Origin of the sequence: Actinopolymorpha sp. B17G11 (genome assembly GCF_040196095.1) — a bacterium.
Taxonomy (GTDB): Bacteria; Actinomycetota; Actinomycetes; order Propionibacteriales; family Actinopolymorphaceae; genus Thermasporomyces.
Map to the genome: position 1 here is coordinate 115,344 of NZ_JBEFTW010000002.1, position 115,343 is coordinate 230,686.

General features: G+C 69.4%; 102 protein-coding genes and 1 pseudogene (2 of these 103 cut by a window edge). 57 read left to right on the top strand and 46 right to left on the bottom strand.

Annotation, left to right across the window (positions count from 1 at the left end):
* The 6 genes from ABN028_RS02925 to ABN028_RS02950 all read right to left on the bottom strand — a co-directional run.
* Positions 1 to 266, bottom strand: partial view of a gamma-glutamyltransferase family protein gene (locus tag ABN028_RS02925; RefSeq protein WP_349695526.1) — the 5' end (the start) only. Its footprint begins 1,522 nt before the window's first position; the window shows 266 of its 1,788 coding nt (coding positions 1-266); it begins with the start codon at positions 264 to 266; its stop codon lies beyond the left edge, outside the window.
* Positions 263 to 1,399, bottom strand: coding sequence for an ABC transporter ATP-binding protein (locus ABN028_RS02930; protein ID WP_349695527.1), 1,137 nt, complete (start codon positions 1,397 to 1,399; stop codon positions 263 to 265). The genes ABN028_RS02925 and ABN028_RS02930 overlap by 4 nt, the downstream gene beginning before the upstream one ends.
* The gene (locus ABN028_RS02935) at positions 1,396 to 2,475 is read right to left on the bottom strand and encodes an ABC transporter ATP-binding protein (protein ID WP_349695528.1); all 1,080 of its coding nucleotides are present in this window, start codon (positions 2,473 to 2,475) and stop codon (positions 1,396 to 1,398) included. Before ABN028_RS02935 ends, ABN028_RS02930 begins: the two co-directional genes overlap by 4 nt.
* Positions 2,472 to 3,383, bottom strand: coding sequence for an ABC transporter permease (locus ABN028_RS02940; RefSeq protein WP_349695529.1), 912 nt, complete (start codon positions 3,381 to 3,383; stop codon positions 2,472 to 2,474). The genes ABN028_RS02935 and ABN028_RS02940 overlap by 4 nt, the downstream gene beginning before the upstream one ends.
* A complete protein-coding gene (locus ABN028_RS02945; protein WP_349326353.1) occupies positions 3,380 to 4,336 on the bottom strand; it encodes an ABC transporter permease in 957 nt (318 codons plus the stop codon). Before ABN028_RS02945 ends, ABN028_RS02940 begins: the two co-directional genes overlap by 4 nt.
* 73 nt (positions 4,337 to 4,409) lie before the next feature.
* Positions 4,410 to 6,206 carry an ABC transporter substrate-binding protein gene (locus ABN028_RS02950; protein WP_349695530.1) on the bottom strand — a complete coding sequence of 599 codons (1,797 nt, stop codon included), beginning with the start codon at positions 6,204 to 6,206 and terminating at the stop codon, positions 4,410 to 4,412.
* Positions 6,207 to 6,404: 198 nt separating this feature from the next.
* On the opposite strand from ABN028_RS02950, the gene ABN028_RS02955 reads away from it, so the two are divergent.
* Complete coding sequence (locus tag ABN028_RS02955) at positions 6,405 to 7,115, top strand: HAD family hydrolase (RefSeq protein ID WP_349695531.1); 711 nt, start codon at positions 6,405 to 6,407, stop codon at positions 7,113 to 7,115.
* Positions 7,116 to 7,160: 45 nt separating this feature from the next.
* On the opposite strand, the gene ABN028_RS02960 is transcribed toward ABN028_RS02955, so the two are convergent.
* On the bottom strand, positions 7,161 to 7,589 hold the full coding sequence (locus ABN028_RS02960) for a ferritin-like domain-containing protein (protein WP_349326356.1): 429 nt from the start codon (positions 7,587 to 7,589) through the stop codon (positions 7,161 to 7,163).
* A complete protein-coding gene (locus tag ABN028_RS02965; RefSeq protein ID WP_349695532.1) occupies positions 7,586 to 8,242 on the bottom strand; it encodes a hypothetical protein in 657 nt (218 codons plus the stop codon). Before ABN028_RS02965 ends, ABN028_RS02960 begins: the two co-directional genes overlap by 4 nt.
* Positions 8,243 to 8,457: 215 nt before the next feature.
* On the opposite strand from ABN028_RS02965, the gene rimP reads away from it, so the two are divergent.
* From rimP to dapB, 13 genes are all read left to right on the top strand, one after another.
* Positions 8,458 to 8,964, top strand: a complete 507-nt coding sequence (gene rimP / locus ABN028_RS02970) for a ribosome maturation factor RimP (protein WP_349326358.1) — start codon at positions 8,458 to 8,460, stop codon at positions 8,962 to 8,964.
* A 3-nt stretch (positions 8,965 to 8,967) separates the two neighbouring features.
* Positions 8,968 to 10,023, top strand: a complete 1,056-nt coding sequence (nusA, locus tag ABN028_RS02975) for a transcription termination factor NusA (RefSeq protein ID WP_349326359.1) — start codon at positions 8,968 to 8,970, stop codon at positions 10,021 to 10,023.
* A gap of 111 nt (positions 10,024 to 10,134) precedes the next feature.
* Positions 10,135 to 10,470 (top strand): YlxR family protein, encoded by a 336-nt coding sequence (locus tag ABN028_RS02980; RefSeq protein WP_349326641.1) that lies wholly within the window; start codon positions 10,135 to 10,137, stop codon positions 10,468 to 10,470.
* An 85-nt stretch (positions 10,471 to 10,555) separates the two neighbouring features.
* Positions 10,556 to 13,651 (top strand): translation initiation factor IF-2, encoded by a 3,096-nt coding sequence (gene infB / locus ABN028_RS02985; RefSeq protein ID WP_349695533.1) that lies wholly within the window; start codon positions 10,556 to 10,558, stop codon positions 13,649 to 13,651.
* A 320-nt stretch (positions 13,652 to 13,971) separates the two neighbouring features.
* Complete coding sequence (locus ABN028_RS02990) at positions 13,972 to 14,280, top strand: DUF503 domain-containing protein (protein ID WP_349695534.1); 309 nt, start codon at positions 13,972 to 13,974, stop codon at positions 14,278 to 14,280.
* Positions 14,281 to 14,308: 28 nt separating this feature from the next.
* Positions 14,309 to 14,746: a 30S ribosome-binding factor RbfA gene (rbfA, locus tag ABN028_RS02995; protein ID WP_349326362.1), complete on the top strand. Its 438-nt coding sequence runs from the start codon at positions 14,309 to 14,311 to the stop codon at positions 14,744 to 14,746.
* 18 nt (positions 14,747 to 14,764) lie between these two features.
* Positions 14,765 to 15,643 carry a tRNA pseudouridine(55) synthase TruB gene (truB, locus tag ABN028_RS03000; protein WP_349326363.1) on the top strand — a complete coding sequence of 293 codons (879 nt, stop codon included), beginning with the start codon at positions 14,765 to 14,767 and terminating at the stop codon, positions 15,641 to 15,643.
* A gap of 190 nt (positions 15,644 to 15,833) precedes the next feature.
* Complete coding sequence (locus ABN028_RS03005) at positions 15,834 to 17,768, top strand: glycoside hydrolase family 76 protein (protein WP_349695535.1); 1,935 nt, start codon at positions 15,834 to 15,836, stop codon at positions 17,766 to 17,768.
* 189 nt (positions 17,769 to 17,957) lie between these two features.
* Positions 17,958 to 18,953: a bifunctional riboflavin kinase/FAD synthetase gene (locus ABN028_RS03010; protein ID WP_349695536.1), complete on the top strand. Its 996-nt coding sequence runs from the start codon at positions 17,958 to 17,960 to the stop codon at positions 18,951 to 18,953.
* A 225-nt stretch (positions 18,954 to 19,178) separates the two neighbouring features.
* On the top strand, positions 19,179 to 19,448 hold the full coding sequence (rpsO, locus tag ABN028_RS03015) for a 30S ribosomal protein S15 (protein WP_349326366.1): 270 nt from the start codon (positions 19,179 to 19,181) through the stop codon (positions 19,446 to 19,448).
* Between the two features lie 228 nt (positions 19,449 to 19,676).
* Positions 19,677 to 21,887: a polyribonucleotide nucleotidyltransferase gene (locus ABN028_RS03020; protein ID WP_349695537.1), complete on the top strand. Its 2,211-nt coding sequence runs from the start codon at positions 19,677 to 19,679 to the stop codon at positions 21,885 to 21,887.
* Complete coding sequence (locus ABN028_RS03025) at positions 21,884 to 23,242, top strand: M16 family metallopeptidase (RefSeq protein ID WP_349695538.1); 1,359 nt, start codon at positions 21,884 to 21,886, stop codon at positions 23,240 to 23,242. Before ABN028_RS03020 ends, ABN028_RS03025 begins: the two co-directional genes overlap by 4 nt.
* A gap of 82 nt (positions 23,243 to 23,324) precedes the next feature.
* On the top strand, positions 23,325 to 24,077 hold the full coding sequence (dapB, locus tag ABN028_RS03030; protein ID WP_349326369.1) for a 4-hydroxy-tetrahydrodipicolinate reductase: 753 nt from the start codon (positions 23,325 to 23,327) through the stop codon (positions 24,075 to 24,077).
* Between the two features lie 21 nt (positions 24,078 to 24,098).
* Here the strand turns inward: dapB and ABN028_RS03035 are convergent, their stop codons facing one another.
* A complete protein-coding gene (locus tag ABN028_RS03035) occupies positions 24,099 to 25,634 on the bottom strand; it encodes a hypothetical protein (RefSeq protein WP_349695539.1) in 1,536 nt (511 codons plus the stop codon).
* A 132-nt stretch (positions 25,635 to 25,766) separates the two neighbouring features.
* Between ABN028_RS03035 and ABN028_RS03040 the strand changes: the two genes are divergently transcribed.
* Complete coding sequence (locus ABN028_RS03040) at positions 25,767 to 26,618, top strand: SDR family oxidoreductase (protein WP_349695540.1); 852 nt, start codon at positions 25,767 to 25,769, stop codon at positions 26,616 to 26,618.
* A gap of 7 nt (positions 26,619 to 26,625) precedes the next feature.
* Here the strand turns inward: ABN028_RS03040 and ABN028_RS03045 are convergent, their stop codons facing one another.
* Positions 26,626 to 27,519 (bottom strand): phytanoyl-CoA dioxygenase family protein, encoded by an 894-nt coding sequence (locus ABN028_RS03045; protein WP_349326372.1) that lies wholly within the window; start codon positions 27,517 to 27,519, stop codon positions 26,626 to 26,628.
* Between the two features lie 262 nt (positions 27,520 to 27,781).
* Between ABN028_RS03045 and ABN028_RS03050 the strand changes: the two genes are divergently transcribed.
* Positions 27,782 to 29,041 (top strand): hypothetical protein, encoded by a 1,260-nt coding sequence (locus ABN028_RS03050; protein ID WP_349326373.1) that lies wholly within the window; start codon positions 27,782 to 27,784, stop codon positions 29,039 to 29,041.
* Between the two features lie 26 nt (positions 29,042 to 29,067).
* Here the strand turns inward: ABN028_RS03050 and ABN028_RS03055 are convergent, their stop codons facing one another.
* The 4 genes from ABN028_RS03055 to ABN028_RS03070 are packed head-to-tail and all read right to left on the bottom strand — an operon-like array spanning position 29,068 to position 31,351.
* Positions 29,068 to 29,370, bottom strand: a complete 303-nt coding sequence (locus ABN028_RS03055) for an AzlD domain-containing protein (RefSeq protein WP_349326374.1) — start codon at positions 29,368 to 29,370, stop codon at positions 29,068 to 29,070.
* Entirely contained in the window at positions 29,367 to 30,164 is a 798-nt protein-coding gene (locus ABN028_RS03060; RefSeq protein WP_349326375.1) for an AzlC family ABC transporter permease, read from the bottom strand. Before ABN028_RS03060 ends, ABN028_RS03055 begins: the two co-directional genes overlap by 4 nt.
* A gap of 54 nt (positions 30,165 to 30,218) precedes the next feature.
* A complete protein-coding gene (locus ABN028_RS03065) occupies positions 30,219 to 30,767 on the bottom strand; it encodes a GNAT family N-acetyltransferase (RefSeq protein ID WP_349695541.1) in 549 nt (182 codons plus the stop codon).
* Positions 30,768 to 30,787: 20 nt separating this feature from the next.
* Positions 30,788 to 31,351, bottom strand: a complete 564-nt coding sequence (locus ABN028_RS03070; RefSeq protein WP_349695542.1) for a CGNR zinc finger domain-containing protein — start codon at positions 31,349 to 31,351, stop codon at positions 30,788 to 30,790.
* Positions 31,352 to 31,446: 95 nt separating this feature from the next.
* Here ABN028_RS03070 and ABN028_RS03075 point away from each other — a divergent pair, with 95 nt between their 5' ends.
* The 7 genes from ABN028_RS03075 to ABN028_RS03105 all read left to right on the top strand — a co-directional run bounded on the left by ABN028_RS03075 (position 31,447) and on the right by ABN028_RS03105 (position 37,103).
* On the top strand, positions 31,447 to 31,755 hold the full coding sequence (locus ABN028_RS03075) for a hypothetical protein (RefSeq protein WP_349695543.1): 309 nt from the start codon (positions 31,447 to 31,449) through the stop codon (positions 31,753 to 31,755).
* A 54-nt stretch (positions 31,756 to 31,809) separates the two neighbouring features.
* Positions 31,810 to 32,841, top strand: coding sequence for a 1,2-phenylacetyl-CoA epoxidase subunit PaaA (gene paaA, locus ABN028_RS03080; protein ID WP_349326379.1), 1,032 nt, complete (start codon positions 31,810 to 31,812; stop codon positions 32,839 to 32,841).
* The gene (paaB, locus tag ABN028_RS03085) at positions 32,838 to 33,131 is read left to right on the top strand and encodes a 1,2-phenylacetyl-CoA epoxidase subunit PaaB (protein WP_349326380.1); all 294 of its coding nucleotides are present in this window, start codon (positions 32,838 to 32,840) and stop codon (positions 33,129 to 33,131) included. Before paaA ends, paaB begins: the two co-directional genes overlap by 4 nt.
* Positions 33,128 to 33,940: a 1,2-phenylacetyl-CoA epoxidase subunit PaaC gene (gene paaC / locus ABN028_RS03090; protein WP_349695544.1), complete on the top strand. Its 813-nt coding sequence runs from the start codon at positions 33,128 to 33,130 to the stop codon at positions 33,938 to 33,940. The genes paaB and paaC overlap by 4 nt, the downstream gene beginning before the upstream one ends.
* Before the next feature lie 5 nt (positions 33,941 to 33,945).
* Positions 33,946 to 34,443, top strand: a complete 498-nt coding sequence (paaD, locus tag ABN028_RS03095; protein WP_349326382.1) for a 1,2-phenylacetyl-CoA epoxidase subunit PaaD — start codon at positions 33,946 to 33,948, stop codon at positions 34,441 to 34,443.
* A gap of 47 nt (positions 34,444 to 34,490) precedes the next feature.
* On the top strand, positions 34,491 to 35,699 hold the full coding sequence (locus ABN028_RS03100) for a 2Fe-2S iron-sulfur cluster-binding protein (protein WP_349695545.1): 1,209 nt from the start codon (positions 34,491 to 34,493) through the stop codon (positions 35,697 to 35,699).
* A 195-nt stretch (positions 35,700 to 35,894) separates the two neighbouring features.
* Positions 35,895 to 37,103, top strand: coding sequence for a cysteine desulfurase-like protein (locus ABN028_RS03105; protein ID WP_349695546.1), 1,209 nt, complete (start codon positions 35,895 to 35,897; stop codon positions 37,101 to 37,103).
* Between the two features lie 35 nt (positions 37,104 to 37,138).
* On the opposite strand, the gene ABN028_RS03110 is transcribed toward ABN028_RS03105, so the two are convergent.
* Positions 37,139 to 38,137 carry a DUF4432 family protein gene (locus tag ABN028_RS03110; RefSeq protein ID WP_349695547.1) on the bottom strand — a complete coding sequence of 333 codons (999 nt, stop codon included), beginning with the start codon at positions 38,135 to 38,137 and terminating at the stop codon, positions 37,139 to 37,141.
* Positions 38,138 to 38,379: 242 nt separating this feature from the next.
* Between ABN028_RS03110 and thyX the strand changes: the two genes are divergently transcribed.
* Positions 38,380 to 39,156, top strand: a complete 777-nt coding sequence (gene thyX / locus ABN028_RS03115) for an FAD-dependent thymidylate synthase (RefSeq protein WP_349326386.1) — start codon at positions 38,380 to 38,382, stop codon at positions 39,154 to 39,156.
* Between the two features lie 22 nt (positions 39,157 to 39,178).
* Here the strand turns inward: thyX and thrS are convergent, their stop codons facing one another.
* Positions 39,179 to 40,588, bottom strand: a complete 1,410-nt coding sequence (thrS, locus tag ABN028_RS03120) for a threonine--tRNA ligase (RefSeq protein ID WP_349695548.1) — start codon at positions 40,586 to 40,588, stop codon at positions 39,179 to 39,181.
* Between the two features lie 327 nt (positions 40,589 to 40,915).
* Between thrS and dapA the strand changes: the two genes are divergently transcribed.
* Together dapA and ABN028_RS03130 are read left to right on the top strand one after the other, a co-directional pair.
* Positions 40,916 to 41,833, top strand: coding sequence for a 4-hydroxy-tetrahydrodipicolinate synthase (dapA, locus tag ABN028_RS03125; RefSeq protein ID WP_349695549.1), 918 nt, complete (start codon positions 40,916 to 40,918; stop codon positions 41,831 to 41,833).
* Between the two features lie 76 nt (positions 41,834 to 41,909).
* A complete protein-coding gene (locus ABN028_RS03130; RefSeq protein ID WP_349326389.1) occupies positions 41,910 to 43,601 on the top strand; it encodes a ribonuclease J in 1,692 nt (563 codons plus the stop codon).
* Positions 43,602 to 43,931: 330 nt separating this feature from the next.
* On the opposite strand, the gene ABN028_RS03135 is transcribed toward ABN028_RS03130, so the two are convergent.
* Positions 43,932 to 44,924: a dihydrodipicolinate synthase family protein gene (locus ABN028_RS03135; RefSeq protein WP_349695550.1), complete on the bottom strand. Its 993-nt coding sequence runs from the start codon at positions 44,922 to 44,924 to the stop codon at positions 43,932 to 43,934.
* Positions 44,925 to 45,151: 227 nt separating this feature from the next.
* On the opposite strand from ABN028_RS03135, the gene ABN028_RS03140 reads away from it, so the two are divergent.
* A complete protein-coding gene (locus tag ABN028_RS03140; protein ID WP_349695551.1) occupies positions 45,152 to 46,066 on the top strand; it encodes a Gfo/Idh/MocA family protein in 915 nt (304 codons plus the stop codon).
* Positions 46,067 to 46,195: 129 nt separating this feature from the next.
* Here ABN028_RS03140 and ABN028_RS03145 read toward each other — a convergent pair whose 3' ends face one another.
* Genes ABN028_RS03145 through ABN028_RS03155 form a run of 3 tightly spaced genes read right to left on the bottom strand, consistent with a single transcriptional unit; the run spans position 46,196 to position 48,913 of the window.
* Positions 46,196 to 47,884, bottom strand: coding sequence for a multicopper oxidase family protein (locus ABN028_RS03145; protein WP_349326392.1), 1,689 nt, complete (start codon positions 47,882 to 47,884; stop codon positions 46,196 to 46,198).
* Positions 47,881 to 48,423 carry a hypothetical protein gene (locus ABN028_RS03150; protein ID WP_349695552.1) on the bottom strand — a complete coding sequence of 181 codons (543 nt, stop codon included), beginning with the start codon at positions 48,421 to 48,423 and terminating at the stop codon, positions 47,881 to 47,883. Before ABN028_RS03150 ends, ABN028_RS03145 begins: the two co-directional genes overlap by 4 nt.
* A complete protein-coding gene (locus ABN028_RS03155; protein WP_349695553.1) occupies positions 48,413 to 48,913 on the bottom strand; it encodes a hypothetical protein in 501 nt (166 codons plus the stop codon). The genes ABN028_RS03150 and ABN028_RS03155 overlap by 11 nt, the downstream gene beginning before the upstream one ends.
* Before the next feature lie 168 nt (positions 48,914 to 49,081).
* Here ABN028_RS03155 and ABN028_RS03160 point away from each other — a divergent pair, with 168 nt between their 5' ends.
* Both ABN028_RS03160 and ABN028_RS03165 read left to right on the top strand, forming a co-directional pair.
* On the top strand, positions 49,082 to 49,405 hold the full coding sequence (locus ABN028_RS03160; protein ID WP_349326395.1) for a PadR family transcriptional regulator: 324 nt from the start codon (positions 49,082 to 49,084) through the stop codon (positions 49,403 to 49,405).
* Positions 49,402 to 50,205, top strand: a complete 804-nt coding sequence (locus ABN028_RS03165) for a permease prefix domain 1-containing protein (protein ID WP_349326396.1) — start codon at positions 49,402 to 49,404, stop codon at positions 50,203 to 50,205. The genes ABN028_RS03160 and ABN028_RS03165 overlap by 4 nt, the downstream gene beginning before the upstream one ends.
* Positions 50,206 to 50,338: 133 nt before the next feature.
* Here the strand turns inward: ABN028_RS03165 and ABN028_RS03170 are convergent, their stop codons facing one another.
* The 4 genes from ABN028_RS03170 to ABN028_RS03185 all read right to left on the bottom strand — a co-directional run bounded on the left by ABN028_RS03170 (position 50,339) and on the right by ABN028_RS03185 (position 54,714).
* A complete protein-coding gene (locus ABN028_RS03170; RefSeq protein ID WP_349326397.1) occupies positions 50,339 to 50,998 on the bottom strand; it encodes a pentapeptide repeat-containing protein in 660 nt (219 codons plus the stop codon).
* Between the two features lie 61 nt (positions 50,999 to 51,059).
* Entirely contained in the window at positions 51,060 to 52,142 is a 1,083-nt protein-coding gene (locus tag ABN028_RS03175; RefSeq protein ID WP_349695554.1) for a serine hydrolase domain-containing protein, read from the bottom strand.
* Positions 52,139 to 53,269 carry a mandelate racemase/muconate lactonizing enzyme family protein gene (locus tag ABN028_RS03180; protein WP_349326399.1) on the bottom strand — a complete coding sequence of 377 codons (1,131 nt, stop codon included), beginning with the start codon at positions 53,267 to 53,269 and terminating at the stop codon, positions 52,139 to 52,141. The genes ABN028_RS03175 and ABN028_RS03180 overlap by 4 nt, the downstream gene beginning before the upstream one ends.
* 188 nt (positions 53,270 to 53,457) lie before the next feature.
* Positions 53,458 to 54,714, bottom strand: coding sequence for a cytochrome P450 family protein (locus ABN028_RS03185; RefSeq protein ID WP_349326400.1), 1,257 nt, complete (start codon positions 54,712 to 54,714; stop codon positions 53,458 to 53,460).
* A 166-nt stretch (positions 54,715 to 54,880) separates the two neighbouring features.
* Between ABN028_RS03185 and ABN028_RS03190 the strand changes: the two genes are divergently transcribed.
* Positions 54,881 to 55,303: a hypothetical protein gene (locus tag ABN028_RS03190; protein ID WP_349695555.1), complete on the top strand. Its 423-nt coding sequence runs from the start codon at positions 54,881 to 54,883 to the stop codon at positions 55,301 to 55,303.
* A gap of 95 nt (positions 55,304 to 55,398) precedes the next feature.
* Positions 55,399 to 58,026 carry an FtsK/SpoIIIE family DNA translocase gene (locus tag ABN028_RS03195; protein ID WP_502879160.1) on the top strand — a complete coding sequence of 876 codons (2,628 nt, stop codon included), beginning with the start codon at positions 55,399 to 55,401 and terminating at the stop codon, positions 58,024 to 58,026.
* Here ABN028_RS03195 and ABN028_RS03200 read toward each other — a convergent pair.
* Genes ABN028_RS03200 through ABN028_RS03210 form a run of 3 tightly spaced genes read right to left on the bottom strand, consistent with a single transcriptional unit; the run spans position 58,001 to position 61,046 of the window.
* Complete coding sequence (locus tag ABN028_RS03200; RefSeq protein ID WP_349326403.1) at positions 58,001 to 59,239, bottom strand: PAS domain-containing sensor histidine kinase; 1,239 nt, start codon at positions 59,237 to 59,239, stop codon at positions 58,001 to 58,003. The genes ABN028_RS03195 and ABN028_RS03200 overlap by 26 nt on opposite strands.
* Positions 59,236 to 60,744 carry a circadian clock protein KaiC gene (kaiC, locus tag ABN028_RS03205; RefSeq protein ID WP_349695557.1) on the bottom strand — a complete coding sequence of 503 codons (1,509 nt, stop codon included), beginning with the start codon at positions 60,742 to 60,744 and terminating at the stop codon, positions 59,236 to 59,238. The genes ABN028_RS03200 and kaiC overlap by 4 nt, the downstream gene beginning before the upstream one ends.
* Complete coding sequence (locus tag ABN028_RS03210) at positions 60,741 to 61,046, bottom strand: circadian clock KaiB family protein (protein WP_349326405.1); 306 nt, start codon at positions 61,044 to 61,046, stop codon at positions 60,741 to 60,743. Before ABN028_RS03210 ends, kaiC begins: the two co-directional genes overlap by 4 nt.
* 316 nt (positions 61,047 to 61,362) lie before the next feature.
* Here ABN028_RS03210 and ABN028_RS03215 point away from each other — a divergent pair, with 316 nt between their 5' ends.
* The 6 genes and pseudogenes from ABN028_RS03215 to ABN028_RS03240 form a co-directional block, all read left to right on the top strand.
* The gene (locus tag ABN028_RS03215) at positions 61,363 to 62,268 is read left to right on the top strand and encodes an NAD-dependent epimerase/dehydratase family protein (RefSeq protein WP_349326406.1); all 906 of its coding nucleotides are present in this window, start codon (positions 61,363 to 61,365) and stop codon (positions 62,266 to 62,268) included.
* A 70-nt stretch (positions 62,269 to 62,338) separates the two neighbouring features.
* Positions 62,339 to 63,319, top strand: coding sequence for a mannonate dehydratase (locus ABN028_RS03220; RefSeq protein WP_349326407.1), 981 nt, complete (start codon positions 62,339 to 62,341; stop codon positions 63,317 to 63,319).
* A gap of 101 nt (positions 63,320 to 63,420) precedes the next feature.
* Entirely contained in the window at positions 63,421 to 65,091 is a 1,671-nt protein-coding gene (gene rimO, locus ABN028_RS03225; RefSeq protein WP_502879161.1) for a 30S ribosomal protein S12 methylthiotransferase RimO, read from the top strand.
* Complete coding sequence (gene pgsA, locus ABN028_RS03230) at positions 65,088 to 65,666, top strand: CDP-diacylglycerol--glycerol-3-phosphate 3-phosphatidyltransferase (RefSeq protein ID WP_349326408.1); 579 nt, start codon at positions 65,088 to 65,090, stop codon at positions 65,664 to 65,666. The genes rimO and pgsA overlap by 4 nt, the downstream gene beginning before the upstream one ends.
* Entirely contained in the window at positions 65,663 to 66,163 is a 501-nt protein-coding gene (locus ABN028_RS03235; RefSeq protein ID WP_349326409.1) for a CinA family protein, read from the top strand. Before pgsA ends, ABN028_RS03235 begins: the two co-directional genes overlap by 4 nt.
* A 167-nt stretch (positions 66,164 to 66,330) precedes the next feature.
* A pseudogene (locus ABN028_RS03240) lies at positions 66,331 to 66,564 on the top strand (helix-turn-helix domain-containing protein); the annotation flags it as partial.
* A gap of 302 nt (positions 66,565 to 66,866) precedes the next feature.
* On the opposite strand, the gene ABN028_RS03245 reads toward ABN028_RS03240, so the two are convergent.
* Entirely contained in the window at positions 66,867 to 67,679 is an 813-nt protein-coding gene (locus tag ABN028_RS03245) for an Fpg/Nei family DNA glycosylase (protein ID WP_349695558.1), read from the bottom strand.
* A 194-nt stretch (positions 67,680 to 67,873) separates the two neighbouring features.
* Between ABN028_RS03245 and ABN028_RS03250 the strand changes: the two genes are divergently transcribed.
* Positions 67,874 to 68,473 carry a nitroreductase family protein gene (locus ABN028_RS03250; RefSeq protein WP_349695559.1) on the top strand — a complete coding sequence of 200 codons (600 nt, stop codon included), beginning with the start codon at positions 67,874 to 67,876 and terminating at the stop codon, positions 68,471 to 68,473.
* A gap of 86 nt (positions 68,474 to 68,559) precedes the next feature.
* Here the strand turns inward: ABN028_RS03250 and ABN028_RS03255 are convergent, their stop codons facing one another.
* The 5 genes from ABN028_RS03255 to glpK form a co-directional block, all read right to left on the bottom strand.
* Entirely contained in the window at positions 68,560 to 69,918 is a 1,359-nt protein-coding gene (locus ABN028_RS03255) for an ABC transporter substrate-binding protein (protein ID WP_349695560.1), read from the bottom strand.
* Entirely contained in the window at positions 69,915 to 70,595 is a 681-nt protein-coding gene (locus tag ABN028_RS03260; RefSeq protein WP_349695561.1) for a YesL family protein, read from the bottom strand. The genes ABN028_RS03255 and ABN028_RS03260 overlap by 4 nt, the downstream gene beginning before the upstream one ends.
* Positions 70,592 to 71,521, bottom strand: a complete 930-nt coding sequence (locus ABN028_RS03265; protein WP_349695562.1) for a carbohydrate ABC transporter permease — start codon at positions 71,519 to 71,521, stop codon at positions 70,592 to 70,594. Before ABN028_RS03265 ends, ABN028_RS03260 begins: the two co-directional genes overlap by 4 nt.
* Positions 71,518 to 72,435 (bottom strand): carbohydrate ABC transporter permease, encoded by a 918-nt coding sequence (locus tag ABN028_RS03270; protein ID WP_349695563.1) that lies wholly within the window; start codon positions 72,433 to 72,435, stop codon positions 71,518 to 71,520. Before ABN028_RS03270 ends, ABN028_RS03265 begins: the two co-directional genes overlap by 4 nt.
* A gap of 242 nt (positions 72,436 to 72,677) precedes the next feature.
* On the bottom strand, positions 72,678 to 74,225 hold the full coding sequence (glpK, locus tag ABN028_RS03275) for a glycerol kinase GlpK (protein WP_349326416.1): 1,548 nt from the start codon (positions 74,223 to 74,225) through the stop codon (positions 72,678 to 72,680).
* Positions 74,226 to 74,733: 508 nt separating this feature from the next.
* On the opposite strand from glpK, the gene ABN028_RS03280 reads away from it, so the two are divergent.
* The gene (locus ABN028_RS03280; protein WP_349695564.1) at positions 74,734 to 76,452 is read left to right on the top strand and encodes a glycerol-3-phosphate dehydrogenase/oxidase; all 1,719 of its coding nucleotides are present in this window, start codon (positions 74,734 to 74,736) and stop codon (positions 76,450 to 76,452) included.
* Here the strand turns inward: ABN028_RS03280 and ABN028_RS03285 are convergent.
* Positions 76,426 to 77,409, bottom strand: a complete 984-nt coding sequence (locus ABN028_RS03285; RefSeq protein ID WP_349695565.1) for a LysR family transcriptional regulator — start codon at positions 77,407 to 77,409, stop codon at positions 76,426 to 76,428. The genes ABN028_RS03280 and ABN028_RS03285 overlap by 27 nt on opposite strands.
* A gap of 185 nt (positions 77,410 to 77,594) precedes the next feature.
* Between ABN028_RS03285 and ABN028_RS03290 the strand changes: the two genes are divergently transcribed.
* Positions 77,595 to 78,515, top strand: coding sequence for a TIGR03564 family F420-dependent LLM class oxidoreductase (locus tag ABN028_RS03290; RefSeq protein WP_349695566.1), 921 nt, complete (start codon positions 77,595 to 77,597; stop codon positions 78,513 to 78,515).
* A gap of 89 nt (positions 78,516 to 78,604) precedes the next feature.
* On the opposite strand, the gene ABN028_RS03295 is transcribed toward ABN028_RS03290, so the two are convergent.
* The 4 genes from ABN028_RS03295 to ABN028_RS03310 all read right to left on the bottom strand — a co-directional run bounded on the left by ABN028_RS03295 (position 78,605) and on the right by ABN028_RS03310 (position 86,051).
* Positions 78,605 to 83,353, bottom strand: a complete 4,749-nt coding sequence (locus ABN028_RS03295) for an ATP-dependent helicase (protein ID WP_349695567.1) — start codon at positions 83,351 to 83,353, stop codon at positions 78,605 to 78,607.
* 87 nt (positions 83,354 to 83,440) lie between these two features.
* Positions 83,441 to 83,983 carry a hypothetical protein gene (locus ABN028_RS03300; protein ID WP_349326422.1) on the bottom strand — a complete coding sequence of 181 codons (543 nt, stop codon included), beginning with the start codon at positions 83,981 to 83,983 and terminating at the stop codon, positions 83,441 to 83,443.
* Positions 83,984 to 84,108: 125 nt separating this feature from the next.
* On the bottom strand, positions 84,109 to 85,452 hold the full coding sequence (locus tag ABN028_RS03305) for a sialidase family protein (RefSeq protein WP_349695568.1): 1,344 nt from the start codon (positions 85,450 to 85,452) through the stop codon (positions 84,109 to 84,111).
* On the bottom strand, positions 85,440 to 86,051 hold the full coding sequence (locus tag ABN028_RS03310; RefSeq protein WP_349326425.1) for a SigE family RNA polymerase sigma factor: 612 nt from the start codon (positions 86,049 to 86,051) through the stop codon (positions 85,440 to 85,442). The genes ABN028_RS03305 and ABN028_RS03310 overlap by 13 nt, the downstream gene beginning before the upstream one ends.
* A 225-nt stretch (positions 86,052 to 86,276) precedes the next feature.
* Between ABN028_RS03310 and ABN028_RS03315 the strand changes: the two genes are divergently transcribed.
* The 4 genes from ABN028_RS03315 (at position 86,277) to ABN028_RS03330 (ending at position 90,378) form a co-directional block, all read left to right on the top strand.
* Entirely contained in the window at positions 86,277 to 87,350 is a 1,074-nt protein-coding gene (locus ABN028_RS03315) for a glucose-1-phosphate thymidylyltransferase (RefSeq protein WP_349326426.1), read from the top strand.
* 27 nt (positions 87,351 to 87,377) lie between these two features.
* Entirely contained in the window at positions 87,378 to 88,385 is a 1,008-nt protein-coding gene (gene rfbB / locus ABN028_RS03320; protein ID WP_349695569.1) for a dTDP-glucose 4,6-dehydratase, read from the top strand.
* Entirely contained in the window at positions 88,385 to 89,236 is an 852-nt protein-coding gene (gene rfbD, locus ABN028_RS03325; RefSeq protein ID WP_349695570.1) for a dTDP-4-dehydrorhamnose reductase, read from the top strand. Before rfbB ends, rfbD begins: the two co-directional genes overlap by 1 nt.
* A gap of 80 nt (positions 89,237 to 89,316) precedes the next feature.
* Positions 89,317 to 90,378, top strand: a complete 1,062-nt coding sequence (locus ABN028_RS03330; protein ID WP_349695571.1) for a class I SAM-dependent methyltransferase — start codon at positions 89,317 to 89,319, stop codon at positions 90,376 to 90,378.
* 15 nt (positions 90,379 to 90,393) lie between these two features.
* Here ABN028_RS03330 and ABN028_RS03335 read toward each other — a convergent pair whose 3' ends face one another.
* Together ABN028_RS03335 and ABN028_RS03340 are read right to left on the bottom strand one after the other, a co-directional pair.
* Complete coding sequence (locus ABN028_RS03335; RefSeq protein WP_349695572.1) at positions 90,394 to 92,628, bottom strand: glycosyltransferase family 2 protein; 2,235 nt, start codon at positions 92,626 to 92,628, stop codon at positions 90,394 to 90,396.
* A 142-nt stretch (positions 92,629 to 92,770) separates the two neighbouring features.
* Positions 92,771 to 93,361, bottom strand: a complete 591-nt coding sequence (locus tag ABN028_RS03340) for a dTDP-4-dehydrorhamnose 3,5-epimerase family protein (protein ID WP_349695573.1) — start codon at positions 93,359 to 93,361, stop codon at positions 92,771 to 92,773.
* Between the two features lie 217 nt (positions 93,362 to 93,578).
* Between ABN028_RS03340 and ABN028_RS03345 the strand changes: the two genes are divergently transcribed.
* From ABN028_RS03345 to ABN028_RS03380, 8 genes are all read left to right on the top strand, one after another.
* Positions 93,579 to 94,613 carry a class I SAM-dependent methyltransferase gene (locus tag ABN028_RS03345; RefSeq protein ID WP_349695574.1) on the top strand — a complete coding sequence of 345 codons (1,035 nt, stop codon included), beginning with the start codon at positions 93,579 to 93,581 and terminating at the stop codon, positions 94,611 to 94,613.
* A 118-nt stretch (positions 94,614 to 94,731) separates the two neighbouring features.
* Positions 94,732 to 96,297, top strand: coding sequence for an SDR family NAD(P)-dependent oxidoreductase (locus tag ABN028_RS03350; protein WP_349326435.1), 1,566 nt, complete (start codon positions 94,732 to 94,734; stop codon positions 96,295 to 96,297).
* 19 nt (positions 96,298 to 96,316) lie between these two features.
* Positions 96,317 to 98,266 carry a hypothetical protein gene (locus tag ABN028_RS03355; RefSeq protein WP_349695575.1) on the top strand — a complete coding sequence of 650 codons (1,950 nt, stop codon included), beginning with the start codon at positions 96,317 to 96,319 and terminating at the stop codon, positions 98,264 to 98,266.
* 91 nt (positions 98,267 to 98,357) lie between these two features.
* Positions 98,358 to 100,523: a CDP-glycerol glycerophosphotransferase family protein gene (locus tag ABN028_RS03360; RefSeq protein ID WP_349695576.1), complete on the top strand. Its 2,166-nt coding sequence runs from the start codon at positions 98,358 to 98,360 to the stop codon at positions 100,521 to 100,523.
* A gap of 187 nt (positions 100,524 to 100,710) precedes the next feature.
* Entirely contained in the window at positions 100,711 to 102,753 is a 2,043-nt protein-coding gene (locus tag ABN028_RS03365; protein WP_349695577.1) for a glycosyltransferase, read from the top strand.
* Between the two features lie 225 nt (positions 102,754 to 102,978).
* Entirely contained in the window at positions 102,979 to 103,902 is a 924-nt protein-coding gene (locus tag ABN028_RS03370; RefSeq protein ID WP_349326439.1) for an ABC transporter ATP-binding protein, read from the top strand.
* A gap of 12 nt (positions 103,903 to 103,914) precedes the next feature.
* Positions 103,915 to 104,718, top strand: coding sequence for an ABC transporter permease (locus tag ABN028_RS03375; protein ID WP_349326440.1), 804 nt, complete (start codon positions 103,915 to 103,917; stop codon positions 104,716 to 104,718).
* A gap of 18 nt (positions 104,719 to 104,736) precedes the next feature.
* On the top strand, positions 104,737 to 105,537 hold the full coding sequence (locus tag ABN028_RS03380) for an ABC transporter permease (RefSeq protein WP_349695578.1): 801 nt from the start codon (positions 104,737 to 104,739) through the stop codon (positions 105,535 to 105,537).
* 150 nt (positions 105,538 to 105,687) lie between these two features.
* Here the strand turns inward: ABN028_RS03380 and thiI are convergent, their stop codons facing one another.
* Positions 105,688 to 106,947 carry a tRNA uracil 4-sulfurtransferase ThiI gene (gene thiI / locus ABN028_RS03385; protein ID WP_349695579.1) on the bottom strand — a complete coding sequence of 420 codons (1,260 nt, stop codon included), beginning with the start codon at positions 106,945 to 106,947 and terminating at the stop codon, positions 105,688 to 105,690.
* A 214-nt stretch (positions 106,948 to 107,161) separates the two neighbouring features.
* Here thiI and ABN028_RS03390 point away from each other — a divergent pair, with 214 nt between their 5' ends.
* From ABN028_RS03390 to ABN028_RS03410, 5 genes are all read left to right on the top strand, one after another.
* Positions 107,162 to 107,356, top strand: coding sequence for a DUF3046 domain-containing protein (locus ABN028_RS03390; protein ID WP_349326446.1), 195 nt, complete (start codon positions 107,162 to 107,164; stop codon positions 107,354 to 107,356).
* A 280-nt stretch (positions 107,357 to 107,636) separates the two neighbouring features.
* A complete protein-coding gene (gene recA, locus ABN028_RS03395; RefSeq protein WP_349326448.1) occupies positions 107,637 to 108,668 on the top strand; it encodes a recombinase RecA in 1,032 nt (343 codons plus the stop codon).
* On the top strand, positions 108,649 to 109,272 hold the full coding sequence (locus ABN028_RS03400; RefSeq protein WP_349695580.1) for a regulatory protein RecX: 624 nt from the start codon (positions 108,649 to 108,651) through the stop codon (positions 109,270 to 109,272). The genes recA and ABN028_RS03400 overlap by 20 nt, the downstream gene beginning before the upstream one ends.
* Before the next feature lie 107 nt (positions 109,273 to 109,379).
* Positions 109,380 to 110,567, top strand: coding sequence for a GNAT family N-acetyltransferase (locus tag ABN028_RS03405; protein WP_349326450.1), 1,188 nt, complete (start codon positions 109,380 to 109,382; stop codon positions 110,565 to 110,567).
* Between the two features lie 192 nt (positions 110,568 to 110,759).
* Complete coding sequence (locus tag ABN028_RS03410; protein ID WP_349695581.1) at positions 110,760 to 111,182, top strand: VOC family protein; 423 nt, start codon at positions 110,760 to 110,762, stop codon at positions 111,180 to 111,182.
* 120 nt (positions 111,183 to 111,302) lie between these two features.
* Here the strand turns inward: ABN028_RS03410 and ABN028_RS03415 are convergent, their stop codons facing one another.
* From ABN028_RS03415 to ABN028_RS03435, 5 genes are all read right to left on the bottom strand, one after another.
* Positions 111,303 to 111,434, bottom strand: a complete 132-nt coding sequence (locus ABN028_RS03415; protein ID WP_349695582.1) for a class I SAM-dependent methyltransferase — start codon at positions 111,432 to 111,434, stop codon at positions 111,303 to 111,305.
* A gap of 425 nt (positions 111,435 to 111,859) precedes the next feature.
* A complete protein-coding gene (locus ABN028_RS03420; protein WP_349695583.1) occupies positions 111,860 to 113,110 on the bottom strand; it encodes a glycoside hydrolase family 76 protein in 1,251 nt (416 codons plus the stop codon).
* Between the two features lie 211 nt (positions 113,111 to 113,321).
* The gene (locus tag ABN028_RS03425) at positions 113,322 to 114,182 is read right to left on the bottom strand and encodes an amino acid ABC transporter permease (RefSeq protein ID WP_349326457.1); all 861 of its coding nucleotides are present in this window, start codon (positions 114,180 to 114,182) and stop codon (positions 113,322 to 113,324) included.
* Positions 114,179 to 114,844 carry an amino acid ABC transporter permease gene (locus ABN028_RS03430; RefSeq protein WP_349326459.1) on the bottom strand — a complete coding sequence of 222 codons (666 nt, stop codon included), beginning with the start codon at positions 114,842 to 114,844 and terminating at the stop codon, positions 114,179 to 114,181. Before ABN028_RS03430 ends, ABN028_RS03425 begins: the two co-directional genes overlap by 4 nt.
* 78 nt (positions 114,845 to 114,922) lie before the next feature.
* Positions 114,923 to 115,343, bottom strand: partial view of a glutamate ABC transporter substrate-binding protein gene (locus ABN028_RS03435; protein ID WP_349326460.1) — the end only. It continues 452 nt past the right edge of the window; only the last 421 of its 873 coding nucleotides appear in the window; its start codon lies beyond the right edge, outside the window; it ends in the stop codon at positions 114,923 to 114,925.

A 115,343-nucleotide genomic window follows, 5' to 3' on the forward strand; every position in this document is an offset into this window, starting at 1 on the left:
ATCGTCGCACCGCCGGGGGCGACACCCTGCCCGCACAACACTTTCGGAATGTGGTCGTCCGCGGTCGCGACGATGGCCGGCACCTCGCCGCCGGGACCGTTGAGGTGCGGCTCGACCACGTGCAGGACGAAACCGGCACAGGTCGCCGCGTCGAAGGCGTTGCCGCCACGTTCGAGTACGCCCATCGCCGACTGGGAGGCGAGCCAGTGCGTCGCGGCCACCATGCCGAACGTGCCGCGCAGCGTCGGTCGGGTCGTGAACGTCATGGGGACTCCTCCTGGCGTAGGGATGCGGCGTTCTCGGATCCGGCGCTGGAGCCGGTGCCGGAGCCGGTGCTGGAGCCGGTGCCGGTGCCCGCGGCGTCGCGGATGTCCGGGCCGCTCCCGTCGTCGCCGACCAGATGGCAGGCGACCCGGCGCCCCGTGACCTCGCGGAGCGGCGGCACCTCCACCGAGCACCGCGCGACGGCGACCGGGCACCGCGTGTGGAACCTGCACCCCGGCGGCGGATCCACCGCGGACGGGATGTCACCGGACAGGACGACGCGGGTACGGCTGCGTTGGCGCCCCGGGTCTGGCACGGGCGCCGCCGAGAGCAACGCCTGGGTGTACGGATGTCTGGGCGCGGCGAAGATCGCCGCACTCGGACCGTGTTCGACGAGCTGGCCGAGGTACATCACGGCCACGTCGTCAGCGAGGTACTCAACGGCTGCGAGGTTGTGGGTGATGAACAGGCACGCGAACCCGAGGTCGCGTTGCAGGTCCGTGAGCAGGTTGAGCACGGACGCCTGGACCGACACGTCGAGTGCACTCGTGGGTTCGTCGGCGACGAGCAGCGACGGTGAGGACGCCAGAGCCCTGGCGATGCTCACGCGTTGCCGCTGGCCGCCGGACAACTCGTGTGGATAACGGTGTGCCAGCTCCGGCCGCAGCCCGACCCGGCGGAGCGCCTCGGCGGTGATCTCCTCACGCTCGGCTTTCGACCGCGCGAGCCGCAGGAGACGCAACGGTTCACCCACGATGGCGCCCACCGACAGCCGTGGGTCCAGGGAGCTGGCGGGATCCTGGAAGACGATCGCGACGTCGCGCCGGTGGGGGCGCAGGCCACGCCGGCTGAGACCGGTGATGTCGGTCCCGTGCAGCCGGACCGTGCCGGAGGTGGGTTCGAGCAGGCGTACGACGCACCGCCCGACGGTGGACTTGCCCGACCCGGACTCACCGACGAGGGCGACGACCGAGCCGCGGCGGATGGTGAGGGACACGCCGTCGACGGCACGGACCGGGCCGAAGTGCATGACCAGGTCCTCGAGTTCGAGGACGAACGCGCCGTCGGCCGAACCGGCACTGCCGGCTGGAATCGCGTTGCCCACTTGGCCCTTCTCGCTCGTGGCCCGGTTCATGTCGTCGCCTCCGCCTGCTCGTGGCCGGGGACCGTCACAGGAACGGGATGCCAGCAGGCGACCTGGTGATCGTGCCGGGCGCCGGGTGACTCCGCGAGCGTGGGCTGGCTGGACCGGCAGAGGTCGTCGGCACCTGGGCACCGGTCGGCGAACGTACACCGGTCGGGCGGCGCCTCCAGGACCGGGACGAGCCCGGGGATCTCCTGGAGCCGATGGTCTCCCTCGCCCCGGCGGGCGGTCGGGATCGCACCGAGCAGCGCCGTCGTGTAGTGGTGTCGTGGCCGGGCGAAGAGTTCCTCGACCCGCGCCTGTTCGACGACTCGTCCGGCGTACATCACGACCACGCGGTCAGCGATGTCGGCCACCACCCCGAGGTCGTGGGTGATGAGCAGGACGGAGGTGCCGAGCCGGTCGCGCAGGTCACGGATCACGTCGAGGATCCCGGCCTGGACGGTCACGTCGAGTGCGGTCGTTGGCTCATCGGCGACCAGCAGGGTCGGGTCGCAGGCCACCGCCATCGCGATCACCACCCGCTGCCGCATGCCGCCGGAGAGCTGGTGTGGATACTCGTCGACCCGGCGTTCGGGGGAAGGAATCCCCACCAGGGCGAGGAGTTCGACCGCCCGCGCCCGCGCTGCGGCGCGGCTGAGCTTCTGGTGCACGTGCAGGACCTCGGTGATCTGCCGGCCGACGGTGAGCACCGGGTTGAGCGAGGTCATCGGCTCCTGGAAGACGTAGGTGACGTCGCGCCCCCGTAGCGGGCGTAGCACCCGCTCGGGCGCGCCCACCAGCTCCTGGTCGCGGAGCCGGACCGACCCCTCGATCTCGGCGGTGCCGGGCAGCAGGCCGGCAAGGCCCAGCGCGGTGACGCTCTTGCCGCAGCCCGACTCACCCACCACGGCGACGATCTCGCCCGCGCCGACGTCGAGGTCCACCCGGTCGACGGCCGACACCACACTGTCCTCGGTGCTGAAGCGGACGGAGAAGTCGCGGACGGTCAGCACCTTGCTCGCGTCCGCCGGCGAGGCGGGCGGCGACGCGGGCGGCGGCGGGGGAACGGATGGCAACGCGGTCACCGGCGGTTCGCCCTCCTGGCAGAAGTCTGCGGGTCGAGGGCGTCGCGAAGACCGTCTCCGAAGAGGTTGAACGCCAGTGCCACGACCATGATCGCCACCCCGGGGATGATGGCCGTCCACGGTGCCCGCGCGGCGTACTGCTGCGCGTCGGCCAGCATCGTCCCCAGGCTCGGCTGCGGCGGCCGGATGCCCAGGCCGAGGAACGACAGCACGGCCTCGCCGAGGATCGCGACCGGGATCGCGACGGTCGCCTGCACGATGATCGCCGAGGTCGCGTTGGGCAGGATGTGCCGGACCAGCACCCACGCGTCGCTCGCCGACGACACCACCGCCGCCGCCACGAAGTCGAGCGACTTGAGCCGGAGCGTCTCGCTGCGCACGACTCTCACCATGCCAGGAATCTGCGCGATCCCGATGGACACGGCGGCGTTCGTGAGACTCGGCCCGCGAATGGCCGCCAGGCCGACCGCGAGGATGAGGAACGGGAACGCCAGCACGAGGTCGGTGAACCGCGAGATGACCGCGTCGAGGGTGGGGGAGTACCCGGCGGCCAGGCCGAACGGTACCCCGGCCGCGAGCGCGACGGCGACGGCGAGCACGCTCGCCTGCAATGACGACTGCAGGCCGAAGAGGATGCGGGAGAAGATGTCCCGGCCGAGGTCGTCGGTCCCGAGCAGGTAGCCGGCCGAGCCAGGTGGGGTGAACGCCACGTCGAAGTGCGTCTCGTCCGGGGCGTAGGGCGCGAGCAGCCCGGCGAGCAACGCACCCAGCAGAGCCACCGTGAGCACGGCGAACCCGGTGAGCGCCAGTGGGTTGCGCACCAGCCGCCGGACCAGGCGCCGCCCGCGCGGCGGCCTGGGTCCCGCCTGCTGGACGTCCGGGGTGAGCGCCACGTCGCCGCCGCTCATCCTTCCCGCCCCCGGACCCGGATCCGCGGGTCGATCACCGAGTAGAGCAGGTCGACCAGGAGGTTGATCACGATGTACGCCGTCGCGGTGACGAGCACGACCGCCTGGATGACGGGATAGTCGCGCTGGAACACGGCGTCGATGGTGAGCTTGCCGAAGCCCGGCAGTCCGAAGATCCGTTCGGTGACGACGGCGCCGGAGATGAGGGCGCCCAACTGGAGGCCGACGATCGTGACGACCACGATCAGGCTGTTCCGCAGCGCGTGCCGGATGATGACCGTGTGGGTGGGCAACCCCTTCGCCCGTGCGGTGCGTACGTAGTCGGTCGACAACGCCTCCAGCATCGACGACCGCGTCTGTCGCATGATGACCGCCGCCAGACCGGTGCCGATGACGAACGCCGGCAGCACGAGATGGTGGAGGTTCGCCACCGGATCCTCGGTGAAGGGAACGAATCCCGAGGCGGGGAACAGCCGGACGGCGACGGCGAGGTACAGGATCGCGATCAGCCCGAGCCAGAAGTTCGGGATCGACAGCCCGGCAAGGGCCGCGCCGTTCGCGACCCACTCGGTGAACCTCCCCCGGCGGACCGCGGCGGCGACCCCGGCGGCGATGCCCACCAGCGCGGCTATCGCCAGAGCGAAGATCGACAGCTCCAGCGTGACCGGCAACGCCGTGGCGAGCATGTCGGTGACCGGAGTGTCGGTACGGATGGACGTCCCGAGATCACCCCGGACACTGTTGGCGACGAACCGCCAGTACTGCACGGGAAGCGCGTCGTCGAGGCCGTACTTCGCCCGGATCGCCGCCAGGGAAGCGGGATCGCGTTCCTCGCCGGCGAGGGCGAGGGCCGGATCCCCAGGCAGAGCACGCATCCCGACGAACACCACGACCGTGGCGAGTACCAGCGTCACCACCGACTGCCACAACCGGTGCAGGAGATAGGCGCCCATCGGTTCCTGACGTCGCTCCCTTCCCGGCTGCCGGTGCGGATCGGTCCGCTCGTCCTCGTCGCCTCGTTGGCTCCTACTTCGTGAGTCCCGCCCTGGCGACCCGGATCACGCCGTCAGGAAACACCTGGACCCCCTTCACGTCGTCGGAGACGCCGGTCAGGTTGCGCGCGCGGTAGAGGTAGATGAGCGGTTCCTGCTCGCGCAGTGTGGTGGCCACCTGGCCGTAGAGCTCCGCCCGCTCGGCGGTGTCCTGGGACTGCCGCGCCTTCGTCAGCAGGTCGTCCAGCTCGGGGTCGGAGAAGCCCGAGACGTTCTGGCTGGCCTGCGTACCCACGAAGTTCGTGATGTTGGCGTCCGGGTCCACCCGGCCGGACCATCCGAGCTGCAGCAGTTCGAAGTCGCCGCGGTCCTGCTGGTCGAGCAGAGTGGAGAACTCCGTGGGCGTGATGACGATCTCGAAGCCGCTCGACTTCACCATCGCCTGCAGTGCTTGAGCGATCCGCAACGCATCCGGTGTGTTGGTGGCCAGCATCTCGATCTTGTACGGCGTCTTCACACCCGCCTCCTCCAGCAGTTCCTTGGCCTTGGCAGGGTCGTGGGCGCGACATTCCTGAGCGGCGTCGCTGGTGAACTCCGTCGCCGGGGAGATCGGTGAGCAGGCCACCGAGTAGAGGTCGGCGAAGACCGTCTTGACGAGCGCTTCGCGGTCGATCGCGTGGTCGAACGCCTGGCGTACCTTCGCGTCCTTCGCGTGCGGTTTGTCGATTTGCTTCGCCGGCTCGGTGACCCCGTCGGTGTTGCCGATGTTGAACGTCACGCCCTGGTAGCCGAGGCTTTCGGACTCGAGCAGCGTGATGGCCTGCTCCTTCTCGAGCGCGGCGACGTCCTGCGTCGAGACGCTGTCGGCGACCTGCGCGTCACCGGAACGCAGGTTGGCCGAGCGGATGCTCGCGTCGGTGATGACGCGGTAGACGATCCGGTCGAGGTGGACCTCCTCGGCGTCGTAGTAGTTCGGGTCCTTCTCCAGCTCGATGGAGTTCTGCGGCACCCGCTTCACGACCTTGAACGCGCCGACACAGATCGGTGCGGTGGCGAACTTGTCGCCCAGCTTGTCCAGCTGCGCCGGGCTCATCACCATGCCCGCACGGTCGGCGAGCGCCGCGGTGAGGGGCGCGAAGGGGGCCGACAGGTGGATGACGACAGTCTCGTCGTCAGGCGCCTCGACCTTCGTGATCGGGCCAAGCTCGCTCACCCGGGCCGATTCGGGCAGGGTGAGGTTGCGGTCGAGGGACGTCTTCACCGCAGCGGCGTTGAACGGCGTGCCGTCGCCGAACTTGATGCCCGTACGCACCTTGATGGTCACGGTCTTGCCGTCGGCACTGACCTCAGGAAGGTCCGTGGCGAGTTGCGGGACGACCTTGGCCTCTGCGTCGGTGTCATAGAGCTTTTCGCACGTGGCGTTGAAGATGTACCGGCTGTAGAGCGAGCGCGCGAGGCTCGGGTCCAGCAGGTCGGGGTCGGCCGAGAGGGCGAGGGTGAGTTCGCCGCCTTCCTCGACCGCGGCCGGGTCTGCCGGCTCACCGACGTTCGTGGTCCGGGCCGCGCCGGTCTCGTCGGGCTTGGCGGAGTTGTCGCCAGCGCCCGAGTCGGTCTCCTGCCCGACCGGCGAGCAGGCCGCGGCGGCGAGCACTCCGACAGCAACCACTCCGACAGCGACCACTCCGAGGACGCGGGTCAGCAACCGTTCCCGCGACTTGGGACGCCTGCCTGAGAAGTGCTTCACCGATGACATTCCGGCCACCCCGATCCCCTTCGTTGGTGATGCGTTGGTGATGCTGCGCGGAGAAACCCACCCAAGGTCGGCAGACACCGCGCCATTGGACAGGTCGGTGCAACTGTCTGACAAGTGGTGGAACGGTAGTTCTTACCAACCGGTTCGAAACTTCACCGGACCGATACATCCGGCCGGGCGTGAAGGGCGAGCCGGCCGTCGGGAGACCCGCTCCGACCTTCCGGATGTGGCCATGCGGGCGAGCGGGTGTCGGAGGCCGTTGGCAAGATGGTCGATATGACGGTGGATGCGGTGATCTTCGACTGGGGCGGCACCCTGACCCCATGGCACCCGATCGAGTGGGGCGACCAGTGGCGGGCGTACGCCCATGCCTATGACCCGCACCACGACGAGGCCATCGTCGCGGCGCTCACCGACGCGGAGGCGGAGGCCTGGCGGCTTGCCCGTGAGGAGCACAAGGCCACCAGCTTCGACGCCATCGTCGGCGCGGCAGGGCTGGTGCCGTCCGGACCGGCGCACGAGCGAGGGGTCGCGGCCTACCAGGCGTACTGGGATCCCCACACCTACACCGATCCCGACGTCGTGCCCCTGTTCACCGCGCTCCGCGAGCGTGGCGTGGCGGTCGGCGTGCTCTCCAACACCGTGTGGCCACGGGACTATCACGAGCTGGTGTTCCGCCGCGACGCCGTGCTGGACCTGATCGACGGGGCGGTCTACACCAGTGAGATCGCCTGGACCAAGCCGCACCGGGAGGCATTCCTCGCGGCGATGCGGGCCGTGGGGGTCAGGTCACCTGAGAGGTGCGTGTTCGTGGGCGACCGGCTCTTCGACGACATCCACGGCGCCCGCGAGGTGGGGATGCGTGCCGTCCACGTGCCGCACAGCGTCATCCCGGACGTCCAGCGTGGCCATGTCGACGGCGAGCCGCACGCGGTCGTGCAGCGGTTGGCCGACCTGCTGCCGCTGGTCGACCGCTGGCGGGGATGACGGTCCGGCGCGACCGGTTCGGCCTGAAGGTCTGGCTCAGCCGTCCTACCGCTTCTCCGGAAGGCCGGGGAACGCCACCGGCGTGCCTCCCCAGGCCAGCCGGCGTTCGGCGCACTCGTGCAGGATGCGCGCGGCGAACGCCTTGACTGCCGGGAGGTCGGCGTCGGCCACGAGGTCGGCGAACACCGCGGCGCACCCTTCCTCCAGATGCACAGCGAGCCGTTTCGCTGCCGACACCCCGGAGACCTCGAACGGCAGCGCGTACGCCGCCTGCGCCGCCACCGGAACCGAGGACCGGTCCCGGATGAGGGCGGCCACCTGATCACGCAGGGACCGGTACTCGGCGTAGGCAGCGCGCCCCCGCGCGTCCTCGGCGCCGAGCCGTGGACCGAGGACGCCGTAGCCCCACACGGCGGCGTGGACTCCGGCCAGCGCCTGCTGCAGAGCCGCGATCTCCTGTTCGTCCGGCTTCATGCGTCCGCTCCGGCGAGTTGACCGGCGTGGGTGGCCTCGCAGGCGGCGATCGACGCCAGGAGCCGGGCGTGCTCCCCACCCCGGGAGGCCCGGAGGTCGGTGTTTCGGTCAGCTGCGGCGCCCTGCTCGGCGTCGATCAGAGCGGCGAGTGCGGCGCCCGGCGTGGCCGGTGCGGCCCTGCCGGCGTCGCCATTCGGGCGGGTGGACCCGGCGGGCGCCGCGGGTGCGGCGGTGGGACTGGCCGCAGTCCGCAGGGCGGCCAGATGCTGCTCATGCCGCTGGACGAAGGGCGCGAGCCGTTCCGCCAGGCCGCCGTGGCGCGCGACGACGGCGGCGTACGTCTCGAGAAGGCGTTCCTCGGCGTCCACTGCCGCTCGCAGGATCGGGACGTCGGGATCGCGGGACGGGCTCGGCCGCGCCGACCGCGTGCCGGCGAGCGGCCCGCCGGCGCGTGAGCCCTCTTCGGTACAACCGGCCAGCAGTCCGGTTGCGAGGCCGACGGGTACTCCCAGGACACCGGTCGTCGCCATCCGGAGGACCCGCCGGCGGGTCGTGTCGCCTCCCGTGGGGCCAGGCGTGAGGGAACGGACCTGGGGACGGTCGAGGTGCCCCTCGACACCCCCGCCAGAGGGCCCCTCGATGTGCGCTGTCACCCGCGTGACGTTACCGGAGGCCTCTGGCCCTTACGCCGGTTTGTCCCCGTCGACAGGGCCTTGTCACGTGGCCGCTCGGCTCCTGTCAACCCGAGCTGGACGTGGTTTGATCGGCATTTCGACCGACGGGTACGCTGACTTCGCCGGAGTTGGCCGTCATGGCCCCACGGCACAGCGCAATGGGGGCTGATAACTGGAGAGGGGAGGCGACCGCCGTGCACGGCTCTGCAGCTCGCGACCGGGTGGCCAACCTCCTCACGCCTGTCCTCGCTGACGCCGCCGTCGACCTCGAGGCTGTCGAGTTGATCCCGGCCGGGCGCCGCACTGTCGTACGGCTCGTGGTCGACGCCGACGGAGGGGTCGGGCTCGACCAGCTCGCCGACCTGTCCAGAACGGTGGGAAAGGTCCTGGACGCACACGACGTCATGGGCGAGCGTTCCTACACCCTCGAGGTGACCTCGCGGGGTGTCGACCGCCCGCTGACGGCGCCGCGACACTGGCGGCGCAACACCGGGCGGCTGGTCAAGGTCGTCCACTTCGACGGAAGCCAGCTCACCGGCCGGGTCGAGGCCGCCGACGACACCGGAGCACACCTCGCCACCGACGGCCGGACGCACCGCGTCGAGTACGCCGACGTCGCCAAGGCGCGGGTAGAGGTCGAGTTCTCCCGTTCCACCGCTGGTGGCAGCGACGACGGGACCGATGTGGACGGGGAGGGGTGAGCGATGGACATCGACATGGCGGTCCTACGCGCCCTTGAACGTGAGAAGGACATTCCGCTCGATGCGGTGGTCGAAGCGATCGAGCAGGCGCTGCTCATCGCCTATCACCGCACCGAAGGCGCTCAGCCGCACGCCCGGGTCGAACTCGACCGGCGTACCGGTCATGTCACGGTCTGGGCGAAAGAGGCCAGCCCTGACGCGGACAGCGAGGGGGAGGCCGGCGAGTCCCCGCGCGAATGGGATGACACGCCCACCGGCTTCGGACGGATCGCCGCCACCACGGCCAAGCAGGTCATCCTCCAGCGTCTTCGCGATGCTGAGGAAGACCACATGTTCGGTGAGTTCGCCGGTCGTGAGGGCGACATCGTCTCCGGGGTGATCCAGCAGGGCAAGGACGCCCGCCTGGTGCACGTCAGCCTTGGCAAGGTCGAAGGTGTCCTGCCACCACAGGAGCAGGTTCCCGGCGAGCGCTACGACCACGGCCAGCGGCTCCGGTGCTACGTCGTCGCCGTCCGCAAGGGGTTCCGTGGCCCGCAGATCACGCTCTCGCGTACTCACCCCAACCTGGTCAAGAAGCTTTTCGCTCTCGAAGTGCCCGAAATCGCCGACGGGACCGTGGAGATCGCCGGGATCGCGCGCGAGGCCGGGCATAGAACCAAGGTGGCCGTGCGTTCTCACAACCCGTCGGTCAACGCGAAGGGGGCCTGCATCGGCCCAGTCGGTGCGCGGGTCCGAAACGTGATGAACGAACTGCACGGCGAGAAGATCGACATCGTCGACTGGTCCGAGGACCCCGCCGACTACGTCAAGCAGGCGTTGTCTCCGGCCCGGGTCACCGAGGTGAAGGTCGTCGACGCGGCAGCGAAGGCGGCGCGGGTGATCGTGCCCGACTACCAGCTGTCGCTGGCGATCGGCCGCGAGGGCCAGAACGCCCGCCTGGCAGCCAGGCTGACCGGCTGGCGGATCGACATCCGGCCCGACACCGAGGTGGCGGCGCCCGATGCCGGACAAGCGGTTACCAATCCTGGCGGATCCGGCGCCCCGGACACCGGGGAGTAGGCGCTACGCAGCGGTCGAGCGCGGTGGTCGGGACTGTCCGCGCGGAGCGTCTGGGTACACTCTCCCAAGGTGGGTCGTACGGGTCGGGAACCGAAAACGCGTCCGCACGTGGTGCGAACGTGTGTCGGGTGTCGGCTTCGTACGGCGAAGTCCGAACTCCTCCGAGTCGTTCTCGAGCGTGACACCGAAACGGCCTGGCTCGTTCCAGACGTTTCCGGGCACGCACCGGGTCGTGGAGCACATGTACATCCCACACCGGAGTGCGTCGGGCTGGCTGCGCGGAGACATGCGTTTCCGCGTGCACTGCGCATCCAGGGGCCGATCGACATCGAGAAGCTCCGCCGTCACGTCGAGGCGCAGACCGAGAACAGCAACACACGCGAACAGAGGCAGGGTCTCAACCGGGGCCCCGCCCGAAGAAAAGAAAGTGGGTCGAGCGGCTCATGAGCACTCGATGAGAACCGAGCGATGAGCACGCGCAGGAACTAGCGCCTGGACCCGAGAAGAGGGCCCGGGCCGGCAAAGGAGAGCAGTGGCAAAGGTCCGGGTCTACGAACTCGCCAAGGAGTTCGGAATCGAAAGCAAGGCCGTCATGGCCAAGCTCCAGGAGCTCGGTGAATTCGTCCGATCGGCATCGTCGACGGTCGAGGCGCCGGTCGTACGCAGACTCAAGGAGTCGTTCGCGACCGAGGGCGCCGGTGGAGCGAGGGCCGACGGCAAGGCGTCAGCGAAGAAATCCACGAAGAAGTCAACGACGGCGAAGCCCGCCGCCCAGTCCCCGGCGGCTGAGTCCCCGGCGGCCGAGTCCCCGGCGGCTGAGGTCGCCGCTCGCCAGGAGTCCCCGATCGAGGGTGCGAAGCCGGCACCGCCGCGGCCGGCACCGCCCTCCAGGCCGGCTGTCGCCGCGCCTGTTGAGCCGGTGACGCCGGAGGTACCGCAGACACCGGCGCCACGCCCTGCGGTGCCGCAACCCGCGGCGGAGCAGCCGAACGAGACCAGGCCAGCGCCCCCGCGGCCGGCCGAACCCGGCTTCCGTGAACCAGGACGCCCGGCGCCACGCCCCGCCCCGACACCCCGTCCGGGCCCTGCTCCCTCCCGCCCACCCCGCCCCGGTCAGGGCGGCGGACCGGCCGGCGGCCGTACCCGTGGGCCGGGCCAGGGCAGCGACCAGGCACGGCCCAGGCCGTCCGGACCACGCCATGGCACGGGTCCGCGTCCAGGCAACAACCCCTTCACCTCGACGACCGGTATGCGCGGTCCTGGCGCGGAGCACCCGGGCCCGGGTGGTCCGCGCCGCGAGGACGGTGGCGCCGGCACAGGCGCGGGATCCAGTCCCGCGGCGACGCCGGAGCGTCCCGAGCGTGGAGCTGACCGGCCAGGCGGTCCTCGCCCCAACCCGGGCATGATGCCGTCCCGGCCGGCTCCGGCGGGTCGCTCCGGCGGCCGCGGTGGCCCGGGCGGTGGTCCCGGAGGACCTGGCGGTCGTGGTGGCCCGGGTGCGCGGACCGGTGGCCCGGGTGGCCGGACCGGCGCGCCAGGCGGCGGTCGTGGCGGCCCTGGTGGTGGCCCCGGCGGCGGTCGTGGTGGCCCCGGCGGCGGCCGCGGTGGCCCCGGCGGCGGTGGCGGTCGGCCAGGAGCGCCGGCGGGCGCACCCCCCCGCGGTGGTTTCGGCGGTGGCCGTCCGGGTGCCCGTGGACGTGGCGGCACGGCGGGAGCCTTCGGGCGTCCCGGAGGTCCGGTCCGCAGGGGCCGCAAGTCCAAGCGCCAGAAGCGCCAGGAATTCGACAACATGCAGGCGCCGGCGATCGGTGGTGTGCGGGTTCCACGCGGCGACGGGCAGGCCGTCCGGCTGCCCCGAGGTGCGAGCCTCACCGACTTCGCCGAGAAAATCGGTGCGGACGCCGCGTCGCTCGTCCAGGTGATGTTCCATCTCGGCGAGATGGTCACCGCCACGCAGTCGGTGAGCGACGAGACCCTGCAGCTGCTGGGCGCTGAGCTCCAGTACGACGTGCAGGTCGTCTCGCCTGAGGACGAGGACCGCGAGCTGCTCGAGTCGTTCTCCATCGAGTTCGGTGAGGACGAGGGCGAAGACGTCGACATGCAGGCGCGACCGCCGGTGGTCTCGGTGATGGGTCACGTCGACCACGGAAAGACCAAGCTGCTCGACGCGATCCGCAACGAGGACGTCGTGGCAGGCGAGGCGGGCGGCATCACCCAGCACATCGGCGCCTACCAGGTCTCGACCGAGGTCGATGACATCGAACGCAAGATCACCTTCATCGACACGCCTGGTCACGAGGCGTTCACGGCGATGCGTGCCCGTGGCGCCCAGTCGACCGACATCGCCGTCCTGGTGGTGGCGGCCGACGACGGTGTGATGCCGCAGACCATCGAGGCGTTGAACCACGCCAAGGCGGCCGGAGTCCCGGTCGTCGTGGCGGTCAACAAGATCGACGTGCCGGACGCCGATCCGGCGAAGGTACGTGGGCAGCTCACCGAATACGGCCTGGTGCCGGAGGAGTACGGCGGCGACACGATGTTCGTCGACATCTCCGCGCGGGCCCGGACCAACATCGACGGGCTGCTCGAGGCGATCGTCCTCACCGCCGACGCGGCACTCGACCTGCGCGCCAACCCCGTGCAGGACGCGCAGGGCATCGCGATCGAGGCGCACCTCGACAAGGGCCGCGGTCCCGTCGTCACCGTCCTGGTCCAGCGGGGCACGCTCTCGGTCGGCGACTCGATCGTGTGCGGCCCGGCGTACGGCCGGGTGCGGGCGATGCTCGACGAGCACGGCGAGTCGGTCGACAAGGCCAGGCCGTCGCGACCGGTGATGGTGCTCGGTCTGTCCGCTGTTCCGCGCGCCGGCGACAACTTCCTGGTCGTCTCCGACGACCGGGTAGCTCGCCAGATCGCGGAGAAGCGGGAGGCGGCCGTACGCAACGCGTCGTTCGCCCAGCGCACCAAGCGGGTCAGCCTCGATGACATCGGCAAGCTGCTCGAGGAGCGTCAGGCACTCAACCTCATCATCAAGGGCGACGTGTCCGGTTCGGTCGAGGCGTTGGAGGATGCCCTCGCCAAGATCGACGTGGGCGAGGAGATCGACCTTCGGATCCTGCACCGCGGCGTTGGTGCGGTGACGGAGAACGACATCAACCTGGCGACGATCGACAACGCGATCATCATCGGGTTCAACGTCCGGGCGCAGGGTCGGTCGGTCGAGCGTCTCGCCGAGCGCGAAGGCGTGGAGATCAGGTTCTACTCCGTGATCTACCAGGCCATCGACGAGGTGGAGGCGGCCCTCAAGGGCATGCTCAAGCCGATCTACGAAGAGGTCCAGCTCGGCACGGCCGAGGTGCGCGAGGTCTTCCGGTCGAGCAAGTTCGGCACGATCGCCGGCTGTCTCGTCCAGAGTGGAACGATCCGGCGCAACTCCAAGGCCCGGCTGGTCCGCGACGGGACGGTCGTCCTCGAGAGCACCGACATCGCGTCGCTGCGCAGGTTCAAAGACGACGCCACCGAGGTCCGCGAGGGCTTCGAGTGCGGTCTCACCCTGCACAACTTCAACGACGTGAAGGTCGGCGATGTGGTGGAGACGTTCGAGATGCGGGAGAAGCCTCGCAACTGACGGCTGGGTAGGCCGGGCCCGGCAGGGTCCGGCCGCCTGGCTGTGGGTCGGTGTTCCGATGGTTCGTCCGTGTCGGACTGACACGGACGGTGCCGGGTTCGTACGGAACTGGGCGCTCGCAAGCTCGCGGATGTTCGTCCCGTACGAACGTGGGAATGCCGCCCGCGCTTGACGTCTCGACACGGACGAACCACCGGAACACCTCCGGGCTGGCCGGACCCTGCCGTGCTCGGCTGCCGGCAGGTGACGGGCCCAGGGGCGGTAGGTGCGGGTTCTGTGTGCCGCGCGGGTGGGGGTTCTTCGGATGGGTGAGGTCTGAGGTGTTCACTGGGACTTTGCGGGTGGATCTGCGGCTGGGGGACGTGCGGTCGCTGAAGCAGAAGCGGTCGGTCGTACGGCCGATCATCGCCGAGGTCCAGCGACGGTTTCAGGTCTCGGTCGCCGAGACCGCACATCACGACCTCTATCGTCGGGCGGAGATAGGCGTCGCCGTGGTGAGCGGGGACGGCAGCCGGTGTCGGGACGTCCTGGACTCGATCGAGCGTGCGTTGGCCGCACGTCCAGAGGTTGAGCTGCTGGTGGCCCACCGGCAGCTGTTCGCCGCTGGCGACGATCAGGACGTTTCGTGACATCCACTGACAGACCGCCGAGGAGAGGATGGTCATGAACCAGACGCGGGTGAACCAGCTCGCCGACAGGATCCATGTCATTGTCGCGGCAATGCTCGAGCGCCGGGTCAAGGATCCGCGGCTCGGTTTCGTGACGGTGACCGAAGCCCGTCTCACCGGCGACCTTCGCGACGCGACCGTGTTCTACACGGTGTTCGGCGGCGACCAGGACCGGGCCGGCACGGCTGCGGCCCTCGCCAGCGCGACGGGGCTGATCCGCTCGGAGGTGGGGCGCCAGCTCGGGCTCCGGCACACTCCGAGCCTGACATTCGTTCCTGATGCAGTGCCGGAGACCGCCTCGCACATCGAGGACCTGCTCCAACAGGCCAGAGAGTCTGACGCCGAGGTGGCGCGCCGGGCGGCCGGGGCGATGTACGCCGGGGATGCCGATCCGTACCGCTCGCCGCCCGAGGAGGACGAGGAGTGACAGGGGAGTGACGGAGCAGTGACAGCGGCGGTCGATGGGATCGTCGTGGTGGACAAGCCGGCAGGCTGGACCTCCCACGACGTGGTGGGGAAGCTTCGCCGGCTTGCCCACACCCGACGGGTGGGCCACGCGGGCACGCTCGACCCGATGGCGACCGGTGTGCTGGTCCTCGGTATCGAACGCGCCACCCGCCTGCTTGGCCACCTCGCGCTCACGGAGAAGACGTACGACGCGACCATCCGGCTGGGCCAGACGACCCACACCGACGACGCCGAGGGGACGGTCGTGGGCGGAGCGCCGGCCGGGGACCTCACCCGAGAGCGGATCGAGCAGGCGATCGGCGATCTGACCGGCGAGATCCTCCAGGTGCCATCGTCGGTGTCGGCGGTGAAGGTCGCGGGAGAGCGGGCGTACCGAAAGGTACAGATGGGCGAATCGGTCGACCTTCCCGCGCGCAGCGTCGTCGTCCGACGCTTCGACGTCCACGACGTGCGCCACGTCGGCGACGTGGTCGATCTCGACGTGACGGTGGAGTGCTCCAGCGGCACCTACATCCGGGCGCTGGCCCGTGACCTCGGAGCTGCACTGGGTGTGGGAGGGCATTTGACCGCCCTCAGGCGTACCCGCGTCGGTGTGTACGGCCTGGACATGGCTCGGACTCTCGACGAGCTGGAACGCGCCTTCGCGATCGTCCCGATCGGCGAGGTGGCGGCCCAGACATTTCCCCGCTTCGACGTCGACGACGCCACCGCCCGGCTGGTGACGTTCGGGCAGAAGCTGCCGGGTGTCCAGGTCGGTGGCGGGCCGGTGGCGATCTTCGCGGCGGACGGTACCTTCCTCGCGTTGTACGAGGACACCGACGAAGGCGCCAAGCCGGTCGCCGTGTTCGCCGGTTGAGCACGCCGCCGCATCCGTTCATCACCCTCGATCGCCTTGATCCCGCGAGCCCTTTGATCGCCGGGGCCATGGGCCGGTTCCCGGCCCCTGTGGTCGGCAACGAACGTCGGCTCACTGTCCTGTTCTGGCCCGCTACTGTCCGACTCCTGCACGCATGTCACAGCCTGCGACCCGTCCCGTAGGTTTCACGGTGATCACTGCGTACCTCGAGAAGGCAGGTTGCGTCGTGCCCACAGTGCCCTTACGTCGCCGGGTCCGAACCGTCCTCATCGGACTCATCGCCATGCTCATCGGCATGGCGCCCGCCGCTGCCGCCGACACCAGGCCGGCCGAGGCGACAGTTGCCGACGGATCGACCGCGGTGGCGCGAGCACGCGTCGCGGCCGACGTGCTGATGTCGTCGTACGACCCGGTGAAGGCGTGGTTCCCCTCCAGCTGGTGGAACTCCGCCGTTTCCCTCCAGACAATCGGCGACTACATGCAGCGCACCGGTGACCGGCGCTACCTGCCGCAGCTGGACAGGACGTTCGAGCAGAACAAGGGCACATTCCCGGCCGGCGAGTTGTCCAGCGACGAGCTGTGGGGCAACTTCACCAGTCGCGCCATCGACCACGGCGAATGGTGGGCTCTGAACTGGATCCAGGCCTATGACCTCACCGGTGACCGCAAGTACCTTCGGATGGCGGTCACGATCGCCGAGTTCACCTACGAGTACTGGGATTCGACCTGTGGCGGCGGTGTCTGGTGGGACGGGGAGAGGACGTACAAGAACGCCGTGACCAACGGCCAGTTCATCCGCCTGACCGCCGAACTGCACAACCGCATCCCAGGGGACAAGCTCTGGCTGGCCCGGTCTCAGTCCGCGTGGGACTGGTTCGTCGGTAGCGGCATGATCAACTCCTCGAATCTGGTCAACGACGGCTTGAACAAGGACTGCCGGAACAACGGGCAGAACGTCTACACGTACAACCAGGGCTTGGCCATCGGTGCGGCGCTCGAGCTTTGGCGGGCGACCGGTGACCCGGAGCTGCTGAGCACGGCGCGCCGGCTCGCCGATGCCGCGATCGATGGCGGGCTGACCGTCGACGGCGTACTGACCGAGGTCTGTGACGCGCCCGATCGGAGCTGCAGCGACAACTCCAAGCAGTTCAAGGGAATCTTCCTGCGCTACCTGATGGATCTCGCCGACACCACAGGTGAGGCACGTTACCGAGCGTTCGTGGCCACGCAGGCGGCGACCATCTGGGAGCGCGATCGCGACGCCGCCGATCGACTCGGGGCCCGCTGGGCCGGTGGCACCACCACCGAGCATCCCAACGCGTTCGACTGGCGTACCCAGGCCAGCGCACTGAGCGCCTTGATCGCCGACATTCCGGTGCCGGCACCGAAGCACTCCCTCGGCGCGACCACCTCGCCCGCGCAGCCGGTCGTGATGCCCGCCAGCACCGGCACCACCAAGGTCCAGGCCACCATCGGGGTGTCGGTCACCGGACCGGCGTCGGAACCGGTGACCGCCCGGGTGACGGTCGAGGCGCCGGACGGCTGGACCGTCTCGCCCAGTAGTGGGGAAATCACCCTGAACCCGCGGGGCAGCGCGCACCCGGTGAGTGGCACGTTCCCGGTCGAGGTGACGGTCCCGGCGACCGCCGAGAACGGTCACCACGACGTGTCGGCGACGGTCACCGCCGCGCCTGGGCTGTCCTTCAGCACTCGGTCGGACGTGCTGGTCGCGCACCAGGTCGACTTCGACACCGGCACGGTCGACGAACGGCCGTGGCTGTGGGATGCCGACGGCTCCCAGAGCAACGGCGTCCAGAACCGCTTCGCCGACGGCAACCGCTACTTTGTCTACAAGTTCCCCTTCCCGAACGACACCACCACGGCTCGGGCCACTGTCACCATCGACAACGAGTACGTCGTCGACGTCAGCCCGGACGGCGAGCATTGGACCACCGTGCTGAGGGAGGAACGGCGTATCACCGACGGCAGCAACAAGGCCGACCAGGTGATCGACCTGACGCCGTACCTCGGTCCAGACAAGGCGACCTACCTGCGGGTGTCGGACTCGTATCCCGATGACGGCTGGGGCGGCCGCGTCTACCACGTCACCGCCACCGCCGACTAAGTACCTCCGCGATCCCGGACAAGGCTGCCCGGACGTACCAGGCAGGGCGTGACCTCGCGACAGCCTGTGGGCAGCGGTCCGGTTCGCCCGAGTGGTTGCACATGCCATCTGGCACCCTTGACCCGGGGGGCAGACGCTCCTGGTGTCCGGCACCCGACGATGATCCGGGCGACAACGATGGAGACGTGCATGCAGCGCTGGCGAGACCTCACCGACGTGCCGCAGGACACCGGACCGACGGTGGTCACCATCGGTGTCTTCGACGGCGTACACCGGGGTCACCAGCGCGTGATCGGGCGCACCGTCGAGCGGGCCCGCGAGCTGGGTGCGCTGGCCGTCGTGGTGACCTTCGACCCGCACCCGATGGCGGTGGTCCGTCCCGACGCCGTACCCCCGTTGCTGGCGACGATCGAACGCCGGACCGAGCTGTTCGAGGAGTACTCCACCGACGCCGTGCTCGTCGTCCCGTTCGACCAGCAGCGGTCCCACCAGCCCGCCGAGGAGTTCGTCCGCGAGATCGTCGGCGCGCTACGCCCGGTCGCGATCGTCGTCGGCGACGACTTCCGGTTCGGGTTCAAGGCCGCCGGAGATGTCGCGCTCCTGCGCCGGCTCGGCGCAGAGCTGGGCTTCGAGGTCGAAGGCCTCATCCGGCAGGATCCCGGCGCTTGCGAGGAAAGCGACGGTGGCCGGCCGATCGACACCAGGGCGGTCTCGTCCACCAGCGTCCGGCGCTGCCTCGAGCACGGCGACGTCGCCCAGGCGCTGGCCCTGCTCGGCCACGCGTTCCGGGTCGACGGCACGGTCGTCGAGGGCGCGCACCGGGGGCGTGAGCTCGGCTTCCCGACGGCGAACGTCCCGGCCGCCGCGGGGATGGCACTACCGTCCGACGGGGTCTACGCCGGCTGGCTGCGGGTGCGGACCGATGACGACGCGGGATGGCACGAGCCTCTGCCGGCCGCGATCTCGGTGGGCACGAATCCGCAGTTCGGCGAGGAGCCGCGCCGGGTTGAGTCCTACGTACTGGATCGTGACGATCTGGAGCTCTACGGCCGCACGGTCGCGGTGTCCTTCGTCGACCGCGTACGCGGTCAGGCCCGCTTCGGCTCCGTCGACGCCCTGGTGGAGCAGATGACCCGCGACGTCGAAATGGTACGCGAGATCCTCGCCGCCGAGCCCCCGGAATGATCACGCACGCATGGCAAATACCAACGATGCACGGCCATTTACCGCGCATCGGTGGGAATGATCACGCGTGCGTGATCATTCCTCGGAACGCGTGGAGCCGCACCGATTCCAGTCGGTCAGGTTACGGCTGGTAACCTGACCGGTGCCGTAGACCGGCCGCGGATCAAGAGTGCCCAGGTGAACCCGCCCTGGCGCGCCGCGCAACGGAATCCCGGAAGGAGCATCGTGTCGCTCGACGCTGCGACGAAGAAGCAGATCATCACCGAGTACGCAACCAAAGAGGGCGACACCGGCTCGCCCGAGGTCCAGGTCGCGATTCTCACTCATCGGATCAACCACCTGACCGAGCACTTCAAGACCCACAAGCACGACCACCACAGCCGGCGGGGCCTGTTGCTCCTCGTGGGGCAGCGGCGCCGGTTGCTCAACTACGTCATGAAGGAAGACATCTCGCGTTACCGCTCCCTGATCGAGCGGCTCGGCCTGCGACGGTAACGTGACAGGCGGGAGCGGCCCGGCCAGGCCCGGCCGCTCCCTACGCACAACACAGCAATCGGAGCGGTCCACGAGATCCGGCGGCAAAGGTCGCCGGTCCTCGGTAGTGGCCCCCGGGACTCCCACACCAGGGATGGATGACCCGGGAGCCTCGATCGAAGACCGGCACTCCGCGCCCGCGACCTCGTTCCGAGCACCGCTCCCTGGCCTCACAAGGAGGGAGCCCCAGTGGAGGGTCCCGGTATTCACACCGCCGAAGCAGTTCTCGACAACGGCAGCTTCGGAACCCGCAAGATCCGGTTCGAGACCGGACGTCTCGCCCGCCAGGCCGCCGGTTCGGTGGTCGCCCACCTCGATGACGACACGATGGTCCTGTCGGCGACATCGGCGAGCAAACAGCCCAGGGAACAGTTCGACTTCTTCCCGTTGACCGTCGACGTCGAGGAGCGTGCGTACGCCGCGGGGAAGATCCCCGGCTCGGTGTTCCGCCGCGAGGGCCGGCCGAGCGAGGACGCGATCCTCACCTGCCGGCTGATCGACCGTCCGCTGCGGCCGACGTTCGTCAAGGGCCTCCGCAACGAGGTCCAGGTCGTCATCACCGTGCTCGCGCTCGATCCCGACACGATCTACGACGTGCTCGCGATCAACGCCGCGTCCGCGTCCACCCAGATCGCCGGCCTGCCCTTCTCCGGCCCGATCGGCGGCGTACGGGTCGCGTTGATCAACGGCCAGTGGGTGGCATTCCCACGCGTGAGCGAACTCGAGAACGCCGTCTTCGACATGGTGGTCGCCGGACGGGTCCTCGAGGACGGGGACGTCGCGATCATGATGGTCGAGGCGGAGTCGACCGATCAGACCTGGGGTCTGGTCCAGAACGGCACCCCGGCACCGACCGAGGATGTCGTCGCGGAGGGCCTCGAAGCCGCGAAAGGTTTCATCAAGACCCTGTGCACCGCCCAGTCCAGGCTGGCCGACGTCGCTGCCAAGCCGACAGGTCAGTTCCCGGTCTTCCGCGACTACGAGGACGACGTGCTCGAGGCGCTCTCCGGAGCCGTCCGCACCGAGCTCGCCGAAGCCCTCACGATCGCCCACAAGTCCGAGCGCGAGGCGCGCCTCGAAGAGATCAAGGCACTCGCCGTCGAGCGGATCGGGGCCGACTTCGAAGGCCGCGAGAAGGAGATCAGCGCCGCCTTCCGTTCGCTCACCAAGACGCTGGTCCGTGAGCGCGTGATCGCCGACAAGGTACGCATCGACGGGCGTGGGCTCACCGACATCCGACCGCTGACGGCCGAGATCGGTGTCGTACCCCGCGTGCACGGTTCGGCGATCTTCGAGCGTGGCGAGACGCAGATCCTCGGTGTCACCACGCTCAACATGTTGGCGCTGGAGCGGCGGATCGGCCTCACCCTCGCCGAGGACACGACGAAGCGCTACATGCACAACTACAACTTCCCGCCGTACTCCACCGGTGAGACCGGTCGGGTCGGTTCGCCGAAGCGGCGCGAGATCGGGCACGGTGCGCTCGCCGAGCGGGCCGTCGCGCCGGTGCTGCCGAGCCGCGAGGAGTTCCCCTACGCCATCCGTCAGGTATCGGAGGCGATCAGCTCCAACGGTTCGACGTCGATGGGTTCGGTGTGTGCGTCGACACTGGCGTTGCTCAGCGCGGGCGTACCCCTGCGGGCCCCGGTCGCGGGCATCGCGATGGGCCTGATCAGCGAACAGAAGGACGGCAAGACCGAGTACGTCACGCTCACCGACATCCTGGGCGCGGAGGACGCGTTCGGCGACATGGACTTCAAGGTCGCCGGCACCCGGGAGTTCGTCACCGCGCTGCAGCTCGACACCAAGCTCGACGGCATTCCCGCGTCGGTGCTCGGTTCCGCACTCCAGCAGGCGAGGGAGGCCCGGCTCACCATCCTCTCCGTCATGGAGAAGGCCATCTCCACGCCTGCGGACATCTCGCCCTACGCACCGCGGATCATCACGATGAAGATCCCGGTCGACAAGATCGGCGAGGTGATCGGGCCCAAGGGCAAGGTCATCAACCAGATCCAGGACGACACCGGTGCCGACATCAACATCGAGGACGACGGCACGATCTTCATCGGTGCGGTCGACGGTCCGTCCGCGGAGGCGGCGCGCAGCGTGATCGCGAGCATCGCGACACCGACCATGCCCGAGGTGGGCGAGCGCTACCTCGGCACGGTGGTCAAGACCACCAACTTCGGTGCGTTCGTGTCGCTGGTGCCCGGCCGCGACGGCCTGCTGCACATCTCGAAGCTGCGGGCGCTGGCCGGCGGCAAGCGGGTCGAGAACGTCGAGGACGTCGTCAAGGTTGGCGACAAGGTGCAGGTGGAGATCGGCGAGATCGACGACCGCGGCAAGCTCTCGCTCGTGCCGGTCATCGAGGAAGCCGAGAAGTCAGCTGCCCAGAAGTGAACGGGCGCGCGATGCTGTCCGCGACCCTGACGCAGCCGTCCGGATCCACCCGGACCCTGCTGAAGGAAGGCGACGGCGGAGTTGTCCGGCGTACCGTCGCCCCTGGCGGCCTGCGGATCGTCACCGAGGCGATGCCGCAGGTGCGTTCGGTGACGTTCGGCGTGTGGGTCGGTGTCGGGTCGAGGGACGAAACGCCGTCCCTCGCCGGCGCCAGCCACTACCTCGAACACCTGCTGTTCAAGGGAACGAAGCGTAGGGAAGCGTTGGAGATCTCCTCCGCGCTCGATGCGGTGGGCGGCGAGATGAACGCCTTCACCACCAAGGAGTACACCTGCTACTACGCGCGTGTCCTCGACATCGACCTGCCGCTGGCCGTCGACGTGGTGTGCGACATGGTGTCGTCCTCGCTGATCACGGCGGCCGACGTGGACAGTGAGCGCGGCGTCATCTGCGAAGAGATCGCCATGCACGACGACGATCCGACCGACTCCGTCCACGACGTGTTCGCCCAACAGATGTGGGGTGACTCGCCGCTCGGTCGGCCCGTCCTCGGCACTCTCGAGTCGATCCAGGCGCTGACCCGGCGTCAGGTCGCCGGCTACTACCGGCGCCGCTATCGCCCGAACTCCATGGTGGTCGCGGTCGCTGGCAACGTGGAGCACCGCACGGTCGTACGCCTGGTGACGAAGGCATTCCGGCAGGCGGGGTTTCTCGACGCAGACGCGCCCCCGACGCCGCCGCGGATCGGCGGGGAGGGCCCGGAGCCGGCCAAGGGCGCTGTCCGGGTCGTCGAACGCACGACCGAGCAGGCCAACCTCGTGCTGGGCGTTCCCGGGCTGACGCGGACCGACGACCGGCGGTTCGTGCTCGGGGTGCTCAACGCCGCCCTGGGCGGTGGCATGTCGAGCCGGCTGTTCCAGGAGGTCCGGGAGAAGCGGGGGCTGGCGTACTCCGTCTATTCGTTCGCGTCCAACTACGCCGACGCCGGCATGGTCGGCGTCTACGCGGGGTGCCTGCCGGAAAAGATCGACGACGTGCTCGACATCTGTCGGGGCGAGCTGGCCAAAGTCGCCACCTACGGCATCACCGACGAGGAACTCCAGCGTGGCAAGGGCCAGTTGCGCGGCTCGCTGGTGCTCGGCCTCGAGGACACCGGTTCGCGGATGGGCCGGCTGGCCAAGGCGGAGCTCGTCTACGGTGAGCTGTTGAGCATGGACGAGATCCTCCGCCGGATCGACGCGGTGACCCTCGACGAGATCCGCGCGGTTGCGGGGGAGCTGCTGGAGGCGGCCCCGACGCTCGCGGTCGTCGGCCCGTTCGACGACCCTGACCGGTTCGCGCCAGTCGTCCGGTAGCCGACGACCGGCTGGCGCTTGGGTAGAGACGCTGTCGGACGGGGCGGACCACCCGACTCGGGCAGGAAGTGAGGGATGACCGGTGACGATCAGGGTCGGTGTACTGGGAGCCAGGGGGCGGATGGGTGCCGAGGTGTCCCGGGCGGTCGCCGCGGCCGACGACCTCGAACTTGTCGCCGAGGTCGACCTCGGCGACTCTCTCGATCTCCTGGTGGACAAGGGCGCGGAGGTAGTCGTCGACTTCACCCATCCGGACGCGGTGATGGACAACCTCCGCTTCTGCGTCAGTCAGGGCATCCACTCCGTCGTGGGGACCACCGGCTTCACCGGCGAACGGTTGGAGTCGCTGCGCGGGTGGATCGCCGACGCGCCAACCGGCGTGGGCGTTCTGGTCGCGCCGAACTTCTCGATCGGCGCCGTCCTCATGATGCGGTTCGCCCAGGAGGCGGCGGCCCATTTCGACTCGGTGGAGATCATCGAGCTGCACCATCCCGGCAAGGCGGACGCGCCGTCAGGCACCGCCGGGCGGACCGCCGAGCTCGTCAGCGCCGCCCGAGCGGCGGCCGGGCTGGGCGAGGTCCCCGACGCGACATCCCAGGAGGTCGACGGTGCGCGCGGTGCCCGGGTGGGAGGCGTCCGGGTGCACAGCGTCCGGCTTGCCGGCCTGGTCGCGCACCAGGAGGTCCTCTTCGGCGGCCATGACGAGACGCTCACCATCCGGCACGACTCCATGGCGCGGACGTCGTTCATGCCAGGCGTCCTTCTGGGGGTGCGCGAGGTGGTCGTCAACCCTGGCCTGACAGTCGGCCTCGAGCACTTCCTGCGTACGACCTGACCGGCCCGCCGGGGAACGTGATCATTCTCCGGGAGCCCGGTGGCGGAGGGCAGCCTGGACGTCGGCCATCCGGACGAGGACGTAGCGCCCTTCGCGGGCCACCGGCTGGTCGGCGACGGACGCGGGAAGCCACTCGGGGATCCGGTCGAGATGCATGAGTGCGAGGTCGTCGGGGCGGGCCATGGACGCGTTCTCCGGCAGCACCTTGGCCGGGGCGAGGTCCCAGTAGTAGGCGAGCCATCGGACGGCACCGAACGAGATGTGCCAGGCGCGTACCTGCCCCGGCGCGGGACCGTGGTCGGCGACGAGAGTGCCCCCGTCGAGGGGCCGAACGATGTAGTCACGTGCCACCGGTCCCCGCACCATCGCGGCGAACGCCACCACCAGACCGAGCGCGACGAGCCCGGCGACACAGCCGCGCAGGGTGCCGAGCCCCGCTGGAACCCGCGCCCACACCGCATCGAGAAGCGCCGCCATCCCCACGACGCCAGGGATGAGCACGATGTAGGGCCAGTAGTCGTGGATGAACGAACCGTTCGGCAACAGCACCACCCAGCCGACGGCGAGTGCCGTCGCGAGCGCGGTGAAGGCGCGGGTCCTCCGGCGCAGCAGGCCGACGACGACACCAACGGGGAGCAGCGCGAGATACCACACCGGCAGGAGCTGGCGGAACCACAGCCACTGCTGGACGACGAACTCGCGGACCGTGAAGTCGCCCCCTTCGGTACGGAACCGGGTCTGCGCGGACAGGTTGCTCACCCCCGCGACCCCCAGCATGAACGCCAGGCTGCCGAGGAGGCCCGCCACCATGCTCACCGCGACCGCCACGGCCACCCGGTCGACCCGCCGGCGCCCGGACAGGAGCCAGAGTCCGAGCAGCGCCGCGAGCGCGATGCCCGGCCACGAGCCGAGGGTGGCGAGGAAGCTCGTCACGCAGGCGACCACCAGCAGCCGGCGCGAGGGCTGAGCCTGTAGGCGGACGTGGGCTATCGCCGCCGCCATCGCCATCAGCAGTCCGAGGTCGAAGACGATCCGGGCGTACACCCAGAAGAAGCCGGTCACGACCATCAGGCCGAGCGCCACCAGCACCGGTGGCCACCGCAGATCGAACGCACGAAGCAGGGCCGCCGCTGCCGGGATGGCCAGCAGACCGAGCAGGTAGGGCGCCAGCCGCATCTGGTACTCACCCTCGCCCGGCAATGCTGAGAAGAGCGCGTCGAGGATCGTGGCCAGCGGCGGGTGGTGGGCGTACGACCGGCCGTAGGGCGCCATGTCCGTGGCGAACTGCGAGCCGACCAGACCGTGTTCGGCGAGGTTGCGCACCTGAAGGGCGAAGCGGGAGAAGACCCTGCCCTCATGATTGTCGCCGTACGCGGCCGCGAGGGTCGTCGCCCACGTCGCCGCGACGACCGCGGTGATCCCGGCGACACCGATCCAACCCAGGACATTCGCCCGGTTTGTCGGGGCCCGGTTTGTCAGGGCCCAGTTTGTCAGGGACCACCGCGACGGCTGGGTCTGGGGACGCTCGATGGTTGCACTCGGCGATTCGACAGACACAGCCGGAAACGCTAACAAGTCAGCCGCCGGAGCGCCGCCGACACCGCCGAACCGCCGGTGAACTCCGAGCGAACGCACTGTTCCGTGCACGTGGTCGTGGTCGGACAGCTCCGGTCGGTACGGTGATCTTCCATGACCTGGACTGTGCGGGACAAGACGGTGCTGGTGACCGGGGCGACGAGTGGCATCGGTCTGGAGACGAGCGTCGAGCTGGCGCGCCATGGCGCGCGGGTGGTGCTCGTCGGCCGCGACCCGGAGCGTACGCAGGCAGCCGTCGAGACCGTCCGTGCCCGGGCGGGGGTCGAGCCGGTGCACCTGCTGTGTGACTTCTCCCGGCAGGCGTCGATCCGGGCGCTGGCCAAGGCGTACGCCGATCGCTTCGACCGGCTCGACGTCCTGGTCGACAACGCCGGCGCCGTGAACCTGCGGCGTCGGCTGACCGAGGACGGGATCGAGACGACGTTCGCGGTGAACCACCTCGGCTATTTCCTGCTCACCAACCTGCTGCTCGACCTCATCGTGGCCAGTACGCCGGCGCGGGTGGTCGTGGTCGCCTCCATCAACCACCGCTCGGGAACGCTCGACTTCGACGATCTGGGTTTCGCGCGGGGCTACAGCGCGATGAAGGCGTACGGCCGGTCGAAGCTCGCCAACGTGCTCTTCGCGACGGAGCTGGCGCGCCGCCTCGCCGGGACGGGCGTCACCGTCAACAGCGTCCATCCGGGCGCCATCGACACCAACATCTGGTCGGCGGCGCCAGCGTTGCTGCGACCGGTGATCAGGCTCTTCATGCGACGCGAGTTCATCAGCATCGAGGAAGGTGCCGGTGCGGTCGTCCAGCTCGCCGAGAGCCCTGACCTCGAGGGCGTGACCGGCTGCTACTTCGAGAGGCGCACGGCTGTGCCACCCGCACCGCTCGCCCAGGATCCCGTCGTCGCGGCCCGACTCTGGGACGTGAGCGCCGAGCTCGTCGGTCTCGGCTGAGTGCCGGTCAGGAACGCGTGGCCAGCCGGCGCGCTTCGTCGGCCTTCATGCGTTCCTGCCGGCGGACGCGTTCCGGAACGACCTTCTCCCGTGGTGCGGTCGGGGTGAACTCGTAGCGCTCCACGCCGAGCCCTCGCAGGATCGCCTTCTCCACCAGGGAATGGTCGTCGTACCGTTCCCGGTCGAAGCGCATCGGCTCGGCCAGATGCACCGGAGGGTTGGTGATCAGTCGTGGTACGCGAAGGATGTTCTGCGCCTTCGCGTGCAGGATGAACGGATGGAGCAGGTAGACGTCACCGACCGAGCCCGTCGCCTCCACGAACTCCGAGCACTGCCCGATCAGATGCGCGATGTCGAAGTCCAGCGGGAGCACTCCAGCCGGCCGCTGGGCGAGGTAACGCGCGACCGGCCCCACCGAGTCCGCTGCCGCGAACGTCGCTCCGCCCTGATGGCGTACGTCCGACCAGAGCACCAGGGTCAGGAGGCCCTGTTCGGGTGAGTCGAGGAAGTGCCGGAAGAAGTCACCGTCCTTGTGCCAGCCCGGCGAGGTGGGAGACGCCGGCTCCCACGGTCGGTCCGCGCCCTGCCAGAGGTTCACGATGAACCCGTCGCCCCAGGCGAACGGCGGCCTGATCCGCTCCTCCCCTCCGAGCAGGTCGCACGCGGCGAGCCACGCCTTGGGTGCGAACTCCTTCACGTCCAGGTGCCGATGGGTGGGCATGTGCACCGACGGCTCCGCCCAGGTCGTCCCGTCGTCGGGGTCGTAGCCCAGCCTCGTCCAGACCGTTTCGGTCAGCTCCGCGGCGGCCTGGACCGAGAAGCACTCGGGGATGACGACGAACCCCTTGGCCAGGAAGTGTTCGGCCTGTTCCTCGGTGAGGACCTGGTATCCGGAAGCCACGTGGCTCACCTTTCTCCGAAAGCGCCGACGGCTCACGAGGGTCGTGCCTCGACGCTATGCGCACGATCCGCCCGACGCCGCATGTTTTCCGTATGAGGTCTCTGTCTTCGAGACGGGTGTCCACCGCTGGTCAGCCCGGGAGTGGACGCGACCGGCAGTCCTTCCACGCTGCCGCGGCCGGTATCGGCCACCGGATGCCCGCCAACGAGCGGTTCAAGCCGTATTTACTCGTTGTCCATCTTCGAGGCCGGGAGGGCAAACGGTGAGTGACCTGCTGCTTGCGGAACGGACTGTTCTGCTGCACATCGGTCCGTACAAGACAGGAACCACAGCCCTGCAGGGAGCGTTGAAGCAGGCGCGGGCGGCCATGGCAGAGCATGGAGTGGTCTATGCCGGGCGGGAGCGTCAGCACATGGGGGCGGCGCTATCCGTGAGGGGATCGAAAGGACTGCCCGGCGATCCGCCGCCGCCGATCTCGCACTGGAACCGTCTCGTCAGGCAGGTGAAGGCCGCCAGCGACAAGCGCGTCATCGTCAGCAGCGAGTTCTTCTGCGAGTCCAGTCCAGAGCTCGCCAGGAAGGTCGTCGATGCCCTGGGTGGTGAGCGGGTACACATCCTGGTGACGTTGCGCCCGCTCACGAAGCTCCTGCCGTCGTCATGGCAGCAGTACGTACGCAACGGCCAGCGGGCGTCGTACGACGAGTGGCTGGACGGCATGCTCAACAAGCCGCCGTACAAGCGGCCGACTCCATCGTTCTGGAAACGTCACCACCACGAGGTTCTCGTCGAGCGCTGGGCATCGATCGTCGGTCCGGACAACGTCACCGTCGTCGTCGTGGACGATGCGGACCGGCTCGGCCTGATGCGTCGGGTCGAGGAACTGGTCGGGCTTCCGACCGGCCTGCTGGAGCCGGAGGAAGGGTGGACGAACCGGTCGCTCACGTGGGGCGAGGCCGAGCTGATCCGCCATCTGAACATCGAGTTCAAAAGTCGAGGCTGGCCGGACACGCTCTACAAGAACGTCGTTCGCACCGGTGTCATCCAGCACATGCAGATGGAGCGGACGCCTGGACCGGACGAGTTGCGCATCATCACTCCCGCCTGGGCACTGGAGCGCGCCGCTCACATCGGTGCAGCGGCTGGGGAGAAGATCTCCGCGCTCGGCGTACGCGTCGTCGGCGACATCTCCCTGCTGGGCGCCGCACCGAAGGCACCTGTCGACGACCACCTCACCGCGGCCGACGCAGTGTTGCCGGTCAGCGCCGCGGCTGAGGCGGTGGCGGCGACGGTCGTAGCCACGGTGCCTCGCCAGGCACTCGAGTCGGACGCGTCTGCGCCGCCAGGAGACCAGGCACCGGCCGCGGAAGCGGAGGCAGCCACCGTGTCCGGAGCCGGGCGACCGGTGCCACTGGAGCAACGGCTCGTCCGGGTGCTCGGAAGAGTCCCGCTCGGGAGTTGGCTCCGCCGCAGTCGGCTGGCGCCGTGGCTGCGTAGCCGGCTCAGGTCCCTCCGCCGAGGCTAGCCGGCACCTCGTGAGCGGCTGGTGACTCAGCCGAGCAGGCGAACGAGGGCGGCAGTGAGGGCCGCCAGGGCGACGACCACGATGAACGGTGCCCGCAGGATCAGGGCGACCACTGCCACGGCCACCCCGGCCAGGCGCGCGTCGACCACGAGGCGTTCACCGGTGCTGAGGGTCTGGACGCCGACGAGCGCGGCGAGGAGCGCGACCGGAAGCAGCGCGGTGATGCGGTGAACGGCAGGGCGGTCGAGAACCCGACGTGGCACGGACAGGCCGACCAGCTTCGTGAGATAGCTGCCGGCGGAGGTCAGAAGGACTGCGAGCCACATCATCGCGAGTTGTCCCGCCCTTCGAGGGTGTGCTCGGCGTCATCGAGGCCCGGCTCGTGGGTGTCGCCGGGCTCGCGGGTGTCGTCGGGCTCGCGGGTGTCGTCGGGCTCGCGGGTGCCGTCGGGCCGGGCCGTACGCCGTAGGCCCACAGCGATCGCGACCGCACCGGAGATGAGAACGGGCACCCCGACGGGTACGACGGGCACCAGCGCGACCGCCACGAGTGCGGCACCTGCGGCGACCGCCCGGGTGCGCCGGTCGGTGAGCTGCGGCCAGAGCAGGGCGATGAACGCGGCCGGCGCCGCCGCGTCCAGGCCGAACGTCCGCGGGTCACCCAGCGCGACCCCGGCGAGTGCACCGATCAGGGTGCCGGCGTTCCACAGCGTGAACAGGATGATCGCCGTGGACCAGAAGCCCACCCGAGCGAGCTTCGGACTGGACCGGGTCACCGACATCGCCGTCGTCTCGTCGATGACGAAGTGGGCGCCGACCAGGCGGCGGACGCCGCGGAACCGGAGCAGGTCTGCCAGGCGCAGGCCGTAGAACGCGTTGCGGGTGCCCAGCAGGAGGGCCGTCAGCGTCGCCGACACGAGGGTCCCGCCGCCTCCGACGATTCCCACGAACGCGAACTGGGAGGCCCCCGTGAACGTGAACAACGACAGGGCGCTGGTCTGGACGACCGAGAGTCCGCTGGCCACACCGATCGCGCCGAAGGAGATCCCGTACGCACCGGTCGCGATTCCGATCGCCGCCGCGTCGCGAATGACCTCCCGTCTCGTCGTCCCGCGCTCTCGCATGCCAGGACTGTAGGTCAGGGCGAGGGCCAACCCCTGGAGAGGGTCGTGGTGAGCTCAGGCGAGAGCGCAGTGCAGGCGTACCTGCTTCATGCGTACGGTCCCGTCGCCGGTGAGGTCCAGCTCCCGGTGCGCACCATCGGGCGCCCAGCCGGCAGCTGCGAGGAACTGGCGAAGGATGTCGTCGGCGGTGAACACCCAGCTGACCGCGCGGGTGAACCCGTCCGCGACCAGCGTGTCGGCACACGCCTGGAGCAGCCGTGACCCGTGGCCCGCGCGGGTGTGGTCGGGGTCGACGTGGAACGTGGTGATCGCGCCCTCGGTGAGCAGATCGGAGTCGGGATCGTCTGCGGGCCCGGTGGCGGCGAAGCCGACGAGAACGCCCGCCTCCAGCGCGACGAGGAGCCGGTGACGCGCGTCGGGCGGGCTGGTGAGCGACCGCCGCCACTGTTCGGCGATCGCACCCTCGTCGAGGGCGTCCAGCACTCCCGCCGGGAAGATGCGCGCGTATCCGGACTGCCAGGCGCGTACCTGGACGCGGGCGACATCGGGGGCGTCAGCCGCCCAGGCGATGCGGACGCTGCGGTCGGCGGTCGGTTCGCTCACTGGCCCATCCTGACAGCCGGTCAGTCCTTCGCCCTCTGCCGGGCGCGGTAGGCACGCGTCTTCTGCCGGTTGCCGCAGACGCCCATCGAGCACCAGTGCCGGGACCTGTTCTTCGAAGTGTCGTAGAAGGCCCATGCACAGTCGGATGCAGCGCAGACCTTCAGCCGCGCCCAGATGCCGTCGGCCTCCGCGTTCGCGACGGCTACGAGGAGCCGAGCGACGCCGGCGGAACCGCCTTCGACGGCGGGAACGAGTCGCGGGCGGGTGCCCACGAACCCGAGCCGCAGCGGAAGTCGTGCGGCGACTTCGTCGAGTCCGGCAAGGGCAGCGTCGGATCGGTCGTGGTGCTGGACCATCGCCTGCCGCAGGCCGGACCGGATGGCGGTGGCGAGTGCGAGGTCGGACGCCGACGCCCGGACGTCGCCGTCCACCAGTCCGCGAGCGGTGAGCCAGCCGGTCAGAGCGGCCGGGTCGCCGAGGTCGTCGGTTCCGGCGTCGACGTCGAGCGTGTTGGCGAACGCACACAGCAGCTCAGCGACCGGTGGGACCCCCCGGTCACGGTCAGCAGCTGTGGTCGTCGTCAACAGATCACCTCTCGACACCACCATACCTCGAAAGGCGGTTGCCAGTGGTGCGACACCACCGTAGTATGTTTACTGGTGTCGATGAGGAGGTAGAGATGAACGGCTGGATCATGGAATCGATCGCCAGGCAGTGGACGCAGGACCGCATCGCCGAGGCTGAGGCGTGGCGTCGCGCCAGGCGGACGCCCCTGCTGGAGCAGGCGGTGTGGGCGGATGCGGCGGTCCGCGTCGAGGCGGCGGCCCGACTGGGCGAGGTCGTGCAGCGACTGGCGGCTCTGGTGCTCCGAGGCGCGTCTGTGGGACTCGCGTGGGCTGCGGATCGACTGGACCCTCGGTCGGCTGGGCACCGGAAGGTGCATGGCAAGGTCGAAGCGGTGTCACCCGCGTGTCGGGCCGAGGTATGACAGTAAGCTGCACATTTTGCACATGACTGTCACAAGCGCTGCTACCCTGACTACGTGAGTGCGCGCGCAGCACGGGCGGATCAGTCCGCCGAACCAGCCGGCTCCACGAGCGGGTTCGAGGAACTGCTCGCCGCCGACGAGCGGATCGAGCCGCGCGACGAGATGCCGGACGGCTACCGCAGGACGCTGATCCGGCAGATCGCGCAGCATGCGCACTCGGAGATCATCGGCATGCAGCCGGAGGGCAACTGGATCAGCAGGGCGCCCAGCCTGCGCCGTAAGGCGATCCTGATGGCGAAGGTCCAGGACGAGGCCGGCCACGGGCTCTACCTCTACGGCGCGGCTGAGACCCTCGGCGTCGGCCGTGACGAGCTGCTCGACAAGCTGCATGCGGGGACGCAGAAGTATTCCTCGATCTTCAACTACCCGACCCTCACCTGGGCGGACATCGGCGCGATCGGCTGGCTCGTCGACGGCGCGGCCATCACCAACCAGGTGCCGTTGTGCCGATGCTCCTACGGCCCGTACGCACGGGCGATGGTCCGCATCTGCAAGGAGGAGTCCTTCCACCAGCGGCAGGGGTTCGAGATCCTGCTCGCACTGTCGCGAGGAACCCAGCGGCAACAGGCGATGGCGCAGGACGCGCTCGACCGGTGGTGGTATCCGAGCCTCGCGATGTTCGGGCCGCCGGACGCCGAGTCGACGCACGGCACCCAGTCGGCGGTCTGGGGGATCAAGCGGTTCTCCAACGACGAACTCCGGCAACGCTTCGTCGACATGACCGTGCCGCAGGCGGACGTACTCGGGCTGCGGATCCCCGACGACGCCCTGGCGTGGAACCCCGAGCGGGCTCACTACGACTTCACCGAGCCCGACTACGACGAACTGTTCCGCGTGATCAAGGGCGACGGTCCCTGCAACACCCAACGCATGGAGCACCGGATCCGCGCGCACGAGGAGGGCGCCTGGGTGCGCGAAGCGGCTCTCGCCTATTCCGCCAAGCGGGCCGCCCGTCGTGAGCGGCCGGAGCAGCCGGACCAGCCGGTGCCCCGGCGAGCGGGGCCGCGGGAAGGGTCCGTGGCATGAGCGACGTACGCAACGACTGGCCGCTGTGGGAAGTCTTCGTACGTGCCAGGCGGGGACTGTCCCACGTGCACGCAGGCAGCCTGCACGCACCTGACGCCACGATGGCATTGCGCAATGCCCGCGACATCTACACCCGCCGGAGCGAGGGCGTGTCGATCTGGGTCGTGCCGGCCACGGCGATCACGGCGTCGAGCCCCGAGGAGAAGGACGCGTTCTTCGATCCGGCGGCGGACAAGGTCTACCGGCACCCGACGTTCTACGAGGTGCCCGAGGAGGCTCCGCACCTGTGAACGCACGCACGGGGATGTCCACGTCGACGGCGGAGGCGAGTGGAGCCGTCACGTCGCCGGACGTCGCCGTGTACGCCTGCCGGCTTGGCGATGACGCACTGATCCTCGCGCAACGCCTCGGCGAGTGGATCACCAGAGCGCCGCAGCTCGAGGAGGACGTCGCACTCGCCAACATCGGCCTCGACCTGCTCGGCCAGGCGCGGATGCTGCTGACCTACGCCGGGGCGCGCGAAGGGGAGGGGCGTGACGAGGACGCGCTCGCCTACCTGCGGGATGAGCGCGCCTTCACCAACGTCGTCCTCGTCGAGCAACCACGTGGTGACTTCGCGGTGACGATGGCGCGGTTGCTGGTCTTCTCGGCCTACCAGTACGAGCTCTACCAGCGACTGGCCGCGACCTCCACCGATGACACACTCGCCGCGATCGCCGCCAAGGCCGTCAAGGAGGTCGCCTACCACCGCGACCATGCCACCCAGTGGGTGCTCCGCCTTGGCGACGGTACGCAGGAGAGCCACACGCGTATGCAAGCCGGCCTCGACACGGTGTGGCCCTGCGTGGACGAGCTGTTCGAGTCCGACGCTGTCGAGCGCGGCCTCGTGGCCGACGGGCAGGCGGTCGACCGGGCGGCCATGCGTCCGAGCTTTGACGCCTATGTCACCGGGGTCGTGACCGAGGCGACTCTACGGATGCCGGACGTGCGCGGCACTCCGGTGAGCGGCGGGCGGCGGGGCGTCCACGCCGAGGCGATGGGCTACCTGCTGGCGGAGATGCAGTATCTCGTCCGTACGCATCCGGAAGCGCTCTGGTGAGCGACATGGGTGGGATCCGTACGCCGGAAGAGGCCTACGACGTCGCGGCGTCGGTGGTCGACCCCGAGCTGCCGGTGCTGACGATCGCCGAGCTCGGCATCCTGCGCGGCGTACGTGTCGAGGCTGGCGCCGTTGAGGTGGACATCACGCCCACCTACTCCGGATGCCCAGCCCTGGAAGCGATCCAGGCCGATGTCAAGGCGGCCTTGCGTGCGGCTGGAGCGCGCGAGGTGCACGTGCGTACCGTCCTCAGCCCGGCGTGGACCACCGACCTGATCACGCCGGCAGGTCGGCGCAAGCTCGCCGACCACGGCATCGCGCCTCCCCATCCGCGAAGAGACACGCCGGACGGGAGCCCAGTCCTGGTGGAGCTTTCGGTGCGCTGCCCGCGCTGCGGATCGCCGGACACTGGCGAGGTGTCGCGGTTCGGGCCGACGCCGTGCATGGCCTTGCGGTCGTGCCGGTCCTGTCGCGAGCCCTTCGAACACGTGAAGGCGCTGTGAGCGGGCCAGAACTACGAGCGGGCCAGAACCATGAGCGGGCCAGAACCATGAGCGGGCCAGAGCTGACCGGCCACCGGCACGCCGTCTTCCATGCGCTGCGGGTCGCGGACGTGCGGCGCGAGACCGATGACGCGGTGGTGGTGACCTTCGAGGTGCCCGCCGAACTCGCGGACGCCTACCGCTTCCTACCCGGTCAGCACGTGACGGTACGGACGCCCGAAGCCGGCGACGACCTCCGGCGCAACTACTCGATCTGCACCGAAGGCGATCCGGCCGGTCCGGACGGGCCGCGGTGGTTGCGGATCGGAGTCAAACGGGTCGCGCATGGCGGGTTCTCGGCGTACGCACTGGAGCGGATGCGGGCCGGCGACCTCGTCGACGTGATGACGCCCACGGGCCGGTTCTGCGTCACGCCCGACCCGCTGGTTGGCCGGCACCTGTGCTTCGTCGCGGCCGGGAGTGGCATCACGCCGGTCCTGTCCATGTGCGCGAGCGTGCTGGCCTTCGAGCCCAAGAGCCAGATCACGCTGCTGTACGGCAACCGGACCAGCGCGTCGATCATGTTCGTCGAGGACCTCGCCGATCTGAAGGACCGGTATGCCGACCGGTTCCACCTCGTTCACGTCCTCTCCCGCGAACAGCCCGAGGTGTCGCTGTTCGGCGGACGGATCGACGGGGCGAAGGTGCGAACGTTCCTGGACACCCTCGTCGACGCGGAGTCGGTGCAAGGGTGGTACCTCTGCGGGCCGTACGCCATGGTGGACGAACTGCGGCGGGTCCTTCGCGCGCACGGCGTCGCTCGCGAGCGGGTGCATTCGGAACTCTTCCACGTCGGGCCGGCGACGAACTCGACTGCGAAGAACTCGACTGCGCCGGCCGAGACGGTGTCGCCGGCTGGGAAGGTGTTGCCGGCCGAGGCGGTGTTGCCGGTCGAGGCGGGGTCGGCGGTTGCGGCTGGGGCATCCGGTTCAGCGGCCGCCTGCGAGGTGACGGCGATCATGGACGGTCGGCGCTCGACGTTTCTGCTCGACCGGGCCGGACCGCCGGTGCTGGAAGGCGTTCTCGGCGTACGCAGTGACGCGCCGTTCGCGTGCCGGGGCGGGGTGTGCGGCACCTGCCGGGCGAAGGTCCGCGAGGGAACGGTCACGATGGACCTGTGCTACGCCCTCGAACCGGACGAGGTGGAGCGAGGCTACGTCCTCACCTGCCAGTCGCATCCCACCAGCTACCGACTCGTCGTCGACTACGACGCTTGACTTCCCACTGACCCCACGAAGCCCCGCTGACCCCCGACGCTGTCCCACCGATCCGGGCAATGCGCGTGCCGTTCCGTGATCATGATCGTGATCATGAGGGCTTTTCGTACGCATAGGCCGCTTTCTCTTCATGATCATGATCATGATCACGGGAGCGACCGCCGCCGGAGTGCGGTGCGGCTACGGTGGGGTGTCGTGAGGTACGACGTGCGCAAGGTCCGCGCCGGCTATCCCGCGCTCGCCGACGGGTACGCCTATCTCGACGGAGCGGCCGGCACCCAGGTGCCCCAGTCCGTCATCGACGCCATCGTGGCGGCCTACCGTGCCGGGCTCGGCAACCAGGGCGGGACGTTCCCGGCCAGCGGGCGGTCGGACGCGATCGTCGCGGAGTGCCGGAACGCGGTCGCGGATCTCGTGGGCGGCGATCCGGCGGGTGTCGTGCTCGGGCCGAACATGACGACGCTCACCTACCGCTTCGCGACGACTCTCGCGGCCGACTGGGCCGCTGGCGACGAGATCGTCGTGTCGAGGCTGGACCACGACGCGAACCTCCGCCCCTGGGTCCAGGCCGCGCAGCGCGCGGGCGCCGTCGTGCGCTGGGCCGAAGTGGACCTCTCGACCGGCGAACTCCCGGTCCAGCAGTACGACGACCTGCTCACCGCGCGCACGCGACTCGTCGCCGTGACCGCGGCGAGCAACATCCTCGGCACCAGGCCGGACGTCGCGGCGATCGCGGCGAAAGCCCATGCTGCCGGCGCACTGACCTACGTCGACGGCGTCCACGCGACTCCGCACGGACCGGTCGATGTCGCCGCGCTGGGGGCCGACTTCTACGCCACCAGTGCGTACAAGTGGTCAGGTCCGCACGTGGGGGCGGTCGTCGCCGATCCTGCGGTCCTGGAGACGCTGCGGCCGGCCAAGCTTCTGCCCGCGCCGGACGAGATCCCGGTACGCATGGAGACCGGCACGGCGCCCCTCGCCGATCTGGCCGGTGTGACCGCCGCCGTCGAGCACCTCGCCGACCTGGGCTCGGCCGTGGCCGGCGGTACCCGTCGCGCCCGGGTGCTCGCCTCGATGGCCGCCGTGGAGTCCTGCGAACAGGAACTCTTCACGACGCTGCTGGACGGACTCGACGCGATGCCCCACGTGACGACGTACGGCAGGCCGGCCCGACGGACCGCGACCGTCTACTTCCGGGTCGAAGGCCATCACCCGCGCGACGTGGCCACACACCTCGCGGCGCACCGGATCAACGTGTGGAGCGGACACAGCTACGCCTGGGAGCTCACCGGAGCACTCGGCCTGCGCGACGGTGGGGGAGCGGTCCGGGCGGGACTCGTCCACTACAACGACCGCTCCGACGTCGACCGCCTGCTGGACGTCGTCGCCGGGCTCGCGCCGTAACACCCGGATCCGCGTGCCGTGCCGGACGAAGACCCTCAGTGCTCCCGGTTGACGCTGAGGGTGGTGGTCGCGGTGCGCGACCCGCCCGGCTCGAAGTGCAGCTGAGTGCCGGTCTTGCGCCGGATCGCGTGCAGGCCCTGCCCGGGGTAGCTCGAGTGTGGCTCGATGCCGAGGACGTACACCGACTGGTACCACGGGAAACCCGCACCTGCGTGCATCTCGTACCACATCCAGGTCTGCGGCATCACCGACGTGTCCCACGTCAGGGCGGCCCGCACGCCGAGCCGCTGGTTGGTGAGCGATACCTCGCCGCAAGCCAGGTCGACCAGGTAGTAGAGGCGTTCGACAGGCCGCTCCGGATCGGGGCCCGGCACATGGCGCAGGTCGACGACGCCGCCCGCGCGGTCGGGTCCCTCGGGCCAGGCGAACCGCGATCCGATCACGAGGTCGGACGCCGGCTCGTCGCGTTCGTCGTCGACCACCACGGTCGCGCCCGGCGTGTCGAGGCGACAACTCCCGTCGAGGAACGGCTGTCCGAACGCCACGTGATGCCCCCACGCCGCCTCGACCGGGACGCCGCCGGCGTTGCGTACCGTCTCGGTGACAGTGAGGTCGGCGCCGACGACGCCGATGCGACGCTCGATCTCGAACGGACTGCGGACCAGGCGCGTCCGCAGGGTCACCTCGGCGGGTCCGGTGGGCTCCCAGTCGTACGCCGCCAGCCACGCCTCACCGTGCATGCCCCAGAGGACACCGTGCTCCTCGACCGCGTCGCCCGCGTTGGGAAAGACGGTCTGCCAGCCGCCCGGGTAGGCGTCCATCAGAGTCGCCTCGGTCTCACCGGGTACGAAGAGCGCTCCGCGGTGCCGCAGCCCCCACGGTGACTGCCACATCAGCTCGACGTCGCCTGCCAGCCAGCGGACCGACGTGATGTCGCCGCCCTTGCCGGGTACGACGTCGACGGCGAGCTCGGCACTCCCCAGGCGTACGACCTCCCACCCGCGAACATCGCGTACCTGCTGGCTCTCGGGCATGAGTTCCTCCTGGTCGGCCGGCCGTCGGACCCGTCGGGGGTGTGGGGGCCGGACGGTCGCACTGATCGTGCCATCGATCCCCGCGTGCGCGACCGGCCTCATCCGGCCAGCTCATCCGGCCAGCTCATCCGGTCAGGCAGGCGCATGCCGGCACCGCACCGGTCCTGTCGGGGGCCGGGTCTACGCTGGCGAATGGACGTGCCACGCGAGGATCGCGACATGCAACAAGCGGGAGGAATGTGATGGGTGGGCAGCAGCCGGCCGTGGGCGGTCAGCCTGATGAGCATGCGCTGGGCGAGGCGGCCGGGCCGGTCGAGTTCCGCACGGACGTCACGGTGGAGCTGGTGCGCTCGGCCGCGCGGGACGCCGATGTGCTCTTCGCCGCTCGGGTGTCGACCAAGGGCGAGCAGTCGATCGAGGACGTCGAAGCCGATGCCGAGCGGTCCAAGGGCCTGATCAACTACCTACTGCGGAGCCGACACGGGTCACCGTTCGAGCACAACTCGATGACCTTCCACGTCCACGCACCGATCTTCGTCTTCCGCGAGATGATGCGACACCGGATGGCGTCCTACAACGAGGAGTCCGGGCGCTACCGGGAGCTGCGGCCCGTGTTCTATGTGCCCGGGCCTGACCGCAAGCTCGTGCAGGAGGGCAAGCCCGGGCGCTACTACTTCGTCGACGGTACGCCTGACCAGCACAAGCTCGTCGAGGAAGAGACGCGGCGGCAGTGCACCGAGGCCTACGCGAGCTACCACCGGATGCTCGACGCCGGAATCGCCCGCGAGGTCGCTCGGATCGTTCTGCCGCTCACGATCTACTCCACGGCCTACGTCACGGTCAACGCGCGGTCGTTGATGAACTTCCTCTCCCTCCGGGTGAGGCGGGATGACTCCACCTTCCCGTCGTTCCCGCAGCGGGAGATCGAGATGGTCGCGGAGAAGATGGAAGCCGCCTGGGCGGAACTCATGCCGATCAGCCACGCCGCCTTCGAACGCAACGGCCGCGTCGCGCCCTGAGTCCCTGAGCCGTCGCGCGTGATCACTTCGGCAGGGTTAGGTCGCTGGTACGTGACTCGACGGCATGCCTTACGCCGCTGACGAAGCGTTCGACCGCCACCACCCCTGCCTGCCGCCCGTCGCGCAGGCGGACGGCGACCGACTCGCCCGCCGCCTCGCGCGCACCCACCACTGCCACGTACGGCACCTTGCGCAGCTGCGCGTTGCGGACACGTGCGCCGAGGCTCTCGTCCCGGTCGTCGACGTCCATCCGAAGGCCGGCTTCGAGGCCGAGCTGCGCGACCCTCCGGGCTGCGTCGCGCTCGTCGGGTCCGACGGGAAGGATCCTCACCTGGAGCGGCGACAGCCACGCCGGGAGGGCTCCGCCGTAGGCCTCCAGCAGGTAGGCGACCATGCGTTCCATCGAGGCGAGAACGCTCCGGTGCACGATCACCGGTCGCTGCCGGCTGCCGTCTGGCGCGACGTACTCCAGGTCGAACCGTTCAGGCTGGTACAGATCCACCTGGACGGTCGACAGGGTGAACTCCCGGCCCTGTGCGTCGTACACCTGGACGTCGATCTTCGGCCCGTAGAACGCTGCCTCGCCGGGCTGCTCGCGGTACTCCACTCCACGGAGGTCGAGTGCCTGGCGAAGCACCACCTCGGCCTTCCGCCACATCTCCTCGCTGCCCGCGTACGACTTGCCGGCCTCGGCCGGTCCGCGTAGCGAGAGACTGTGGTGGGCGGCCTGGATCCCGAGGACGTCGTACGCCTGGTCGATCATCTGCAGGACCGCGGCGACCTCTTCTGCAGCCCGGTCCAACGGGCAGAAGACGTGGGCGTCGTTGAGGATCATGCCGCGCACACGGGTCAGTCCGCTCACGACGCCTGAACGCTCCATCCGGAACTGCGGGCCGACCTCGCCGATCCGCAGCGGCAGTTCGCGATGGCTGCGCAGCCGCGACCGGAAGACAAGTGCGTGGTGGGGGCAGAGCACGGGACGCAGCACGAGTTCGTCCCGGCCGGCCTTGGCGTCGGCGTCGGCGTCGTTGTCCCCACGGCCCAGCGGCATCGGGGGGAACATGTCCGGTCCGAAGTGCTGCCAGTGCCCCGACCGCTCGTAGAGCTCCCGCTTGCCCACCGCAGGGGTACGCACGTGCTGGTAGCCCGACCGGCGCTCGACCTCGACGATGTACCGCTCCAGTTCGGCCACGATCGCCGCACCGTTCGGGAGCCAGAGCGGGAAGCCCGCTCCGGCGAGCTCGTCGGAGGTGAAGATGTCGAGGTCGCGTCCGAGACGGCGATGGTCATGTGGACTCTCCGCCGGACTGGACCGGTCGACTGCCTGGGACCGGTCGATCGCTGGGGACTGGTCGATCGCTGGGGACTGGTCGATCGCCTGGGACTGGCCTGAGGGTGGGGACTCGTCTGCGGGCTGGGCCAAAACGGACATCGGGTGTGCTCCTTCGAAAGAGGGAGGAGCGAGCCCAGGCGCAGAAATGCCCCGGGATCGCTCCCGGGGCCATCGCGCGTACGGCCGGGTCAGGTCATCGACGACAGGCCGCTCGCGTCGCCGGAAGCGACGTGCGGCGTCGTCGTGTGCCAGAACCTGGCCTGCGCAAGAATCACGTCTCCCACTCTAACCGGTCCTCCTCGCCGACCTCCCGGCCATTTCCCGTCCAGCCATCACCCACCAAGCCCGGGCCAGGCCAGGAACGTTCGGCCGAGGCATCGCGATGCGACGTCACGATCGGAGCTCAGACCGGTACCGTGAGGTCCCATGGGTCCAAGTTCAACGCCCGACGACCGGGCACGCGCCCCGTTCGGGCGCAACCTCATCGCCATGGTCACGCCTTTCACACCGGCGGGTGACCTCGATCTCGACGCCGCTCAGCGGGTGGCCAGCCACCTCGTCGACGCAGGCGCAGACGGCGTGGTGATCAGCGGGACGACTGGTGAGTCGCCGACCACCACCGACGCCGAGAAGGAGGCCCTGCTGCACGCCGTCCTCGAGGCGGTCGGTGACCGGGCCACCGTCATGGCCGGCACGGGCACCAACGACACGAAGCATGCGATCGAACTGTCGCAGCAGGCGGAGAAGGCAGGTGTGCACGGCCTTCTGGTCGTGACCCCCTACTACAACAAGCCTCCGCAGGCTGGCCTCCTCGCCCACTTCCGTGCGGTGGCCGACTCCACTGGGCTGCCGGTGATGCTGTACGACATCCCCGGGCGCACCGGCACCCCGATCGCGACCGACACGCTGGTCCGACTTGCCGAGCACGGCCGCATCGTCGCCCTCAAGGAGGCCAAGGGCGACATGGCCGCAACGACCGAGGTGCTGGCCCGCACCGACCTCGCGATCTACAGCGGCGCCGACGAGTGGAACCTCGCCCTGCTGGCCATGGGTGGAGTCGGCGTCGTCAGCGTGGTCGGTCACGTGGCGGCGGCTGAGTACGCCGCGATGATCCGAGCCGTCGACGCAGGTGACCTCGCGGCCGCGCGGGAGATCGACCGGCGGCTCATTCCTGCGTACCAGGCGATCATGACCCGCACCCAGGGTGCGATCATGGCGAAGGCCGCGTTGGAGCTGCGGGGGTTGGTGCCGAGCCGCGCCGTCCGCCTCCCGCTCATCCCGGCCACCGAAGATCAGATACGGCAACTACGGACAGACTTGCAGGAGGCCGGTCTCGCCCCATGAGCGACCCAAGCGAGCGACTCAGTCAGTACAGCCCGCGTGGTGGCTCCTGCGGGTTCGCAGCGAAGCGAGAACGCGCATGAGCCACCCTCACCCCGAGCTCGGACCAGCCGCCGCGCTCCCGCCCGGCGCCCTCCGCGTCATCCCCCTCGGCGGCCTCGGCGAGATCGGTCGCAACATGACCGTGTTCGAACACGAGGGCAGGTTGCTCATCGTCGACTGCGGTGTCCTGTTCCCCGAGGACCACCATCCGGGCGTCGACCTGATCCTTCCCGACTTCGAGCCGATCCGGGACCGCCTGGACGACATCGAGGCCGTCGTGCTCACCCACGGGCACGAGGACCACATCGGCGCGGTGCCGTACCTTCTCCGCGAGCGGCGTGACCTCCCGCTCGTCGGGTCGCAGCTCACGCTCGCGCTTGTGGAGGCCAAGCTGCGCGAGCACCGGCTGAAGGACGTTCCCCGGCATGTGGTCCGGGAACGCCAGCGGATGCAGTTCGGTCCGTTCGACCTGGAGTTCATCGCAGTCAACCACTCGATCCCCGACGCTCTCGCGGTCGCCATCCGCACTGCCGCCGGTGTCGTCCTGCACACCGGTGACTTCAAGATGGACCAGCTCCCGCTGGACCGCCGGCTCACCGACCTGCGGGCGTTCGCCCGGCTCGGCGAGGAGGGTGTCGACCTCTTCCTGGTCGACTCGACCAATGCGGAGATGCCGGGCTTCACCGTCTCAGAACGCGACATCACCCCGGTGATCGACCGGATCTTCGCGCGGGCGGAGCGGCGGGTGATCGTGGCCTGCTTCGCCTCGCACATCCACCGGGTGCAGCAGGTGATGGACGCCGCCGTCGAGCACGGCCGCAAGGTTGCCTACGTCGGCCGGTCGATGGTCCGCAACATGGGGGTCGCCGGAGACCTCGGCTTTCTCCGGGTACCGCCCAACACTCTGGTCGACCTCAAGGCACTCGACAACTTCGCGCCGAACGAGGTCGTTCTCATCTCGACCGGATCCCAGGGTGAGCCCCTGTCGGCCCTGTCGCGAATCGCCGGACGCGACCATCCGCAGATCCGGGTCGAGCCCGGCGACACGGTGGTGCTCGCGTCCTCACTCATCCCGGGCAACGAGAACGCGGTCTTCCGGGTCATCAACGGCCTCACCCGTTGGGGTGCCGACGTCGTGCACAAGGGCAACGCCCTGGTCCACGTGTCGGGCCACGCGTCAGCCGGAGAGCTGCTCTATGCGTACAACATCGTCCGCCCGCGCAACGTCATGCCGGTGCACGGCGAGATCCGGCACATGCGGGCCAACGCGGACCTCGCCATCGCGACAGGCGTACGGCGGGAGCGGGTCGTGGTGGCCGAGGACGGCGTGGTCGTCGACCTGATCGATGGCGTGGCCAGGATCGCCGGGAAGGTCGACTGCGGCTACGTCTACGTCGATGGTTCCACGGTGGGCGACATCACCGAGACGTCGCTGAAGGATCGCCGCATCCTCGGCGAGGAAGGCTTCATCTCCGTCATAGTGGTCGTCGACTCGGTGACCGGCAAGGTGACCGGAGGCCCTGAGATCAAGGCGCGCGGGTTCGCCGAGGACGATGGGGTCTTCGATCCCGTCCGCCCGCTGATCGAGGAGGCGCTCGACCGGGCCGGCCGGGAAGGCATCGACGACACCTACCAACTGCAGCAGATCATCCGGCGCACGGTCGGCAAGTGGGTGAGTGACTCCCACCGCCGCCGCCCGATGATCATCCCGGTGGTCGTCGAGGTCTGAGTCACGCCCCAGCTACATCTGAGCCCATGACCCGGGCGCGCCGGCCCGCCACCCGCCCGCATGCCCGTGATCATGATCGTGATCATGAACGCAAAGAGGGCGATAGACGCGGTTCGGCTTCATGGTCCGGTTTCGCTTCATGATCACCGTCATGATCACGGCGGGTATCGGCGTCGCTGGGCCTTCCAGAGCCGGGAGCGCCACGTGAGCCATGCCCGCGGGGATGGTCGCGGCTTGGTGGTCATGAAGGTGAACCGGTCTGTGGCGGGGATGGTCGCCGCCTGGTGATCATGAAGGCGAACCGGTCTGTGAAGTGAAACGGGGCGATATCTACGCGGAGCTTTCATGATCACGATCATGATCACGGGACAGGGTGGGGAGGGCGGAGATCAGCCGGTCGCGCTCGCCGGGCGGCGGGCTCTGGGCGTACGGGCCGAACGGGTCGAAGGCGACCGCGTCGGGGAGGATGCCCTGCCAGGCGGCGACCCAGGCCATCCGCTGGACGTACGCCTCCATCGGTGCCAGGAACGTCAACCGGGCAAGCGCATCCGCCCGCGCCGACGATGCGACGAAGGCCGGGAGGTCGTTCCGTGTCCACGCCTCGAGGACGGCCACCGACCAGTCCGGCAGGGCAGCGGCGAGTCCCAGCAGGCTCGCCTCGGCGCCCCACATCAGCGAGGGCCCGTACATCCGGTCTTCGCCGGTCAGCAGCAGGGCGTCGGGGGCCGCCGTCCGGGCCGCGTCAAGGATGTCCTGGCAACCCATCGCGTCGTCGAGCAGGGCGAGCTTGACGCCGCAGACCCAGGGCAGGGTGAGGAGTTCGGCCACCGTGTCGGCGTCGTACTGGCACCCGCTGGCCCGGTCGTACAGGACGAACGCCAGCAGCGGCAGGCCGACCTCGGAGCCGAGCCGCTCGTGCAGGCGTACGATCTCGGCTCGCGACGCGCCCCGGACGGGAGCGACGAGGAGGGCTGCCGCGCCCGCGTCGCGGAGTCCCGCGGCGAGGGGCAGCAGATCGCTGACACTCCGGTCCGGCCCTGGGCCGACTCCGGCCACGATCGGCAGGCTCGACGCGGACCCGAACTCCCGTACCAGCCAGCGCAGCTCACCGGCATCCAGGTGCGCGCCGCGCCCGGTGTGTGCGCCCACGGCGATGGCCGCGCAGCCGCCGCCGCGAAGCGCCTCCGCGTAGCCCGCGACCGCCTCCCGCGCGACTGTTCGGTCGCGGTGGAACGGCGTGAGCGCCGCCGCGACCAGCCGACCGCGGAGCAGGTCGCGCAGGTCTGCGCAGGTGTCGTCGTGGTGGGAAGCGACGCCGGTCACGCTCGCCGAGTCTGCCAGGGTCGGGCCGGGTATGGGGCGTCACGACCCGCACCCGTTGCCGGCCAGCATGGTGGGCGCGTCATTGACGCGGTACGACGGCATGTCTACGTTCGACACCGTGATAGGGGGAGAAACGCCCTAAACTAAGGGGAGTTCGGCCCCTCGTGCGGCACGACCTGCCCGAGGTTCACCTACCATCCGGGCCACGGCGAGCAGAGGGACGAAAGATGAGCAGCGAAGGAACGGATGCCGGCGAGCGCACCCTGCGCGTCGGCCTGGTCGGCGTCAACACCTCCCATGCCGGAGCGTTCGCCCGGTTGCTCAACGAGTGCGCCGTCGCCGACGGGGCACGCATCACGTGGGTGTGGGGTGGCGAGCTGCGCCCTGGCCAACCCGATGCCACCACGCTCGCGCGCACCTACGACATCCCGCACGTCGCCAGCGAGCCCACCGAGATGCTGTCCGAGACCGACCTGGTGCTGGTGGTCGACGACACCGGACAGGGCGCGAACCACGTGCCGCTGGCCCGGGCGTTCGTGGCGGCGGGTGTGCCGACGTTCGTCGACAAGCCGATGGCGGTCGACCTGGTGGAGGCGAGCGGTCTCTTCACTCTCGCCGCCGACAAGGGCACGCCGGTCACCAGTTCGTCGGCCCTGCGGTTCGCGGTCGAGCTCGAAGCCGAGCGCGACCAGCTCGCCGCGCTGGGCACCCTGTCGTCGGTCGTGAGCGTGGGCCCGGGGGAGTGGTACTACTACGGCGTCCATGCGGTCGAACAGCTCTTCGCCCTGGCCGGATCGGGCGTGGAGTGGGTGCAGCGGTTCACCTGGCCCGAGCGCGACATCGCCGTGCTGTCCTACGCCGACGGCGGTCCCAGCGCGGTCGTGCAGACGCTGCGCGACGCGAAGTACGCCTTCCACCTCACCGCCTACGGCAGCGAGGGCCGGCACGCCGTGCACATCAAGGACTTCGACGGCTTCTACGCCGGGCAGGTCCGCGCGGCCGTGGAGATGGCCCGGACCGGCAAGCCCCCGATCGCGCCCGAGGAGACCCTCGAACTGCTGGCCGTGCTGAGAGCGGGCGTCCTCTCCGCCGAGGATGGCGGGACCCGGGTGAGCGTGTCCAGCGTCCTCGGCGGGATCTGACGCCGTCGCCGCGCCAGCGAAAATGATCACGTATGCGTGATCATTACCAACGATGCGCGGCGAATTCGGCATGCATCGTTGGTAGTTGGCGAGTACGGCGCGGCGCCCGCAGGCCGCGCGGCCTACCGCTCAGGTGGTCCTGAACGTCGCCATCATCGCCATGTCCTCGTGCTCGAGGTTGTGGCAGTGGAGGAGGTACGGACCGCGGTAGTCGGTGAAGCGCACCGCGACGTCCACATGCTCCGCCGGCCGGACGTCCACCGTGTCTTTCCAGCCGTGGTCGTACGGACCGACTCCGTGGCCGCCTCGGCTCACCACCTGGAACGGGTCGAGGTGGACATGCACGGGATGGTGGACGTCGGTCATGAACCGCCAGATCTCGATCTCGCCAAGGGCCGGGTCGGCGTCCGCGCGTCGCGGGTCGTAGGCCTTGTCGTTGATCGTCCAGCCGTTGTGCTCGCCCCCGCCATCGCCGTCACGCTCCTGTCGAGCGGCCACGCCGGCGCTGCCGGGACGGTCACCGATGTCGCCGCGCCGGAAGCGCCATACGCGGGTGCGCACGGCCTTGGCCGGATCCAGGCGTTCGATCGTGGAGAGCTTCGCGGGAACGTGGGAGTCGTCCTTCACCCGGCGGGTGACCCGGAACCGCATCACCTGTGCGGTGGAGTCGTTGCCGAGCCGGTTGACCAGCGTGACCTCCGTGCCTGGTGCGTACGCCGAGAAGTCGATGACCACGTCGAAGCGCTCGGCGGGGGCGATGTCGATCCGGGCGTGTTCGATCGGCGTCTCCAGCAGCCCGCCGTCGCTGCCGACCTGGACGAACGCCGGCCGTTCGCGGGGTGCGGGGTCGAGCGTGAGTCCGTAGCGGCGGGCGTTGGACGCATTGAGGATCCGGAACCGGTACCTCGCACCCTCGACCTCACAGACCGGCCACGGCGCGCCGTTGACCAGGATGACGTCGCCGACGACGCCTTCCATGTAGTCGGCGGTGACGCCAGGCGTGGTGCGCAGCGTCCGGTCGAGTGCGGGATAGCGGAACGACCCGTCGGCTTCGAACGACCGGTCGCAGATCACCAGCGGGATGTCCCGGTCGCCGTCGGGCAGCGGCAGCGCCCGTTCCTCGTCGTCGTGCACCAGGTGCATGCCGACGAGGCCGCGGTAGACCTGCGGTCCGGTGAAGTCCATCCGGTGGTCGTGGTACCACAGCGTGGCGGCGCGCTGCCGCATCGGATAGACGTAGTCACGTTGCCCGTCGGACTCGTCTCCGCGCATCGGGGCCGCGCCGCTGTGCCCCGCGTGGGCAGGCCGGGTCCAGCCGCGGGTCGGGAGGATGAGGTCGAGCGGACCACCGTCGCTCTCCGCGGGCGTGTGCCCGCCGTGCAGGTGCACGGAGACGGGCACGGGTAGCTCGTTGCGGTGGCGTACGACCGTCCTCCGGCCGCTGGTGGTGACGAGGGTCGGTCCGGGAAAGATGCCGTCGTAGCCGAGGATGGGGGTACGCATGCCAGGCAGGATCTCGGCGTTCGCGACCCGTTGGACGACCTCGTAGTAGTCGGTGGTGGCGTCGGTCCGTACCGGACGCTTGATGGGGGGGATCGGCAGCGGTACGCCGAACGGCTTGGGCAGGGGCGCCCTGCTGGGCAGGAACTCCGCCGTCTGCCCGATCAGCCCGCCGATCCCGCAGCCGGCGAGGGCCGCGGCGGCACCGCCGGCGCCGACCAGGCCGAGGAACCCGCGCCTGGACAGGGCTCCTGGTCCTCCGTACGAACGGCTCGACCGACCGGGCCTGCCGAGTGGGCGGTGGCTGTACAGGGTCATGCGTACGGCTCCCTCGAGGTTCGGTGCTCTCGGTTGGCCGCCCGCCCACCCCCACGAGTCTTGTCAACCCGGGCTTGACGCAGGTCGGGGCGGAACAACCAGACCGTGAAGAGGACCTGGATGGTGATGAGTGAGACGCCTATGGGGATGTGGAGATCGGCGAGGCGGAGATAGCCGAGGACCTTCTGCGCCTCTTCGGCGATGGCGAGGGTCAGGCTGAACCACATCGGCGACCACCGCCCACGACCGCGAGCGGCGTAGACGAGGGCGGCGATGATCTGGGACCAGCCCAGCAGGCTGACGATGTGCGAGTTCATCTCGTGGACGGCGATCGCGTCCACATCGCCGGTGAGGAAGATGCCGGCGAAGACAGGCTGGGCCGCGATCACGCCGCAGTGCAGGACTGCGATGGCGCGCAGGACCCACAGGCTTGCCCGTGGGTGTCGCGCCGGCGGCACCGTGTCGGTCGTGAGGTCGCCGGAGAGGCGCTCGGTGGTGGACGTCCGCGGGCCCGGCGTGACCGGGTGCTCAGCGGCCATGGCTGTCTCCCGCCTGCCGAACCCGCGTCCGGCGACGCGGGCGACGGGGGCGACGAGCGCCGCCCCGGAACAACCACACCGTCAGCAGGACCTGGACGAGCACGATCCCCACGCCGAGGGGAAGGTGGATCGCGAGTTCACGGGTGTGGCCCAAGCCGATCTGGATCCCCTCGGCGAAGAACAACAGGAAGGTCACGAGGAACGGCCACCCCCGTCCGCCCCCGGGCCAGACGTACGCCAGCGCGGCCACGCCCTGGAGCATCGTGAGCAGTGGCAACAGGCTGCCGTTGAAACCGTGGACGGCGAGGGAGTCGACATCGCCACCGAGGTACCTTCCGGCCAGGAGCGGCTGACCGACCACCGCCGCGGCATGGACGAGGGCGACGCCCCGCAGGGTCCACAAGGAGGCGCCGGGCCGCCTGCCGGGGACCTGCCGGGCTGGGGGCGCGGCGCCGGCGGTCCCGGCCGCGAGGTCAACGGTGGGTGGCACGGATCTCCTCCTGAAAGAGTCGCTCAACCAGCCCGACTGTATATGTCGGCTGCCTACATATGAATCAGGGATGACCCTGGACTGAGGTCCTGGGACCCTGGAGAGAACCCGAAGATCGCGGTCGCGCGCTTGTCGGGGGTGGGGCCGCCACAGGTAGCCTGTCTACTCGTGAAGGTCGACATCGTCCGGGGACACCTCGACGCGCTCCTGCTTGCCTCGCTGGAGGACGGCCCGCTGCACGGCTACGCCATCATCGAGGCACTCCAGGCGAGGAGCGGCGGCGTCCTCGACCTTCCCACCGGGAGCGTCTACCCGGCGCTGCGCCGACTCGAGCGGGCGCACTACGTCAGCGGGCGATGGAGCATGGTCGGCGGCCGCCGCCGGCGTACCTACCAGCTCACCCGGGCCGGGCGGCAGGCGCTCGCCCGGGAGCGCGCCGACTGGACCAGGTTCACGAGCGCGATCGGTGGCGTCCTGGGGGAGCAGGCGTGAGTGTGGAACGACGTGGTGGCGCGATGACCCTCCCCGTGGGTACGGCGTTCGTCGCACGGATGGCCGGGCGGCGGCGGGCCGCTCCCTCCAGGCCCACCCAGCGTGCGGATCCGTCCGCCGCACCACAGGTTGACTCGATCGCGGGATACCTTCGCGCTCTCGCCCGGGCGCTGCCGGGCCCGCGCCGGACGCGTACCGAGTTGCTGGGTGAGCTGGCCGACGGACTCCACGACGCGGCGGACGCGTACGTCCGGGCCGGGATGGATCCTCGGCAGGCCGAGGCGCAGGCGGTCGGCGACTGCGGCCGGATCGCCGAGATCGCACCGGCCTACCGGGCAGAGCTGATCGCCGCGCAGAGCCGGCGCACCGCCATGCTCTTCGCGCTGTCCATGCCGGCGACAGTGCTCGCGTGGACACTCGCCTGGACCATCGGCGTCCGGGAGGTCCCGTCGTTGTTGACCAGTGATCACCCGCGGCTCGCCATCTTCCTCTCGCAGGTCACCGACTTGGCGGGCATGGCCGGTGGCGTGAGCGGCCTCGCAACCCTGGGTCTGCTGATGTGGTCGGGTCGGCTGCGGCGCTTCCTGCGTCCGGTGATCGCCGGTCAGGTGGTCGTCGGCGCCACGGTCCTCGCGGTCACGATGGGTTGCTCGACGGCGATGAACCTGCTCGACCCCAGCTTCGCTCTCCGGGTGGCTGGCGCGTCCGCGTTGGTTCCGATCGTCGGTGCGGCCACCTGTGTGCTCGGTGGCTGGCAGGTGCACTCGTTGTGGCGTACGTTCCGCGCCGTGGCGCAGTGATCTGTCCGTCAGCCGGATCTCACCGGCCGATGCGGATCTCACCGGCTGACGTGGATCTCACCGGCTGACGTGGATCTCACCGGCTGACGTGGAGCTCACCGGCCGATGCGGATCTCACCGGCGGACGCGGATTTCACGGACGCGCGGGCGTGAGGTGGTCGTCGCAGGTCTCGGGAGCTCCGCGCGACTTCGTACCATCGGGGCAGACGGAGTTCGACCAGAACGTGTCCGTCAGGTCCGCACCGTCGAGGCGGGCGCCTCGGAGGCTGGAGTTGATCAGCGACGCGCCGGAGAGGTTGGCGCCGGTGAGGTCGGCCCGCGCGAGGTCGGAGCGCTTCACCACCGCGGAGCTCAGGTCGGCGTCCACGAGGCGGGCCCGGCGCAGTCCGACGTCGGTGAGTGTCGCCTCGCCGGCGAGGGAGGCGCCCCGCAGGTCCGCCCCCGCCATGTCCACCTCGTCCAGGGTCGCCCCCTCCAGCACCGCATCGCTCAGGTCGGCGCCGGACAGGTCGACGTTGCTCAACCAGGAACTACGCAGGCTGGCCCCGTGGAGGTTGGCCCGGCTGAGCTTCACCTCCTGAAGGCGTAGCTCGTCCAGCGAGGACCACTCGAGGTTGGCGCAGTGCAGACGGCGTTCGATGAGCTCGGAACCGTCGACCTCCCGGTGGGACAGATTCCGCCACCCCTTGCCAGGACAGTTCCGGCCGGGATCCTTCTCGGCGCACCCGGACAGCATGCTCGCCAGTGTCGCGACCACGCCAAGGCACGACACCAGGATTCTCGCGCGAGACACTCGCCTTCCCCCGTGGCGCACGTTCCCAGTATCGGTTCCGGGCCAGCGGCTCGGCGGGCTTTCACCGTGGCCGGAGGAGCTGGGTGAGCGCGAGGTTGTGGAACTTTGGTCGCAGCCGCGCCATCGCCGAGGATCCCCGGCGCGGATGGACCCGGTTCGTCAGCAGGACCGAATAGACGCCGAGGTCCGGGTCGACCCAGACGCTGGTTCCGGTGAACCCGGTGTGTCCGTACGCACGGGGGCTGAACAGGTCACCGACCCCGGCACCCGCGGGTTGGGTGCCCTGCCATCCCAGGCACCTCCGCAGGTTGAGGTGATCGGTGGCCGGGCGGGTCATCACGTCGAGCGTCCGTGGTGCGAGGATCGGCCCCGATTCGCCAGCGCCGTCGCGCAACAGTGCCAGCGCGAGCCTCTCCACGTCACCGAGCGGCGCGAACAGTCCCGCATGGGCGGCGACGCCCCCGAGCGCGTGGGCGTTCTCGTCGTGCACCGTGCCCTGGACGACCTGGCCGCGCCAGGAACAGTCCTCGGTGGCGGCCGCGCGGGCCCGGTCCTGCGCCGGCGGGTTGAAACCGGTGTCGGACATCGCCGCCGGCCGGGTGACGGTCTCCCGCACAAGAGCGTCGAGGGACTGGCCGGCCACAGCCTCGGCGACGAGTCCCAGGATCATGAACCCGGGGGAGGAGTAGGCCACCTCCGTGCCTGGCGGGTGGCGGAGCGGCAGCTGGCGCAGTGCGGTGAGCATGCCGCCTCGATCGGCGTGCCGCCGGTACAACGGCTGCTGGCCGGGGATCCCGGACGTGTGCGTCAGCAGATGCCAGAGCGAGATGTCGGCCTTGTCGCTCCCGGCGTAGTCGGGGAGGTACGCCGAGATCGGGTCGGACAGCGCGAGCTGGCCGCGTTCGAGCAGCGCCATCGCCGCGAGTGCCGCGACCGGTTTGGTCACCGACGCGAGGTCCCACAGAGTGTCCTCGGCCACGGGCTCGCCGTCCCACGCCAGGGTCCCGAGGACGCCACGGAAGGTGGGGCCGGTCGTGGTGCCGACCGACCAGGCCGCTCCGGAGAAGACGCTGTCGTCGCGGGCGGCACGCAGGAAGGCCTCGGGCGACGTACTCGCCGCGGTTGCCGACGAACGGGGGCTCACTGGGTGTGGTCTCCTTCGTCCTCGTTGCGCCGGGCGTAGTGGGCGAGGCGGTCCAGGTCCACATCGACGCCCAGACCAGGCCCCTGCGGGACCACGAGCGCGCCGTCGCGCATCGCGATCCGCTCGGTGAGGATGTCGTCGGCGGTGAGGTAGTACATCGCGTCGATCGCATGGTCGAGCCGGTCGAGCGCGGCGGCCACGTGCAGGTGACAGGCGGTGGAGATGCCCAGCTCGCCGCCACTGTGGAAGTTCAGCCCGAGTCCGAACGCCCGGCAGATTCCTACGAGGTCCATCGTCGGTCCTACGCCGCCCCACTTGTGTACGTCGGCATGCACGATGTCGACGGCACCCATGCGTACGGCAGGGGCGAGGTCGTCGAGCGTGACGACGCACATGTTCGTGCACAGGGGCGTGCGGATCTCGGCGCGGACCCGGGCCATGCCCTCCAGCCCGGCGCACGGGTCCTCGAGGTACTCGAGTCCGAGGGCGTCGCTCTCGTGACCCGCCCAGATCGAGGCGGTCACGGACCAGGCGGCGTTGGGGTCGACGCGCAGCGCGAGGTCGGGCAGTTTCTCCCGCAGGGCCCGCAGCAGTGACACGTCGTGGCGGGCGTCGGCGGATCCCTTGAGCTTCAGTGCGGTGAACCCCTGCGCCGCCACGATCTCCGCGGCCTTGGTGGCAAGGGCTTTGGGCAGCTCGGCCGGCGCAACGTCGCCCACGGCGGCGGGCGTGACGAGGGCGGTGATGGGTACGACGGCACGCGCGGCGCCACCGAGGTGAAGGTGCAGCGGGACGTCCGCCGCCCGGCAGGTGAGGTCGAGGAACGCCATCTCCAGACCGGCGAGTGCGCAGTAGCCGAGGTAGCCGTAGAAGAACGGCACCATGGCGCAGCGGCGGCGTACCTCGGCGCTCGCGCGGGGATCGACGCCGACGAAGTCCTCGGCGAGCTTCCTCACGAGGGTGGCCGTCGGGCGGCCGTGCATCGTCTCGCCCCAGCCCGCCCGGCCGTCGTCCGTGCGGACCCGGATGACCGTCCGGGTGGTCGCGGACTTGGCCTCGAAACTCGACGCGAACGTCGTTGTCAAGGGAACGTTGACAACCCACACGTCGATGCCGGCAACCCGCATCGGCTCCTCTCCCAACCCCGCATCGGCCCCGACCCGTGCGGAGGTGGATGTGCCGTTCGCTCCGCAGGACTTTCGCGCGGCTGCACGCGCGCACAAGTCTCTCATCCCGGCGACCCCGGCGTCCTCGCCCGTCATGCCGAGGCGTTTTCGCCACGCGGCGGACCCTCGCGGAGGCGCACACTCCGACCTCAGGCGAGATGGACTGGCAGGCGTTCCAGTCCTCTGATCAGGCTGCTGTTCCGCCACCGTAACTCGGCAGGCGCCCCGGCCAGCCGTAACCCTGGGAAGCGGCCAAGCAGGCGCGTGAACGCGATCTCGCCCTCGAGCCGCGCCAGCGGAGCGCCGAGGCAGTAGTGGATGCCGTGGCCGAACGCCAGGTGACCTCCGGCCGGTCGCGTGAGGTCGAGCCGGTCCGGGTCGGCGAACCGCGACCCGTCATGGTCGGCGGAGGCGAGCGACACCAGGACGAACTCTCCGGCCGGAATCTCCACGCCCGTCGCTCCGTCGCCATCACGGGTCCCGTTGTCGGTGCCCAGCACCACCGGCTCTGCGGTGAACCGCATCGTCGCGAGGTTGACCGGTCCGTCGTAGCGGAGCAGTTCCTCGACCGCTCCAGGCAGGAGGGACGGATCTCGCTGGAGGTGGGCCAGTTGGTCGGGATGCCGGAGCAGGGCGAGCGTGCCGTTGCCGATGAGGTTGACCGTCGTCTCGTGCCCCGCGACCAGGAGCAGGAACGCCATCGAGACCAACTCGTGCTCGTCCAGCCGGTCCTCGTCGTCGCGGGCGTGGATGAGGGCTGTCAGCAGGTCGTCGCCCGGGTCGGCCCGCTTGTCGGCCAGGAGCCGGTCGAGGTAGCTGGCCATCGCATACGACGCGACCTGTACCTCCTCGTCCGTGCCGTCCGACACGATCGTCGTCGACCAGGCGCGGAAGTCGTCGCGGTCGGCAGGGGGTACGCCGAGAAGTTCGCAGATGACCGTGATGGGCAGTGGGAAGGCGAAGGTGTCGAGCAGGTCCACGGGTCCGTCGCCGACGCGCGCGGCCAGATCGTCGAGGAGTTGGTCGGTGATCGCCTCGATCCTGGGCCGGAGCCCGTCGATCCTTCGGGCCGTGAACGCCTTGGTCACCAGCTTGCGCAGCCTGGTGTGGTCCGGGGGGTCGGCGTTGAGCATGTGGGCCCGCAGGGACGCTGCGACGATCTCGTCGTCGCGCATGGCGTCGTCGTCGAACTGCTCGGTCAGGACACGCGGGTCCTTGCGCAACCGTGGATCGGCCAGCGCGGCCCGCGCCTCGGCGTACCTCGTCACGACCCAGACGTCCCACCCGTTCGGCAGCATGACCCGGCGTACCGGTCCTTCGTGTCGCAGCGCGGCATAGACGGCGTACGGATCGGTAAAGAAGCTCGGGTCGAGCGCCAGTGGTGCGGGTCTGGTCGTTCCGGGCATTCGCCCTCCTTCACAAGAACTCCTGGACCTTCGACACCTGGACAACGCACCAGAGCCAGGGTGAGATCCCGCCCCCAGAGCACGATGGCTGTGGTGGGCGCGGTCATGTCGGAGCGGGCGTTCGTACCCGCGCAGTCGCGCGGGCTCGGGTCGCTGGCTGGCCGCCATGCGCGCCCAGGTGGTCGACGGCGCCCGGGCCGTACGCGGGAGGGGAGTGCAGATCTGCCTGCTCGCGGCCGCGTTCTTCCTCGGGCTGGGCAGTGAAGGCTGGGACCGCCTGCAGCAGGCGCACTTTCTGGACGACCTGAACTTCCCGCCATTCGGGACGGCCGTGGTGTGGTTCGGGGCGATGGGTGTCGCGAGCCTGGTGGGATCGATCGCTCTCACCCAGGTGATCCGCCGGCACGTCGACGCCCTCCGGCCGGTACGGCTGGGCCGGATACTCGTGATGGCACAGGTCGTCGTGGTCGGCGGCATCGTACTTCGCGCTGGCGGGGGAGTTCTGGATCGCGGCGCGCGCGCTGTCGCACCTTCGGCGGTGATCGGGCCGATCCGGAGCGTCGCCGAACCAGTGTCGGACCCTCGGTAGGACGCCGGGAGGTCACCGAGAGGACCTCGGTCAGTCGCTCTGGGCGGCGTGTAATAGCAGGTCCCCGGCGCCGCCATCCCGTACCCTGACTCTCTATGTCTCCCCGTACGTCCTCGCCCCCACGACGTGCTCAGGCACGCTCGGCGAGCACGTCCCGTTCCCGTGCGAAGGCGAACAAGGGACGCGGCAGGGGACAGGGCAGGACGCGGATGACCCAGTCCCGCCGCCCACCCGCCCGCCAGGGGAGCCTCCTCGGGCGCGCCGCCACGGCGCTGGTCCGGCTGGTCGCCGGCATCTGGCTCGGCATCGCGCACCTGATCGGCGCCATCGTCCGGCGGATCGGTTCCAGTGCCCGCGAGCTCGATCCCGGACTGCGACGCGACGGTGTGGGCCTGCTCTTCGTCGGCCTCGCGATCGTCGTCGCGTCCGCCGTGTGGTGGAACATGCCGAACGACGTCGGCGAAGGCATCCGGGTCGTCGTGTCCGGCAGCGTCGGCTCACTCGCTTGGGCCATCCCGATCCTGCTCCTGCTCGTCGCGTGGCGCACGCTGCGCCACCCGGACCGCAACGGTCCCGGCGGGCGGCAGTTCATCGGCTGGGTCGCGATCCTCGGCGGCGTCCTCGGCCTCGTCCACATCCAGCACGGCATTCCGCGGCCGGAGAAGGGAATCGAAGACCTCGTCGGTGCAGGTGGCGCGATCGGTTATGTCATGTCATCGGTACCCTCCGACCTGCTCACTCCGTACGTCGCCGTGCCCCTGCTCGTGCTCCTGACGCTCTTCGGGCTCCTGGTGCTGGGTGGTACGCCGGTACACGCCCTGCCCGAGCGCAGCCGGGAACTGTGGGCGAAGGTCAACCCCAAGGCTGCTGCCGCGCAGGCCGGGGACAGCGCCGGCGACCAGACCAGCATCGACGAGGACGCCAAGCAGACCCAGCCGCTGCGCCGGTCCCGGTCCGCGCGCCGCCGGATCGCCGCGATGGCCAAGTCGAGCTCCGGTGCGGATGGCGACGACGAGACCGGCGACAAGCCCTACGACAGTCCGGTCCTGGAAGGCCGAGAGGTCGCCAAACGCGGAAAGAAGGGCGCGACCACCGCCGACGACACCGACCCTGCCGCCGACGGCGAGCCAGCCGCCGCGACCGCCGAGTCAATGAGCGAAGGCAAGGCCGGCAAGTCCGGCGGCAAGTCCGGCGAGGCACCCGCACACAGCCCGCTGCCGCAGCGGGTCGAGCAGCTGGCGCTCTCCGGTGACGTGACCTACGTCCTGCCCGCCGGAGACGTCCTCGCGCCCGGCTCGCCGCACAAGGCCCGCTCGAAGGCGTCGGACAAGGTCGTCGACAAACTCACCGAGGTGCTCGAACAGTTCGACATCGACGCGCAGGTGACGGGCTACACCCGCGGGCCGACGGTCACCCGCTACGAAGTCGAGCTCGGACCCGCCGTCAAGGTCGAGAAGGTCACCGCGCTCACCAGGAACATCTCCTACGCCGTGGCGAGCAACGAGGTGCGGATCCTTTCGCCGATCCCCGGCAAGTCCGCCATCGGCGTCGAGATCCCCAACACCGACAAGGAGATCGTCAGCCTCGGCGACGTACTCCGCTCGAGCGTCGCACGCAGTGACCACCACCCGATGGTGGTCGCGCTCGGCAAGGACGTCGAGGGCGGCTTCGTCGTCGCGAACCTCGCGAAGATGCCGCACCTGTTGCTGGCGGGAGCGACCGGCTCCGGCAAGTCGAGCTTCATCAACTCGATGATCAGCTCGATCCTCATGCGGTCGACGCCGGACGAGGTGCGGTTGATCCTGGTCGATCCGAAGCGGGTGGAGTTGACGGCGTACGACGGGATCCCGCATCTCATCACGCCGATCATCACCAATCCCAAGAAGGCCGCCGAGGCGTTGCAGTGGGTCGTGTCGGAGATGGACCGGCGCTACGACGACCTGGCCGCGTTCGGGTTCCGGCACATCGACGACTTCAACAAGGCCGTACGCACGGGGAAAGCGAAGCCTCCGCCCGGCAGCGAACGGGTACTCACGCCGTACCCCTACCTCCTCGTCATCGTCGACGAGCTCGCCGACCTGATGATGGTCTCTCCCCGCGACGTGGAGGACTCCGTCGTCCGCATCACCCAGCTCGCCCGGGCCGCCGGCATCCACCTGGTGCTCGCCACCCAGCGGCCCTCGGTCGACGTCGTGACCGGACTCATCAAGGCCAACGTCCCGTCCCGGTTGGCGGTTGCGACGTCCAGCATGGCCGACAGCCGGGTCATCCTCGACCAGCCCGGCGCGGAGAAGCTGGTCGGCCAGGGCGACGGACTCTTCCTGCCGATGGGCGCGAACAAGCCGATCCGGATCCAGGGCGCCTGGGTCACCGAAGCCGAGATCCGCAAGGTCGTCGACCACTGCAAGGTGCAGCTCACGCCCACCTACCGCGAGGACGTCACCGCAGCACCTGGGGCCAAGAAGGAGCTCGACGACGAGATCGGCGACGACATGGACCTCGTCGTCCAGGCCGCGGAGCTGATCGTGTCGACCCAGTTCGGGTCGACCTCGATGCTGCAGCGCAAGCTCCGGGTCGGGTTCGCCAAGGCTGGGCGGTTGATGGACATCCTGGAGAGTCGGGGGGTCGTCGGGCCGAGCGAGGGGTCGAAGGCGCGCGACGTCCTGGTCAAGCCCGACGACCTGGAGGAGTTCCTCCTCACCCTGCGCGGCGACTCCGACTGACGCGTTCTCTCCGCCCCGGCTGCGGAGTCGGCTCCGCTGACTCCTGACCTGGTGCCCGGGGGAGCCGGAGGCAGAAGCTCGGGCGATCGTCGTCCGGCTCGTACCACGCTTCGCCGCCGTTGGCCTGGGCGAGATTGCGCACGATCCACAGCCCCAGCCCGGTGCCGTCAGCGTGCTGGCGAGCCTCCGGCCCCCTCCTGAAGCGTTCGAAGAGGTGGGGCTCGAACTCCTTGGGCACACCCGGTCCGTGGTCGCGGATGCGAATCTCCACGTCGTCGCCCTCCTCGCTGACCTCCACCTCGATGGGTGGCTGCCCATAGGCGAGCGCGTTGTCGAGATAGTTGGCGAGCATCTCCGAGAAGGTGTGCCGGTCGACGAGGATCACGGTGTCGGGGCTGCACGCCAGCTCGACGTCCTGGTACCGCCGGTCGAACGCCCCCAGCCGTTCGAGGACGAACTCCAGCACGTTGACCGGCTCGGCGCTCACCTGCGAGGTCTGCGCGTCGATCTTCGAGGCTGTCCGCAGCTTGTTGACGAGCGTCTGCAGGTGTTCGGTGCGTTCGGCGATGCGGTCGATGAGCTCGTCACGCTCGTCCTTGCCGCTGGCGGTACGCAGGAGCCGGAGGGACAGGGCAATGGCGTAGAGCGGGTCATTGAGTTCGTGGGCCGTCACAGCGATCACCACATCGCGCTGGTCGAGGGCGGCCTGGAGGGTCCGTACCGCGTGCCGGCGATGGGTGACATCACGCATCGCCGCGATGTAGAGCAACTCGTTGCCCCAGGCGGTGGTGGTGATCTGGATCTCGACGGCGGAGGCCCGACCGTCGGGCCTCACCACGTCGATCTCGCTCGACCCGTGCGGGACGATGGGAAAGCCGACCGGAGCGCCGATCAGATCGTGGACCCGGCGGCCCAGCAACGTCGCGGCCGCGGGGTTGCAGAACCGGATGATGCCGTCCGGACCGATCGCGACGATTCCGTCCGGTGTGGCAGTCACGGCCACCTGTCCCGCGTCCTGGTCCACCGTAGCCGTCGGCATCGTCTCGGCGAGCCCTTCCTCGGCCCCTTCGGCAAGCCTTTCGTCGATCCTGTCCTCGACCACCTGTGCGGCCTCGTCAGGCGGGTGCGGCCCCCGATGCGCCTGATCCGGGCCGGGCGTCGGCTGGGCCGCGGGCTGCGGCACGTCTGGTCGCCGGTCTCTGATGCCGCTCATTGGACCGCGTCCTCGTCTCCGTCGGTGCGTACGCCTCGGCCGCTGTCGGCGTCGACCCACCCGGACTCCTCGCTCACCGGTCGGCCGATGTGGAGGCCGGTCTCGTCGATCGTGACCCTGCGGATGCGTTCGTCGTGGGCGGTGCCACGTGCCTGGACGACGCTGACGGTGCGCTGGTTCTCCCCGGCGGCCTCGAAGTAGTGCAGGCGGATCGTGACGTCGGTGAGACCCGCGACCTCGATCGCGGCTGAACCCGTTGTCATGAGCCGGGCACGGTCAGGAGGCAGCGCGGTGAGGAGCGTGGTGATGTCGCGCTGTCGCAGGACCGAGCCCAGTCCGGTGAGGAAGTCCAGCAGGGTGCGCGGTGTGGCCACCCGTTCGAGCGCCGACAGGGTGTCGATGACGAGTCTGGCCGGATCGAAGTCGGCGATCGCATGCCGTAGCTGGCTGAAGTGGTCTTCCAGCGACGACATCTCCGGGTACTTCGCGACCACCTTCAGCTTCCCCGACCTCTCCATCGCATCGAGATCCATGCCCCAGCTGGCGGCGCTGCGGCCAAGCTGCTCACGGGTCTCGTCGAAGGTGTAGAAAAGGCAACGCTCGCCGGCCTCGACAGCGGCACTCGCATACTGCAGGCAGGTCAGGGTCTTGCCCGCGCCGGTCGGACCGGTGAGCAGCACAAGGGCGTCCTGGAAGAATCCGCCGCCACACATGACGTCCAGTTCCCGGATTCCGGAGGAGATGCGCACCCGCGAGGCGCGGTGGCGGGCGGGAACGAAGGCCAGAGGGAGGACGAGGATCCCTTCGTTCGGATCGATGGCGAAGAGCCACTCGCCGGTGCGGTGGGGAGCGCCACGGAACTTGAGGATCTCGATGGTGCGGCGGCGCCGCTCGTGTTCGAGCACGTTGCGCATCGTGATGACGTTGCTGTGGACGAACTCCTCGACGCCGTGACGTGACGTCGTGTCGTACTCCTCGGACTTCTCCGCGGTGATCACCGTGACGACACCGAGGTCGTCGAGCGCCGAGGCGACGCGGAACAGTTCGTCTCGGACGTCAGCGACGTCGGTGAACCGGGTGAGGATCGCGGCCATCGAGTCCAGCGCCACCCGGTGGGCGTCGGTCTTGCGGATGGCATGTTCGATGCGGGCGATCAGCGGTCCGAAGTCATAGGGGCCCAGGTGGGCGGCACGCCTGGTCTTGTCCTGGGAGGCGTCGACGAACGCCCACTTCCCTTCCTTCTCCCACGTCTCGACGTCGAGCCCGAGCGACGCCGCGTTGGTACGGACGTCGTCCGGGTTCTCCTCGAAGGTGACGAAGACCCCCGGCTCGTCGAAGCGCTGGATTCCCCGGGCCAGGAACTCCAGCGCGAACAGCGTCTTGCCGCTGCCTGCGGTCCCGGTCACCAGGGTGGAACGACCCGCGGGGAGCCCGCCGAGGGCAAGCTCGTCGAACCCGCTGATACCTGTCGGGACACGAGCGAGGTGGCGCGGGTCCTGGTTCACCTGCGGTCACCACCCGATCCGGCCTCCTCCATGACGGGAAATCCGAGGGCGGCCGCAGTGCGGTGCCGGTCCGAGAGGTCTCCGAACGCCCAGCGCTGCGGCAGTGGCATCAACCGGACGACGGTCGGTGCGATCAGAATGCCTTCGCTCTCGGCGAGGTCCGGGCGTTCGACCACGTCGATGATCTCGAGTTCGTAGCGACCGGGAAGCGCCGACTCGCACAACCAGCGCAGGTCCCGGACCGCCGCCTCGGTCCGTTCGGTCTGTCCGGCCACATAGAGCCTGAAGGAGTATGGCGTCACGATCGGAACACCTCTGGCGCCGAATTCGGGGGAGGGCCGGGTGGCGGGCGGTGCGCCGGACCGCGGCTACCCGTCGTCAACAGTGCCCCCTTCGAGGGACCGGCGGACGGGGGAATTCGTCCTCCGTGCCGAGGGCGTTCTGGATACCTGCGCCAGGACATCCGGCCACCGTCGTGGGACCTTCGCCGGAGCGGGCTGCCGCACGCGGCAGGGTGTCGGTGTCCGCCCGTCCGCCTTCGAAGAAAACGCCGGGGTTGTCGGGCTGTAGAGTCCCTGACGACGACATGACCGGGACCATGATCATGGAGGAGAGCGCTTGCGGATCGCCGTCACCGGTGCGAGCGGCAGGATCGGAACCGCGGTGGTGGCGGCCGCGCTCGCCGGTGGTCACGAGGTCGTTGCCCTTGATCGCGCGACAGCGGCACCACCCGATCCCGGGCCGGCCGCCGATGCCACCCCCGTGCCCCCGTCGACGTTCGTCACGCCGGACGGGACGACCGACGCCGCAGCGCCGGTCGCCTGGCTCGACGTCACCGATCTCGAGGCGTTCACCGCGCAGATCGACCGCTGCGACGCGCTGATCCACCTCGCGGCGATCCCGAGTCCGTGGGGGAGGCAGGCAGCCGACGTTCACGCCAACAATGTCCTCGGCAGCTACCACGCCTTTCTGGCCGCTGCCGAGGTCGGTATCCGCCGGGTGGCGTGGGCGTCCAGCATCAACGCCATCGGCGGCTACTACAGCCGGGCGCCGAGGTTCGACTACTTCCCGGTCGACGAGGACCATCCGAGCTACGCCGAGGATGCGTACAGCCTGTCGAAGTGGCTCGGCGAGCAGCAGGCCGACGCGATGGCCCGCCTCCACCCGGACCTCTCGATCGCGAGCATCCGCCTGCACGGTGCCCGGGCCGAGCACCCGAGGATCCGGCCGCGCGCGGAGGAGGAACCCACCGAGGACCGGCTTCGGACGGAGGCGCGGCATCTGTGGGGCTGGGTCGACATCCATGCCGTCGCCAGGGCGTTCCTGTCGGCGTTGACCGCCGACTTCACCGGACACGAGGCGTTCTTCGTCGTCGCGCCCACAACCACGACGTCGGTGCCGTCGGCGGAGCTGCGGTCACGGTTCTACCCCGACGTTCCACTCCGTCGGTCCCTGGAAGGCCACGCCGGGTTCTACGACTGCGGCAAGGCCGCCAAACTCCTCGGCTGGACCCACGACACCTGATCCGCCCCGGGTCCGCCAGGGTTGCCGGACCTCCGAAGTCCTGCCGAACCTGCAGAACGAGGAGTACGCCATGAAGCTCGCGGAGATGGTTCCACCCGGTCCGGACTCGTCGACACTGCGCCGGCTCGTCGTCCAGGCGGGAGTCGAGTGGGCGATCGGCGGACTTCCGCAGACCAACGGACCGGACCGGCGGGGCACGGACCAGCCCTGGGATTTCGCGCCGCTGCTGTCGATGAAGCAGCGGTACGAAAGTGCAGGGCTGGGGCTCGCCGCCATCGAGGCCAGACCGCCGCTGGTCAAGGCGAAGCGAGGGCTGCCGGGCCGTGACGAGGAGATCGACGCTGTTTGCACGCTGATCGAGAACATGGGCCGGCTCGGTATCCCGGTCTGGTGCTACGAGTGGATGAGCGACTTCAACTGGCTGCGAACGAACACCGCCGTCCCGTCGCGTGGTGGCTCGTTGGTGAGCGGCTACGACCATGCGTTGATGCAGGCCGCTCCGCCTGCCGAAGCGGGGCCGCTCAGCGAGGAGACGCTCTGGGAGACGCTGGAGTACTTCCTGCGCCGGGTCGTTCCGGTGGCCGAGCAGGCGAACGTCAAGCTTGCCATGCACCCCGACGACCCGCCGCTCTCGCCGATCCGCGGCGTCGGCCGGATCATGCGCAGCGTCGACAACTACCAGCGGTTGCTCGACCTCGTGCCCAGTCCGGTCAACGGGATCACCCTGTGCCAGGGAAACTTCCGGTTGATGACCGATGACATTCCGGCAGTGATCAAGAAGTTCGGCCGGCAGGAGAAGATCTTCTTCGTCCACTTCCGCGACGTCCGCGGCACGGTTGTCGACTTTGTGGAGACCTGGCACGACGACGGGCCGACTGACCTGCTCGAGTGCCTGCGTACCTATCACGAGGTGGGCTTCGACGGGCCGATGCGTCCCGACCACGTGCCGACGGTCGAGGGCGACAGCAACGCGCATCCCGGCTACTCCCTCTACGGACGACTGTTCGCGCTCGGCTACATCCGCGGGATGCTGGAGAGCATCGGGCGCTGAGCGAGCGCGGGTGCCTTAGCGGAGCTCGATTTGTCCGATATGTGAGGCAGGGTGGACTGGGGATTAGCCGCACGAGCGGTGGTACGGAAAGATGGGCGCCGATGACTCGTCCCGGCGCCACCTCCACCGCGGAGGGCACGACGACCCCGACGACGGTGGCACCGGTCACCGTCGCCATGGTGACTCTCGGCTGCGCCCGCAACGAGGTCGACTCCGAGGAGCTGGCCGGCCGCCTCGCGGGGGCGGGGTTCGCTCTCGTCGACGACGCCGCGGACGCCGACGCGGTGGTCGTGAACACCTGCGGCTTCGTCGAGGCGGCGAAGAAGGACTCCGTCGACCAGCTGCTCGCGGCTGCCGACCTCAAGGACGCGGGGCGTACGCAGGCCGTCGTCGCCGTCGGCTGCCTCGCCGAGCGCTACGGCGAGGAGCTTGCCGAGGCGCTGCCCGAGGCCGACGCGGTCCTCAGCTTCGACGACTACCCCGACATCGCGAGCCGGCTCCGAGGCGTTCTCGCCGGCGATTCGCACGTGCCGCACACGCCCCGGGACCGCCGCAAGCTGCTCCCGCTCACCCCGGCCGCGCGCGGGGGAGCCGCGACCGGGGGAGCCGCGACCGGGGGAGCCGCGACCGGGGGAGCCGCGACCGGGGGAGTCGCCGTGCCCGGGCATGCCGTCGTACGTCCGGACAGTGATTCGGGAACCCGCGGTCATTCGGCGCCAGCCGTTGGCACGGGAGATGTCGGCACGGGACCGGACCTGCCCGACGGCATCGCACCGGCGGCCGGGCCACGGGTGTACCGCCGCCGCCTCGGCACCGGCCCGTTGGCCCCGCTGAAGCTCGCGTCCGGATGCGACCGAAGGTGCACGTTCTGCGCGATCCCTCGGTTCCGCGGTGCCTTCCTCTCCCGCCCACCCACCGAGATCCTCACCGAAGCCCGCTGGCTCGCTGGGCAAGGCGTCCGCGAGCTCTTCCTGGTGAGCGAGAACTCCACGTCCTACGGCAAGGACCTCGGCGACCTCCGCCTCCTCGAGAGCCACCTGCTGCCTGAGCTCGCCGCCGTCGAGGGGATCTCCCGGGTCCGGGTGTCCTACCTTCAGCCAGCGGAGATGCGGCCCGGACTGGTCGAGGCGATGACCTCGACGCCTGGCGTGGCAGCGTACTTCGACCTGTCGTTCCAGCACGCCAGCCCCACGATCCTGCGGCGGATGCGGCGCTTCGGCGACACCGCACGGTTCCTCGCGCTGATCGACCAGATCCGGGCCGCCCACCCGACCGCTGGCGTCCGCAGCAATGTCATCGTCGGCTTTCCCGGCGAGACTGCGGAGGACTTCGACGAGCTGTGCGAGTTCCTCCAGGCGGCGCGGCTGGATGTCGTGGGGGTCTTCGGCTACTCCGACGAGGACAACACCGAGGCGGCGACATACTCCGGCAAGCTCGACGAGGACGAGATCGCGTCCAGGGTCCAGCGGGTGACCGAGCTGGCCGAGGAGCTCACCGCGCAACGGGCGGAGGACCGGATCGGCGAGCTCGTCGACGTGCTCGTGGAGAGCGCCGGTGACGGTGGTGTCGAAGGGCGTGCCGCCCACCAGGGACCCGAGGTCGACGGCACCACCCGCCTCGACGGTGTGGTGTCGGCGACGGTAGGTGAGCTGGTGCGTGCCCGCGTCGTCGACACCGACGGGGTTGACCTGATCGCGTCGGCCCTGCCGCCGGACGACGGTCATCCGGAAGCGGAACTGGCCTCGGTGCCGGCTGGAGGAGATCGCGGGTGACTCAGGTGTCTGAACGCCGTGTGAGCGCGTGGAACGTCGCCAACGCCGTCACTGTCCTGCGGATCGCCCTCGTACCCATCTTCTGCTGGTTGCTCTTCACCAGCGCCGAGCCGGGCGACGCCTCCCTGCGCTATGTCGCCTTCGGCGTCTTCGTGTTCGCGGCACTCACCGACAAGTTCGACGGGGAGCTGGCGCGGCGTCGCGGTCTGGTGACCGACTTCGGGAAGGTCGCGGACCCACTCGCCGACAAGGCTCTGGTCGGCGCGGCCCTGGTCGGGCTGTCGCTACTCGGCGAGCTCGCCTGGTGGATCACGGCGCTCGTGCTGGCCCGTGAGTTCGGCATCACGGTGCTGCGGTTCTGGGTGATCCGTTACGGCGTCATCTCCGCGAGTCCCGGCGGTAAGGCGAAAACTCTGCTGCAGACGGTCGCGATCAGCCTGTATCTGCTCCCGCTGGAGGGTCTGCCCAGGCTGCTGGCCGAGCTGACCATGGGGCTCGCCGTCGCGCTGACCGTCATCACCGGCCTGGACTACGTCATCCGCGCGCTCCGGCTCCGGCAGAGTGGGCGGAGTTGAGCACCCCGCCAGTCGGTGACCTGGCCGGCCGTTGTCATGGCCTGCTGGACAGGGTTGGTGCCACGGTCGCGACCGCCGAGTCGCTCACCGGTGGTCTGGTGGCTGCCGCCCTCACGTCCCGGGCGGGCTCGTCGAAGGTCTTCCGCGGCGGCGTGGTGGCGTACTCCGTCGACCTGAAGGCGGCCCTGCTCGGCGTACCCGACGAGGTGTTGGAGCGGCACGGTCCGGTGCATCCGGCCACGGCGCAGGCGATGGCGGTCGGCGTGCGGGACCGACTTGGCGCCGACTACGGCATCGCCACCACCGGGGTAGCTGGACCGGAGGCTCATGGCGAGCAGCCTGTTGGCACCGTCGACGTTTGCTGTGTGGGACCCGGAGGGCCTGTCGTACGCCGGTACCAACTGACCGGCGATCGGGACACGATCCGCGGATCCGCCGTCGCGGCCGCGCTGGAGATGCTCGCCGACACCGTGGTGCGCGACAACGCAAGGTCGTGATCTACGCCATGAGCGTACGCATCTGAGCGGACCGTAGGCGGTGCGGTGTCGTCATGGCGAACCGATCCCGGGTACGGTGGGTGCAGCTTGGGGAAGTGCACACGTCCGGTCGCGCCGCGTCTGCGACGGTTTCGGGCTTCCGGCCTGGAGATGAGAGGGGAGCGCCCATGGTCCTGGTTCGTCACCTGCTGGGTGGCGTTCTACGCCGCCAGCGCCTGCGGCAGGGGCTCACCCTCCGCGAGGTCTCCGTCGACGCCCGGGTGAGCCTGGGCTACATCTCCGAGGTCGAGCGCGGGCAGAAGGAGGCCTCGAGCGAGCTCCTGGCCGCGATCTGTGCCGCTCTCGAGGTGCCCCTGTCCGACGTGCTCCGCGAGGTCAGCGACGAGATCGACAAGATCGAGACCCCGCTGGTCCCGGCGACCGTCCCCTCGTCGACGATCACAAAGGTCACCGCGAAGCGGATCGAAGCGTCCCAGATCGACGCCAAGCTCATCGAGGGCAAGCGAATCGAGGGCCGTCGAATCGAGACGAGCCAGATCGAGACCCGCCGAATCGACAAGTCCCGGATCGAGCCGGCACATGTCGACAAGGCCCGGATCGAATCGGGACAGATCGACGACACCCCCGTCGAGGCCGCCAACGCACACCGCGCCGTGGTGGTCGCCGCCTGACGCTGGTCGGGAACCGCCGTGGATCCCTCGACCTACTCCGTAGGGCCCGCGCTGTTTTGCGATCGGGCGGGTTGGCACGACGGGCACCAGTAGACCACGCGTTCCTTGCCCGCCGGGCCGACCTCGCCGCGCCGGATCGGTGTCCGGCATCGGCGGCAGGGTTCGCCGGCGCGTCCGTACGCCCAGTGCTGGTGTCCCCGGCGTAGGTTGCCGGTCGTCGCCTGCTCGGGATGGTCGCGGTTGGTCCAGAGCAGCTGTCTGGCCAGGCGCACCATCCGCGACAGGTCGCCGGCGTCGCGCACCGGTGTCAGCGGGTGGACGCCGCGCAGAAACAGCAGTTCGGTGCGATAGAGGCTTCCGATGCCGGCGAGGTTTCCCTGGTCGAGGAGGGCCTCGCCGATCGGACGGTCGGGTGCGACGAGAAGCCTGCGGACAGCCTCGTCGGCGTCCCAGTCACCTCCCAGCAGATCCGGCCCCAGATGGCCGACGACCGTCGCCTCGTCGGCGGTGGCGAGAAGGTCCACCCGAGCCAGCCGTCGCCCGATGGCGACCGCCGCCTGGTTGGCGAGGATCACCCGCACCGGCTCGCGAGTGCCGGGCCATCGCGCGCCGGCCCGTTCGATCTGCCACGTCCCTTCCATGCCGAGATGGGTGTGGAGGGTCAGGTCGGGCTCGATCCGGGTCAGCAGGTGCTTGCCGCGCGACACTACTTCGCGTACCAGGCGGCCGGTGAGATCGTCGGTCGCATGCTGGGGCACCCGCAGCTCAGCGGCCGTGAGCCTACGCCCGGCCAGGGCAGCATGCAGCCTGCGCCCGGAAAGCCAGACGGTGTCACCTTCGGGCATGCTGTCCAACGCCTTCGGCCATGCGCCATTCTCCCCACAGGCGGATGTGTGCCGGCGCCGTCATGCCCGTACTGCGCGGCGCGGCCTGTTGGCGACCGGTGCCGGGCTGTGACGAACCGCACCAGTGTGCTCGGGTGATCGCGACACGAGGCCTGGGGACCACCGCTGGGTGTGGCTCGGGCAGGCTGGTCGGTATGGAGTTCTCCGAGGTCGTACGCAAGCGCCGGATGGTCCGAAACTTCGATCCCTCCCGGCCGGTCGATCCCGCCGCCGTCGAGCGGATCCTCGACAATGCGGTCCGCGCGCCGTCGGCGGGGTTCAGCCAGGGTTGGGCCTTCCTCGTGCTCGACACTCCGGAGGGGATCGACCGGTTCTGGGCCGCGACGACACCGCCGGGCGGCGGCTCGGACACGTGGTCGGAGGGCATGCGACGGGCGCCCGTGCTGGTGGTGGCGCTGTCGTGCAAACGGGCATACCTCGACCGGTACGCCGAAACCGACAAGGGCTGGACCGATCGCGACGAGACCCGGTGGCCGGTGCCGTACTGGCACATCGACACCGGCATGGCTGCCCTGCTCATGCTGCTCACCGTCACCGACGAGGGTCTCGGCGCCTGCTTCTTCGGGATCCCGCCTGAGCGCACAGCCGCCTTCCGGAAGGAGTTCGGCGTACCCGAGGACCACACGCCGATCGGTGTCGTGGCGCTCGGCCATCGGGCGCCGGACCGGCCTTCACCGTCACTGAAACGCGGCCGCCGCAGCTCCGACCACGTAGTCCACCGCGGTCACTGGTAGCCGCCTCTTCCTTGTTGGAGGTATCTCGCCAAAGAAGGCGAGATACCTCCAACAAGCCGGGGCCGTGCCCTCGGTCGGACTCGAGGTCAGCGGCCGAACTCCTTGGGTTCGATCTCGCCGTTCTCGACTCCGGTCTCCCATGCCTTCTGGTACCGCGTGGCCAGCTCGGCCAGCCCGGCGTCCACATCGGTGTCGGGCTCGAGAATCAACCCGATGACCGTCGTCGCGGTGTCCTTGCCTTCGAGGCTGAGCACGGAGCCGGGATTCTTCGGCCACTGCTGGTCGTTGTCTGTCGGCCGGAACAGCTGGAGAGAGGCGTTCTCCTTGGCCACCGGTGAGTCCCATGCCTCCTCGCTCAGTGGCGGGATGCCGTTCTTGGCGAGCGTCTCCTGCATCTCCGGGCCGACCAGCACCCCGAACACCGTCGCCGCGGCCTCCGGTTCCTCGGTCCTGGAGGAGATGGCAACGGGGAAGCCCGCGTTCATCGGCGACCGGACCGGGGTCGTGCCGTCGGGAACGGGAATCGGGCCGGTGCCGAGGTCGACTTTCGAATCCAGCTGCTGAAGTCCGCCGACGATGCTCCCGCTGGTGAGAACCATGCCCACCTTGCCCTCGGCGAACGACGAGAGGAAGACGTCATAGTCCATCGTCTCCGCACCGGGATAGACGGTCTTGTCCTTGATCAGGGTGCGGAAGTGTTCGACGCTCGATGCGTACTTCTCGGACTCGAATTTCCCCGTGGACTTGTTGAAGAGGCCGTTCTGCGCCAGGTCACCGTACGCGGAGAGGATCGGCAGGTCGAGCGTCCATCCCTGGAAGCCGACCCAGCCCATCGGAAGACCGACGCCGTATGCATCGCCGCCGCCGGCCTTGGTGATGGCCCGTGCCGCCTCCTCGACCTCGGAGAAGGTCGTCGGCGGGTCGTCCGGATCGAGCCCCGCCTTCTCGAAGAGCTCACGGTTGATGGCCAGCCGTACGGTGAACGTCGTCGTCGGGATCGCGTACGGCCGCCCGCCCCACACGAGCTCGCTGGTGTCCTGGAGGTAGGGATCGGCGTCTTCGAGCAACTTGTCGTCGACGAGGCCGTCCAATGGCTGCACCCAGCCCGCCGCGACGAAGCCACCCATCTGCGCGCTGGGTGCGTGGAAGATGTCCGGCGACCGTTCTGTCTGGAAGCCGAGCCGGACGATTTCTTCGTACTTCTCGGTCGCCTGTGGTTCGAACCGCACCTTGATGCCGAGCTCGCGCCCTTCCTTCGCGTTCCACTTCTTGAAGAACGCCTGGCGCGCGCTCGCCTCGGCGCCGGCTCGGTCCCACACCACGACGGTCTTGACGTCCCCACCGTCGGACCCGTCGCCGGTCGACCCGCCGTCACCTCCGCAGGCGGCCAGGAGGGCCGCGACGAGTCCGGCCGCGGTCAGCGCCGCAGCACTGCGCAATCTCATGTTGTCTCCCTTCGTTGGGAAAACTCGTTGACGGTCGCGTCCGGGCGTGGAGTGGCGCGCCCGCTGGTGACGGTGGCGAGCCAGGCCCACAGCGCCGGAACGCTGAGCCAGTACGGAACCCAGACCGTGGTCGGTAGCAGGACTCCGACGACGAGGAGCGCGGCCGTCCCCACCGCGCACAGGGCGGCGAGATCGGGCCGCCGGATCGCGCGCAGGTACGAACAACGCAGCGCATCACGCGCGCCGTTCCCGCGTACCGCGAGCAGCGGGAAACTCCACTGGACGGCGATCAACCAGGTCACGGAGACCGGGACGACGACCACCGGCAGTACGGCGCCCCAGCTGCCACCGGGCGAGGGACCGAATAGCGCAGACGTCGTGACGACCGAACCCGCGACGGTGACGACGGCGAGGCGCAGGGCCGAAGCGAAGCAGGCGCGGGCCTCCCGCCAGCTCTCGGCGAGGGTCGGCGTGGAGGTTCCGTCCGCGATCGTCGTGACGGTACGCACCAACACGACGGTGGCCGCGGGTGCCGTCACCACCGGCAGGCACAGCAGCAGCCACACCACGCTGGCGCGGAGCAGAGCGACCCAGCCGGCGAGTAGGCGGTAGGGCAGACCGTCGACGGCGAGGAGCCCGCTCATCCGTCGATCCCCCTGGTCCGAAAGCCCGCTCATCCCTTCACCGCTCCCTCGGTCCAGCCGCGGACGAAGAAGCGCTGCAGGACGATGAATACCACCACGATCGGGATCAGCGCCATGTTGGCACCGGCGAGCACGACGTTGTAGGCCGCCATTCCTTCCACCGCGTCGTACTGCAGTGCCGAGACTCCGACGATCAGTGTGCGCAGGTCGGGCGCGGCGAGAGAGAAGGCCAACGGCACCTGGTAGTTGTTCCACGACGCCTGGAAGCCGAGCACGATGGTGGTCACGAGGATCGGTGCCATCAAGGGGAGGGCGACGCGGCGGTAGGTGCCGAAGAAGCCGCAACCGTCGACCCGGGCCGCGTCCTCTATCTCCGTGCCGAGACCGCTGACGAACGCCTTGACGAGATAGACGTGGATCACCATGATTCCGGCGTACTCCACGAACGTCATGCCCAGCAGGTTGTCGATGCCGAGCGCGCGGGCGATCTTGTACTGCGGATAGAGCATCGCGGTCGTGAGGCCGATGAACAGCGTCGCCATGTAGACCGCTTCGAGTATCCGTTGGCCCGGCAGACGTTTACGCGCCAGCACGTAGCCGGACATGCTGGAGGCGAACGTGTCGAAGACGACGACACCCGTGGTGACGAGGACGCTGTTGAGGAAGTAGCGGGCGAAGTTGGACCGTGTCCAGGCATCGAGATAGTTCGACCATTCCCAGGTGCGCGGAAGGAGTCCAGGGCGAGTGGAGATGATCTGGTCGAGCGGTGACAGCGATGCGAGCAGTCCGAAGACCAGCGGGGTGAGCATGCCGGCGGCCAGCACTGTCAGCAGGATCCAGAGGACGCTCACCCGCACCCATCCGGCTGGCGTACGTCGTGGTCGCCGGCCGGGGACTCGGTGTGCACCGGCGGACACCTGCTGCTCCTCGCGTGCGGGAGCCTCGGTCCTCGCGCTCATGCCTCGTGCCTCCTGACCAGACGCAGGTACGCCACCGAGACGACGCCGACCACCACGCTCGCGGACACGCCCAGGGCGGCCGCGTACCCGATCTGCGGGATCGCCGTCGGTTCGAAGAAGAACCGGTAGATGTAGGTGAACATCACGTCGGTCGCTCGCGCCGGGCCGCCGTCGGTGAGTGTCTTGACCAGGTCGAACGACCGCAGGATGCCGATGATGGAGATGAGGACCACGATCCGCGCGACGGGCATGAGCATCGGCAGGACGATGTGCCGGAACGTCTGCCACTCGCCGGCCCCCTCGACCGCGGCGCTCTCCGTGAGCTCGGTCGGGATCGTCATCATGCCGGCGAAGAACAACAGCATGTTGATGCCGACATGCGCCCACACGCCAACGCCGATGAGGCTGAGCAGGGCGTTCGTCGCGTCGCCGAGGAAGTTGACCGGGGAGTCGACGAGCGAGGTCGCCAGCAGGACCTGGTTGAACGGCCCGCCGATGTGGCGCAGGAGGAACCCGAAGACGATTCCGATGATCGCGGGGGAGAGGACGTAGGGCAGGAAGTAGATCGTGCGCAGGATCGTGCCACCACGCACGCCGCGGAAGAAGACGTACGCCAGCGCCAGCGCCAGCGGCACCTCGAGCACCAGGCGTCCGCCGGTGAACTGCAGTGTCGTGACGACCGATTCCCACCACTGGCTGTCCCGACCGACGCGGGCGTAGTTGTCGAGACCGACGAACGTCGGCTCGGTGAAGCCGTTCCACCGGTGGAAGCTGTAGTAGATGAGCCAGGCGATGGGAACCAGTGCGAACGCGGCATAGGGAAGGAACGCGGGGAGAAGCATGAACCAGGCCGCGGAGTTCTCGCGGTGACGCCAACCCTCGCGACGAGGTCGAGGGAGCTTCGCGCGTCGCATGGTTCCCCCATTCACCGTGAAACGATTCACGGTTCGCCGAGGCTACGAAGGCTGACCAGGCCTGTCAAGCGGTCTCCACCGGCCCCTACCGGCGGGCTTGGGCGACCTGAGACCAAGCGCCCTCGCCGCAAATGACCACGCTGAGCAGGCCCGCGGAACCGTGAATAGGCGTCAACACCCGTCCCGGCGTACGCAAGCCTGGCCGACCAGGCGAGCTATCCCTCCGGAGCGACCCAGGCGAGCTATCCCTCCGGAGCGACCCAGTCGAAGGTGCGGGTGACCGCCTTCTTCCAGCTCGCGTAGTCGCGTTCGCGGACCTTCGCGTCCATCGCGGGTGCCCAGCGCCTGTCTTCCTGCCAGTTGCTACGCAGGTCGTCCTGGCTGGACCAGAAGCCGACCGCGAGACCAGCGGCGTACGCGGCTCCCAGCGCCGTCGTCTCCGCGACCTGCGGCCGGATCACCGGCACGTCGAGGATGTCGGCCTGGAACTGCATGAGCAGTTCGTTCACGACCATGCCGCCGTCGACCTTGAGCTCGGTGAGGTCCACGCCGGAGTCGGCGTTCATCGCATCGACGACCTCGCGGGTCTGATAGGCGGTCGCCTCCAGAGTCGCACGGGCGATGTGCCCCTTGTTGACATAGCGGGTCAGGCCGACGAGGACGCCACGGGCGTCCGACCGCCAGTACGGCGCGAAGAGGCCGGAGAACGCGGGAACGAAGTACGCCCCGCCGTTGTCGTCGACCGAACGTGCCAGCTCCTCGATCTCCGACGCGCTTCTGATCAATCCCAGGTTGTCCCGCAGCCACTGCACGAGCGCGCCGGTGACCGCGATCGAGCCTTCCAGGGCATAGACGCAAGGCTCGTCGCCGATCTGGTAGCAGGCGGTCGTGAGGAGTCCGTTCTCGCTCCTGACCCGCTCGGTACCGGTGTTGAGGAGCAGGAAGTTGCCGGTGCCGTAGGTGTTCTTCGCCGTACCCACGTCGAAGCACACCTGCCCGAACGTCGCCGCCTGCTGGTCGCCGAGGTCGCCCGCGATCGGTACGCCGGGGAGCAGACCGCCCCTGCGTACTTCGGCGTACACCTGTGACGACGGCCGGATCTCCGGGAGCATCGACAGCGGAATGCCCATGTCCGCGGCGATCTCGGGATCCCACCGCAGGGTCGCGAGGTCCATGAGCATCGTGCGGGACGCGTTGGTGACGTCGGTGAGGTGAAGACCGCCGGCGGGGCCACCGGTCATGTTCCACAGCAACCAGGTGTCCATCGTGCCGAAGAGCAGTTCGCCACGGTCGGCCTTCTCCCGAGCACCCTCGACGTTCTCGAGGATCCAGGTCACCTTCGGCCCCGAGAAGTACGTCGCGAGCGGGAGCCCCACCCTGTCCTTGTAGCGATCCGCGCCGCCTCCGAGCGCGCCCAACCGCTCACAGATCCGGTCGGTACGGGTGTCCTGCCAGACGATTGCTGGATAGACCGGTTTGCCGCTCGCGCGCTCCCAGACGAGGGCCGTCTCACGCTGGTTCGTGATGCCGACCGCGGCGATGTCGGCGGCACTGATGTCCGCCCGCGCCAGTGCGCCCGCGGTCACCTCGCGGGTATTGGTCCAGATCTCTTCGGCATTGTGTTCGACCCAGCCCGCCCGCGGAAACATCTGCTCGTGCTCGAGCTGATGCACGCTCACCACCCGGCCGGAGTGGTCGAAGACCATGCACCTGGTGCTCGTCGTGCCCTGGTCGATGGCAGCGACATACGTGCTGCTGCGCTTGTCGGCGACCTCACTGCGTTCGGTCATGTGACCTCCTTCGTCGGTCCCATGACCGTGGTGCTGTGTTTGTCGATGACCTCACTGCGTTCGGTCATGTGCACTCCCACTCCGCTGGCCGATGAGTCTGCAGGTAGCGTACGAAGCGGCGCGAGGTGCAGGGGAGGGTGTATGGCAAGTGTCGAGCGACTTCTCGCCGCGGCGCATCACGTTGTGTGGAACGAAATTCGCTGTGTCGTGCCGGACAATGGCCGTTGCCAGGGCTCCCCGCCTCCGCGGGATCGGCCGGCGGGCCGGCATATTCCCGAATGGGGTCTGACGGAAATTCGAGAGTCACGACCTGGCAGGTTGTGGTAAGGGCGATGATTCCTATCGGTGGGCCCTCCACAGGATTCGCGGCGTTGTCGAACCGTTCACGAATGGCCGTCCAGGGCGGCGTTTCACCACGCCTCCGCATGCCGATCCTTTCTAGTAGATTGATCATCTGCTGGGGACGTCGAGACGTACGTACATACCGGGCGAATTCGAGGCGAGAGTTGTGAGGAGTTCTGCGAGGCTGGGTCCGCAGGAACGTGCGGACGCCTGGTCCCGGCTCGGCCAGCACACCTTCGACGTACTGGTCATCGGTGGTGGTGTCACCGGTGCCGGCACCGCGCTCGATGCCGTGACCCGAGGACTCGACACCGCCCTGGTCGAGGCGCGCGACTTCGCCAGTGGGACGTCCAGCCGGTCCAGCAAGCTCTTCCACGGCGGCCTGCGCTACCTCGAGCAGATGAACTTCGGCCTCGTCGCCGAAGCGCTCCGGGAGCGCGACCTCATGCTCACCCGGATCGCACCACACCTGGTCAAGCCGGTGCCGTTCATATATCCGCTGAAGCATCGGATGTGGGAGCGGCCCTACGTCGGATCAGGGCTGCTGCTCTACGACGCGATGGCGCGCGGACGTTCTGTCCCACCGCACCGGCACCTCACCCGCACCGGAGCGCTCCGGCTCGTTCCCGGGCTGCGTCAGGACGCGCTCGTCGGTGCGATCCGCTACTACGACGCCCAGGCTGACGACGCCCGGCACACCCTCACCGTGATCCGGACCGCCGCCCGCTACGGCGCGGTCGTACGAAACTCCTCGGAGGTGACGGAGTTCCTCCTCGAGGGTGGCCGGATCGTCGGCGTGAAGGTCCGTGACGTCGACTCCGGCGACACCACGACGATCCGGGCGAAGGTCGTCATCAACTGCACCGGCGTGTGGACCGACGACATCCAGCGGCTGACCGGCGGGCGCGGACGGTTCAAGGTCCGGGCGTCGAAGGGCGTGCACGTGCTCGTCGCGCGGGACCGCATCGCGTCCGAGGCGGGCCTCATCCTTCGCACGGAAAGGTCGGTGCTCTTCGTCATCCCGTGGGGCAACCACTGGATCATCGGCACCACCGACACCGACTGGACCCTCGACCTCGCCCACCCGGCGGCGAGTCGCGCCGACATCGACTATCTCCTCTCGCACGTCAACGAGGTCCTGGCCGTACCCCTCACCCGCGAGGACATCGAGGGTGTCTACGCCGGGCTACGCCCGTTGCTGGCAGGGGAGTCCGAGCAGACCAGCCAACTCTCCCGCGAACACGCCGTTGCCCGGCCGCTGCCCGGATTGGTGTCGATCGCGGGCGGCAAGTACACCACCTACCGCGTGATGGCGAAGGATGCGGTGGACGCGGCCCGCCCTGACCTCGGGCAGTCCCTCCCGCCATCGGTGACCGAACACGTTCCGCTGGCGGGCGCCGAGGGCTATCACGCGCTGGTCAACCAGGTCGACGCGCTCGCCGACACCTACGGGCTGCCGGTCTGGCGGATGCAGCGGCTCCTCGACCGGTACGGCTCGCTGGTCGATGAGTTGCTGGACCTCGCCGAAGCGGACCGGAGCCTGCTCGAACCCCTGCCCGGCGCGGGTGAGTACCTCAGCGTCGAAGCGCGGTACGCCGCCAGTCACGAGGCCGCCGTCCACCTCGACGACATCCTCGCCAGGCGTACCCGGATCTCCATCGAGGTGCCGCACCGGGGTACCGAGACCGCCGAGCCGGTCGCGACCCTGGTGGCGGACGTTCTCGGATGGGACAAGGCACGGATCCGGAACGAGGTGGAGGTCTACCAGGCGCGGGTCGCCGCGGAGCGTGAGTCTCAGACCAAGCCCGACGATCTCAGCGCCGACGCCGAACGCCTGCTGGCTCCGGACACCCGCAAGCTAGCCGTCGGCCGCGCCCTGGGCTGAACCGACGGCCGCGCCGACGGGCTCGGGCAGGCCGGTCGGTTCGGGCTGGCCGTTCGGTTCTGGCAGGCCCGCGGCGGCAGGGGCATGGGGTCGGAAGGCCTCGTACAGAGCGGCCACGCAGGTCGACGTCTGAGTCACCGGTACGACGAGTGCGACCGGTGCGGTCAACGGCGGGTCGATCGGCAGGACCGCCACCTTTCTGGGTGCACTGCCGCGCTCCGCGTCGGCGTAGATCGCCGTCCATTCGCCGACTCCGGATCCGATCTCCACAAGAGCGTTGGTCACGCTCGACACCGGTCGGCCGGTGCGCGGCTCGAATCCGGCGCGACGGCAGGCGCCCAGGACCAGGTCCCCGAGCAGCCGGTCACACCCCGGTTCCGGAAGGCGGAGTGGCAGGTCGGCGAGCTGCTCGAGCCGTACCGCTGGCTGTCCGGCGGCGGGGTGGGAGGTGGGTACGGCGACGTACACCTGTTCTTGCCACAGCTCGATCGTCCGCAGGTCCGGATCGGCAGGTGCCGCGCGGACGAGCGCGAGGTCCAGCTCGCCACGGCGCACGGCTGCCAGCTGGTCGTGAGATGGTCGACAGTCCAGCTCGGTACGAAGGCCAGGAGCGAGCCGGCTCAGCGCGTCGAGGGCGGACTCGAGGGTGGCGGCCAGCCCCGGGCTGGTCCCGATCCGCAGGAACCGGGTGCCAGCCGTCGCCAGCTGCGAGGCCACCGCCTTGGCGTGGTCGGCGGCCGCGAGGACCTTGCGAGCCTCGGAGAGGAGCCGCTCACCGGCATCGGTGAGCCGGACCGTCCGCGACGTACGGTCCAGAAGCTGGAGGCCGAACTCGCGTTCTAGCCTGGCGATCTGCTGGCTCACCGCGGGCTGGACGACGTGCATCCGTTGCGCGGCCCGGCCGAAGTGCAGCTCCTCGGCCACGGCGACGAAGTACCGCAACTGCCGGAGTTCCACGTCCGCCTCCCGTCATCCCGCAGCCATCACGATTCCTGATCGCTGCACAGGTCAACCGCGCCTTGGTCACGGAGCTTCCCACCGGTTGGCTGGTGGACAGGCGTGGACGGCCGCCGGGTGCGGGGAAGGACCGGCCGGCGTCAGGTGGTGAGGCGCGAGAACGATGAGGAAACGAGGGAGTACGCATGCGGGTCGGGCTGTGGATCGAGGGACAACTCGGGGCACCTGTCGAGGAGGTGGTCAGGCAGGTGAGCGCGGCGGCCGAGGCGGGTTACGCACGGGCGTGGATCGGCGAAGTCGGCAGCTGGGACCCCCTGACCCTGCTCGCAGTGGTGGGACGGCACGTTCGGGAGATCGAGGTCGGGACGGCGATCGTCCGGACCTATCCGCGGCACCCGCTGGCGCTCGCCGCACAGGCTCTGACGGTCCAGGCAGCGACGGGGAACCGCCTCGTCCTCGGCCTAGGGCCGAGCCACGCACCGATCATCGAGAACGAGTACGGCCAGTCGTTCGCGGCTCCAGGGCGCAACATGCGGGAGTACCTGTCCGCCCTGACGCCGTTGCTGCGTGGCGAGTCCGTGGCGTACCACGGTGAGAGCTGGACCGCCGTAGGTGGGATCGGGGTGGCGGGCGCCGACGCGCCCCCGGTCCTGGTGTCCGCGCTCGGCCCGGTCATGCTGCGGGTCGCGGGCGAGTTGGCGGACGGCACGATCACCGCGTGGGCGGGACCCCCGACGATCGGCGACATGGTCAGGCCCGCGCTGGAGCGGGCGGCCGCGGGCGCAGGACGACGTTCGCCGGCCGTGGTGGCATCGGTGTGCGTGTGCGTCACCGCCGATCCCGATGGAGCGCGCCGATGGGTGAACGAAACGTTCGGCCGGGCAGGGGAGCTTCCGAGCTACCGCGCGGTGCTCGACCGGGAGGGGTTGGCAGGGCCCGGAGGCGCCGTGGTCGCCGGTGACGAGACCGCCGTCGAACGGGGTCTGCGCCGGTTCGCCGACGCGGGCGCCACCGAGATTCTGGTGATTCCCGTCGGTACCGCGCAGGAGAAGACCCGGACGGTCCAGACGCTCGGCAGCCTCGCACCGTCGCTCCACGCCGGGTGAGAGGGCGTTCACGCAGACCTGTTGCCTGCGGGCACCGCGCTGGCTTCGGCGTCGCTCGCCGGCGGTCGTCCTCCGTGCGTCGCGTGGTGTCAGCCGCGGAGGCGGAGTCCGCGTGGGGTGGTGTGGAACCCGGCCGATTCGAGCGCGCTGGCCAGCGGACTGACTCCCTCGGGATGGTTCCGCTGGCGTAGGACCGCTTCGCCGTCGACCCGTTCGACGCTGAGCCTGCCGAGCACGCCGTCGCGGACGGCGAGGGCGAGGGCGTCGACCGCCGGTTGCAGGGTGGCCGGGTCGTCGGACCAGGTGAGCAATGTGCGCCCGCCGCGTTCGACGTAGAGGACGAGCTCGCCGTTGACCTGGACGACGAGCGCGCCGGCCTTCCGGCCGGGACGGTGCCCGCTCTTCTCCTCCGTCACCTGGCCGGGGCGGGTGGGCCAGGCAAGAGCGGCGCCGTACGGATTGGCGGGGTCGGTCGCCGCGAGCACGAGTGTCGTCGGAGAGGCGCCAGAGGGTTCGGCACGCAGCTGGTCGACCGCTCCGGCCACACCGAACTGGGCAGCTCCGAGCCCGGCGACGAAATAGCCTCGGCGGCAACGCCCCGACTCCTCGAAGGCCTTCAGAACCTGGTAGACCCTCGCGAACCCGCCGGGCACCCGCTCCGCGACCACGGCCCCTCGGGTGAGGACGCCGTAGCGGTCGAGCAGTGCCTCGGCGGCCGCGTGGGCCCGCCTGGTCGGGTGCGGATCGCGTTCGGGCAGCAGGGACCACCGACCGCCCGCGATCGGCGGTCCGGTGCGGCTCGGCATGGCAGGCCGGCCCCCGCGAAAGGATGCCCGTCCGCCGGCGAACCGGGCCCGCGGTGTCCGCGACCGTGACCTGTGCGCCGACGAGCCGCTGCCGAGCAGCGCCCGAAGTGGCGCCAGCGTGTCGCCGGTGAGGTGACCGGCCCACACGAGGTCCCACAAGGCGGTCACCAGGGCGGCGTCGTCGTTCTGTGAGCCGGCGCCACCCTCCATCGATGCGGTGCTCACGGCGGTAGCCAGATGACGGAAGAAGAACCCGCCACCTGAGTCGAGGACGTCGAGGATGGCCCGGTGCAGCGGGCCTGGTTCGAAGTCCGGATCAACCTCCGGCAAGGTGAGAGCCGCCGTGTCGGCCAGGTGCAGGGAAACCCAACCGTCGCTGCCCGGCAGGGTGCCGTGACCCGCCCACACCACTTCACCCGACGCGGTCAGCTCGTCGAGCATGGTGGGGGAGTAGTCGGCCACCCGGGCGGCGAGGACCAGCGGTTCGAGCGCGGACGCCGGCACCGCGCAGCCGGCCAGCTGCTCGACCACGCGAAGCACTCCGTCGGTGCCGCGGAGGCGTCCGCCGACGTGTTGCCAGCTCGGGAGGAACCTTGCGAGCGTGGGCGGGTCGACGGGCTCGACCTCACTGCGCAGCGCGGCCAGCGACCGGCGGCGGAGGGTACGCAGGACATTGACGTCGCACCATTCCGCACCGGCGGACTCTGGAGCCGAACCACGGAAGGCGCCTTCGACCACCCGGTTCTCCCCGGCCAGGCGGTGGAGGGTGCCCATGACGACCGCGACGCCGAGGCCGAACCGACCAGCCACGTCGGCGGCGTGGAACGGTCCATGCGTTCTCGCGTATCGCGCCACCAGATCACCCAGCGGATCGGCGACCGGCTCCGTGAACACCTCCGGGATCCCCACCGGCAGGGGCGTGCCAAGGGCGTCGCGCAGTCGGCCGGCGTCCTCGATGGCGGCCCAGCGCTCGACCGGTTCCGCACCCTCGACCGGTGGGTGGCCTTCGGGCGCCGGTCCACGCACCCGGATGACCCGCCGGGCTCCCTCCAGCTCCGCCAGCCAGTGACCCGACCGCTCCGGGTCGCCGCACCGAGCGGCGACCTCCGCACTGGACTGCGGGCCGAGCAGGCGGAGCAGGTCGGCGACGCCCTCGATGTCGCGGCACCTGCGGTCAGGGTCGAGCCGCTGGAGTTCGGCCTCCGTACGCACGATGACGTCCGGGTCGAGCAGGTCGCGCAACTCGGTCTGCCCGAGCAGTTCGGCGAGCAGCGACCGGTCGAGTGCCAGCGCTGCCGCCTTGCGCTCGGCCAACGGTGCGTCGCCTTCGTACATGAACGCCGCGATGTATCCGAACGTCAGCGACTTCGCGAACGGCGAGGGCTCGCTGGTCTCGACCTCGACCACCCGGACCCGCCGGGCCTCGATGCCGCGGAGCAGCTCCACCAGGCCGGGCAGGTCGTAGACGTCCTGCAGGCACTCGCGGACCGCCTCCAACACGATCGGGAACGAGGCGTACTTGCCGGCAACCGCGAGCAGCTGGGCCGACCGGCGACGCTGCTGCCACAGCGGGGTCCGGCGACGAGGATCGCGGCGGGGCAGCAACAGCGCCCGCGCCGCACACTCACGGAACCTCGACGCGAACAGCGCAGACTCGCCGATCTCGTCGGTGACCAGGCGTTCGATCTCGTCAGGGGCGAAGATCGCGAGCTCGGCCCCCGGCGGGGTGTCCTCGGTGTCGGGAATCCGGAGCACGATCCCGTCGTCGGCGTGCACGGCTTGGACGTCGACGCCGTAGCGTTCGCGCAGCCGGGCGTTGATCGCGAGGGCCCAGGGTGCGTGCACCCCGCCGCCGAACGGCGTGTGGACACAGATCCGCCAGTCGCCCAGCTCGTCGCGGAACCGCTCGACCACGATCGTGCGGTCGTCGGGCAGGTGCCGGGTCGCCCGCTTCTGCTCGGCCAGGTAGGACACGAGGTTGTCGGCCGCCCACTCGTCAAGGCCGGACTGTCGCACTCGCGCGCGGGCGTCGTCGGGAGAGAGCCGGTCGAGCTCGCGGACGAAGCCGCCGATCGCCTGGCCGAGCTCCGCCGGCCGGCCGAGCACGTCGCCCTTCCAGAACGGCAGCCTTCCGGGTTGGCCCGGTGCGGGCGAGACGAGCACCCGGTCGTGGCTGATCTCCTCGATGCGCCAGGACGAGGCTCCCAGCGTGAAGATGTCGCCGACGCGGGATTCGTACACCATCTCCTCGTCGAGCTCACCGACCCGCGACGCCTTCTCGCCGACGAGGAACACGCCGAAGAGCCCACGGTCAGGGATGGTCCCGCCACTGGTGACCGCGAGCCGCTGCGCTCCCGGCCGTGCGGTCAGCGTGCCGGCCACCCGGTCCCACACGAGGCGCGGGCGCAGCTCGGCGAACTCGTCGGACGGATAGCGCCCCGTGAGCATGTCGAGCACCGCGTCATAGGCCGAGCGCGGCAGTGTCTGGAAGTTCGCGGCCCGGCGGACCAAGGCGTAGAGGGCGTCGACGTCCCAGGTGTCGACCGAGCAGGCCGAGACGATCTGCTGGGCCAGGACGTCGAGCGGGTTGGCGGGCAGCCGGGTCGCCTCGATCAAGCCCGCCCGCATGCGGTCGGTGACGACGGCGGTGGCGACGAGATCGCCGCGGTACTTGGGAAAGATCACCCCACGCGAGACGGCTCCCACCTGGTGCCCGGCGCGGCCGACCCGCTGGAGACCGCTGGCCACGGACGGAGGTGCCTCCACCTGCACCACCAGGTCGACCGCGCCCATGTCGATGCCGAGCTCCAGGCTGCTGGTCGCGACTACGCAGGGGAGACGCCCGGACTTGAGGTCGTCCTCGATCAGCGCGCGTTGTTCCTTGCTCACCGACCCGTGGTGGGAGCGGGCGAGGACATCGGGCGCGCCCTTGCTCGCCCCGGACTCTGCCATGATCTCGGCCGGGGAGCCGGCGTGCGGAAGGGCTTCGTCGTGCGTACGGTCGTAGGCGATCTCGTTGAGCCGTGCCGTCAGGCGTTCGGCGAGCCGCCGGGAGTTGGCGAAGACCAGCGTGCTGCGGTGGGCCTCTACCAGGTCGGCGACCCGCTCCTCGACGTGCGGCCAGATCGATGCCCGGCGCTCCGGCCCGGCGGCCGCGCCGGTACGGATGTGCTGGCCCGCCCCGCCCGGACCGTCCGGACCGTCGTCGACGGTGGCGCGCAGCGCGTGCGGTTCGGACGCCTTTCCCAGCTCGCCCATGTCCTCGACCGGGACGACGACCTGGAGATCGAACTCCTTGTCGTACGCCGGATTGACCACCGTCACCGGAGCGGCGCCGCACAGGAAACGGGCAACCTCGTCCACCGGGCGGACGGTCGCCGAGAGACCGATCCGCTGGACCGGTGGGCGCCGAGGCGGTTCGTCGCTGTCGGCGGGCTGGCCGGCGACGAGGGCGTCCAGGCGTTCGAGGCAGAGGGCGAGGTGGGCGCCGCGCTTGGTCCCGGCGACGGCGTGCACCTCGTCGAGGATCACCGTCTCCACACCCCGCAACGCCTCCCGAGCCTGGGAGGTCAGCAGCAGGAACAGCGACTCGGGCGTCGTGATGAGGATGTCGGCAGGCGTACGCACGAACCTGCGGCGGGCGTCGGCGGGCGTGTCGCCGGAGCGGAGCGCCACCTCGATCGACGGCTCGGTCAGGCCCAGCCGGTGGGCGGTGTGCCGGATGCCGGCGAGCGGCGCGCGGAGGTTGCGTTCGATGTCGACGGCGAGGGCCTTCAGCGGCGAGACGTAGAGGACCCGGCAGCGGTGCTGCCGCTCGGCCGGCGGATCGGCGGTGGCCAGCCGGTCGAGTGCCCAGAGGAACGCCGCGAGGGTCTTGCCCGAACCGGTCGGCGCGACGACCAGGCTGTGCTCGCCTCGGCTCACCGCGTCCCAGGCACCCACCTGGGCGGGAGTGGGCGCGGCGAAGGAGGACCGGAACCATTCTCGGGTCGGGGTCGAGAACCGCGAAAGTACGTCAGGAGCCTCGGGCACCCGTCCATGGTCTCGCAGCCCGCCGACACCTCCGGCGAAAGGCGATGGCCGCCGTCTCGGATCAGGACGAATCGGCCGGCGAATCCGTCAGACCGGATGTTTCGTCGCGGGCGTCGGGAGGCTTGCGCCGGATCGGCCGACGAGGAAGTCGCGGTAGACCTTCAGGAAGCCGACGAAGATCGTGACCGCCGACGCGGCGTTGAAGACCAGCCTCGACCAGTGCAGCCGCTGGAACTCCTGCGCGGTCTGCACGAGAAAGGCATCGGAGTGCACCGCGGTGCCTTCGACGAACAGGATCTCGTTGCGCGGCCAGTGGAACGCCATGGAGAAGAGTCCCTCGCACACGATCATGAGCACGCTGAAGGCGACCCAGTAGCGTGCCGGTCTGATCCGCCACGCCAGGACCACGGCCCCGACACCGGTGATCCAGGAGAGGAACCCGAGCGGCGGGAAGAAGTCGTTCGGTGCGGTGACCCTCATGAACTCCAGCGCCGTCTCGAGCGAGGCCGGAGGGTCGACGAAGATGTTCGGATAGACCATGAACGTCTCGAGCACGATCGCGCCCAGCAGGATCATCATCAACCAGAGGTACGCCATCGAGACGGCGAGCGTGACCGCGCGAAGTTTCATGGGACCACGGTGCCGCGCCGAACCCGCGCCGCACATCCGGGAAGAGCCGGTACGCCACCCGGCCTCCGCCTCAGGGTCCGGCCGGGGGTCGCCCTGGCCGGCCAGACTTTCCTGGCGAACCAGGCTCACCTGATGCTGACCGGTGACCACCTGGCGCCGCCGTCGTCGGTACGGAAGAGGTGGCCTTCCAGGTCGAGGATGTAGCCGATCTCCTCGGTCGTGAACCCGGCGAAGGCCGGCCTACCCAGGCCCGGCACCGGCGTCGTCGACGTGTCATCGGTTCCGATGTTCCGCGCCTCCCCAGGCACCGCGACGATCGCCCGGCCGGCGTCGCGGGCGCCGAGCGCCGATGCCGTCGCCGGTGCCGCCGGTTCCCCGGCGGGTACGTCGGTCCAGCTCGCTCCCGAGTCGGTCGAGACGTGCAGCGTGGTGCCGGTGCCGGTCGCGCACCTCAGCCAGAGAGAGCCGATCGTCGCCGACAGGCGCCCGGCGTCGAGGTCCTGGTGACACGGCGTCGGGTGCGTCTCGAACGTCGTACCGTCGTCGGTCGACGCCCAGACCGACGTCCCGTCGGCGTCCTTGTCGGTGACGGCGACCAGCTGGCCCGTCACGGCGAGGTCTTCTGGCGCCTGCGCCTCGACACCGAGCTGCTGCCATGTGCCCTCGCCGAGAAGGGCCCGCCACAGGGTCCAGCCGCTGCCGTTGTCGACCAGCGCGTACGCCGAACCTCCGCCGACCTCCAGCCGCTTGACGAGACCGGGCACGGACCGGTCCTGCTCCCAGGTACGACCCGCGTCCCGGGTCACCCACAGGGCACCGCCGTACGCCCAGCCGGTCCGGCCGTCGCCAGCGAACCGGACGTCACTCACCGTGCTGGCGCTGACTTCGTTGTCTCCACGCGCGACAGCGGACGGAGGGCTCGCCAGCGAGCTGAACGTCGACCCACCGTCCTGGGTCGCCGCGAGGGCGGCGCGATCGCCGTCGGTGGTGCCCAGCAGCCAGTAGGTCTCGGGTCCGGTCGCGGTGATCGAGACGGGCGAGAAGTCGCCGGGAACCGGGGCGATCTCCGAGAGCACGTTCGGCTGCTCCGGCTCCGACCCGGGCGACTGGTCGGCGCGTTCTTCCCGCCTCCGATCGGAGTCGCCGTCCCTGCCGGGCGCCGATTCCGCTCCTCGGTCGTCGGAGTCCATGTCCGTGGCGTCGGGGGCGCTCTTTTCCGCCGGCGCGCCGGCCCCGCTGCTGGCCCCGTCGGCGACCATGATCGTGGGCCCGCCGCCGGTCGCGACGTAGCCGATCCCGCCGAATGCGGCGATCACCGCGGTGACGGCACCGGCCGCCATGACGGCCTTGCGCCGCTTGCGCCTCCGGGCCGCGCCGGCGTGGACGCGGTCGAGGACGTCCACGTCAGGGGAGAGCCCCCACCGGTCGCCCCGCAGTCCTTCTCGGAGGCGGTGCTCTAGCGGGTCCATGGCGTGTCCTCCTGGTCGCCTCCGCGGGCGGTCGGACCCGAGGCGGGTGCGGTCGCCTCTTTGGCGGTTGACTCTCTGACGACGGCTGGCGGCACCTCGCGCCGGGGCGGCTGGTCAAGTCCCTGCTCCGGCAGGCGCGCACGCAGCTTCGCGAGCGCCTTGAACGTCTGGCTCTTCACCGTTCCGACCGAGCAGCCGAGGATCTCGGCGACCCGGCGTTCGGACAGGTCTTCGGCGAACCGGAGCACGATGACGGCGCGTTGCTTGCGGGGGAGCGCCGCGAGCGCGCGCTGGAGTTCGGGGTCCGGAAGCTGCGGATCGTCGTGGTGGCCGCGGTCGGGTACGTCGTCGACCAGCTGTTCCCTCCGTCGGCGGCGCCAGATGCTCACGTTCCGGTTGACCATCGTTCGGCGTACGTAGCCTTCGGGGTCGTCGCGGTTGCGTACCCGATGCCAGGCGGCAAGGGTCCGCTCGAGTGCGTCCTGGACAAGGTCCCCCGCGGCGTCGGGACTCCCCGTCAACATGTGGCCAAACCTCAACAACTCGGGCATTCGGGCCCGGACGAACGCATCGAACGCCTCCTCGTCGTCGTTCCGCACGCGGCGGCTCCCTTCGCCGTCGGGCGGTCGTGGACTGGTGACGTGCGACCGCTACCCGTAGGTTGCCCGATCGAATTCGACGGCGTAAACGGACCCGCCGTTCCCGGGCGTCAGCCTGGTCCGGGATCGTTGTGGGCGGGTCCGGGCCCGGGCGAGGCGATCCCCGACCCGCCCGGGCGACGGAGTGGTCAGGTCGATCAGGTCGAGCGGCTAAGGTGTCCGACCATGCGCGCACTGGTGCTCTCCGGGGGCGCTGGTACCCGGCTGCGGCCACTGACGCACACGTCGGCCAAGCAGCTGGTGCCAGTGGCCAACAAGCCTGTCCTGTTCTACGGCCTGGAGGCGATCGCCGAGACCGGCATCACCGAGGTCGGCATCGTGGTCGGGGTCGACTCCGCCGCCGAGGAGATCAAGGAGGCGGTGGGCGACGGCAGCCAGTTCGGGCTGGACGTGACCTTCATCCCGCAGGACGCACCACGCGGGCTCGCCCACGCCGTCCTCATCGCCCGCGACTTCCTCGGTGACGAGGACTTCGTGATGTACCTCGGCGACAACTTCATCGTCGGCGGCATCAAGGCGCTGGTCGACGAGTTCCGAAGGGAGCAGCCGGCGGCCCAGATCCTGCTCACCCAGGTGCCCGATCCCACCCAGCTCGGCGTCGCGGAGCTCGACGCCTACGGCAAGGTGGTCGGCCTCGAGGAGAAGCCGAAGCAGCCCAAGAGCGACCTCGCGCTGGTCGGTGTCTACATGTTCACACCGGCCATCCACGAGGCCGTACGCAAGATCAAGCCGTCCTGGCGCAACGAACTCGAGATCACCCACGCCATCCAGTGGTTGATCGACCAGGGCATGGACCTGCGTTCCACGGTGATCTCCGGCTACTGGAAGGACACCGGGAACGTCGCCGACATGCTCGAGGTCAACCGCACGATCCTGGAAACGCTCGAGCCCAAGGTCGAGGGCACCGTCGACGACGTGAGCGAGATCATCGGCCGGGTCGTCATCGAAGCCGGCGCGACGGTCACGGCGTCACGCATCGTCGGGCCGGCGATCATCGGCAGGGGCACCACGGTGGCCGACTCCTACGTCGGGCCGTTCACCTCGGTCGAGCACGACTGCCGGATCGTCGACTCCGAGATCGAGTTCTCCATCGTCGAGCACGACACCTCCGTCGAGGGTGTACGCCGGATCGAGGCGTCGCTCATCGGCCACCATGTGCAGGTGACGCCCGCGCCCAGGGTGCCGAAGGCGCACCGCCTGGTGCTCGGCGACCACAGCAGAATCCAGATCAGCTCCTGACCGTTGCCGTCCCAAGGGAATTCCTCCGTGCCTGCGTCCACTGACACGACTCCGCGCATCCTGCTCACCGGCGGTGCCGGCTTCATCGGCTCGCACTTCGTCCGTACGTTGCTCACCGGCGGGTTCCCGCCTCTCGCCGGTGCGCACGTCACGGTGCTCGACAAGCTCACCTACGCCGGCAACCCGGCCAACCTCGACCCGGTGCGTGACCGGACGGGATTCGCGTTCGTCGAGGGTGACATCACCGACGCCGCCCTCGTGGACTCGGTAATGGCCGAGCACGACGCGGTCGTCCACTTCGCCGCGGAGTCCCATGTCGACCGGTCGATCGAGGGCTCCGCGGACTTCGTAATCACCAATGTCGTGGGCACACACACCTTGCTGGACGCCGCGCTCCGGCACGGCGTCGGTCCGTTCGTCCACGTGTCGACCGACGAGGTCTACGGCTCGATCCCCGAAGGCTCGTGGCCGGAGACCGATCCGTTGGCCCCCAACTCGCCGTACTCCGCCTCGAAGGCGTCGAGCGACCTGATCGCGCTGTCCTACCACCGCACCCACGGGCTCGACGTCCGGGTGACCAGGTGCTCGAACAACTACGGGCCGTACCAGTTCCCGGAGAAGGTCATCCCGCTGTTCATCACCAACCTGCTCGACGGCCAGAAGGTGCCGCTCTACGGCGACGGGCTCAACGTCCGCGACTGGCTGCACGTCGACGACCACTGCCAGGGACTCGCGCTGGTCCTCGAGAAGGGCAGGGCCGGCGAGATCTACAACATCGGCGGCGGTACCGAGATCACCAACCGCGAGCTCACCGAACGTCTGCTCAAGGCCTGCGGCGCGAGCTGGGACAGTGTGGAGTACGTCGAGGACCGCAAGGGTCACGACCGGCGTTACTCCGTCGACTGGACGAAGCTGCGGGACGAGGTGGGCTACAGCCCGCGCCACGACTTCGACACCGGCCTCGCCGAGACAGTCGCGTGGTACCGCGACAACCGCACCTGGTGGGAGGGCCTGAAGCAGGAGCGGACGCCGTGATGCGCTGGCTCGTCACCGGTGCCGCGGGAATGCTCGGCCAGGACGTCGTCGCCCGGCTCCGGGCCGACGGCGAAGAGGTCACCGCTCTCGCCCGGAGGGACCTCGACATCACCGACCCCGCGGCAGTCCGCTCGGCGTTCGCCGCGCACCGTCCGCAGGTCGTCGTCAACTGCGCAGCCTGGGCGGCGGTGGACGACGCGGAGGCGCACGAGGGTGCCGCCCTGCTGGTCAACGGCATCGGCCCGCGGGTACTCGCCGAGGCCGCCGCCGCGACCGACGCCCGGCTGGTGCACGTCTCCACCGACTACGTGTTCGCAGGGGACGCGACGGAGCCGTACGCCGAAGACGCCAAGCCCGACCCGCGCACGGCGTACGGCCGGACGAAGCTGGTCGGCGAACAGGCCGTGTTCGAAACCCTCCCCGACAGCGGTGTCGTCGTCCGCACGGCATGGCTCTACGGCGCGCACGGTTCACACTTCGTCCGCACCATGGCGAAGCTCGAGGGCCAACGCGACACCCTCGACGTCGTAGCCGACCAGCGGGGTCAGCCCACCTGGACCGCCGACGTCGCCGAGCGGCTGGTGCTCGTCGGCGCCAACCCGGAGGCGACGGGCGTGTTTCACGCCACCAGCTCAGGGGAAGCAACCTGGTGCGATCTTGCCAAGGACGTGTTCGAGCTGCTCGGATCTGATCCGGCGCGGGTGCACCCCACGACGACCGACAAGTTCCCGCGCCCGGCGCCTCGACCTGCCTACAGCGTGCTCGGGCACGCCAGGTGGGCCGAACTGGGTGTCAACCCACTCAGGCACTGGAGGGCCGCTCTGCGGTCAGCCTTCGCGACGATCGTGTGAAACACGGCGGGCGAGTCGATCCAAGACGCCGGCTCTGTCCCCCTATCGTGTGAGTCGTCGAGTGGGCGAGGAGAGAGCAAGTGCACCGCCACGGGTTCCTGCGCAATCTGCACGCGGTCTACCAGCCGCGTACGTATTTCGAGATCGGCATCAACGACGGCCGGAGTCTCACTCTGTCCCGCGTTCCCACGGTCGCCGTCGACCCCGCCTTCAAGGTGGTGAAGGAACTCCGGTGTGACCTCCACATGGTCCGGGAGACCAGTGACGACTTCTTCGCCCGCGAGAAACCGCTCGAGCACCTGGGAGAGGCCAAGGTCGACCTGGCGTTCATCGACGGCATGCACCTGTTCGAGTACGTCCTGCGTGACTTCATCAACACCGAGAAGTACGCCGACTGGTCGAGTGTCGTGGTCTTCGACGACCAGCTGCCGCGCAACGTCGACGAGGCGGCGCGCAACCGCCACACCGGCGCATGGACGGGTGACGTCTACAAGATGATCCCGGTGCTGCAGCGTTACCGGCCTGACCTCCGGCTGGCCGTGATGGACACGAGGCCGACCGGAGTGATGGTGGTGCTGGGCCTCGACCCCACGAACACGGTGCTCGCGGACAACTACGACGAGATCATGGACACGTTCCTGCTCAAGGACCCCCAGCAGATCCCGCCCGAGATCGTCGAACGGAGCTGCGCGATGACGCCGGAGGCGCTGCTGTCGGCGCCGTTCTGGTCCGCGCTGGTCGCCGCGCGCGACGCCGGCGACCCGTCGTACGGCCGCGAGCAGCTGCTTGCCGGGATCGACCACGATCTCGCCGACCTGTCGCGTCCCCAGCTCTCCGACTGGCTACCCGACCCGGCCGCCGGCCGCGACTGTGAGGTCGACCAGTCCGCGTCGGTCGGCGAGCAGCGGATGGTCGCCGCCATCCGCCAGAAGGCCGCCGCGAAGGCCTCGGGCACCCAGAGCCAGAACGGCGCCGGGTCAACCGCGCAGCATGCGGCCACGGCGACGAAGCAGGCGGGCGCCACGAGGCCGTCGAGACGTGTGTCGCAGCGGCCGAATGACCTGTTCGGCAAGGTGGCGAAGCGTGCGCCGTTCCTGCGCCGGCTACCTGGTGCTCCGCGGTTGGTGAAGAAGCTCCGCTAGGTAGGGGCGCTTCGTTCAGCGCTGGCGGACAGGCTGGCGGACGAGGCGGCGGCGGATCCGCCGGGCCAGACGACGCCCTCTCCGCGCGAGCCGGTCTCTCACCGGTGGCGGCGCCGCGGCGGTCGCGTCGAACGTCTCATCCGGTCCGGACTGTGTCAGGACGTCGACGACCGGAGGGCGGGACCTGGTGGGCACGGTGAGCGTGGCTGGGAGACTGATGAGCCCGTCGGCGTCGGCCACGCGATTCTTTGCCTTCTTTTTCTTCGTTCCCCGCGACGCTGTGCTCGCGCCGGGGCGGAAGAGCCGAACGGCCACGGAGTAACGGCCGGGATCCAGCCGCTCGATGAGCGGGGCGCACAGCTCCGAGTGGGCGGTCCCGTCGGTGACCGCGGGCGCGAGCTCGGCGTTGAGCTCCGCGACCTTGCCCGAGCCGTCGTGGACCAGCCGGATCGCCGCGCCGGAACGTGGCTCCGCGACGACGGCACGCAAGGGAATGGTGAGAGTGGCCTCCGGAGGTGTCCCCGCCACGACTGGTCTGGTTTTCCTGATGAGCTCCAGGCCAGGCGTGATGGCGTGGTCGCCTACGGCGAGGGACAGGTTGGCGTGGTTCGTCCAGTGGGGCGTGATGATCCGGGGCGGGTCGCCGAGGATCGCGGGTACGCAGTTCTCGGCCGCCTTGGTGGCTCTGACCGCACCCAGCCGGGTGTCCTTCGTCCAGCCAAAGCCGGAGAGCCGGACGGTGACGTCCCAGACACCGCTGGCCAGGGCGCCGGAACCGGCGACGGTCGAGACGTCGATTTCAGCCTCGCCCTGCAGGATCAGCCGGAACTGCTCGTCCAACTCTCCACTGGACGGTCCGGCGGCGGCCGCGGTCGCCGACTCGTCGACCGCCTTGCGGACACCGGAGTACGCCACCGGAACGAAGAACTCGGCGGCGTTGCCGCGGGCCCGGAGGATGACGTCGAGCCGCGCATGGGGCAGGCGGTCCGTGGTGTCGAGGTCGTCCTCGGCCAGGCCCTGCAGCGCCTCGGCAGGAAGCGGAGGGAGGAGAAGGTCGCGGTCTCCACGGTGCGTGAACGTCATCGGTGCGCTGTTGGCACGGAGCTCCGCGGTGACGGCGAGGCGCAGCGCGCCACCGTGCCAGCCCAGGTCGTCGAGTCTGGCGTGGGTACGGATCCGCTCCTCCCACTCGGCGAGCTGGACCAGGGCATCGAGACGACCGGCCATGGCGAGGCTGCCGATGATCCGCTGTGCGGCGGGAAGGCCTGCGGCGACGCCCGGTCCGAACCTTTCACTGCAGACCAGCCGGACCTCCTCCAGGAGCGCCCTGCGGTCCTCGTCGGGTGCGTGCAGAAGGCGGCGGCCGCGGAGTCGCTCGAGCATTTCCTGGCGGAACCACCGGCGGTAGAGCCGGTCGCGCAGCGGACCTGGTTCGGTGTTGGCCTCCACGATGTCGAGGGCCTCGCGGAGATTGGCGAAGTATCCCTTGTGTTCGAGGCGCTGGAAACCGGCGTTGGAGGCGTCGTCACGGCGTACGTGGTAGTAGCAGACGTAGTCGCTCAGCACCGACACGGTGCGCGCCGCGAAGTACGCGGCGGTGACGAAGACGTGGTCCTCCAGCCGGCGTCGCCCCTCGGGAAAGCGCAAACCGTGCTCGTCGAGGAACTCCTTGCGGAACATCTTGTGTGGCGTAAGGCTGTCGATGAGCGGCGCGTCGGACAGTGTCGCGTGGGGGTAGGTCTTGCGGAACAGCTCCCGCGGAACTCCGCGTCCCTTGCCCGCCATCTTCCCCACGACGACGTCGGAGCCGTTCTCCTTCGCGAAGGCGTACATACGTTCCAGTGCCTCGTCGCCCAGCCAGTCGTCGTTGTCGACGAAGAAGACGTACTCCCCCCGCGCGTGGGCGATCCCGACGTTGCGCGGCTTGCCCGACCAGCCGGAGTTCTGCTGGTGGATGACCCGGAGGTGGGGGTGGGCGGCGGAAAGGGCGTCGAGCCGTGCAGGGCTGTCGTCGGTCGAACCGTCGTCGACGAAGATCGCTTCGAACTCGGTCGAGGGCAGGCTCTGGCGCAGGAGCGAGTTGATGCAGTCCTCGAGATAGGGGCCTGGGTTGTAGACCGGCACGATGACGCTGACCTTCACCCCGGATCCCTGCGTGCTCACGTCTGCAGGATCCGGCGTCTCTACTGGCGACTCCACCGGCGTCTCTGCCGGTGACCGGTCGGTGGGCTTTGATGCCAGCCCGGTCATGGGAACTCCTTCGTCAGCCTCGTGAACCACGTCTTCCCGGCGTCGTGGATCGACTGGACCCGGGTGGGGCCGGTCAAGACCGTGATCATCCTTCCCTTACCCCACCAGACATGTTTCTCACGCGTACGCCGACCCCGCTCTGTCAGGTGAGCGAGGAACGGTATGCCTTGCAGTCGGCGTACGACGGGAGTGCCCCCTGCAGTTCGGCTTGCGCCAGGGTCGGAGCGGCGGCGTCCTTCTCCGACAGCACGGGCTCGATGTCGTCGGGCCACGCGAGGGCGAGGTCGGGGTCGAGGGGGTGCACGCCGTGCTCGCGGCCGGGCGCGTAGCCCTCCGAACACAGGTAGATCGCCGTCGTGTCGTCGGTGAGGGCGAGGAACCCGTGGCCGAGCCCTTCGGACAGGTAGACGGCTCGCCCGGTCTGTTCGTCGAGCCGGACGAACTCCGAGCGCCCGAATGTCGGCGAGCCGACCCGCAGGTCCACGATCACGTCGAGGAGGGCGCCGCGGGCGCAGGTGATGAACTTCGCCTGGCCGGGAGGAACGTCGGCGTAGTGAATGCCACGCAGGACACCGCGTCGTGACACTGAGCAGTTGGCCTGCCGCAGCGCGAACTGGTGGCCGACTGCCTGCTGGAACTCGTCGGAGGCGAACCACGCGACGAACGAGCCTCGGTCGTCGGGGAAGACCGGCGGTTCGGTCACCCAGGCTCCTTCGATGCTCAACGTCTTCATGGCCCTAGACCCTACCGAGCGGCTGGCGACGCCGCCCTTTCCGGTCACGGCCTGCGACGGCGGACGTCTGCCGTCGGTGGGGTCAGGGATCTCCCCAAACCGGTCGTCGGTCGAGTAAGATTCCGTGTTTTTCCTCAAGACGGGAGCGCCGTCACAGCATCTTCTGATCATCGGATGTCTCGGGGAACTCCGCGATCACCCGACTGAAGGGTGCGGCATGGGCGTTGCGGACAAGGCGGTTGTGCGGTCCCGTTGGTTGCGGTGGGTTCCCGGATGGGCCCGTCCCGCCCTGCGTACGCTGCGGCGTCAGGTGAGGGACATCCTGGCCGGTGGACGCTGGCAGACAGAGGCGGCGAAACTCAGGCGCAGCTGGGCGAAGCTCCCCGCCGAGACACTCGATGACTATCTCGTCAGCGGATATCAGAATCCGCGGATCAACGCGCAGAGCATTCTCGCGCGGCACTTCCTTCTCACCGAGCTGTTCGGCTCGGAGTTCGAGCCGATGATGCGCGAGGAACTCGAGTTCTGCGTGGACGCCAATGCCGCCCTCCGGCGCCGCGCCGGGGAGCTCGGCGTCGCGATGTCCCAGTACACCGATCCGGAGAAGCGGGCCGCCGTCAAGAAGGTCTGCGCGGTCATCGCCGACCGGGAGGGCACCTACGAAAGGAAATGGTCGAAGGCGCTCGCCGGCCGGGAGGCAGACACCCTCCGGGTCCTGGAGTTCGCCTGCGGATCGGCCAACGACTACCGTTTCCTCGACGCCTACGGCATCGCGCGGTTCCTCGACTACACCGGCGTCGACCTCAACGAGGACAACATCCGCAACGCCCGCCAGCGTTTCCCCGTCCGCGGCGCAACGGTGCGGTTCGAACTCGGGAGCATCCTCGATTTGCCGTATGCCGATGACAGCGTTGACTACGTTCTCGCCTTCGACATCTTCGAGCACCTCTCGCTGCCCGCGATGCACAAGGCGATGAACGAGGCCATCCGGATCGCGCGGAAAGGCGTCGTCATCGCGTTCTTCATCATGGTCGACAAGCCTGACCACATCGTCCGGCCGAAGGACTCCTACCACTGGAACGAGCTCAGTGCGGGGAGGATCCAGGAACTGCTGAAGGTGAAGTTTCCGACAGTCAGAGCGATACATATACCGACATTCCTCGCGGCCGACTATGGTGCCGAGCACTCCTACAACCCGAAGGCCTGGACCGTCATCGCCGAGCGTCCCGCAGTTCAGACCAACACCTCGTGAGTGGACGAGCGCGACAAACCGGGCACCGGCGGCGTCCGGCAGGTGACAGCGCCCACAGGGTGGGCAACTACCATCCCTGGGATCGCACGCACACCGACGAAGGGAAGTGACGAGAACCGTGCCCCAGACGAGGCCCGACCCGACACCCGGCGCCGGGAGCGAGAGACCCGCGTCCGCGCTGCGCAGCATCGCCGTGGTCCTGGCCGGCGGCTCCGGCGAGCGGGTGGGCCTCCGGCTGCCCAAGCAGCTGCTCAAGGTGGCCGGAAAGCCCCTGCTCGAACACACGCTGGAGGTGTTCGAGACCTCACCCGACGTCGACGAGATCTTCGTCCTGATGCTGCCCGGCTGGACCGAGGACGCCGAGAAGATCGTCCGTAACGCGGGATTCCGCAAGGTCACCCGGATCCTCGACGGCGGTTCGAGTCGCGACGAGACGAGCCGGCTCGCGATCGCCGCCGCGGGGGACGGCGAGGCCAAGATGCTGTTCCACGACGCGGTACGCCCGCTGCTCGACCACCGCATCATCGCCGACTGCGTGACGGCCCTCGACACCTTCGCCGCGGTCGACGTGGCGATCCCGTCGGCCGACACGATCATCGTCGTGGACGACGGCATCATCACCGACATCCCCAAGCGTGACCGGTTGCAGCGCGGACAGACCCCACAGGCGTTCCGGCTCTCGACCATCCGCCGTGCCTACGAACTCGCGGCCAAGGATCCACAGTTCACGCCCACCGACAACTGCACGGTCGTGCTGCGCTATCTCCCCGACGTCCCCATCACGGTCGTCGAAGGCTCCGAACGCAACATGAAGGTCACCTATCCGATCGACGTGTTCCTCGCCGACCAGCTGTTCCGGCTGGGTTCGCACACCCCGCCGAGTGCCCTGTCGACCGACCAGGCGAGCGCACTCCTGCAAGGGCGGACCCTCGTCGTCTTCGGCGGCAGCTACGGCATCGGTGCCGAGATCGGTGAGGCGGCCAGGGAACTCGGCGCCACCGTCTACAGCTTCAGCAGGTCCGCGACCGGCACCCATGTCGAAGAGCCAGAACACGTGCGGGCGGCGTTGGAGAAGGCGTACGAGGAGACGGGCCGGATCGACTTCGTGGCGGTGACGGCGGGGGTCCTGCACACCGCCGCCCTCGCCGACTGCCCCGACGACGTCATCACCGACAGCCTGCAGGTCAACCTGCTCGGGCCGGTCTACGTCGCCCGGGCGGCGCACCGCTACCTCGCCGAGTCCAGTGGTCACCTGCTGCTCTTCACGTCGAGCTCGTACACCCGCGGGCGGGCGGGCTACAGCCTGTACTCCTCGACGAAGGCGGCGGTCGTCAACCTCACCCAGGCGCTCGCCGACGAATGGGCAGCGGACGGGATCCGGGTCAACTGCGTCAATCCCGAACGCACCCAGACGCCGATGCGCACCCGGGCGTTCGGCGAGGAGCCGCCGGGCACGCTGCTCCCGGCCCGCGACGTGGGCCTCGCCTCCCTCGACGTCCTGCTGTCCGAGCAGACCGGCCACGTCGTCGACGTACGCCTCGAACCCGTACCTGGTCCGGTCACGACGCCGCCGGGCGAGCACGGCGACAGCGACCCGACCCAGCCGATCACCGACGCCCTCGACCACGTGGAAGACGCGGCCGCGGGCGACGACACCCTCGGCGCCGCCGACTACCGCGGATGACTGGATCGGTCGGCTAACCGTGCAGACCATCCAGGTCACCGAACGAGTCCCCTCGCCGAGGCTCGACCGGACCGGCATCGGGCTGGCCGCCGGACTCGCCGCCGCGTACGCGCTCCTCGTCGCGGCCGCCCTGGTGCCCTTGCCGGTCGTCTTTCTTCCGGCCGCTCTGCTGGTCACGGCGTTGGAGGTCGCGGTCGGGTGGCGGGCACCGTTCCTCGCCTGGGCCGCCGGTCGGGTCGGCGCGGGCGCGCCGTGGCGGGGCCTGCTCTACGGGTTGTCCGTGGTCGTCCTCCTGGCCCGGTCCGACTCGCCGTCCGGCTGGTTCGTGACGGCGGTCGCGGGCGTGTTGGCAGTGGTGACGCTGCGGGCGGCCGGCATGGCGTTGTCCGAGCTCGTCCACCGCCAGCGCAAGATGCCGGTCGTGACCCGCGGGCTGTCGCTCGCCCCGGTCGAGATCCCGAGCGCTCCGCACCCCGTGGTCGGGCAGTACCTTCCGCTGTCGCTGGGCTGCCCCGACGTCCTGCTCGCGGCCGGAGCCGCGCTCGGCCTGCTTTCCGGTGCGTACCCGCTGCTCCTCGTCGGCGTGGTGCTGGCGGTCACCCTCGTCGCGGTGGCGGCCGGACTCCTGGGGTTTTCGGCGCTCGCCATGCGGCGGGTGACGAAACCGCGGCTGGAGGCGGCGGTCAACCGGGCGCTGGACAAGGTTGCCCCGGAGGTGGCGCTCTACTTCGGCGGAGCTCCGCAGACCCTCTACCAACTCGAGATGTGGGTGGAGACCCTCGAGCGCCTGGACGTCCCGGCTCTGCTGATCCTCCGTGACCGGGAGAGCCTGCGGGCGCTCGGCCCCACCCGGATACCCGTGCTCTGCATCGAGCACGGAACGGTGCTGATGGGCCAGCCGCTACCGCAGCTACGCGTGGCGATGTACGTCGCCCACTCCGCGAACAACCTGCACCTGTTGCGGCGCAAGGGGGTCCGCCATGTCTTCATCGGACACGGCGACAGCGACAAGGCGGTGACGACCAACCCGTTCCTCAAGGCGTACGACGAGATCTGGGTGGCGGGTCCCGGCGCCAGGGAACGGTTCCGCACCGCCGGCCTGGACATCGACGACTCCCGGGTCCTCGACATCGGACGCCCGCAGCTCGACGCCCTCGTCACCACTCATCGGGAGGTGCAGCCCGAGCAGCTGACCGTGGTCTACGCACCGACCTGGGAGGGCTACGGCGACGAGCCGCACCAGAGCTCGCTCGGCCCGTGCGGAGTCACTCTCGTCCGGCTGCTCCTCGCCGAGCCCGACGTCCGCGTCATCTACCGGCCCCATCCGCTCGCTGGGACCCGCGACCCGGCCGTCGTACGCGCCCATCGGGAGATCCTCGACCTCCTGGGGGCGCAGGAGGTGCCGGCGCCCGTCGCTCCCGCGGAGGCGTACGCCCATGCACGCGACGACCTGGAGGTGGCCCGCTCGCCGGTGCTCACCTCCCGCGCCGAACAGCTGGCGGCCCTCGATGTGTGGGCCGCCAAACAGCTCGCGCCGTACACGCCCGCCCTGCCGTACGCAGCGGACGCACCGGAAAGCACCCCCGAGCCGGTACACCGCGGCCACGTGGTGGCGCCGGGTCCCCACTTCAGCGTCCAGGCATGCTTCGCCGCTGCCGACGTTCTCCTGAGCGACGTCTCGAGCCTCATCACCGACTTCCTGGCCAGCGGACGCCCCTACGCCGTCACCAACCCTGCGGGCCTCTCTGGCGCGGAGTTCGTCGGGCGCTACCCTTCGAGCCGTGGGGGCTACCTCGTCGACCCCGACGGGCACGGGTTGGCCAGCCTGCTCGCCGCCGGGCGGGGCAGCGCCGATCCGGCCGTCGACGAGCGTGCCGCGTTGCGCGAGCAGCTCCTCGGCCCCCCTGAACCACCGGCTCTCGAACGCATGCGCCAGGCTGTGACGGCAAAGGACCGATGCCTGACCTGACGCCAGGGTCGGAGTAGGGTCCGCGCCACGACACCGGCATGGCTTCCACCGCCGTCGACGACATCCGGGAGACGATTCCACCGTGTTGCACGTGCTCGCTCCACGAGGGGCCCTGATCGCCGCACTGGCTGCCCTGATCGCGAGCTATGCCGGCCTGGTCGTGACTGCTGTCCTGGCCCGGCCGCTGCTGTTCGCGCTGGTGCTGCTGGTCGCGTCGGCCGTCGACGTGCTGGTCGAACGCCGGTACCGCCCGGTGGTCCTGCTCCTGCGTCGGGCCCAGATCGGGATCTCCCACCGGGCGTTCGCCCAGATCTTCCTGTTCCTGCTCCTGGTGGCCATCACCGACGCCAACCGCGACATGAACCGGGCCGAGCTTCTCGCGATCACCGTCGTGGCACTCGCCATCCCGGTCTGCCGGATCGGCTATCTCGGACTGCTGACCCTGGTCAGCCGCCGGACCCTCCCTCCCGTGGAAGTGCGCGGCATCGAGATGGCGGAGGACCTGCGTCCGGTTGAGCTACCGAAGCTGCTCACCGACGACGCTGCCCTGCGGTTGATGGCTCTGGGCCTGCTTCCGATGATCGCGGGCGCGGTGAGCGTCTACACCAACGCCTTCTGGTCGTTCGGACTCATGGTCGGTTTCTACACCGGCACGGTCGCGGTCGCGAGCCTTCTCCTGGTGCGCCAGCTCGTCCTGCTGGGCCGGCGTCCTCACAGCCAGCGGCTACTCGACGGCGTGAGCGACGCCCTGCACGCCCACGGTCCTGAGGTGGTGCTCTACTTCAGCGGCTCCGCGAACGAGCTCTACCAGGCCGACATGTGGCTGCAGACCCTCGAGCGGATGCCGCAGCCGTGCGTCGTGGTGGTCCGGCAGCGGCACGCCGTGCGCAACCTCGGCCGCACCACTGTCCCGATCGTGGGCATCCCGCGCGGAGTCGACCTGATGAACTTCGCCCTGCCCGACGCGCGGATCGCGCTCTATGTCTCCAACGTCGGCAACAACATCCACTTCCTCCGCGAGCCGCGGATCAAGCACGTCTTCATCGGCCACGGCGACAGCGACAAGGTGGCGAGCTTCAACCCCTTCAGTAAGGTCTACGACCAGATCTGGGTCGCGGGCTCCGCCGGCAGGGAGCGCTACGCGCGCGCCAAGGTGGGCGTACGCGACGAGGACATCGTGGAGGTCGGCCGACCCCAGCTCGACGTCCTGGAGCGCCGGAGCGGACCCGTGCCGACGCCGGGCCCAGGCCGACCGCTCACCGTGCTCTACCTGCCCACCTGGGAAGGCTGGACCGACGATCACTTCCAGACGTCGCTGACGGTGATGGGCCCGGAGCTGGTCCGGCGGCTGCTCGAGTCGAGCGTCCCCGTCCGGCTGATCTACAAGCCGCATCCGCTCACCGGCACCCGTGACCCGGTGGCCGCGCGGGCCGATCGGGAGATCCGCGCCATGATCGAGGCCGCCGCCGACCGCCACGGCGCGGTCGCCGCCGACCAACAGTCCCGCCTGGACATGATCGCCGCTCAGCTGGCCGATCCCGATCTTCCGCCGGCTGAGGCCGAGCGCCTGCAGGGGGAGTGGCACACCATCTACCGGGCGGCCTACGCCGGACGCCCGGTCGTCGTCTCGGACCGCCTGCCCACCCTCTTCGAGTGTTACAACGAGACCGATCTCATGATCGCGGACGTGTCGAGCGTCGTGTCCGACTTCCTGAGCACCGGCAAGCCGTGCGTCGTCGCCAACCCCAAGGGCCTTTCGGAGGAGACGTTCCGCGCGACCTTCCCCAGCACCAGCTCCGCCTACCTGCTCAATCCGGGCGCCGACATCGGTGAGGTCGTCGACACGATCCTGTCCGATGACCCACTCGCCCGGGACCGTGACGTGGCGCGGGCCTATCTGCTCGGTCCCGACGAGCCACCCGCCCAGGAGCGATGGAACACCGCCGCCGACGCGCTGATCGCCGCCGCCGATGTGGAGTGGTCCGGTGAACACGGGGCAGGTCCACGACGTGGCGCCGTCCTTCAGCCCGTCGCGGAGGAGATGGTCGCCGAGGACGGTACGGACACTGAGGGCGGTACGGACACCGAGGATCCGACTGAGCCGTCCGACCCTGCCGAGCTGTCCGACCCTGCCGAGCTGTCCGACCCTGCCGAGCTGTCCGACGCTGCCGAGCCGTCCGACGCTGCCGAGGTGCCAGGCCGGGACGCGGCGGCGGACGACCTCACCACCAGCAGCACCAGCGCCCGCGACACCTGACCTGCCCCGCCAGACCTTCATTTCTGGGACATTCCGCGCGCTTCGGACTTGGTCGTTTAACGGCTCGATAACTCCTTGTTCCCAGTTGCCACTGACTGTGCCCCCTGACCGGTTTGAGTAGGGGACCCAGCGGGAAGCCAAAGCTCACGCGCAGGAGTCGAGCGGACCACAGGTTTGCGGGGGATTCATGATCAAGGTCAGCGTCGTCGTGCCCGTTTACAACCCGGGTCCCTATCTCGACCGGTGTGTTGACTCGTTGCTCGACCAGAGCCTCACGCCGGAGGAGTACGAGATCGTCTTCGTCGACGACGGCTCCACCGATGCCTCGCCCGCCCGCCTCGACAAGCTGGCGGCCGAACACCCGCACGTGAGAGTCCTGCACCAGGAAAACTCCGGCTGGCCGGGCAAGCCTCGCAACGTCGGCGTCGACCAGGCACGCGGCGAGTACGTCCAGTTCGTCGACCAGGACGACGAGATGGCGCCCGAGGCGCTCCAGCGGATGTACGCCATCGGAGCACGCAACTCCAGCGACATCGTGCTGGGCAAGGTGGCCGGCACGATGACCGCGCCGAGTCACGTGTTCGCCCGCAACGTCGAACGCTGCACGATCGAAGACGCTCCGCTGATCGAGAGCGTGAGTCCGCACAAGATGTTCCGTCGTTCGTTCCTGCAGGACAACGACCTGCGGTTCCCCGAAGGGAAGCGCCGGCTGGAAGACCAGCTGTTCATGGTGCAGGCGTACCTCCGGGCCAAGACCGTCTCGATCGTCGGCGACTACGCCTGCTATTTCTGGAACCGTCGTGACGACCGCGGGAACAGCAGCAGCACCCGGTCGTCGATGCGGGGTTACTACGGCAATCTCCGCGAGGTGATCGACGCGGTGAAGGCCGGTACGGAGCCAGGCGAGCTCCGCAACCGACTGCTGCGCCGCTTCTTCCGGATCGAGATGATGCGCAGGCTGTGCGAGCCGCGGCTGTTGCAGTACTCCGACGGCTACCGCAACGAGGGCTTCCGGGTCGTCCGTGAACTCGCGTTCGCCTGTTTCGCCGGCAGCGACGGAAGGTTCGCGGGTGGCGAGGTCGTGGCCGGCCTCCCGCCGATCATGCGGCTCCGCGCGGCGCTTCTCGAACGTGACCGGCTCGACGGCCTGATGGAGCTTGCCCGGCGCTGCGAGAACGTCCGGGGCTTCGCCACCGTCGACGACCTGCGCTGGGAGAACAGCTCTCTGTGCGCCGACGTGCGGGCCGGCCTCCTGCATGCTGACGGCTCGCCGGTGGTCATCGTGGAGCGGGGCGGGCGGTTCGAGGTCGACCCGTCGTTGGTCTCAGGTCTGTCCACGATCGACTCCTGGGACGCCGGCGACCCGTGCGCGGACGCGACCGCAGAAGTACGCGTGTTCCACCGCGACACCAACCTGTGGTGGTTCGCGCCGACGACACTGCGGGCCACGTTGGTTCCGGTCGGCGCGGGGCGCCAGGACTGCTACCAGGTGGTGCTGGCGGGTACGGCGACGTTCGACCCCCGCACCCTTGCCGGTGGAGCGCCGTTGGAGCCGGGCCGTTACGACATGTGGGTCGCCATCCGGTCACTCGGCCTCGGACGGGCGGTCAGGCTCACCATCGACGGCGGCTCTCGATGGGACGGCGCGCTGATCCCCGCCGTCGTCGGCAACCCGTCGCGCATCATCGTCCCGCACCGCACCCTCCCGCTCGGCCAGCTGTCGCTGGAGATCGACGAACGCAACCAGAGCCTCGCCGGCGAGCTCGCCGCGCGCGGTATCGGTCCGCTGCAGGCGCGCGGTGCCCAGCTGCATCTCGCCGTACCCGTGCAGGCGGCGCCCGGCACCGGTCCACGCGAGGTCGAGGTCGTGATCGGCAGGGCCGGGTCGTCCCGGACTCTGCCTGGCCGGATCCAACCGGCGCAGGAGGCGGTCCTGGCGTTCAATGACGTGACCACCCTGCCGTCCGGCCGGCACCCGTTGTCCCTGCGTACGGACCCGTCCGGACGGCAGCCCGCGATCCCGATCGGCACGGCGGTCGTGCAGGGCGGGCGGATCGTCGGCGTCAGAGGGATCGCGTATCGGGCGATTCCGCGGCGGGTCGTCGCCCGGGTCACGTCGGAGCCGTGGCTGCACCGGCAGGCGTTCCGCGCCATCGCCGCCCTGCCGCCCGGGGCCGCGGACAGGGCTCGTACGGTCGCGCGCAAGCTGTCCCGTTGGTCAGCCGACTAGGTTCCTCGAGCCGCCCGGCCAAGATGATCAACGGTGGCGAATTCGGACACCCGTTTGGCACTGTCCGAATTCGCCACCGTTGATCATTTTTGGCCGTCGTCCGCGTTGATCTCGGTGTCGCATCGACTGGCACCCGCCGGATCCGCGATTACAGTCGTTGCAGGGTGGTCCGGTCGGGCAGGGCAGGCAGGGGCCGGGCAGCCGCGACGTCCGGGGAGGGACGCGGTGGGATCGCTCATCGAGGCGCGGGGGCTGTACAAACGTTTCGACTCGTTCGTCGCCGTTGCCGGGATCGACGTCGAGGTGTCAGCTGGTGAGGTCTTCGGCTTCCTCGGGCCGAACGGTGCCGGCAAGAGCTCGACGATGCGGATGATCGGCTGCGTGTCGCCGATCTCCGGCGGGAGCCTCCGCATCCTCGACATGGATCCGGTCGTCGACGGTTCCCGCATCCGGGCCCGGCTCGGCGTGTGCCCTCAGGACGACTGGCTCGACGAGGAGCTGACGGTCCGGGAGAACCTCGTGATCTACGGCCGCTACTTCGGCATGTCCAGGCGGGCGTGTGCCGACAAGGCAACGGAGCTGCTGGACTTCGCCCAGCTGTCGGAGAAGGCGAGCGCCAAGGTCGCGGACCTGTCGGGTGGGATGAAGCGCCGACTCACCATCGTCCGAGCCCTCGTCAACGATCCCGACATCATGCTGCTCGACGAGCCTACGACCGGGCTCGACCCGCAGGCACGGCATCTCGTGTGGGACCGGTTGTTCCAGCTGAAGCAGCGCGGGGTCACGCTGGTTCTCACCACCCACTACATGGACGAGGCCGAGCAGCTCTGTGACCGGCTGGTCGTCATGGACAAGGGCCGGATCGTCGCCGAGGGTTCGCCGGGCGACCTGATCCGCGCCCACTCGACCCGGGAGGTGGTCGAGTTGCGGTTCGGGGTCGGCGGGCAGGAGAGTGCGGCCGAGAAGGTCGCCGACCTCGCCGACCGGATCGAGGTCCTGCCCGACCGTGTACTCCTGTACACCTACGACGGGGACGCCGCCGCCAACGCCGTGAACAAGCGCGGCCTGGCACCGCAGGGCCTTCTGGTCCGCCGGAGCACCCTCGAAGACGTCTTTCTCCGCCTCACCGGCCGTACGCTCGTCGACTGACCGGGACCTCGCATGGTGACAGCCCGAACGCGGTCGGCCCGGTGGGACAGAGCCCTGCGTGCGTACGAGTACTGGATGGTCTCGTACAAGCGCACCTGGCGCGGCACGATCATCTCGAGCTTCCTCGTACCGTCGCTCTTCCTCGCCGCGATGGGCCTTGGCCTCGGTGCGTACGTCGATGCGGGTGAGGGAAGATCGGCGCTGGGTGGCCAGACGTACCTGCAGTTCATCGCGCCCGGCCTGCTCGCGGCCACGGCGATGCAAACCGCGTCGTTCGAGTCGTCGTACCCCGTGATGGGTGGCTGGAAGTGGTTCAAGACCTACTTCGCCATGCTGGCGACGCCGTTGGGCGTCGCGGACGTGCTGGTTGGGCACCTGCTTTTCGTCGCGTTCCGGGTGCTCACCACCTGCGTCGTCTACCTCGCGGTGATCACCGCGTTCGGCGCCGTCGCCTCGCCGTGGGGAGTTCTGGCCGTCGTGGCGGGGCTGCTCACCGGGCTCGCGGTCGCGGCGCCGACGTTCGCGATGGCGGTGACGACCGACCGCGACACGATCTTCTCGATGTACTTCCGGTTCGCCATCCTGCCGATGTTCTTGTTCTCCGGCGCGTTCTTCCCGGTCAGCCAGCTGCCGGTGGCCGCCCAGCCGGTCGCTTACGCCACACCGCTGTGGCACGGCGTCCACCTGGCCCGGATGTTCACCCTGGGTGAGCCCACCTGGTGGTGGGTGGCCGGCAATGTCAGCTACCTGTGCCTGTGGATCGGCGTGGGCGTGTGGTGGGCGGCGCGGGGGTTCCGGCGCCGGCTCGTCACGTAGGTGGAGGTGCGTGTGCCCATGGCCGCTCTGGTCCTGCGGATGGTCCCGCTACCCCCGCCGCGCGGGCGGGCGTGGTTGCTGGTCGAACGCAACCTCATGGTCTACCGGCACGACTGGCTGGTGCTGGTGTCGGGTTTCTTCGAGCCGCTGTTCTACCTGCTGGCGATCGGAGTCGGGATCTCGCAGCTGGTCGACGGGTTCGTGGTGGACGGGCGGTTGGTGAGCTATCCGGCGTTCATCGCTCCGGCCATGCTGGCCTCGAGTGCGATGAACGGTGCGATCGCCGACACGACGTACAACCTGTTCTTCAAGCTGAAGTACTCGAAGCTGTACGACGCCGTGCTCGCGACCCCGATACGACCATGGGATGTCGCGGCAGGTGAGGTGATCTGGGCCCTCATCCGCGGCGGGCTCTACGCCGCGGCCTTCATCGTGACCATGCTCGTCATGGGGCTGCTCGCCTCGTGGTGGGCGGTGCTGGCACTGCCGGCCGCGATTCTGGTGGGGTTCGCCTTCGCCTCGGTCGGCATGGCGGGGACGACGTACATGCGTAGCTGGCAGGACTTCGAGTTCGTCAGCCTGGCGATCCTGCCGATGTTCTTGTTGTCCGCGACGTTCTTCCCGCTCTCGGCCTATCCACCGGTCGGGCAGTTCCTGGTCCAGCTCACGCCGCTGTACCACGGAGTGGTGCTGTTGCGGAGCCTCACGCTGGGGTCACTGTCGTGGGACCTGTTGGTGAGTGTCGGCTATCTGGTGGCGATGGCCGTCGCCGGGTTGTGGCTCGCGTCGCGGCGGATCGGGCAGGTCCTGCTGAAGTGACCCCGCGAAGGGTCTCCTTCACTGCGGCGCTCCCCGACGTGGACCGGGGTGATCATGTTCGTGGTCATGAAGGAAAAGTGGGCACACGTGCCGAGATTCCTTCATGATCATGGGCCGGCGGCGGTTCTCGCTGAGCGTTCCGACCTCGCGTCAGGCGGCGGCGTGATCGGCCTTGACGGCGAACTCGTGCAGTGTCGCGGCGGAGATCAGTTCGTCGACCAGTGGTTCGAGGTCGAGGCGGCGTTCGATCTTTTCGAGCGCACTCACCTGGGCCTTGGTCTCCGCGAGCGGCGACGCGAACAACGTGCAGCAGTCCTCGTCGGGCATCTTCGAGATCTCCGCCGTGCCGATCCGCTCGGCCTCGGCGACGATCTCGGTCTTGTCCCAGCCGAGCAGCGGACGCAGCAACGGCAGTTCCGCGGCCGCCTCCACCGCCACCAGGTTGGGCAGCGTCTGGCTGGACACCTGCCCCAGCGAGTCGCCGGTGACGATCGCCTGAGCGCCCACCTTCGCGCCGAGTCGGGACGCCACGCGCACCATCAGGCGGCGCTGTGCCAGGACCTGCAGCTTGCCGGCGCCCGCCGTGGCGAGCGAGCGCTGGGCGTTGCCGAACGACACCACCCACAGCCGCGAGCCGCCACCGCGGTAGCGGTCGAGCCGGGCCGCCAGGGCGTACGCCTTGTAGACCGACTCGGGACCGGTGAACGGCATGCCGGAAAAGTGCACATAGTCGGTCGCGAGTCCGCGCCGCATCGTGCGGTAGCCGGCCACCGGCGAGTCGAAGCCGCCGGACAGCAGGGTCAGTGCCCGCCCGTTGACGCCGACTGGTAGGCCGCCCTGACCTGGCAGTTTCTCGGTGTAGAGCAGGACCTCGTGCCGGTCGATCTCGATGCCGAGTTCGACGTCGGGGTTCCGCAGGTCGACCTCAAGCCCGAGTTCGGCTCGCACGCGGTCGCCGAGGCGGACCGCGATCGCGTGCGAGCGCATCTCGAACCCCTTCCAGCGCCGCCGCGGACGGATCGCGAACGTTGCCGGGCCGTGGTTGGTGCCGCTGGTAATGCCGACTGTCGCGGCGTTGGTGGCGCGGGTGGCAGGCCCGTGGCCGTCGCGGTTGTCTCGTGCGTACGGACGAAGCAGGTCCAGAGCGCCGCGTTCGATGGCGGTGAGTGACGGCTTGACCATGACCGCGGGATGGACGAGGGCGAGTCCCAGGACGGCCTGCGTACGTTCGACGAGGACCGGTAGGGGAGCGCCCTTGACGACGAGGACGCCGTAGCGCCGCCGAACCGAGATGTCGCCGAGATCGGCGAGGGTGTTGTCGAGGTTGCGCAGCAGGGTCTCCTCGAACCGCCAGCGGTTGCGACCCTTCAGTGCCAGCTCGCCGTACTTGAGCAGCACACACGACTGCATGAGGTCCTCCTCGGGTGGCCGGCGGACTACTCGGCCGCCGGCGTTCACGCCTGTCCTGGCCCGTCGATACGGCCGCTGCCCGCCGCGCGGCTCCGTGTCCGTGGACCCGCTCCATGGTCCGCCTGCGGACATTCGTACGCCAGTCCGGGGTGCCGGTCTCGCCGTGGTGGTACGCCCGGATGGGTGTTTCGTGCCCATGTCGGATACTGGGTGGGTGCGGCTGACGGAGTTCTGGCGAAGGATGGACCAGCATCTGGGTGACACCTATGCGCGTACCTGGGCGCGTGATCACGTCCTCGCCGACCTGGGTGAGCGTACCGTCCAACAGGCGTTGGACGCCGGGTGGGACGCCAAGGACGTCTGGCGCGCTGTCTGGCGCGCACTCGAGCTGCCGCCGTCCGAACGCTGAGCGCGCGTCCCCGGCGTGTCGCTGGCCTTCGAACACGTGTTCGCCATAGAGTCGTAGTGTGGTACGGAGGTCCCGCCGGCAAGGTGGCGGGTTTTGTCCACAACGCTCGAAACGGCTGCATCGTCCACAGGTGTGTCGGCCACCATGATCGATGTCGGTGGCTACCTCTAACGTCGTGGTCGTGGCAGACAGAGCGCACAGAGACAGTGCACCCAAGGACAGGGCGCAGAAAAAGACCCGGGGTTCCCGGCGAGCCCCCGACCCGACCGGGATGGCGAGCATGGCAGGTCAAGACCGCGAGAAGGCCCTCGATACGGCGATAGCCCAGATCGAGCGGCAGTTTGGCAAGGGGGCGGTGATGCGCCTCGGACAGGAGGGACGCGCCCCGGTCGAGGTGATCCCGTCCGGCGCGATCGCGCTCGACGTCGCCCTCGGCATCGGTGGACTCCCGCGCGGGCGCGTGGTGGAGATCTACGGACCGGAGAGCAGCGGTAAGACGACCATCGCGCTGCACGCGGTGGCGAACGCCCAACGCGGCGGAGGTGTCGCCGGCTTCATCGACGCCGAGCACGCGCTCGATCCGGAATACGCCAAGAAGCTGGGTGTCGACACCGACGCGCTCCTGGTGTCCCAGCCCGACAGCGGCGAGCAGGCGCTCGAGATCGCCGACATGCTGATCCGCTCCGGCGCGCTCGACATCGTGGTCGTCGACTCGGTGGCGGCACTTGTGCCGCGGGCAGAGATCGACGGCGAGATGGGCGACAGTCACGTCGGCCTGCAGGCCCGGCTGATGAGCCAGGCGCTCCGCAAGCTCACCGGTGCGATCAACTCCTCCAGGACCACGGTGATCTTCATCAACCAGCTCCGCGAGAAGGTCGGCGTGATGTTCGGGTCTCCCGAAACGACGACGGGCGGGAAGGCGTTGAAGTTCTACGCCTCGGTGCGCCTGGACGTCCGCCGAATCGAAACGCTGAAGGACTCTCAGGAGGCCGTGGGCAACCGGGTCCGGGTCAAGGTGGTGAAGAACAAGATGGCCCCGCCGTTCCGGCAGGCGGAGTTCGACATCCTGTTCGGTGAGGGCGTGAGCCGTGAGGGAAGCCTGATCGACCTCGGGGTGGAGAACGGTCTCGTCCGCAAGGCCGGTGCCTGGTACACCTACGAGGGCGATCAGCTCGGGCAGGGCAAGGAAAACGCCCGCAAGTTCCTCAAGGACAACCCGGACCTCGCCGAAGAGCTGGAGAAGAAGATCAAGGAAAAGCTCGGCATCGGTCCGCAGGTCGACGCTCCTGCCGATGAGCCAGAGGACTTCTAGGGCGAAGAAGCTGCCGCGTGGCGATGGTGCGGGTGAGGGGGCGAATGCGGATCCCGAGAAGGTTGCCCGTGCCATCGTTCTCCGGCAGCTCACCGTTCAGCCGAGGTCACGCGCCGAACTTGCACGGGCACTCGAGCGGCGAGGCGTCCCCGACGATGTGATCGAGAAGGTGTTGGGCCGGTTCTCTGAGGTCGGCCTCATCGACGATGCCGCGTTCGCCCGCGCCTGGGTCGAATCGCGCCACACCGGCCGTGGGTTGGCGCGGCGGGCCCTCGCGCACGAGCTCCGGCGGCGGGGGGTGGGTGACGCCGAGGTCGGTGAGGCCGTCGACCAGCTGTCCCCGGAGACAGAGCTCGCGACGGCACGAGCGCTGGTGAGCCGGCGCTTGGTGGCGACGCGAGGTCTCGACGGCCAGACCCGGGTTCGGCGGCTGGTGGGGATGCTCGCTCGCAAGGGCTACTCGCCTGGCGTGGCTCTCCGCGTCGTCCGCGAGGCCCTGGCCGATGATGCCGACGAGGAGGAACGCGCGGCCGTCGAGCAGTTCGCCATGGCCGTCGACACGATGGACGATCCCGCTGAGTCGCCCGGCAGTGCCGGCGGTTGAGTGGATCATGCCGTCCCAGGTCAGCCGGGCGGACCGCTGGCTCTCCGGACAACCCGGTCGCCTCGGCGCATCCGGCCCCGTTAGCGTTCCGGGTTATGGCAATAGAGGTGAGGACAGCTCTCGACGGCGACCGTGAACCGATGCACCGGGTCGGCCAGCTGGGCTTCGCGGCCCGGTCTTCTGCGTACGACGAGGAAGCGGACCGCGCGGGAGTCCCGCTCGACCGCCGGCTCGTTGCCACCGACGGCGGCGAGATCGTCGGCAGGCTGTCGGTCTGGGAGCTCGGGCAGTGGTTCGGCGGGCGTCGGGTCCCGATGGGGGGCGTCGGCGGTGTCGCCGTCGATCCGGCGTACCGGGGGAGGGGTGTGGCGAGCGCCCTCATCCGCAGAGCGCTCGGGCAGATGCGCGAACGCGGCGAGGTGCTCTCGACACTCTTCCCGATGAACCACACGCTTTACCGCCGGCACGGCTGGGAGGTCGCGGGAAGCTACCCCGAGCACAAGCTGGATCTCCGTGCTCTGATCGCGCTACCGAGGCCCGCGCGCCCGACTTCGACGCGCCGCGTCGAGGAGCGAGATCTGCCGGCGCTCCGCGAACTCCACGAGGAAGTGTCGCGGGACGAGCCCGGCAACCTGTGGCACGGGCCGGACTTCGCGGCCCGACGTCTCCTCGGGGGCAAGCCGGTCGATCAGGACGCCTACGTCGCCGAACGCGACGGCGGTCTCGTCGGGCTGGTCATCGTCGAGCGCGGCGACGCGGCGGACGATCGTGGCTTCTTCACCTTGACCATCCGCCAGCTGGTCGCCGTCGATCTCGACGCGGAGCTCACGCTCCTACGCCTACTGGGCGCGTTCCATCCCGTTGCCGAGGTCGCCGAGTTGATCGCGCCCCATTCGTTCGCCCTGTCCATGTTGGTGGGTGAACGTGACCTGCGACCGGCTGGGTGGGGGTGGTGCTGGATGTCCCGGTTGGTGGATGCGCCGGGAGCGATCGCCGCACGCGGATATGACGACTCGGTCGACGTCGAGGTCCACCTTGCCCTCACCGATGACACAGCGCCGTGGAACTCTGGCGCCCACGTCCTGAGGGTCAAGGACGGCCAGGCGATCCTCGAACCCGGCGGGCGAGGGGAGGTCAAGCTGGGCGTCGGCCAGCTCGCGTCGCTCTACACCGGCTGGGCCAACCCGCGCCGGCTCAGCAGGGTCGGTCTGGTGGCCGGGGCGACCGAGGCCGATCTCCGCGCGCTTGACCGGGCGTTCGCCGGGCGTACTCCGTGGATGCGCGACTTCTTCTGAGCCTTCCTTCGGAAAGGAAGAGCCTGACGGGCGGGCGTTCGCAGCCCCTCGCGAATTGCGGTCTCATTCTGTCCGTGACCTGTCCTATGGTCAGGTCACGACCGCAGGCCACAACCGCAGGCCACAACCGCGGGCCACGACCGCGGGCCACGACCGCGGGCCACGACCGCGGGCCGCGAGTGAGGAGCTCCCGTGAAGATCGGCAACGTCACGTTCGACTGCGCAGACCCCGACCGGATGTCGACGTTCTGGGCTGCGGTTCTGGGCTATGAGAAGCGGGACTTTCCCGAGGACATGAGGCAGATGTTGCTAGCCGCCGGCCTCACCGACGAGGACCTGGCTGGCCGCGGACTCGCCGAAGATCCCGCCGGTGTGGGGCCGCGGTTCCTTTTCCAGCGAGTGCCGGAAGGAAAGCAGGCGAAGAACCGCGTCCACCTCGACATCAACAGCGCGGAAGGCCGCCGGGCGGAGCCGCAGGAGGTCGACGCCGAGATGAAGCGGATCGTCGCTCTCGGCGCCACAGTGATCCACAAGCAGGACGCGACATGGGGCCCGTGGCCCGAATATCACTATGTGATGGCCGATCCCGAGGGCAACGAGTTCTGCGTTCAGTGACCGCCAGCGCGCCGGTCACGACCAGGCGACGCACCGCTCGGCGAAGTTCTTCAACGCTCCGCTGTTGACGACGATCGTGCGCGGCTGAAAGAGACCCGCGTACGAATTCACCAGGGCAGATCAGGTCCAGTGGTCAAGGCAGACCGATGAGATGTCGGTCCCGATGACCTTCCGCGTGTGCTGGGCAAGTAACGCCGTCGTGGTGCCCCACGCGCAGCCGATCTCGAGGACCGAGTCCGCGGGTCTGACCACGCTCGGGATGGTCTGCCGCTACTCCCGGACGCCTCGCGTGGCGATGACGCGAGACCGGAACCTGTACTGCCGTTCGTTCGCCATATCCTCCGCCGCCCTCTCGCAGCCGAGGAAGATGATCGCCCCGGCTGAAATGAAGAGAGCGCCCAAGGCCACGCCATAGCGCCGGCCCGCGAACGGACCAGCATCACCAGCATGGCTTCAGACGCTCTGTCTGCCGAAGCTCTCTGAGCTACCGCACCGAACGTCCGCGTGATCGCGGAATCCGGCGCTCACCTCCTGAAGGCCTGTTCAGTTGTCGTACGCGCGCTATCAACGCCGTGGGGCATCGCCCACAGGTTTTACGTGTCACCCCACGCCGTTGACGCCAGCTCCGCTGTCAGGTCCGTTCAGGACCTCGCGTCGCTCGCGTCGCTTCCCCCGCTTCACGCGGCGAAGCGGTAGTCGCGGGACTTCCAGGCCAGCAGGGCGAAGGTCTGGATGACAGCGGACTGTTCCAGTGTTTCCGGCCGGTACGACGGGTCGTACGGGCCGCCGCCCGACGGCGGGAAGCGGAACAGCCCCAGGGCGGGGTCGCGGTTGCTGGCCCACGTGTGCTCGGCGTAGGTCTCCACGACTGCCCGGTAACGCGGATCGTGCGCGGCCGAGTCGAGCAGGAGGAGGTTCTTGAAGAAGATCGAGTTGAAGATTGCCGGCTGGTCGAAGTAGCGGTTCTCAGCCGTCCAGTAGTCGAGTGCGGCCGTCGCGTCGGCTTCGGCGCTCTCGAGGTAGTCCCGGTCTCCGGTGGCGCGGTAGAGCAGCGTTCCCGCACCGATCATCGCGCCCGAGTTGTAGATCCAGAGCGTGGGGTTGACCGTGCCGTCGAGGCCGATGTCGTTCCAGTACAGGCCTTCTGGCGATCGCAGACAGGTGCGGTTCCACGTATACAGTCGGTCCGCCCAGTCGAGATAGCTCCGCTTTCCGGTGATCTCGTAGAGGTGGGCTGCCAGCTCGGTCGCGAGCCCGGTGACGTTGGCCGCCCGGATGGAGGTCCACGACGCGTCGACCCAGAACATCCCGCCAGGGCAGGGATGCGAGGCGTCGGTGTCCCATCCCTGGGTGAGTACCTCGAAGACCTGCTCGGCCCGCTGCCGTGCGGACGCCTTGTGGGTCAGCCGGTAATGCCGTACGAACTCCAGCCCGACGATCGCGTTGTCGTCGTAGAACAGGTCGCCCCCGCCGCCGAGCGGTGGCACGACGTAGGAGGCGTAGCCGGGCGGCTCGCGGTCGGTGTTCCAGTACGCCTGCAGGGCCGAGAACCTGTCCCGCACGTCATCGTCGTACGTCCGTCCCGACCCCGGAACGACGGTCAGGTCGATCGTGGCGGCCGTGGCCTCCCGGACCGGCCAGAGGTAGGAGAAGGCGTTGTCGGTGTCCTCGCGCGGGTACTTCTCCTGGTAGAGGTGATGCTGTCCGTCGCCCAGGTAGAGGTACTCCTGGAGCGCGTCGTAGGAGGCTGTGGCCCGGCGCGCCCACTCCGCCTGGCTGGTCCCGGCGCCTTCCGCGGACGTCGACGGTGTCGTGGCGGGTGCCGCGCCCGCAGGACCCGCAACGGCGGCGGTGAGCGCGGTGGCCAGGAGGGCGCCGGCAGTGACGAGAACTCCGAGCTGGCGAGGCACGAATGCGAGGCGGGTCATGGTCGCGTGAGCCTTTCGGAGCGACGGTGACGCGGGGGGTCGGCTCAGCGTGCTCGCTTCCGCCCGCATCGTCGAGCGTCGTGACCGTACCCGGCCCCCACGCCACGTCGTCGGTCACGTCGTGGTGGACCAGTTGACGTGTGACAGGGGGACCCCTGACACGAACCTATTGGCGCAGGGGTCCCCTCATCCAACGCTCGACATCGTCTCGTCAGTCGCCGCGGGAAGCTCCAGCATCAGGACCGGCACCTGGGACGGCAGCGACAGGGACGACCCGGCGACCCTGGCGGCGCATCCGTGACTCGAGCCACTGGGCAAGCCGGCCGAGGCCGTAGTTGATGACGATGAAGATGGCGGCGAGCACGATCCCGACCGTCAGCGGGTTGTTGTAGAGCGGCGAGACGTAGATCTGCTCGCCCACGCGGACGATGCCAGGTGCGCCGATCGCGAAGCCGAGCGCGGTGTCCTTCAAGGCGACCACGCACTGGCTGATGATCGCGGGCAGCATCGACCGAACCGCCTGCGGAGCCAGGACGAGCGCCATGACCTGCGACTTGCGCAACCCGATCGCGTAACCCGCCTCGCTCTGCCCGCGCGGCACGGCCAGGATGCCGGCCCGGAAGATCTCGGCGAGGACGGACCCGTTGTAGAGCATCAGTCCGATGACGAGGGCCCAGAAGGGACCGAAGATGTTACCGAACCCGAAGAAGATGAACAGGATGAGGAGAAGGAGCGGGACCGCTCGGAAGAACTCCACGATCGCCACACTCGGCACGCGGAGCCATGCGTGGTCGGAGAGTCGGCCAGCGGCGAAGACCGCGCCGAAGACAACAGCGAGCACGATGGCGACGGCGGCCGCGCTGAGCGTGGTGACGAGACCTTCGGCGAGCGCACCGATGATGAGGGGCTTGGTGAACGCCGCCCACTTGTCCGGGGTGATCTGCTCGGTGTCCCACAACTTCCACAGCGCCCACGCGAGGACCGCGGCCATGGCGAGGGTGCCGACGGCGGTGTAGATGCGCTGTCGGGCCAGAGCCTTGGGGCCGGGTACGTCGAACAGCACCGCACTCATCGCGCCACCGCCACACGCCGCTCGAGAATCGCCGCGATCCCCGAGATCACCAGGACGATCGCGATGTAGCCGCCCGCGATGCCGATGAAGTTGTAGACCAGCGAACCGGGGAAGTCCTCGATCAGGTCACTCAGCCGGTAAGTCGCCTCTGTGACGCCGAACGCCGCGGCGACCGAGGTGTTCTTCGTCAGGGCGATGTAGACGCTCGCCAACGGTGGGATGACGGCCCGGAACGCCTGCGGCAGGATGACGAGGCCGAGCGTCTGGCCGAACGTCATGCCGAGCGAGCGGGCCGCCTCGGCCTGACCGGACTGGACCGTGTTGATGCCCGACCGCACGACCTCGCAGACAAACGCGGCCGTGTAGAGGGAGAGTGCTGTCACCGCGCGCCAGAAGAACGCGTTCCCCCAGAGGAAGTCGTCTCTCAGCAGTCCGAGTGCCGGGAGTCCCACGACGGCGATGATGAACAGCACGACGAGCGGGGTGTTGCGAAAGACGTTGACGTAGCTGGTGCCGAAGGCGCGCAGCGGTGCGATCGGTGAGACCCGCATGGCAGCGAGCAGGGTTCCCAGCACGGTCGCGATGACCAGGGAACACCCGAGGAGCTGAAGGGTTAACCAGAATCCGTCGATCAGGCGGGATCCCAGCTCGGACAGATACACGGCAGCTCTTCCTCACCTTCGTCGCGCGAACGTGTCGGTGCCCGGCGCGTCGTCACGCCGGGCACCGACCGGGTTGTCCTACTCGCAGGCGTCAGGCTTCGGCGGAGTGGGGGTCTTCACACCCGACTCGCCGAGTGTCGCCTCGAACGCCTCCGCCCAGGTGCCGTCCTCGACGGCTCCCTGGATGGTCTCGTCGAGGAACTTGCACATCTCCGTGTCACCGTGCGTGTAGCCGATGCCGTACCGCTCCTCGCTGAACGCCTTGCCGACGACCTCGAGCTCGTCGGGCTTCTGCGCGGCGTAGCCCAGCAGGATGGCGCCGTCGGTCGTCACGGCGTCGACCGAACCATTGAGCAGCTGGTTCACGCAGTCGGAGTACGTGTCGAACGGCACGGGGCTCGCGCCGTAGTCGTCCGCCACCTTGTCAAGCGACGTCGACCCCGTCACGGAGCAGGTCTTGACGTCGGCGAGCTGCTGTGGCCCGGTGATCCGGTCCTTG

Bases quoted from the DNA above. Each gene is read 5' to 3' on its own strand.
- ABN028_RS02930 (WP_349695527.1), bottom strand. From the start codon at position 1,399: ATGAACCGGGCCACGAGCGAGAAGGGCCAAGTGGGCAACGCGATTCCA.
- ABN028_RS02940 (WP_349695529.1), bottom strand. From the start codon at position 3,383: ATGAGCGGCGGCGACGTGGCGCTCACCCCGGACGTCCAGCAGGCGGGA.
- ABN028_RS02945 (WP_349326353.1), bottom strand. From the start codon at position 4,336: ATGGGCGCCTATCTCCTGCACCGGTTGTGGCAGTCGGTGGTGACGCTG.
- ABN028_RS02955 (WP_349695531.1), top strand. From the start codon at position 6,405: ATGACGGTGGATGCGGTGATCTTCGACTGGGGCGGCACCCTGACCCCA.
- ABN028_RS02960 (WP_349326356.1), bottom strand. From the start codon at position 7,589: ATGAAGCCGGACGAACAGGAGATCGCGGCTCTGCAGCAGGCGCTGGCC.
- nusA (WP_349326359.1), top strand. From the start codon at position 8,968: ATGGACATCGACATGGCGGTCCTACGCGCCCTTGAACGTGAGAAGGAC.
- rbfA (WP_349326362.1), top strand. From the start codon at position 14,309: ATGGTCATGAACCAGACGCGGGTGAACCAGCTCGCCGACAGGATCCAT.
- ABN028_RS03010 (WP_349695536.1), top strand. From the start codon at position 17,958: ATGCAGCGCTGGCGAGACCTCACCGACGTGCCGCAGGACACCGGACCG.
- ABN028_RS03040 (WP_349695540.1), top strand. From the start codon at position 25,767: ATGACCTGGACTGTGCGGGACAAGACGGTGCTGGTGACCGGGGCGACG.
- ABN028_RS03055 (WP_349326374.1), bottom strand. From the start codon at position 29,370: ATGATGTGGCTCGCAGTCCTTCTGACCTCCGCCGGCAGCTATCTCACG.
- ABN028_RS03060 (WP_349326375.1), bottom strand. From the start codon at position 30,164: ATGCGAGAGCGCGGGACGACGAGACGGGAGGTCATTCGCGACGCGGCG.
- ABN028_RS03075 (WP_349695543.1), top strand. From the start codon at position 31,447: ATGAACGGCTGGATCATGGAATCGATCGCCAGGCAGTGGACGCAGGAC.
- paaB (WP_349326380.1), top strand. From the start codon at position 32,838: ATGAGCGACGTACGCAACGACTGGCCGCTGTGGGAAGTCTTCGTACGT.
- paaD (WP_349326382.1), top strand. From the start codon at position 33,946: ATGGGTGGGATCCGTACGCCGGAAGAGGCCTACGACGTCGCGGCGTCG.
- ABN028_RS03100 (WP_349695545.1), top strand. From the start codon at position 34,491: ATGAGCGGGCCAGAGCTGACCGGCCACCGGCACGCCGTCTTCCATGCG.
- ABN028_RS03110 (WP_349695547.1), bottom strand. From the start codon at position 38,137: ATGCCCGAGAGCCAGCAGGTACGCGATGTTCGCGGGTGGGAGGTCGTA.
- thyX (WP_349326386.1), top strand. From the start codon at position 38,380: ATGGGTGGGCAGCAGCCGGCCGTGGGCGGTCAGCCTGATGAGCATGCG.
- thrS (WP_349695548.1), bottom strand. From the start codon at position 40,588: ATGTCCGTTTTGGCCCAGCCCGCAGACGAGTCCCCACCCTCAGGCCAG.
- dapA (WP_349695549.1), top strand. From the start codon at position 40,916: ATGGGTCCAAGTTCAACGCCCGACGACCGGGCACGCGCCCCGTTCGGG.
- ABN028_RS03130 (WP_349326389.1), top strand. From the start codon at position 41,910: ATGAGCCACCCTCACCCCGAGCTCGGACCAGCCGCCGCGCTCCCGCCC.
- ABN028_RS03140 (WP_349695551.1), top strand. From the start codon at position 45,152: ATGAGCAGCGAAGGAACGGATGCCGGCGAGCGCACCCTGCGCGTCGGC.
- ABN028_RS03145 (WP_349326392.1), bottom strand. From the start codon at position 47,884: ATGACCCTGTACAGCCACCGCCCACTCGGCAGGCCCGGTCGGTCGAGC.
- ABN028_RS03150 (WP_349695552.1), bottom strand. From the start codon at position 48,423: ATGGCCGCTGAGCACCCGGTCACGCCGGGCCCGCGGACGTCCACCACC.
- ABN028_RS03180 (WP_349326399.1), bottom strand. From the start codon at position 53,269: ATGCGGGTTGCCGGCATCGACGTGTGGGTTGTCAACGTTCCCTTGACA.
- ABN028_RS03185 (WP_349326400.1), bottom strand. From the start codon at position 54,714: ATGCCCGGAACGACCAGACCCGCACCACTGGCGCTCGACCCGAGCTTC.
- ABN028_RS03190 (WP_349695555.1), top strand. From the start codon at position 54,881: ATGCGCGCCCAGGTGGTCGACGGCGCCCGGGCCGTACGCGGGAGGGGA.
- ABN028_RS03195 (WP_502879160.1), top strand. From the start codon at position 55,399: ATGTCTCCCCGTACGTCCTCGCCCCCACGACGTGCTCAGGCACGCTCG.
- ABN028_RS03200 (WP_349326403.1), bottom strand. From the start codon at position 59,239: ATGAGCGGCATCAGAGACCGGCGACCAGACGTGCCGCAGCCCGCGGCC.
- ABN028_RS03220 (WP_349326407.1), top strand. From the start codon at position 62,339: ATGAAGCTCGCGGAGATGGTTCCACCCGGTCCGGACTCGTCGACACTG.
- rimO (WP_502879161.1), top strand. From the start codon at position 63,421: ATGACTCGTCCCGGCGCCACCTCCACCGCGGAGGGCACGACGACCCCG.
- ABN028_RS03245 (WP_349695558.1), bottom strand. From the start codon at position 67,679: ATGCCCGAAGGTGACACCGTCTGGCTTTCCGGGCGCAGGCTGCATGCT.
- ABN028_RS03250 (WP_349695559.1), top strand. From the start codon at position 67,874: ATGGAGTTCTCCGAGGTCGTACGCAAGCGCCGGATGGTCCGAAACTTC.
- ABN028_RS03255 (WP_349695560.1), bottom strand. From the start codon at position 69,918: ATGAGATTGCGCAGTGCTGCGGCGCTGACCGCGGCCGGACTCGTCGCG.
- ABN028_RS03260 (WP_349695561.1), bottom strand. From the start codon at position 70,595: ATGAGCGGGCTTTCGGACCAGGGGGATCGACGGATGAGCGGGCTCCTC.
- ABN028_RS03265 (WP_349695562.1), bottom strand. From the start codon at position 71,521: ATGAGCGCGAGGACCGAGGCTCCCGCACGCGAGGAGCAGCAGGTGTCC.
- ABN028_RS03270 (WP_349695563.1), bottom strand. From the start codon at position 72,435: ATGCGACGCGCGAAGCTCCCTCGACCTCGTCGCGAGGGTTGGCGTCAC.
- glpK (WP_349326416.1), bottom strand. From the start codon at position 74,225: ATGACCGAACGCAGTGAGGTCGCCGACAAGCGCAGCAGCACGTATGTC.
- ABN028_RS03290 (WP_349695566.1), top strand. From the start codon at position 77,595: ATGCGGGTCGGGCTGTGGATCGAGGGACAACTCGGGGCACCTGTCGAG.
- ABN028_RS03300 (WP_349326422.1), bottom strand. From the start codon at position 83,983: ATGAAACTTCGCGCGGTCACGCTCGCCGTCTCGATGGCGTACCTCTGG.
- ABN028_RS03305 (WP_349695568.1), bottom strand. From the start codon at position 85,452: ATGGACCCGCTAGAGCACCGCCTCCGAGAAGGACTGCGGGGCGACCGG.
- ABN028_RS03315 (WP_349326426.1), top strand. From the start codon at position 86,277: ATGCGCGCACTGGTGCTCTCCGGGGGCGCTGGTACCCGGCTGCGGCCA.
- rfbD (WP_349695570.1), top strand. From the start codon at position 88,385: ATGCGCTGGCTCGTCACCGGTGCCGCGGGAATGCTCGGCCAGGACGTC.
- ABN028_RS03335 (WP_349695572.1), bottom strand. From the start codon at position 92,628: ATGACCGGGCTGGCATCAAAGCCCACCGACCGGTCACCGGCAGAGACG.
- ABN028_RS03340 (WP_349695573.1), bottom strand. From the start codon at position 93,361: ATGAAGACGTTGAGCATCGAAGGAGCCTGGGTGACCGAACCGCCGGTC.
- ABN028_RS03345 (WP_349695574.1), top strand. From the start codon at position 93,579: ATGGGCGTTGCGGACAAGGCGGTTGTGCGGTCCCGTTGGTTGCGGTGG.
- ABN028_RS03365 (WP_349695577.1), top strand. From the start codon at position 100,711: ATGATCAAGGTCAGCGTCGTCGTGCCCGTTTACAACCCGGGTCCCTAT.
- ABN028_RS03375 (WP_349326440.1), top strand. From the start codon at position 103,915: ATGGTGACAGCCCGAACGCGGTCGGCCCGGTGGGACAGAGCCCTGCGT.
- ABN028_RS03380 (WP_349695578.1), top strand. From the start codon at position 104,737: ATGGCCGCTCTGGTCCTGCGGATGGTCCCGCTACCCCCGCCGCGCGGG.
- thiI (WP_349695579.1), bottom strand. From the start codon at position 106,947: ATGCAGTCGTGTGTGCTGCTCAAGTACGGCGAGCTGGCACTGAAGGGT.
- recA (WP_349326448.1), top strand. From the start codon at position 107,637: ATGGCAGGTCAAGACCGCGAGAAGGCCCTCGATACGGCGATAGCCCAG.
- ABN028_RS03400 (WP_349695580.1), top strand. From the start codon at position 108,649: ATGAGCCAGAGGACTTCTAGGGCGAAGAAGCTGCCGCGTGGCGATGGT.
- ABN028_RS03420 (WP_349695583.1), bottom strand. From the start codon at position 113,110: ATGACCCGCCTCGCATTCGTGCCTCGCCAGCTCGGAGTTCTCGTCACT.
- ABN028_RS03425 (WP_349326457.1), bottom strand. From the start codon at position 114,182: ATGAGTGCGGTGCTGTTCGACGTACCCGGCCCCAAGGCTCTGGCCCGA.